This is a genomic window from Mesorhizobium sp. M1329 (assembly GCF_040318035.1).
Classification (GTDB): domain Bacteria; phylum Pseudomonadota; class Alphaproteobacteria; order Rhizobiales; family Rhizobiaceae; genus Mesorhizobium.
In genome coordinates this window covers 113,768-227,568 of the sequence record NZ_JAMYLN010000005.1, presented here as the reverse complement: position 1 = coordinate 227,568, position 113,801 = coordinate 113,768, and the positions used below count along the sequence as shown (strand labels likewise).

The window sequence follows — 113,801 nt, the reverse complement described above, 5'->3', positions numbered from 1 at the left end:
ATCGCCATGTTCGCTTCATACGTGCCGTGCATGCCCAGCATGCCCATCCAGTTCTTGCCCGACGCCGGATAGGCGCCGAGGCCCATCAGCGTCGAGGTGATGGGAAAGCCGGTGAGGTCGACCAACTCGCGCAGCAGATGGCTCGCCTCCGGGCCGGAATTGATGACGCCACCGCCCGAATAGATGATCGGCTTCCTGGCGCCGGCCATCAGCTCGACCGCCGCCTTGATCTTTTCCAGATCGCCCTGGACCTTCGGCTGGTAGCTGGTGCGCGGCGCCGTCTGCGGCGGGACATAGATACCCCTGGCGAACTGAACGTCCTTCGGGATGTCGACGACGACCGGACCGGGGCGGCCCGTCGTTGCCACATGGAAGGCCTCGTGGATCGTTGCCGCGAGCTCGTTGACGTCTTTCACCAGCCAGTTGTGCTTGGTGCAGGGTCGCGTGATGCCGACCGTATCGCACTCCTGGAACGCGTCCGAGCCGATCAGCGAAGTCGGCACCTGGCCGGTCAGGCAGACCAGCGGGATCGAGTCCATCAGCGCGTCCTGCAATGGCGTCACCGCATTTGTCGCACCCGGCCCGGAGGTCACCAGCATGACGCCGGCCTTGCCGGTCGAGCGCGCGTAGCCTTCCGCCGCGTGGCCCGCGCCCTGCTCGTGACGGACGAGGATGTGCTCGACCTCGTCCTGCTGGAAGATTTCATCGTAGATTGGCAGAACCGCGCCGCCCGGATAGCCGAAAACATGCTTGACGCCATTGTCCTTCAGCGCCTGCACCACCATTTCGGCGCCAGTCATTTCGGCTCTTGGCATTTCGGTTCTTGGCATTTCGCGCCGCTCATACTGTCCACTGCTCATCGGTCTGGTCCCATACTGTTCGCCGTCGGGCGATTGCTGGTCGTTTAGTCGTATTTCGGGCAATAAAAAAGGCCCCCGAGGGAGCCTGTGTCTTGCGCATGGGAGGTCATCGCCCGGCGGTTACACCGCCTTGCCCACGCGCTTTCCTACGAGAATGAGTGCCTTTTTCATGGTGCCGGACAATAGAATTGGTTTGACGCCCCTGTCAACGGCGAATGTGCACTTGGCCGGATCAGGCTGCACCAATGCGTTTCCAATAGATGAGGGTGGCTGTGAGCCCGCCATGCGGCTTCAGCGCATAATCCGGTATTTCGCCGGCCAGCGTGAAGCCGAGCTTTTCATAGAGGCCGGAAGCCCCCTCCTCTTTTGCCGTGTCGAGGACCAACAGGGTGCGGCCTTTCTCCATGGCAACGACTTCCGCCGCCTCCATCAGGCGGGTTGCTATGCCCTTGCCGCGGTAATCGGGGCGGGTCATCAGCTTGGCGATCTCGGCCCGGTGCGGCTGGTTGGGAGGGCAGTCGAGCAGCAAGGTAACGGTGCCGACCAGCGCCTCGCCGTTCCAGGCTCCAAGCACCGCCCTTTCGCCTCTGGCGGCCGCCTGAAGCGACTTGTTCCAGAAGGCCGCGGCCATCTCTGGCGCCAGCGGATGCATGAAGCTGACCGAGCCGCCGGCAGCGACTGTACCGATCAGCAGATCCGCCAGCATTTTTTGCGTCCCGTCAGTACCGGTGAGTGGCCTGATTTCGATCGAACTCATGTGGTTCCCCTGCGCCGTCTGTCACTCGAAATGACTGGTCCGCTTCCGCTTCCTGGCCCGGCGGATTTCCGCGATGCGATCGGCGTCTTCCTCTTGCAGATGTCGCCCGCGTTCCAGCAGTTCGAGCGTGTATTCCTCATAGGTCAGGCCCAGCCGCTCGGCCTTGTCCAGCCGCATCAGCATGATCTCGCGGCTCGGCACTTTCCATGCCTGGGCATAGGCGGTCCGCCAGGCAAGAAAGACATAGGGATCGCCCTTGCTCCAGGGCGGACCGTTATAGTCGTCGAGCGGCGGACCGCCATTGTCGGAGCGTTTCGGACGACGCGCCTTCACCTCAGCTCCTGGCCAACGCAACCAGATAGTCGGCGGCGTCCGGGCCCGGAGCGTGAAAGACGCAATCGGATGGCGCGCCGAGCGCCAGGCAGTCGCCGGGTTCGAGCCTGTGAACGATTTCGCCCTCGGTGAATTCCAGCCGCCCGGAGATCATCCAGATCTGTTGCCTGATGAAGGCATAGGACGCCGCCGGGAAACTTACCTTGGCGCCCGCCGGCAGTTGGACTCGGATCAGTTCGAGCGGCATGTCCGAAACCGGCGAAAGGTGCCGCCGCACATAACCGGTAGCCAGATCGCTCCAGACCGGCTGGTCACGTTCGCGAAGCAGGCCACCGCCTTGCAATTCCGCCCTTGCTATCAAAGTGGAGAGCGTCATGCCGAAGGCGGCCGCAATGCGCACGAGGAGTGCCGCCGTCGGGCTGGTCATGCCGCGCTCTATCGTGCTCAGCATGGCTTTCGAGACATCGGACCGCTCCGCCAATTCAGCCAGGGACCAGCTGCGAACCACCCTTTCGGCATGTATTCTTCTGCCGATGGTCGAAGATATATCGTTCGCTATATCATCCATTAATCCGATATATCGAAAATTCTTCTACGAAGCAACGACCGTTTCGTCCAGTTTTCGCAAACTCCTTAATGTCCGCTAAACCATCCCGCCTCATCCCACCTTAACCCCGTTCGCCTAGGCTCATCGCTTGGGAAAAGGGGACGCGGCCTGTCCATGCTCGTTGAACGCGAAGCCTCCATTGGAGAACCGACTTTGCTGGAGCGCCGCAGGGCGGAGCAGAACGACAAGCGGATTCTGGGCAATGTCGTGCAATGCGGTGGCGCGCGCGCCACCATCAGCGCCTATGCCGACGATATCGAAGGCACGGTCACCGGCCTGTGGAGCGTCGGCAAGATGATCTCGATCAATCTCGGCACATCACGAACCGTCGGCCTCGTCTACGAAATCGGCAAGTCGGATCGTGCCTGGAGCAGCGAGGGCCAGAATCCGATCGAGGTCAGCATCGAATTGATCGGCGAGGTGCGCGACGGTGCCGAACCCGGCGCGAAGCCGGTCTTCGACCGTGGCATCACGACCTATCCGCATATCGGCGCCATTGCCCATCGAATCCGCAGCCGCGACCTGCAGGCCGTCTACGATCTCGCCGGTCGTCATTCGATCACCATCGGCACGCTGTCGCAGGACGAGGCCATCGACGCCAATATCGCCATCGACGATACGCTGGCGCGCCATTTCGCCATTGTCGGCACCACCGGGGTCGGCAAATCGACCGCCGTGTCGCTGCTCTTGCGCAAGTCTATCGCCGCCCGGCCCGACCTGCGCGTGCTAATCCTCGATCCACACAACGAGTTCGCCGCGTCGTTGCCCGAATATTGCGTCAGGGTCGATTCGACGACGCTCGACCTGCCCTTCTGGATGTTCAAGCTCGAAGAATTTGCCGAAGTGCTGTTTCGCGGCCGCGAGACGGTCCCGGAAGAGGTCGACGCCTTGCGCGATCTTATTCCCGCGGCCAAGAACCTCTACCGCAATCCTAACTCCGGCAACTTTCTACGGCGCAGCACCGATGCGCTGACCGCCGACGCGCCGGTGCCCTATCGCATTGCCGACCTCATCAAGCTGGTCGACGAGCGCATGGGATTGCTGGAAAGCAAGAACGATCGCCCGACCCTCAGGTCACTGAAGACACGCATCGAATTGGCGGCATCCGATCCGCGCTACCGTTTCATGTTCAACTCGCGCCTGATCGAAGACACCATCCACGAGACGATCGGCAACATTTTCCGCGTGCCGCATCACGGCCGCCCGGTGACCTGCTTCGAAATGGCCGGCATGCCGTCCGAGGTGGTCAATTCCGTTTGCTCGGTGCTGGCGCGGCTGGCCTTCGACCTGGCATTGTGGAGCGAAGGCCGCCTGCGGCTGCTCTTCCTGTGCGAGGAAGCGCATCGCTACATGCCCGCCGATCCGCGCCTCGGTTTCGCACCGACGCGGCATGCGCTGTCGCGCATCGCCAAGGAAGGCCGTAAATATGGCTGTTATCTCGGCGTCGTCACCCAGCGCCCGGGCGAACTCGACCCGACGATCCTGTCGCAGTGCTCGACGTTCTTTGCCATGCGGCTCGCCAACGAGCAGGACCAGGCGATCATCCGCTCGGCGATCGCCGATTCCTCGGCTTCGACGCTGGCGTTCCTGTCTTCCATGGGCCAGCGCGAGGCCATCGCCTTCGGGGAAGGCGTGGCGACGACGATGCGGATGAAGTTCGAAAAGCTCTCCGAGGATTTGATCCCCCGCACGGCCAAGCGCGCGGACGCCTTGCCGTCCGAAACCGGCGACGAGGTCGACCTCGTGGCGATCGTCGAACGGCTGCGCAACGTGCCGAAATCACAGCAGGCAATGCCTTTCGCGGAAGTCGTCGATCCGGGCCGGCAGGCCGGCGATTCGGACTATCGCAAACCGTCGGCCGCACGCACCCAGCGGAACGACGATTTCGACTTGCGCTACGGCCTCAAGCCGGCGACCTTCGGGCTGCGTCCCCCAGAATGATTGAGCCGAGCGACTTTTAGGCAGCGCTCGCAGATATCACAGCTGAGCTTCGATGGCTGTCTTGTCTATAACTGACCACACCTGGCGAATTTTCCCTCTCTGAAACTCATAGAATACGTTCTCGGCAAACGAAATTCTCTTCCCGCTTACATCGAGCCCAAGGAACGTTCCCCTTGGCGCGCAGTCGAAGCTTAGCCGGCTCGCTATATAAGGCGGATCGGCAACCAATAGCTGAATGTCGAAGTAAAGGTCCGGAATTTCGTCGAAGTCTCTCACCAACATTTCGAGATAGCCGGACAATCCGAGCTTGCGACCGTTGTGAGTCACCTCATCATGAACAAACCGCCCCAGATTTGGCCAATCCTGCTTGTTCAGGCATGCAATGTAGGCCCGGTAAAGATCGGAGAGGTCGGATTTAGTCACGGCAACACCTCTATTTCCGGCAAGCTCCGCAAAGGCAGCATCTCAGCTTGACTGGGTGACGTCGGTCTGCGTGCATCGGAAACGCAGAAAACGATACCAGACGGCCAGCATCACGAATTCAATGACGGAATTTCAGGCGCAGACGCGGTTGCGCCCTTGCCTCTTCGCCTCGTAGAGCTGGCGATCGGCGCGGCGATAGAACTCCTCGGCGGTTTCCTTGCGATCCCAGACGGCAAGCCCGACACTGGTCGTGATTTTCAGTCGGACATTGCCTGTCAGCACCGACATGTTGGCGATCGCCTTGCGGATGCGCTCGGCGAATTTGGATAGCAGTTCGGCGTCCATATTGGGCGTGACCACCGCGAACTCCTCGCCGCCCAGGCGCGCCACCACGTCGTGATAGCGTGTCATGTCCTTGAGACAGTTAGCGACGGCCCGCAACACCTCGTCGCCGACATCGTGGCCGTGGCTGTCGTTGACCTGCTTGAAATGGTCAAGGTCGAGGATCATCAGCCCGACTGGTTTCTCGATGCGACGGAACTCTTCGAGATATTCCTTCAGCGCATCGTCGAAGTAGCGCCGGTTCTGCATGCCGGTGAGGCTGTCCGTGAGCGCCGCATGCTCCAGCGTCTCCGAACGCGCGCTGAGCGAAACGGTCATGGCCCGCAGCTTGCCTTCTTCCGTCGCCTGCTTTCGGATCAGCGGGTAGATGAAGAAAATGCCGAAGAACAGCGCAGTCGTTAGCAGCACGCCGGTCGCAAACAGCAGCTTGTTGAGATAGATGATTTCATCGAGTTCCGAAGGCGTATTGCTAATGTCGGCGGCCAAGGTTTGCAGGAGCCCATAGGCGTAAAGCGTCACCAGGCCGGCGGCCAGGATCACAAAAATAAATACGAAAAAGGCTGATTCCGCCTTGTGGAAACGCATCTGCTCCCCGTTGGAAAGTTCCTATCGATCTTATGGCATGCGCGAACTTACGGACAGTTAACCTGGACAACTTCAACGCGAAATGTCCCCTCGGCGTCGACTTTTCAGGTTGCGCTCGAAGGAGGGGGTGAGAGCATCGAGTCGATCCCCTTACCAGGACGCAATCTCCGCCATTCCGGGCCTAATTGATGCCTGAACCAGGTCGCCTGCCGTTTGGCATATTGCCGCGTGGCGATTTTCGCACGCTCGATGGCCTCGGGAAAACTGATGGCGCCGGCCAGCGCGGCCTGAAGCTCGCGAACACCGATTGCTTTCATCGCCGGCAGGTCGGGATCGAGGCCGAGCGCTGAAAGCTGTTTCACCTCGTCCAGTGCCCCCTTGTCCAGCATGCGGTCGAAGCGGGCATCGATCCGCTCCACCAGCGCCGCTCGCTCCGGCTCGATGACGAAAAAGCGCGCGCTGCTCCTGTCGATCAACGGCCGGCCACGCGCGGCCTGCCAGTCCAGGATGGAACGGCCCGACGCGTCGAGCACCTCCAGCGCCCGCACGATGCGCTGGCCATCCGTCGGCTTCAGCATCATGCCGGCCGCAGAATCCTCGCGCAACAGGATGCGGTGCAATCTCACTGCACCCTGTTCCTGGAGCTCGTAGCGCCAGCGATCACGGATCGATTTCGGAATGTCGGGCATCTCCGAGATACCTTCCGTGAGCGCCCGGAAATAAAGCCCGGTGCCGCCGACGAAAATCACTGGCCGCCCCGAAAACGTGCCGTCGTCGATCAGCTTTATGACATCACGCAACCAAGCGCCGGTGGAATAGGCGGTGGACGGATCGACGTGTCCATAAAGAAAGTGGGGGACGCGGGCGAGTTCGGCAGGACCAGGCCGTGCCGTCAGCACGTCGAGCACCGAATAGCCTTGCATGGAATCGGTGTTGATGATGACACCGCCATTGCGCTCGGCGAGGTCGAGTGCGAGCGCCGACTTGCCGCTGGCGGTCGGCCCGGCTATCAGGATCGCGTTCTTCACGCGGCCTTCGCCCGCCTGTCCGCTGGAATTTTCGATGCCGCTGATCGCCACGCTTCTATCCCATCCCGCCGGCCGCGCATTGACGTCGACGCTAGCGAATATGGCCTCGCGGTCGGTCGGCGCAAGCGCTGTTCGCTGGCTGGCCGAAGGCATCGCCTGCGAACTCGACTTGCCGGAGACCGCCGACGCTTCCGAAATAACGGCGCGCCTGCAGGCCGCGCTTGCTTCCGAACCGATCGACGTGGCCGTCCAGCCGGCTGAGAACAGGCGCAAGAAGATCCTGATCGCCGATATGGATTCGACGATGATCGACCAGGAATGCATCGACGAGCTTGCCGACGAGATCGGCGTCAAAGATCGTGTCGCCGCCATCACCGCGCGATCGATGAACGGCGAGATCGCATTCGAGCCGGCCTTGCGCGAGCGCGTGGCCCTGCTCGAGGGTCTCGATGCCGCAATCATCGACCGCATCATAGATAATCGCCTGACGCTTGCCTCCGGCGGCCGCACGCTCGTCCAGACAATGGCGGCCAGCGGCGCCTGGACGGCGCTGATTTCCGGTGGTTTCGACATCTTCACCACCCGCATCGCAGCATTGCTCGGCTTTCACGAAAATCGCGCCAACCGCCTGATCGAGCAGGATCGCCGCTTCACCGGTTTGGTCGCCGAACCGATCCTCGGCCGCGCCGCCAAGGCCGAAGCCCTTATCGAGATTTCGGCCCGCCTCGGCCTGACGCCTGCCGATGCCATTGCCGTCGGCGACGGCGCCAACGATCTCGACATGATCCGTCTTGCCGGCATCGGCGTCGCCTTGCATGCCAAGCCGGCGGTGGCAGCCGAGGCAAAGATCCGCATCGACCACGGCGACCTCACCGCCTTGCTTTATCTGCAGGGTTATCGCCGGGAGGAATTTGTCGAATGACGCCGATCCGCACCGAGCGCCTGATCCTGCGCAACTGGGAAGATCGTGACCGCGATCTCTTCCATCGCATCAATTCCGACGAGCGCGTCATGGAATTCTTTCCGTTTCGGCGCGACCGTGCCCAGGCTAACGCCAAGATGGATGAGTTGCGCGCGGCTATCGATCGCGACGGCTTCGGCTTCGCGGCCGCTGAGATCGCAGCCACAGGTGAATGCATCGGCTTCGTCGGCATAACCCGAACCGATCATTTGCCATTCCTGCCGCCCGGCACGATCGAGATCGGCTGGCGGCTGGCACCCGAATTCTGGGGCCGCTTCTATGTCACCGAAGCAGCCGAAGCCTGGCTCACCTATGGCTTTGAAAGACTTTGCCTCGACGAAATCGTGTCCTTCGCAGTCAAGGATAACAGCCGGTCCACTGCCGTCATGGAGCGCCTGGGCATGACCGCCGACCCGGCCTCCGACTTCGACCATCCCGGTGTTCCGGACAGCCACACCGCACTCAGGCGACATGTCTTCTACAGGCTGCCACGCACAGACTGGCAGGCAAGAAAAAAGGCGACCCGCTAGCCGCCCTTTTCCTTTTCAACATCAGAGTGTTGCAGGCGCTTCCGGACTCAATCCATCCGGATTGTCACAAACCTCAGCTCGCCGGTCTTCGACGCCAGCATCAAAAGCGCGTTCTTGCGCCCCTGCTCCTTCAGCGCACCGATCCGGTCCATGACGTCCTTGGGCGTTGCGACCGATTCCTGCGCGATCTCGGTGATCACCTCGCCCGGCTGGATGCCGCGTTCGGCCGCCGCCGAATCCTTGGTGACGTCGGTCACGACGACGCCGGAAACGTCGGCGGCGATGCCGAATTTCGTGCGCGTCTCGTCATTGAGCTCGCCGATCGTCATGCCGAGCACGGAAGCCGTCGAAACCGCAGGTGCCTTGTCGGCATCATCCTGGTCGGTGTTGCCGTTTTCACCGCCGCTGGCGAGCTTTTCGCCGTCTTCGAGCCGGCCGAGCGTCACCTTGACCGTCTGCTCGACTCCTTTGCGCACGATGATCACGTCGACCGCCTTGCCGACCGGGCTTTCCGCCACGACGCGCGGCAGGTCGCGCATTTCATGGATGTCCTTGCCATCGAACTTGATGATGACGTCGCCGGCCTGGATGGTGCCGTTGTCGACCGGCCCACCCTTGATGACGCCGGCGACCAGCGCGCCCTTGGCGGTCGCAATGCCCAGGCTTTCGGCAATGTCGTCGGTCACCGGCTGGATGCGCACGCCGAGCCAGCCGCGCCGCGTCTCGCCGAACTGGCGAAGCTGGTCGACGACGCCTGAGGCAAGCTGCGACGGGATCGAGAAGCCGATGCCGATCGAGCCACCCGACGGCGAGATGATTGCCGTGTTGATGCCGATAACCTCGCCGCTGCTGTTGAACAGCGGTCCACCGGAATTGCCGCGGTTGATCGCGGCATCGGTCTGGATGAAGTCGTCATACGGGCCCGAATTGATGTCGCGATTGCGCGCCGAGACGATGCCGACTGTCACCGTGCCGCCGAGACCGAACGGATTGCCGATCGCCATTACCCAGTCGCCGACACGCATCTTGTTGGAATCGCCAAACTTCACAGCCGTCAGTCTGTGCCCTTTCGGATCGACCTTCAGCACCGCGACGTCGGTCTTGGTGTCGGTGCCGACCAGCGTCGCCTTGAGCGTCACACCGTCGGAGAAATTCACCTCGATGTCGTCGGCATCGGCAATGACGTGGTTGTTGGTCACCACGATGCCCTGCTCGGCGTCGACCACAAAGCCGGAGCCTAGCGACTGCACCTTTTGCCCGCCGCCGCCCTTGTCGCCGCCACGGTTCTTGAAGAAATCGTCAAAGAAGTCCTGGAAGGGTGAGCCTTCCGGGAGCTGCGGCATCGGCACCGCGCCCGGCCCCTCAGTGCCCTTCACCGTCTGCGACGTCGAGATGTTGACCACCGCGCCGAGCAGGCCGGCGGCGAGATCGGCAACCGAGGGCGGCCCGTCGGCTGCCACTGTCGGCGTCACGAACGACGGAACGGCAACGGCGCCGACCAGAAGCGCAGCGGCCCCGGCGATGAACGTCCGCCTCGCTGAACGCAGAAGGGTGGTGGATGTCATCGAAAGGCCTCCGGGTGTTCTAAAAACGCGCTTCGGCAAAAACGCCGCGTCGCGTCATGTTGGCAAGAAATAAGGCACGTTTGCGGCTACGGCTACCGCCAGAGGATAAATCCTCCGTTACGCCGGCTATCCCTGCACCGGCCCTACTGGCCGGTGCCTGGCTGCGCCGCCGGTGGCGCGGGAACGGCCGGCGCTGGCGGTGGTGCTGCAGGCGTTTCCTTGCTGTTCGGATCGCGGAAAAAGCGGAAGAACTCGGAATTCGGCGACAGCACCATCGTCGTTCCGCTGCTGTTCAGCGCAGTGCCATAGGCATTCATCGACCGATAGAAATCGAAGAAGGCCGGATCGCGCTGATAGGCTCCGGCAAACGTGGCGCTGCGCTGGGCTTCACCTTCACCACGCAGGATTTCAGACTCTTTTTGCGCTTCGGCGACGATTTCGACCACTTCGCGGTCGGCGCGAGCCCTGATCCGCTGCGCTGCCTCATTGCCTCGCGCCCTCAGCCGCTCGGCTTCGGCGAGACGTTCGGCCTTCATGCGGTCGAAGGTCTGCTGCGAGACTTCGGCCGTGAGATCGGTGCGGCGGATGCGGACATCCTCGATCTGCAGGCCAAGCGAGGTGGCATCGGGCCTCAGCTGATCGCGCACCTCACGCATCATTACGGCGCGCTCTTCCGAGAGTGCCGCCTCGAAGTCGCGCAGGCCGTAGACGCGGCGCAAGGCAGCGTCGAGACGCGTCCTCAGCCGGGCCTCGGCCAGCTCGATCTGGCCGGAGACCGCGGCGCGGAACACACGCGGATCCGAGATACGATAGGCGATAAAGGCATCGACCTCATAGAACTTGCCGCCCGAAACCTGGACGCGGATGTTGTCGAGGTCGAAGCGCAGGACCCTGTTTTCGATCAGCTGCACGGTGTCGGCATCGAAGAAGGAGAATGGCGCCTTGAAATAGATGCCCGGCTGGTTCTTGACGTCGACGATTTCGCCGAACCTGAGCACCAGCGCCTGCTGGCGCGCATTGACGACGAAGACCGACGAATAGAGCAGGAACAGGATGACCGCGGCGATGACCGCAATGACAGGAAGACGGTTGGCCATCACTGGTTTCCTCCGGTGGCCGGTGCCGGCGCCTTCTGCTGCAATGCCGGCAGCGGCAGGTAGGGAACGACCCCTTGCCCGTTGCCTTGCTCGACGATGACCTTGCTCGAATCCTTCAGCACCCTCTCCATCGTTTCCAGGTAGAGCCGCTTGCGCGTCACCTCCGGCGCCTTGGCATATTCGTCATAAACCGAGATGAAGCGCTGCGCCTCGCCTTCGGCCTCCTGCACGACCCGGTTCTTGTAGGCGGCCGCGTCTTCGCGGATCTGTGCGGCCGCACCGCGTGCCTGGCCGAGCTTCTGGTTGGAATACTGATTGGCCTGCTCGACGAACTTGTCCTCGTCCTGCTCGGCGCGCTGCACCTCGTCGAACGCGTCTGCCACCTCGCGCGGTGGCGCGGCGTCCTCGATCGAAATGGCGTTGACGTTGAGGCCGGCCTTGTAGCCGTCCAGCGTCGTCTGGATGATCTCACGCACCGACGCCGCAATGCCTTGCCGGTCGTCGCGGAAAATGTCCTGCGCCGGGCGCCGGCCGACGGCTTCGCGCATCGCGCTTTCGGCGACCTGCTGCAGCATGCCGTCCGGGTCGGACACGTCGAACAGATAGGCCTTAGGGTCGGAGACCTGATAGGCCACAGAAAACTGCACATTGACGATGTTCTGGTCGCCGGAAAGCATCAGGCCATTGCCGCTGGAACTGCCGCCGCCGATACTGACAAGCTGCTCGGCGATGTTGGCGGTCTCGACCGTTTCGATGGGCCACCAATGGAAATGCAGGCCAGGCTGCGAGAGCTCCGCCTTCGGCTGGCCGAACCTGAGCTCGACCGCAACTTCGTCGGGCTGCACGGTGTAGACCGCCTTGAACGCCCATAGCACCACCAGCGCCGCGGCAATCAGTCCGAACACGGCCGGGCTCGCGCCACCGCCGCCCGGCAGTGCGCGCCGCAACCTGTCCTGCCCGCGCCGGATGATATCCTCGAGATCGGGAGGCGAGCCCTGCGGGCCGCTGGGTCCCTTGGGTCCCTGTCCCCAAGGTCCCTGATTGTTGCCGCCGCCCCACGGGCCGCCGCCGCCGCTCTTGTCGTTCCAGGGCATGAATGTCCTTTCGCTTGGAATTCCCTCGAGCGCCGGTTCGCCGGCGCAAAATCCAATATTATTCTTCTATAGGGATGCAACGGCACGCTTTCAACGCGATCGGCTGCCGTCACAGTCCGCCTTTGGGTCCATTTAGACCTGTCACGACGCTTTGTCGTCTTCAATTCACGTCGCGGCGCCGCTCGTAAACCGAATAGCGTGTCGCATGGCTGTCCTTCTCACCGGCCTCAACCTCCTGTGAGCGGACGATCCGCCATAGCGCCGGGTCGATCGGCGGGAAATGGGCGTCGCCGTCGACCGCGGCCAGAACATGGGTCACGTGCAGCCGATCGGCCAGCGGTAGCGCCTGAGCATAGATCTCGCCGCCGCCGATGACGCAGATCTCGTCGGCGCCGGCCATGCAGCGCCCGCGCACCGTCGCCAGCGCGATTGCGTCCTCGATCGAGTGCGCGACTTCGACGCCCTCGGCGCGCCATGCCCTGTCCCGCGTCACCACGATGTTGAGCCTGCCTGGCAACGGTCGGCCGATGCCTTCATAGGTCTTGCGGCCCATGATGATGGGCTTGCCCATCGTATCGGCTTTGAACCGCTTGAGATCGGTGGACAGCCGCCACGGCAACCCACCCTCGCGCCCGATCACGCCGTTCTCGGCGATGGCGACATAAATCGCGAGGTCCATCAGCCGCCGTTCCCGCCATCGGATGGCTCCAGCAGCAATATGTCGATGTCGTGCTCGGGGTAGAAGTTCTGCGCCTTCATCTCGAACGTCGTCGGTCCGATTTTCCTGACGTTTTCGCCGCAAAACGAGACCAGGTTCTTCGGATCGCCCTTGTCGACGGTCAGCTTGAACGTGCCGATGTTTCCCGACGCCCAGTTGCCGCCCGTGGTCAGGATATAGGCGATGCGGTTCTCGAAATACTTGGGGTAGCCGTCGGGATCGTCCTTGGCTGCCTTGCGCACGGCGTTTTCGAAGGCATCGTCCATGCAGTAGCGGGTCTTGTAGGCGGCATACTGACCCTGGAACTGGCCGTCATAGAAGAAGCTGACCGAGGAGGTGCCGCCGACGCTCGGCTTGTAGCGATGCGAGACATGGACCGCCTTGTTTGCCGGAAAAGTCGAGCGCCACCAATAGGTCGAGCGCAATTGCCAGAACGGCGTGTAGACGGTCTTCATGCCCGAACCGTCGTCGGCAGTGTCCTGGATGATGATGCCGCGGTTGACCCAGTCGTCGGCGACCGCTTGCGGCAGCTTTGCCAGCGCTGCCTTGGCCGCGTCGCCGAACGGATAGAACGGCACGCCCTGCGCCTTCAGGTCGGCGCCGATATCGATGCCGAGCGCGAACACTTTCTGCTCGAGCTGCGGCTTTGCCGGCACCCCGTCGATCGTCACTTCGAAGCCGAGGAAATTGTCGCTCTGCGCCTCCGGAATCGCCGGGATTTCTTCGGGATCGCCTTCGATGTCGGGCATCGGAAAGGCGACGATTGCATCGACATCCTTGTCGGTGTTGTTGCGGAAGACGTAATCGACCGTCACTTTTTCCGGCGAGATGTAGAGATCCTCGCTTTCCATCGCCACCGCATCGCTGCGCGAAAGGATCAGCCCACCGGTGCCGAGTTCGGCGACCGAATCATTGGCGAGCGCAGGCGTAGCCGAGAGCGCCAAGGCTGCGGTCAGGACGTAACGGAACATGGAAACTCCCCCGGCGAAAATGCCAACATGACTCTAGCTGTTCAATGTGGCGTTTCAAAGCCTTTCGGCGAATGCGCCGGCGCCTGCCGACATGTCGTGTCGGTCTAGACACGCCGGTCCCGATCGGGCAGGAGTTCGCCCATGCGCAAGCTTCTCGTCATCGGCATCGGCGCCGGCAATCCGGAGCACATGACGGTCCAGGCCATCAACGGCCTCAATCGGGCCGACGTGCTGTTCATTCCCGACAAGGGCGCCAAGAAGAACGATCTCGCCGAATTGCGCCGCCAGATCTGCGACCGCTTCGTCACCAACCCAAACTCGCGCCGTGTCGAATTCGAGGTGCCGGTGCGCGCCGAGCCGGCGCCTTCCTACCGCTCGACCGTCGATGACTGGCATGAGGCGATCGCCGCGATCTACGAAGGCCTGATCCGCGACGAACTTCCCGAAGATGGCTGCGGCGCCTTCCTGATCTGGGGCGATCCGTCGCTCTACGACAGTGCGCTGCGCATCCTGGAGCGCGTACGCCTGAGAGGCAATGTCGCGTTCGAGTTGGAGGTCATCCCCGGCATCACCGCCATCCAGGCACTCGCAGCCAGCCACAAAATGGCATTGAACCGGATCGGCGACGCCATTTTGATCACCACCGGCCGCCGGCTCGCCGAGGAAGGTCTGCCCGAAAACGCCGGCAGCACCATCGTCATGCTGGACGGCAAATGCGCCTTCAACATGCTGGACGACAAGGACGTTACCGTCCACTGGGGCGCCTATCTCGGCACGCCCGACGAGATCGTCATCTCGGGCCGGATTGGCGACGTCGGCGACGAGATCGTGAGCACCCGTGAGGAGGCCCGCCGGAAAAAGGGCTGGATCATGGACACCTATCTGCTGCGCAAGCCCGGCGAGCCTGAGGAGTAGCAGAGATCGAGCGCGGCATGAATTCCGCCGAGTTCACGCAGCGTCTATCTCGGCCTGCAGCGCCTCCATATGTGCCGCCGCTGCTGAAGACGCGGCCCGCTCGATGGCGCGGAAGCGGCTGACGACCGCCAAGCCCACCGAGGTCAACTGAGCGCCGCCGCCTTTCTTGCCGCCCGTCTGTGCCGCTACCAGCGGTTTGCCGAACACGCGGTTCATGTCTTCGACCAGATCCCAAGCGTGCTTATAGGACATCTCCATGCCGCGCGCCGCGGCCGAAATCGAGCCGAAGGCGGCGATCTGTTCCAGAAGCTCGATCTTGCCCGGCCCGATGCGGCCATCTGGATCGAGATTTATCCGCAAACTCAGCGACGGCATTTGCTCCTCCGCAGTCACGCCATTCTACAAGTTCTCCAGCGATACCGCTATTCCAAAACGATATAGCGACAATATCCGCCGTTCACCCATCCGCCTCGGCCGGCAAGCCGGCGCCGGTATTCGCCCGGTCGAAGCTCACTGTCTTGACCACCGCGAAGACTTTTCGACCAGGCCGAAGCCCCAGCGTCTGCCGCGACTGTTCGGTGATGCGGGCAAGCACGGTTGCGCCATTGCAGTCGAGGCCAATCTCGACCGTAGGCCCTTCGCCCGGCTCTATCGCCACGATCGTGCCCGGCAATATGTTGAGCGCGCTGAGGCCAACCGGCTGCTCGGTGGCGATCATCACGTCGCGCGCACGGATACGGACACGCACCGGCGCACCGACCGGCGTTGCCAGAAGAGGCACACGGATCTCGCCCGCCGCTGAGCCCAGCACGGTCATGCCAAACGCCTCGTCGTGGCGCAGAACCGCGGCATCCAGCACGGCACCGCCCTCGCTGCGCTCTTCGGCCGGCAACAGATCCAGACGCTGCATGATCGCTCCGGTCGGACCGGAAGCGGCGACCTTGCCTTGCACCAGCACCACGACGTCGCTCGCCAGCCGCGCCACTTCGGCGATCGAGTGGCTGACATAGACGATCGGGATTTTCGTCTCGTCGCGCAGCCGCTCGATATAAGGCAAGATCTCGGCCTTGCGCGCCTCGTCGAGCGAAGCCAGCGGCTCGTCCATCAGCAGCAATTTCGGACTGGCAAGCAGCGCCCGGCCGATTGCCACGCGCTGCTTCTCGCCACCGGAGAGTTTTGCCGGCCGCCGGTCGAGCAAATGACCGATGCCGAGCAGTTCGACCACGCTATTGATATCCGCATAGCGCTCTGCAGCCGGCGTGAACCAGCGGCCATAGCGCAGATTGCTCGCCACGCTCATATGCGGAAACAGCCGCGCATCCTGGAACACCATGCCGATCCGTCGCTTGTGCTTCGGCACGAACAGGCCGGCATCGCTATCGACCAGAACGCGGCCCTCGGCCGCGATGCGGCCTTTGTCGGGGCGGATCAGCCCGGCAATCAAATTGATCAGCGTCGTCTTTCCGGAGCCGGAAGGCCCGAAAAGCGCAGTCAGCCGCCCGGCGCTCTCGAAGCGGGCATTGACCGCGAAATCGCCAAGCCGGTGGCTGATGTCGACCTGAACCGTCATTCGATGTCCATCCGCCGGCCGACGCGCCGCGCCAGCACTTCCGAGGCAACAAGTGCAGCCATCGAGATGACGATCGAGATCAGCGTCAGCCTGAGCGCGCCGGCGTCGCCGCCGGGAACCTGCGTGAAAGTGTAGATCGCCGACGGCAGCGTCTGGGTCTCGTTCGGAATGTTGGAGACAAAGGTGATCGTCGCGCCGAATTCGCCCATCGCCTTGGCGAAGGAGAGGATCGCACCGGCGATCAGGCCGGGCAGGATCAGCGGCAGCGTGATCGTGCCGAATACCCATAGCGGATTGGCGCCGAGCGTGCCGGCGGCCGCCTCGATTTTGCGGTCGACCGCTTCGATCGACAGCCGGATCGCCCGCACCATCAATGGAAAGCCCATCACGCCGCAGGCGAGCGCGGCGCCTGTCCAGCGAAACGAAAAAACGATGCCGAAATGCTCGGCCAGGAAGGCCCCGGCCGGACCACGCTTGCCGAAAGTCAAAAGCAGCAAATAGCCGGTCACCACCGGCGGCAGGATCAGCGGCAGATGCACCAGACCGTTGAGCAGTGTCTTGCCCCAGAACTGGCCACGGGCGAGCACAAGGGCGATTGCTACGCCCGGCGGCAGGCTGGCAATCATCGCCACGGTCGCCACCTTGATCGACAGCCGGACCGCATTCCATTCGTCGGGAGCGAGGTTCAGCAGCCAGTTCATGTACGGTGCCGTTCGTCAGTTGCTCGGCGCAAGCATTGTAAAACCTTGCGCCTTGAAGAGTTCGCCAGCCTTGGCGGATTGCAGGCATTTCAGGAATGCCGGGGTATCCTTGCCCTTCGAATCCGCAAGCTGGGCAACCGGATAGATGATCGGCGGATGTGTATTGTCGGGGAAAGTGCCGATCACCTTCACGCCGGGCTCCGCATGCGCATCCGTGGCATAGACGATGCCGAGTGCTGCCTCGCCGATCGACACCAGTTTTAGGGCGGCGCGCACATTTTCGGCCTGCGCCACCTTGCCTTCGACGGAAGACCAGACACCGAGCGATTCGAGGGCTGCCTTGCCGTATTTGCCTGCCGGCACCGCCTTGACATCGCCCATGGCAAGTTTGCCGTCACCGACGAGCCCGGCAAGATCGAACCCCTTTTCAATCCTGGTCTCGACCTTGGAATCCCGCGGCGCAATCAGCACGATCTGGTTGCCAAGCAATTTCACTTCGGTGCCGGGCTTGGTCAGCTTCCTGTCGGCAAGATACTTCATCCAGTCGAGATCGGCAGAGATGAACAGGTCTGCCGGCGCGCCGCTTTCGATCTGCCTGGCCAGCGCCGAGCTCGCCGCGTAGGAAATGGTTGCCGCCTCGCCGACATCGGCCTCGCAGGCCTTGTTGACGGCGTCGAGCCCGTCCTTCAGGCTCGCCGCAGCAAACACGACCACCTTGTCATCGGCATGGGCCGCCGGCACCGCAGCCATCAGCATGGCGGCGAGACCCGCGAGGGCAATCGTCGTCGAACCTTTGCGCGCCTGCATGAAACTCTCCTCGTCCCGGATCGCCCAGAGCCGTCCATCGATATATCCATGTGAACATAACAAGGAAAGGCTCTTTACCGGCGACGGCATTCTGAGCTCAGGTTTCTCGGCGTGCGATAACCTCCGTTGGATACAGCGGTGTCGAGGCCAAAGGAAATATCACGTGAAATCAGTACCCGCGGCACGGGCAAGCGAGCGCAGCTGCAGCAGGCAATTTCGATATGGACAGTCAGGTAGGTCCTAGACCGCGATCGGCGCCTTGATCGTCGCGTCGGCGAAATAGTTCTCGAGCCGGAAATCCTCGAAGCGGAAGGCAAAGAGATCCTTCACCTCGGGATTTATCCAGAGCGTCGGCAACGCCTTGGGCGTGCGCCGCAATTGTTCGCGCGCCTGCTCGAAATGGTTCGAGTAAAGATGCGCGTCGCCGAGCGTGTGGATGAAATCGCCGGGTTTCAATCCGGTTACCTGCGCCACCATCAGCGTCAGCAACGCATAGGAAGCAATGTTGAACGGCACACCGAGAAAGATATCACCCGAACGCTGGTAGAGCTGGCAGGAAAGCTTGCCTTCCGAAACATAGAACTGGAACAGGCAGTGGCAGGGCGGCAACGCCATGGCCTCCACCTCGGCCGGGTTCCACGCCGAAATGATCAGCCGCCGCGAATTAGGATTTTTGCGTATCTCCTTCAGGAGATTCGCAATCTGGTCGATGGCGCCGCCATGGCCGTCCGGCCACGACCGCCATTGTTTGCCATAGACCGGGCCGAGATCGCCATTCTCGTCGGCCCATTCATCCCAGATCGAGACGCCGTGATCGTTGAGATACTTGATGTTGGTGTCGCCGGCCAGGAACCACAAAAGCTCGTGGATGATCGACTTGAGGTGCAGCTTCTTGGTGGTGGTGACCGGAAAGCCGCGGGCCAGGTCGAAGCGCATCTGGTAGCCGAATACCGAGCGCGTTCCGGTGCCGGTGCGGTCGCCGCGATCGGCGCCGTTTTCCAGCACATGCTTCAGAAGGTCGAGATACTGGCGCATCGGCTCCGGTCCGATTCGGGTTGTCAGCCATCATAGCCGAATGACCGTCGGCCGAACACAGCAAAGCGAGACGATTCCACCGGAGCCCACCGGCACCGGCGGCGAGTTTGCTCAGAGCGAGCCGAGCATGCCCAGATCCTTGGCGACGAGATAATAGAAGGTCACCCGGCTCTTGCTGTTGTCGGCCGCCATCGCCTTGCAGGTCTTTTCGATAGCCGCATCCGCCCTGGCGCCGTCGGTGACGCCGAGCTTGCCGGCGACCCAGCTGTTCCTGACGCGCTTCAGTTCCTCCGGGTCGGTGCAGGACACCAGCGAGGAATCGCGACTCCTGAGCGCGATGCCCAGATGCTTGACGATCCTGGCAACCGCGTCGGCATCCGCCGCCGCATCATATTTCTTTACGTCTGCGAGATAGTCGGCCATCGAATTTCCCCTCGTCGGCGCCACGGGATCCGGTGGATGAGGATTGTGGCGCGCTGCCGCAAATTATGCGCTAGGTCTCCTCACCGCCGCAAAGCTTCGGTTGAGACCGGCGGCAAGTCAACCCCTTGATGATCCACTTTGACACGGACGAAAGTGGCATTCCGGCCTTTCATTTTCCACCGCCAGTCCCTATATTCGCCTCGTCGGCTCGACCGACTATGGCGATAAACAGGCGATGAAATAAGCCGTTCGGACCCGGGGGCGGTACCCGGCGCCTCCACCAAAAACCGCTGTTCAGGAGCGGCTTTTGCTGGGGGCGAAATAGGATCGACGAAGGTGTAAAGATCGTACTTTTGCCCGGCATTGTACCACCGTTATCGGGCTAAACTTATAGTTGCCAACGACAACTATGCGGAAGCACGTCTCGCCGCGTAAGCGGTGCGACAGCTTCAATTCAAGCCCTAGTGGTTCGCACTTCTAGGCGGGGTTCGGAGGTACCTGGCAACAGAAACCTCCATTTCTCCCCTTTTTGACATGTGCAGCTGCAGGCTCGCCGGCGGGCTTTTTATGCGCCCTGATAGGCCCAAAGATGCCACGGCGTTCATACCAGCCCGTGGCTGATCGCATTGATCGCACCGGCGAATGTTTTGCCTGTGGCCTCATGTGACAACAGCATCTCATTGTGTCCCCTGCCCGTCCGGATCATCGGAAAACAATTGGCGAGCTTGGCAACACGACAGTCGAAGAGCACCGGCCGGTCCACATCGATGATTTCCTGTATCGCATCGTCAAGCTCGGCTGGTTTGTCGCAGCGCAGGCCGACCGCTCCGAACGCATCGGCCAATTTGACGAAATCGGGCAAGGCCTCGGAATAGGAATGTGCGAGGCGGTTGCCGTGAAGAATTTGCTGCCACTGGCGAACCATGCCCATATATCCGTTGTTCAGGATGAATATCTTGATCGGCGCGTCGTACTGGACTGCGGTCGACAGCTCTTTCATGGTCATCTGAACCGATGCGTCGCCGGCGATATCGATGACCAGGCTGTCCGGATGTGCGATCTGCACGCCCAGCGCCGCCGGCAGGCCGTAGCCCATCGTCCCGAGGCCGCCCGAACTCATCCAGCGGTTCGGCTTTTCGAAGCCGTAGAATTGGGCCGCCCACATCTGATGCTGGCCGACTTCAGTGGTGATGTATGTGTCGCGATCCTTCGTCAGCGCGTAGAGACGCTGCACCGCATATTGCGGCATGATCACATCCTTGTTCATCTCATAGGAGAACGAATTGCGTGCGCGCCAGCCGGCGATCCTTCTCCACCACTCCTGGAGGCGGCCTTCATCCGGCTTGCGAGGCAATGCGCGCCATAGACGAACCATGTCATCCAGAACATTGCCGACATCGCCTTGTATGCCGATATCGACATGGACGTTCTTGTTGATCGAGGACGGATCTATATCGATATGGATCTTGCTGGAGTTCGGCGAAAAAGCATCCACGCGCGAGGTCACGCGGTCATCGAAGCGCGCGCCGATACAGATCATGACGTCGCAATCGTGCATCGCCATGTTCGCCTCATAGGAACCGTGCAGGCCGACCATCTTGAGCCAGTTCTTGCCGGAGGCGGGGTAAGCTCCAAGGCCCATAAGCGTCGAAGTGACCGGAAAGTCGGTCAGTTGAACCAGCTCCCGGAGCAGTCTCGATGCTTCCGGGCCGGAATTGACGATGCCGCCGCCGGCATAAATAACGGGACGGCTGGCATTAGCCATCAATTCTATTGCCTGGCCGATCTTGCCGATGTCGCCCTGCAGCTTCGGTTGATAACTCTTCAGTGCGACAACGTCCGAAGGCGGCGTGTACACGCCGGACGCAAACAGAACGTCCTTTGGCATGTCGACGAGAACAGGCCCCGGTCGCCCTGACCGGGCGATGTGGAACGCCCTATGGATCGCTGACGCCAGGTCATTGACGTCTTTGACCAAAGAGTTGTGCTTGGTGCAGGATCGCGTGATGCCAATCGTGTCACATTCCTGAAAAGCATCGGAGCCGATCAATGTTGTCGGCACTTGTCCGGACAGACAGACGATCGGCACTGAATCCATCAGCGCGTCCTGCAGGGGCGTCACGGCATTCGTCGTGCCTGGGCCTGATGTGACCAGCATCACGCCGACCTTGCCCGTAGACCGGGCATAACCCTCCGCGGCATGGCCGGCGCCCTGCTCGTGGCGCACGAGGATATGCTTGATGTCGTCCTGCAGGAATATCTCGTCATAGATCGGCAATATGGCCGCGCCGGGATAGCCGAAAATATGCTCGACACCATTGTCTTTGAGTGCGCGGAGAACGATCTCCGCTCCTGTCATGCGGTTGCTCGTATCCTGAATGGAATTATCGCCTGTCATGGTTCTGTCCCGTAGCGTGATGAGGATGGGTTGACGGGGCATCGCCGAAATCGGGCGTAAGAAGAATTTCGGGCATAAAAAAAGGCCCCGTCGGGAGCCTGTTTGTCGCGCACGGGTGGCTGTCGCCGGATGGTTACACCATCCTGCCCGTGCGCTTTCCTACCACTGCAAGAACCATTGCGATCGTCATGATGATCGCTGCTACACAGAAAATCGCGCATCGTCAACGTCTCAGGCTGAGGCGTCTCAGGCTGAGGTAAAAGCCCCATCATCGGAACCTCCGATGGCAGCATTCGTTTCTTCCCGTTTCCCTTCTTCCATGCCTTTGCGGGACAAGGCCTCAGTTTCTCGCCGCGTGTGGTCATGCCCGGCGAGCTGCCTCATGGAGAGATAACATGAACCAGGAAACCACACCAAAACACGAACGCATCCTGATCGCTGGCGGCAGTTCCGGCATGGGGCTGTCGCTTGCCGAACAGCAGCTTGCCGCCGGCGCCGAGGTTACGATCGTCGGCCGCTCCGAGGACCGGTTGTCGGCCGCGCGGCAGCGCTTGCCTCATCCGGAAAGGCTGAGGACGATCGCAGCCGACGTCACAAACGAGGACGAGGTCCAGCGCCTGTTCCAGGATGTCGGCACGCTCGACCACATCGTCTCGACCGCCGCCGACGTTACCGGCGTCTACGTGTTGCTTCCCGAGATGGATATCTCGGTGGCGCGGAAAGTGATGGATTCCAAAATCGTCGGGCCGCTTCTTCTTGCCAAGCATGGCGCGCCTCGTCTGACGCCCGGCGGATCGATCACGCTGACTTCGGGCATCGCCGCCTATCGTCCGGCGGCGAAAGGCTCGGTGGTAGCAGCCGTTAATGGGGCCCTTGGCTCACTCGCCTACGCGCTTGCCATCGAACTGGCGCCGATCCGCGTCAACGTCGTCTCGCCCGGCTGGGTCGACACGCCGATTTGGGATGCCGTCGTCGGCAGCGGCAAGACGGCCGCGCTGGAGGCCATGGCAAAGCGCCTGCTCGTCGGCCGGATCGGCCAGGCAGCCGACATTGCCCAAGCCATCACGTCCCTGATGCATAACGGCTTCATCACCGGAACCGTGCTTCATGTCGATGGTGGCCAGCGGCTGGTCTAGCAATGGCCAAATTTCGCGTACCATTGCGAGGAACAGCCGCAAGACCGGCGCTTGAATGCGCCGGTGGCGCCATACCATGGTGACCGGCGTCACCGGGCTGATTCCGACCCAGGGCAGCACGACGATATTGGCGTCAGCCGCAGAAGCCACGAGACGCGGGACCAGCGCGCATCCCAGACCGCTTTCAACAAGGCTCCGTATCGCGCCCATGCTGGCGAACTCGCCAACCAGCCTCGGACGGTCGGGCAACGTTGCGGCAAACGTTTCGTCGAACATCCGCCGATAGACGCAGCCGGGCTGGGTGACGAGGAAAGCCTCGTCAGCCAGATCGTCGGGCGTCATGGTAGAATGTCCGGCCAACCGGTGATTTGCCGGCATTATGGTGACGAGCTCTTCTACTGCCACTTGCTCGCTTCGCAGCTCCGGCGCCACCGCCGGGACGGCCCCGAAATGGAAAGATACGTCCAGCGCCCCGCTTGTCACGCCGGCACGCAACCCACTGCTATCGTCCACCCTGAGGTTCAGTTCCACATCGGGATGACGCCGATGGAATTCCCCCAGCAAAGCTGGCAAGCGTGTCGAGCAAAGCGTCTCCAGGCCGCCGACCGTCAGGCGACCGGCAAGCGTGCCGCTCGCGTCGGCGACAGCGGAACGGGCTTCGTCCGCGAGGTCGAGGAGATCGTTTGCGTAGTCGAGCAGGCGCTGTCCCGCCGCCGTCAGCTTCAAGCTACGCCGTGACCTGTCGAACAGCGACGTGCCCAGATCGGCTTCCAGCGCCTGGATCTGTTCGGTCACGCTCGATTGGGCAAGATGAACCCGCTCGGAGGCGCGCGTGATGTTCAAGGTGGTGGCGACCGCCACGAAGGTCTTGAGATGTCGAAGCTGCATGTCCTGAACCCGTCATATAGGCATAGGCTGCTTTGAACCGGGACCGCAAACGTGAAAAGGCCGGGAACATCGCCCGGCCTTTTTGTCTCGATAGGTGAAGCTTACTCCGCCGGCGCTTCCGCAACGTCCCGGCTGCGGCCGAGCGTTATCTTGGCCAGCGTGAAGGAGATCGCCGCGCAGAGCGTGATGCCCGCCACCATCGGCAGCGGCGTGCCGTCGAAAAACACGCCGGCGACGCCCATGGCGACCGCGCCGATGGCGAAGTGCAGCGTGCCCATCAGCGCCGACGCGGTGCCGGCGATCTCGCCATGCTCTTCCATGGCCAGCACCGACGTGGTCGGGATGACCAGGCCGAGAAAGCCGTAGCCGATGAACAGCAGCGCCGCCATCACGTCGAGCCGGTCGACACCCGATGCCATCACCGCGAACAGCACCACCATCGTCGTCGCATAGCCGGTCACCGCGACGCGCACCACGCGCTGCAGCCCGAACCGCTCGGATAGCAACCCGGTCAGCTGCGACATGCCGATAAAGGCAACCGCATTGATCGAGAAGAACACGCTGTAGACCGAAGGCGACAGCCCATAATGGTCGATCAGGATGAAGGACGAGCTCGATAGATAGACGAAGAAGCTCGCAATGCCGAAGCCGGCGATGGCCGTCAGGCCAAGGAAGTTGCGGTCCCCCATCAGGAAGCGGTAGCCGGAAAGTGCCGTCCCGAAGGACGACCCGGCGCGCTCCTCGACCGGCCGCGTCTCCTTGAGCGAGGTCGCCAGCAGGATGGTGGCGAGCACGGCCGCGCCCGTCACCGTCCAGAACACAGCGCGCCAGCCGAAATTCTCGATGATCTGGCTACCGGTCAGCGGCGCCAGGATCGGCGACACCGAAAACACCAGCATCAGCAGCGACATCAGCTTGGCGGCCTCGGTGCCGGTATGCAGGTCGCGCACGATCGCGCGCGGCACGGCCATGCCGGCGCTGGCGCCGAGCCCTTGCAGGAAGCGGAAGGCGATCAGCCATTCGATCGAGGGGGCCAGCGCCGAGCCGACGCCGCCGACCATGAACAGCGCCAAGCCGCCGTAGAGCGGCAGCTTGCGGCCAACCATGTCGGAGATCGGTCCGACGACGATCTGGCCGAAGCCCATGGAAAGAAAGAAGATCAGCAGGCTCATCTGCACCGCGGCAGTGCCGGCATGCAGATCCTCGCCGATTGACGGCAGGGCCGGAAGATACATGTCGATGGCAAACGGGCCGATCGCGGACAATAGGCCGAGCACGACCGCAATGCGGAGGAATTTGGCGTTCATGATAGCAGGCTCTTTCGAATTCTGGCTGCCGCCGAGGACCGGCGTGTAACCCTAGGACGTTCCATCCCGTGGAGTTCCGACTCTTCTGCGGAACCCCTTCGTGCAAGTCCACAAATTTAGACAGGCTTGTCTAATTCGTCAACCACCTCTATATAGTTTTGCATGAAGGTCAACGTTTCTCCTGACATTTTCCCGCCGCGGGGCCATGAGGCCAAGCGGATGTCGATTGTCGACGCCGCCGCCTCGGTCTTCTGCCGCGAAAGCTTCGCCGGTGCCAATATCGACATGATTGCCGCCGAGGCCGGCGTCTCTCGCCAGACCATCTACAATCATCATGGCGACAAGGAAAAACTCTTCGTTGCCATCGTCCGCGACCTCACCGAACGTTGCAATGCCGGCATCTTTGCCACGATTTCCACTTTTCCCGATCAGCCGAAGGATCTCGAGGCCGACCTCATCGCCTTTGCTGTGCGGATGAATCACAATTGCATCTGCAACCGCGACGGCAAATTCCTGCGCAAGTTGATCCAGACCGAGGGCGGGCGCTATCCCGAGTTGTTCGCCGAATGGCGCGAAGAAGGACCGGGCAGGACGTGGCCGGCTATCGCCGCTCGCTTCGCCCGCCTCGCTCATGCCGGCTTGCTTGATATCGACGATCCCGATGTCGCAGCGCGCCAGTTCATGGCGCTTGCCAATGCCGAATTGCAGACGACATTCATGCTCGGCGGTACACCGACCGAGGACGAGGTGGTGCAATCGGCGACAAATGGCGTGCGCACCTTCCTGCGCGCCTTCGGCAAGCGGCAGCCGGTGTCCCGGGCAAGCAAACAGCGCGCGCTCGCCAACGCTTGACGATCAAAGCCGTTTGACGATCAAATCGTCGCCAATGGGCTTCGCTTCCGCACGCCGGCGATCTATATCCGGTTTACGCCGCGCTCAAGCTTGATTACAGCTATCAGGACGATTCAACGGAACCCGACAGCCACATGGCCGACGACCACATCCGCTACGACATTCTGGCCCAGGAGGCGTTGCGCGGCGTCATGCGCAAGGTCCTGGCCGAGGTCGCGCGCACCGGTCTCCCGGGCAACCATCATTTCTTCATCACCTTTCTCACCGGCGCGCCGGGTGTGCGCGTGTCGTCGCGGCTGCGCGAGCGCTATCCCGAACAGATGACCATCGTCATCCAGTTCCAGTATTGGGACCTGAAGGTGAGCGACACCGGTTTCGAAGTCGGGCTGTCGTTTTCCGACGTCCCGGAAAAATTGGAAATCCCGTTCTCGGCCGTGCGCGGCTTTTACGACCCGTCCGTCAACTTCGAGCTCGAATTCGACGTCAAGACGGATGCCCCGGCGGAACAGGAGACAAAGGCCAAGCCTGCTCCCGAGCCGCTGGCCATCGTCGCCGAGAAAAAGCCCGAGACGAAGAAGAAAGCCGCTGAGGCGGAAAAGAAGCCTGCCGCGGCCGACGCCGGCGCCAAGGGCGCCGACGTGGTGTCGCTCGACGCCTTCCGCAAGAAGTGACCCGTCAGGCGGCGTGACATGGCCGAGATCGTCAATCTCCGTCAGGCACGCAAGCAGAAGGCGCGAGCCGAGAAGGAGCGCCTGGCCGAACAGAATCGGGCGCTGCATGGCCGTTCCAAAACCAGCCGGGATCGCGACCGCCTGATCGCCGACAAGGCCGACAAATTCGTCGCCGGCCATCGCCGCGAGAAATCCGGCGATTCGGACAAATCCGATGCTTGAAGTGTGAATAGGATCGTCGCGTGAGCCTGGTCGAAAAGCGCTCGGTAACCATTCGCGGCCACCGCACCAGCTATTCGCTTGAAAAGCCTTTTTACGACGACCTGGTCGCCATCGCGGCCGTGCGAAAACTGACGCTCGCCGCCCTTGTCGCCGAAATCGACGAGAGCCGCCCGCGCGATGCCAACCTCTCCTCGGCGCTCCGGCTCTATGTGCTGGACTGGGCCAAGCGCGGCAATTTGTAGCCTTCAGGCGACGCTGTCCTGTTTCCTGCGCCGCGTGCCGAAGCCCAGCAAAGCCGAGCGGTCGCGTTCTTCGGCCTGCTTCTTCGATCTGACGCGCATCAGGTCCTTCCAGCCGACATAGCCCACCAGCCGGGCAGTTTCTCGCGTGACGACCGGCAAATGGGACACGTTCGCCATCAGCAGCTTGTCGGAGAGGCCCTCGAGATACTCATCCGGATAGGCCAGCGTGACCTTGCTGCCGGCCAGCAGTTCGCCAAGCGTCGTCGTGCGGTGCTTGCCGGCGCGTCTCCAGCGCAGGATCGCCGGCGGGTCGATAACGCCGAGCACGTGGCCCTCTTCATCGACGACCGGAAAGCTCGGATGCCGCGTCTCGGGCGCCGTCAGGAACGCTGCAGCGCCGTGCAGCGTCATCGTCGCCGGCGCGCTTTCGACCTCGCTGGTCATCACCTCGCGCACCCTTGTCAGGGCGAACGGATCGACACGGTATTCGCGAATCATGTGATGCCCTCGCCTTGCGATTTTTTCGGTGAGGATCGAGCGCTTCATCAAGAGAACAGTCACCGCATGCGCGGTGGCGGTCGCCGCGATCAGCGGCACCAGGACATGGGTGTTGCCGGTCAGTTCAACCGCAAAGAAGGTGGCGGTCAGCGGCGCGCGCATCGTGCCGCCCATCGTCGCCGCCATCGCCAGCAGCGCCCAGAAGCCCGGATCCGCGGCCGGCAGGAAGCCAGCGAGGACCGCGCCCATCGCTCCGCCCATGATCAGCAGCGGCGCCAGCACACCTCCCGACGTCCCCGAGCCGAGTGCGACCGACCAGATGATCGCCTTGACCACCAACAGGGTGAGCGCAGCGGTTGCTATCGTGCGGCCATCCAGCATGTCGGCGATATTGTCATAGCCGACGCCGAGCGCCTGCGGCTCGATCAGCCCGCCAATGCCGACCACCAGCCCGCCGAGCATCGGCCACCACATCCAGTGGATGGGCAGCTTCTGGAAACCGTCCTCGCAGGCGTAGACCATCTGGGTCAGCAACCCCGATAGCAGCCCGGCTGCCAAGCCGACCAGCAGCCAGCCGGCAAGGCCGGGAAATGAAACCTCCATGCCGCCCTGAAACGGGAAGATCGGCCCAGGCAGATGCAGCATGGTGCGCTCGACCTCGGCAATGATGGCAGCGACCGCCACGGGAATGAAGCTGCGCGGCGTCCACTCGAAGAGCAGCAATTCCACTGCAAGCATGATGGCGGCGATCGGCGTTCCAAACACGGTGGTCATGCCGGCCGCCGCACCCGCCACCAGCAGCGTCTTGCGTTCATTGTCGCTGACCGGCAGCATCTGCGCGATCAGCGAACCGATGGCGCCGCCGGTCATGATGATCGGCCCTTCCGCGCCGAATGGCCCGCCGGTACCGATCGAGACTGCCGACGACAACGGCTTCAGGATTGCCACCTTGGCGTCGAGCCGCGAGCGTCCGAGCAGGATCGCCTCGATGGCTTCGGGAATGCCATGGCCGCGGATCTTTTCGCTTCCGAAGCGAGCCATCACACCGATGATCAGTGCCCCGATCACCGGAACAAATACCGCGGCATAGCCAAGCGGCGTATCCTGCAGTTTCAGGTCGGCGAGCGTGAACTGGCCAAAATAGGCGATGTTCGTGGCAAGCCGGATCAGCTTCAAAAGGGCAATGCCGGCAAACAACCCCGCCGTTGCCACCACCACCGCGATGCCTGCAATGAGCAGCACCCTGGCATCGGTGGTAAAATCGCGCAGATGGCCGGGGTTGGCATGATCGGATTTCATTTGCAAACCTTGCTTTCTGGCGGCGTGCCGACTTGCGGATCGGTCGCCGGCCGTGCCACCGAAGATGGCGGGCACCAGCCATGTTGGTTCGCTCTGTATCGTAACACGATATAAATATTCAAGGCCCGTTTGCGGCTTTGTCGAAAGGAATCGATGGCAGACACTTCGAAGCCACAAAAGCGTGGCGCCACGATCGGGCCGGCCGACTACCAGAGGCTGTCCGAATTTCGCTACCTGATCCGCTGCTTTCTCGAATTCAGCCAGATCCAGGCGCAGGAAGCCGGCCTGACGCCACGCCAGCACCAGGCCCTGCTTGCGATCAAGGGATTTCCCGGAGGAGGGCCGGTGACCATTGGTGACCTCGCGGAACGCCTGCGCATCCGCCATCACAGCGCCGTGGAATTGGTCAACCGTCTTTGCGAAGCCGGGCTCGTCGCGAGAGATCACGACGAGGAGGACCACCGCCGCGTGCTGCTGCGGCTGACCGAGCGCGCCGACGACAGTCTCGCCGATCTGTCAGCCGCTCATCTCGACGAACTCGGGCGGATCGAGCCGATGCTCAAGCGCTTGCTTGCTGGACGCGACACATAAGGGAAGAGCCGTCACCCGCCATTCAGCGATTTTAGCAGATCGTCGATCGACGAGGGATCGAACTTGAGCTTTGGCGGCGTCGGGCTTGGCGGTGGCACGTTATTTGCGGCCGGTGGCGCCCGTTCCGCTCGCTCCGCCGCGGCCTTGCGTTCGGCGTCGAGCTTGGCCTTCTCTTCCGAGGCGATCCGCAACGCCTCTTCCGCCCTCCGGCGTTGCTGTTCTTCGGCCTGCGCTGCTTCCTCGGCAGCCTGTTGCGCCGCCTTGGCTTTGGCTTCGGCATCCGCTTCGGCCTTTGCAGCCGCCTCGGCTTTCGCCCTGGCCTCCGCTTCGGCCTTCGCCGCTGCATCCGCCTTCGCCTTGGCTTCAGCCTGCGCCCTGGCCTCCGCTTCGGCTTGGGCTTGCGCCTCAGCTTCGGCCTTTGCCTTGGCGTCCGCTTCAGCCTTTGCCTTGGCCTCGGCCTGCGCCCTCGCCTCCGCTTCGGCTTGGGCCTGAGCCTCGGCTTCAGCCTTTGCCCTGGCGTCGGCCTCAGCCTTCAGCCGCGCCGCTTCCTCCTGCTTGCGCCGTTCCGCCGCCGCTCTTTCACGCTCGGTTTGCAGGGCAGCGTAGTAGCGCACCTCACGCCGCAGCCTTTGTTTCTCGAGCAGAGCGGCTTGCATGGCTTCGACCCGCTGCTGCTCCTTTTCCAGTGCACGCTGGGTCAGGAACTGTGCCAGCGGCTCGCTGTCGAATTGCCGTTTGGTGGCGCCGAACGGCCCGTCGACGCTGAAATTCAAAATCGGTTCGGAGCCGACCAGCGCCTCGTCGCCGGGCCGGTAAGCGATCTCGCCCTTGGCATCGACGGTGCTGGTGTTCAGATCGGCGGTGATGTCGGCGGACAGCGTCGCGCCCGGGCTTTCGAATTTGACCGGTGGTGCTCTCAGCGTGCCGCCGGCGATAGTGAAGGCAATATCGGTGTCCTGCGCCGGAAAACTGCCGGCCGCGGCGATCTGCGGCACAAAGTCGGCAGTCTTCGAGGCGTCGATATTGCGCCCTATCGCGTCGGCCTTGGCGATGAAAGCGCCAAAGGCATCCGGATTGAAGCCGGCAATAGTCATGCCCTTGAGCGTTGCCGTGCCGGAACCGGACAGCGCCGCGACCATCGCGTCGACCGATTTGCCGCTGGTCGAAAGCGCCGTCGAGAAATCGCCGCTTCCGCCGATGCCGGCCTCCGGCAGCACGGCTGTCAAATCGGAGCCGGCGAGTTTCATCTGACCGGAGAAAAGCCCGGTGCCGTCATTGTTCTTGAGCTCGAACAGGCCACTCAACGCGCCGCCGAGGAATTTTGCCTTGAGGTCGGAAACGCGGATACCCTCCTGGTCGAGCTGCAGCGACAGCGCAGCGTCATAGGCGGTGGCAAGCGGGCCGGCGGAAAGCGACGCCGCCGTCAGATCGAGATCGGCGGTAAATGGCAGACTGGATTTCTGGCTGAACGGTGCTGTCGGCCAGGCCCCGTCATTGACAAGGAAGGCCTGGTCGCCGAACAGCATCACCGCCATCGGATCGAGGTCCAGCTCGTCCAGCGACAGCGCGCCGGCAAGATGCGGCAGCCCCTCTTTGACGTCGATATTTACGTCACCGGAAACCGCCGCTTCATTGACGGCGCCGCTGAGGCCGCTCAACACCAGGAGACCGTTGCCGTAGTCGGCATCGGCAGCAAGCGACGTCGACATACCGGTCCCCATGCCGGGCAGGCCGACGCCGGTCGTCATCAGCCATGGCTCGATGTCGGCCGTTTCAAGGCTGACCTTGCCCTTGGCGGCCGCGCCCTGAGGCGTGTCGGCAATTGTCCCGTCGAAACCAGCTTTGAAGTCGTTGCCGGCCAGGCTGAAGCGTGTCGCCAGGCCGCCGCCAAGCGTGCCTTTGGCCGAGACGTCGGTGGTCGCCTCGCCGAGCATGCCGAGCGGCAGCGCCGGCAGACCGTAAAGCGCCAGAAGCGCGGTGGCGTCGGCGTTCCCTGCGTTGAAGGTCAACGTCACCGGCGCTTCGAGAGGCCGGTCGAGCGCCCCTTTGCCGGACAACGATGCGGAAAAGGCCGAACCACCGGCCTTGCCCTGTGCGCTCATAGCCAGTCCGGTCGTACCGTCGCCATTGTCTGCGGCACTCGTGACCGCGTCGATACGCGCATCCTGGAACAGCTCGGGATAGGCAGCAGCCCGCTCCGCCAGCCCCTTCAGCACCGCATTGTCCGGATAGTGCCGGACGGCGACGTCGATCAGCGGCTTGAGGTCGACGGCGACCACAGAGGCGTTGAGTTTGCCGGTCGGGCTCGCCGGGAAATCCTTGATCCGGCCGGTGGCGCTGATCGAGGCTCCGGCAAGTCCGCCGACCGACAGCCGGTCGATCTCAAGCAGCCCGTCGCGTAGTCTAAGCGCGGTGTCGACGCTGTCGGCGGTCAACCCGCCGGCGCTGACCGGCCCGGCCTTGATCTGGAAATCGAGGTCGCGGTCGGAAAAGCGGTTGGCGCCCTTGTCGCTGACGAAGATCGAGGCGAAGGCGGCGAGCCCATCAACGTCGAGTTCGCCGCCTTCCAGTTGCATCAGCACCGATGGACGAGTGTCGTCGGGCTGGCTGGAATCGATGCGGCCGGAGAACTTTGCCTTGCCGAGGATGAGCTCGAGATCGCTGAAGGCCTGGTGTTTTTCGCTCAAATCCACCTTGGCCTTGAAGCCGGCGGCCGGTAAGCGGCGGATCGCCTCGTCGACGTCCTTCGACAGCCAGGCGGCAAAGCCGGAGGGCTGCGCGACCGCCAGAAGCAGCGATCCGGTGAAACCGAAACGGTCCTCGACGCTGACCATGCCTTTGGCTTCCAGCTTGGCGCGGCCGGGCAGCGTGGCGGCCAGCGATTTTACCGCCCAGCCACCCTCGGCCGGCTCGGCGGACAGGTGCACGTCACGAACGGTGGTATCGCCTGCCACCACCGCCGGCAGTTTCACCTCGACCGTGCCCGGTATGGTCGACTTCGGCAGATCGAGCAGCGCCTGCTCGAGCGCCGCCACCCGCTCCGATAGCGTCAGTCCGGCACCGGCCGCCGCCCCCACCGCTTCGTCGAACTGCACCTGCGCGCCATTGGCCTCGATCGAGAAATGCGGCTTCAGCCCAAGGTCGACCGCAGCCTTGCCGTCGGCGGTGTAGGGATTGTCGAGCGGCCCGGTCTCGAAGCGGAATTCGTCGACGCCGAGCTTCTGGTGGTCGAGCGAAAACTTGCCGTTCAGCCTGAAGCCCGGGTCCGGTTTGCCGGCGCTGACTTTCAGCGCCTCGCCGCCGGTGCCGCGCGGCAGCGCCGCAGCCCGGTCTGCACCCGATATCTTGAACTGGCCCGAATAGACCGCGGCGCCCTCGACGAGGCCCACATTGCCGTCGGTCTCGACGACTAGCGGATAGGCGTCCGGATCGGCCTTGAGCCTGAGCCGCATTTGCCCGTCTGGTTCGGCCTTGCCGGTGGAAACGGCGATCGTGGTCCGCAACCCGTCCAGCAACAGCGAACCGTCCATCCGCCAGGGGCCGGCCAGCGACTTGGCAGAGATCGTCGAGTTGATCTCGGAAATAAGATGGCTGCGCCCGCCGGCGGCGTGGCTGAGCGCGATCTGTCCTTCTGTAACCGTCAGCTTCTCGATGGAGATCTGGCCGGGATCGAAGGGCGAGGACGGCCGTATCGTCCAGTCGACCGTGCCGTCGGCGGCGATGTCGATGGTCGCCTTCGGCCGCACCAGGCGCATGTCGAAGATCAGCACTTCACCGCGCAGGAATGGCGCGAGTTCTGCATCCATCGAAAAGGTTTCGACGGTCATCGCCGGATGGCCGTTGGGGCCACCGGCAACGGCGACGTTCGAGAACGTCACCGAGGGAAACGGCAGCAGCCTTGCCGTTGCATCGCCTCGCACGGTCACCTTGCGGCCGAGAACGGCACTCGCCTCGCGCTCGAAATCGGCACGGTAACCCGTCCAGTCGACAAAGTACGGCACCACCAGCGCCGCACACAGCACCAGCACAAGAAGCCCACCGAAGATCACGAACAGGCGTGCGAGCATGAACTCCGAAGCGATTGGTTGAAATTCAGCCGCACTCTACCCGCATCAGCGTGTCGATAAAGAGGCAATTCCCGCCGGACAGGCTTCCAGGGCAAAAGAAGGCGGGCAGGAAAACTCAGCGTGCGTCGCGCTTTGCCTGCGCCACCTTTGCCGCCTGCCGCTGCCGGCCGAGTTCCATCGGGCGGATCAGATTCTCAGGCCGCCGGCTCACGATCGCGCGCATGCCTTTGTGCGCGGTGCGCGTGTTGAACTCGGGACCGTCTGCCGCAGCGCCCTGCTTCATGGACAGCGCCTTGCGTGCATTCTCGACCAGCGAAACACGCGCTGCCATTTGACGGCGGCGTTCGGCCTCGCCATTGAGCCGCCGCATGGTCATTGCCAGAACCGCCAGCTTCAACTGCGAACTCCATCGGCCTTCGAGGCGCCGGCGCCCTTTGGCGTGCCCTTGCCGCGGATTTCGCGGCGGCGGCGATGCGCCTCGGTCTGGGCCTTGTCGCGCCGTTCCCTCAGGAGCTTGACCAGGCTGGCAAGTTCGGCGTCGGCAAGATGCTGTACCGTTGGATGGTGCGACTTCTCGACGAGAGCACGTTCGTCGGCGCTCAGCGCCCGAGCCTCTTCCTTGCGTGAAATCGCCATGTTGCTTGCTCCTCCGTTTGCCACGTTTGCCCTGGTTTCAGGCATTGGCAACGTCCGGAGTCTCCGACCAAATGTCGCTGCGGTCAAGGCTGATGGACCAGCGGATCAATCGCGTCGCCAAAGCCGGTCGAGAAGCCGTATTCGTTTGTCTGGCAGCGCCGTGGCGCTGGGACTGATGGCCGCCATAAACGAGGTCAGAACCGACCCGTCGCGACAGTTCATCGAAAAGCTCTCCGCGACAAATTCAAGCGTCGAGTCGTGGAAAGTGAAGATGAAGTGCCGATAGCCAGAAAACAGCCCAGGCCGATGAGAACTGTGAACTCGATTTGCATGTTCCAGCGAACCGATCCATGACGAGTTGAGTACCTCAAATGCAGCATAGGGCTGCAAGCCCAGTTTGTAGAGCCGATGGCCGCTCAAGGCCTCATCGTTCGGCAGGCCGAATTGAAGTGCCAGGCAAGGCTTTGCCGTCAGGATCGCAATCGATTGGCCGTTGGTTACAGGCGAAACCGAGCGCGGATTCGTCCCATCGAATGACGGATCCGTCTTGTTGACGATATAGGCGACCAGCAACTTGTCTTCGTCGGCAAAGACGTGAGGTAGTGGTGCACCGGCGGAAAGAGGCGGTGCTTCGATGGGCAGAAGAGCCTCGCCTGCGGCCATCGCCGTTATTTCCCGATTGCCGGCAATATCTTGCCCGGGTTCATGATGTTCAGCGGATCGAGCGCCTGCTTGATCGTGCGCATGATGTCGACGCCATGGCCAAGCTCATGCCGCAGGAAGCCGATCTTGCCTTGCCCTATGCCATGCTCGCCGGTGCAGGTGCCGTCCATGGCGATGGCGCGCATATTGAGCCGCGCCACGAATTTTTCCGCCAATGCGATCTCCTTCGGATCGTCCACGTCCATCAGCACCAGCACATGGAAATTGCCGTCGCCGGCATGGCCGACGATCGGCGCGATCAGGCCCATCTCGGCGATATCCGCCTCGGTCTCGGTGACACATTCGGCAAAGCGCGAGATCGGCACGCAGACATCGGTGGAGAGGCCCTTGGCGCCTGGCCGCAGCGTCAGCGACGACCAGTAAGCGTCGTGCCTGGCTTTCCACAATTTCGTCCTCTCTTCGGCGACGCTGGTCCACAGGAACGGGCCGCCGCCATTTTCCTCGGCGATTATGCCGAAGGTCTCGGCCTGTTCGGCGACGCTGGCATCGCTGCCGTGGAACTCGACGAACAGGCAGGGGCTCTCCGGATAGTCGAGCTTCGAATAGGTCTTCATCGCCCGCATCTGCAGTGCGTTGACCAGTTCGATGCGCGCCACCGGAATGCCCATCTGGATGGTTGCGATCACTGCGTTGCACGCCGCCTCGAGGCTGGGAAACGGACAGACGCCGCCTGAAATCGCCTGCGGAATGCCCTGCAGCTTCAAGGTCAGCTGGGTGATGATGCCAAGCGTGCCTTCCGAGCCGATCAGCAGCCGCGTCAGATCATAGCCGGCCGAGCTTTTCTTGGCGCGCTTGCCGGTCGTCACTGCTTCGCCGTCGGCCATCACCGCCGTCAGCGACAGGACGTTCTCGCGCATCGTGCCGTAGCGCACCGCGTTGGTGCCCGACGCACGCGTCGCAGCCATGCCGCCGAGCGAGGCGTTGGCGCCCGGATCGATCGGAAAGAACAGGCCGGTGTCGCGCAGGTGCCGGTTCAGATCCTCGCGCGTCACACCGGGCTCGATGGTGCAATCGAGATCCTGCGGATTGACCGCAATGATGCGGTTCATGCGTGACGTATCGAGCGAGATGCCGCCGCCCGGCGCATTGGTGTGGCCTTCCAGCGAAGAGCCGACGCCGAAGGCAATCACCGGCACGCGATGTGCCGCGCATGCGCGCACGATCTCCTGCACCTCCTCCGTCGTCTCGGCAAAGGCGACGCCGTCCGGCGCCTGCGTCGGGATATAGGTCGTGGTGTGCGCGTGCTGGGCGCGGATCGCCTGGCCGGTCTGGAATCGCTCGCCGAGCCGCTGCTTGAGGATGCCGAGTACGGCGGCGATCCCTTCTTCATTGCGCTCGACCGGATTGAGGTCGCTTAGAGCCATCGATTCCTCCGCGAATGGACCAGCGTCCACCCTTGTTCTGCATCTAGGGATGCGTAGTCTCACCAACCACGCTCTGTCCAGTCCACGCTCACCCCGGCATGACGAGAAGGAAGTTTCCGATGCCCATCCCCGCCCCTTTCTTCTCTCGCGCCATGGACATCGAAGAGGCCTGGATCGACTACAACGGCCATCTCAACATGGCCTATTACAACGTGCTGTTCGACCGTTGCTCCGACGAAGCCTTCGAGATGATGGGGATGGGGCCGGATTATGTGAAAGAACGACGGCTGACCATCTACACCGCGGAAGTCCATGTCTGCTACGTCCAGGAACTGCATCTCGACCACAAGGTCACGGTCTCGTTCCAACTCCTCGACCATGACGAGAAGCGGCTGAGGGCCTATCAGGAAATCCGCCATCTCGACGGCTGGCTCGCCGCCACCTCCGAAACGCTGTCGCTGCACGTCGACATGGCTGGTCCAAAGGTCGCGCCCTTCCCCGCCGACGTCCTGGCCAAGGTGGAAGCGATGCGCGCCGCCCATGCCGCGCTGCCGATGCCGGAGCGCGCCGGTCGCTCGATCGGTATTCGTCGTAAGTCGGCTTGAACCGCAGTCCAACCGCCGTTAACCTTACCGAGGTTTTAACGTGAACAAGCCGAATTGAGACGTTGAACGACTCAGCGCGGCGTTGGAAAACCGTCCGCATCGAATTGCGATACGGGCGGCGGAGCAGCAGCGGTTCGGGGAACGTGCATGAAAACCGACATCAAGGTCGAGGCGGACAGGCTGGCGGCTGATCCACGCATCACCGACTATGATTTCTGGCGCTCGCTGAAGAACCTCAACAACGAGATCTTCCACATTGCCAACAACAACGAGCCGATCCCCTTCGCTATGATCCGCTGGCGCGCCATCCTGAAGCAGGCGCGGATTAAACGCGGCCACGCCTGAACGGTGCGGGAAGAAACAGACCGGCCGTCCGGTTTGCATTTCTGATGATGTGCTGGCTGACGAACGACCCCAACCCTCAAGGCAGCCGCTTCACCGCACCCAGCGGCGATCGCGGCACCACCGGCGACGACTGGATGATCGCCGTATTGGTCATCGCATGGGGAATGATCCTGTCGATCACCCGTTCGAGCTCGGCAACCGAGCCGACATGCGCCAGCGCGATGAAGCAGTCCTCGCCGGTCACCCGGTCGCATTGGGCGATTTCCGGCAGGTCGCGGATGATGTCGGCCACCACGGCGAGCTGTCCCGGCACCGGCCTGATGCGCAGCCATGCCGACAGCTTCATGCCCAGTGCGGCCGGATTGATGCGCACCGTATAGGCCTCGATCACGCCGCTTTCCTGCAGCCGCTTGATGCGCTCGGCAACGCTCGGCGCCGACAGGCCGACCGAGCGCGCCAGTTCGGCGGTGCTGGTGCGCGCATCCTTCTCCAGCAGGCGCAGGATTTTCAGGTCTGCCGGGTCCAGATCGCTATTTTCATTTCGAAGGCGCTTCAGCGGAATGCTCCTTGCTTTCGGAAAGGAAATGGCCGCAATGCCAGGCCATCATCCATATCAATGGCAAAAATCGCCTGCGATACTGATCCCATGCAAGATCGGACGCAAGCCCCGGCAGCAAGTCCGGCACTCGCCGGCCCCGCCTTTACCTTGGCAAACGCGGTCCCGCCGCATCTCTGGTTCGGCGTCAGCGCCGTGTTCCACTATCTCGGACCGGCCTTCGCGGTGCTGCTGTTCCCGCATGTCGGCGTGCTCGGCATGGCTTGGCTGCGCATCGCCACCGCTGCACTCGTCTTGGCCCCATTGACCCGGCCATGGGCGGTCTTCGCCCGCGCCGATCGCTCGACGCGATTGTTGCTTGTGCCTTTCGGCGTCTGCCTTGGGGTGATGAACTGCTCGTTTTACCTGGCGCTCGACCGGCTGCCGATCTCGCTGGTGGCGGCAATCGAATTCGTCGGCACTATCGGCGTCGCGCTTGTCGGCCTCAGAAGCCCGCGCAATCTCGCCGCCCTTGCCATCGCCGTCGCCGGCACCTTGCTGCTCATCGACGTCAAATGGTCGAGCGACCCGGTCGGCCTGTTCTGGGCCTTCCTCAACGGCGCGCTGTTCGTTGGCTATATCGTGCTCGGCCACCGCGTCGCGCGCGCCGGCGCCGGCGACGGCATCGCCGGGCTGGGTGCCGCCATGGCGGTCGCCCTTCTCGTCGTACTGCCGATCGGTTTTGCCGATGCACTGCCGGCTTTCTCGGCGCCGCCGCTGCTGCTTGCAGCGGTCGGCGTTGGCATCTGCTCGTCGGTCATTCCCTATGTTTGCGACCAGCTTGCCATGTCGCGGCTGCCGCGCTCCAGCTTCGCGCTCATGCTGTCTTTGCTGCCGGTCACCGCGACGTTGATCGGCGTCATTGTGCTGCGGCAGGTGCCGAGCCTCACCAACTGCATCGGCATCGCGCTGGTGGTGGCCGGCGTTGCATTTCACAAACCGGCGCCCGCCTGATCAGGCCAGCTTCTCCTTGAGGAAGGCGATCGTCCGGCCCCAGGCGAGATCGGCCGCCTTCTTGTCGTAGCGGGCCGCCGACGTGTCGTTGTTGAAGGCATGGTTGGCGCCTTCATAGACATAGACCGAGTATTCGACATGGGCCGCGTCGAGTTCCTTCTTGAAGGCGTCGATGCCGGCATTGGTGCGGGTGTCGAGCCCGGCATAATGCAGCATGAGCGCGGCCTTGATCTTCGGCACGTCCTGGGCCTTCGGCTGCATGCCGTAATAGGCGACGGCGGCGGCGAGGTCCGGCGCGTTGACGGCCAGCATGTTCACCGTGCCGCCGCCCCAGCAGAAGCCGACGGCGCCGACCTTGCCGTTGCCGTCCTTGTAGCCCTTGAGGTAGGCGACCGTTGCCACGGCATTGGCGGCGACCTGTGCTGGATCGAGCTGGGAAAACAGGTCACGTGCCCTGTTTTCATCGCCCGGCGTGCCGCCGAGGGGTGTCATGAAGTCCGGTGCGAGGGCTACGAACCCTTCCAGCGCCACGCGCCGCGCCACATCGCGAATATGCGGGTTGAGGCCCCTGTTCTCATGCACCACGATGACGGTGCCGAGTTTGCCGGTCTGGTCCGCCGGCCTGACCAGATAGCCCTTCATCTGGCCGCCGCTGCCGGGATACCTGATGTCCTCGCCTTTCACACGCGGATCGTCTTCCGCCACGATTGCCGCCTGGGCCGAGTTCGCCGCCAGCAGCGGCGCGATCGCGGCCGCTGCCGCACCCGATCCGGCAAGCCTGGTCAATTGCTCCATGAAGCGCCGCCGGTCGAGCGTCAGATGCGTGTATTCATCATAGGCATCGATCATCGCCTGGGTAATGACAGGCTCGGTGGAAGTGGGTCCGGCAGATGTTGTCATGGCGCGCTCCTCGTCGGCCCCCCGCGGCAACATAGAGCCGAAGCTTGCCTGGTCCAGTCACGGCTGAGTGAGGCTGCCAAAAGTCCCTGCACGGAGGCCGTGATGCCGCGCGCCGCACTGTCGTTAAATTTTGGTCCTGTGTGGCAATGCTAAATGCACGCACCACGATGTAAAAAGAAGGGCTATGCGTTACTCGGGCCATTTGGCGAACGAGAATGGCCATTTGGCGGGAAAAGAATGCCTGATTGACTACGAAGGAATACGCCAATGACCTTTCCCTCCGCGCTTCTGGCAAGTGGGTTCGCACTCGCCGCTATGACTTTGCTGGCGCTGCGGTTCACCGCCTTCAAACGATCGTTGGTCAAGGTCCGCGCCAACCGGCACCCGCCCGCAAACACCAAAGCCTGAGGAAAGATCATGGACGTTCAGGACATCATCAACACCGTCTCCCAGAAGTCCGGTCTCAACCAGGCTTTGACGGAAAAGATCGCCGGCACGATTTTCTCGGTGCTCGAACACGAGGCGGAAGGCACGACCCTGTCGAGCTTCTTCGCCAAGATCCCGGGAGCCGACGCTCTGGCCAAGCAGTATGATGTCATGGCTCCCGGCGCAGCTTCCGGTGGTGGTCTCCTGTCCTCGCTGGAGGGCGCGCTCGGCGGCGCTCTCGGCGAAAAGACCGGCGCGCTGATTAACGGCGTCGCCATACTCAAGGCATCGGGCCTCACTCTGGCACAGATCAGCCAGGCCGGCACGATGCTGGTCCGGCAGGCCGAGACAGCCGCCGGCCCGCAGCTGACCAGTGAGGTCCTTGCATCGGTACCCGACCTGAAAGGGCATCTCGGGCTCTGAAGGAACTTCTCTATTTCGGCAGTGTATAGGCCATCACATAGTCGCCCGGCTTGGTGCCGACCGAGCCGTGGCCGCCGGCAACGATGACGACGAACTGGCGTCCGTCGGCTACCGTGTAGGTCATCGGTGTCGACTGCCCGCCGGCAGGCAGCCGCGCCTGCCAGAGCTGCTTGCCGGTCGTCAGGTCATAGGCGCGCACATAGTCGTCGACCGCCGCACCAAGGAAGGCGACGCCACCGGCGGTGATCATCGGCCCGCCAATGCCGGGCACGCCGACCTTGAACGGCAGCGGCAGCGGCGTCATGTCGTAGACGGTGCCGTTGCGGTGCTTGTAGACGATCTTGCCGGTCCGAAGGTCGGCGCCCGCCACATAACCCCAGGGCGGCGCCTGGCAGGGAATGCCGAGCGGCGACAGGAACGGCTTCAATATCACTGCGTAAGGCGCACCGTCATTGCGGTTCAGGCCCTGTTCGCTGCCCTTGGTGTCGCCGGGCGGCGGCACGTCGGCGCGCGGCACCAGTTTGGAGATGAACGCCAGGTATGTCGGCATGCCGAACATCACCTGCCGGACCGGATCGACTGCCACGCCGCCCCAATTGAAGGTGCCGAAATTGCCGGGGTAGATCAGCGAGCCCTGCAGTGACGGCGGCGTATAGCGGCCCTCATAGCGCAGCTTCCGAAGCTCGATCCGGCAGGCCAGCTGGTCGAACATGGTGATGCCCCACATGTCGGCGCCGGTCAGCGGTTTCGGACTGAAGCTGAGATCCGAGACCGGCTGCGTCGGCGAGGTATGGTCGCCTTCGATCGCGCCGCCCGGCGCCGGGACTTCCTTGACCGGGACGATCGGCTCGCCGCTGCGCCGGTCGAGCACATAGAGGTCGCCCTGCTTGGTCGGCCCGACCAGCGCCGGCACCACGCCACTTTCCGTGGTGATGTCGACCAGCGTCGGCTGCGCCGGCACGTCCATGTCCCAGAGGTCATGGTGCACGGTCTGTCGCACCCAGCGCAATTGTCCGCTGTTGAGATCGAGCGCGGTGATCGACGAGGAGAATTTCTCGTCATTGGCGCTGCGTCCTGCGCCGAGCTGGTCCGGCGTCTTGTTGCCGAGCGGCACATAAAGCAGGCCGAGTTTCTCGTCGGCGCTCGCCGTCGACCACATGTTGGGCGAATTGTTGGTATAGGTTTGGCCCGGCGGCAGCGGCGTCGTCTGGTCCGGATTGCCGGAATCCCAGTTCCACAACAGCGCGCCGGTGTCGGCATCGTAGGCACGGATGACCCCGGACGGCTCCTGTGTCGAATAATTGTCGTTGACCGCGCCGCCGACGATGATCTTGTTGGCGACGATCAGCGGCGCCGAGGTCGAATAATAATAGCCCGGCTTCGGATATGGCATGTTGGCAAGCAGGTTCAGCGTGCCACCTTCGGCGAAAGTCGGGCAGACCTGGCCGTTCGCGGCATCGAGCGCGATCAGCCGGGCGTCGGACGTCGGCAGGTAGATGCGTGTGGCGCAGGGCTGGCCGGCGGCGATCTTGGCATCGGCATAGTAGGACACGCCGCGGCAGGTCTGGTGCTGACGGTCCTTGTTCAACTTGACCTGCGGATCGAAGCGCCATTTCTCCTTGCCGCTCGCGGCATCGATGGCGATGGCGAAATTATGCGGCGTGCAGATATAGAGCGTGTCGGCGATTTTCAGCGGCGTCACCTGATAGGTCGTCTCGCCGATGTCGTCGGGCCCTTTCACGTCGCCGGTGCGATAGGTCCAGGCCGGCTGCAGATTGGCAACGTTTTCGGCGGTGATCTGGTCGAGCGGCGAATAGCGCTGGCCATATTGCGTACGGCCGTAATAGTGCCATTCGCCGGCCGGCACGTTGCCGCCGAGATCGGCCGTCGGCGTCACCTTGTCGGTGTTGAGTTCACCCGCAATATCCTTTGGATCGGTCGTCATCGAATAGCCGGCGACCGCAAGCGAGGCCAGCACGGCGAGGATCAGCGGGGCGCGTCCGTCGGGACCGGTAAGCCCGCGCCGCGCCCATGGCGTCAACAGCCATAGCGCGACAAGGACGATGATGCCGCCGCGCGGGCCGAGCTCCCACCAGTCGAAGCCGATCTCCCAGACCGCCCAGGCGAGCGTGCCGAGCACGATCGCCGCATAGAGCCACAGCGCCATGGATCTGCGCCTATAGAGCAGCCAGGCGGTGATAAGGAAAGCTAGGCCGACGATGACGTAATACCAGCTGCCGCCCAGCGTCACGAGCCAGATGCCGCCGCCGCCAACCGCCAGGCCGATGAGGAAAAGGATCAGGGAGGTGATGACCACAGCCAAGACGGTGCTCCTTCGACTGGTGCGCTCCGCGACGCGTCCATGGGCAACCCCGCATTGCGTTCCTGCCCCCACGCAACTTTCTCCGGCCCGCCTCCCCTGTCAAGCAAGCTCGGCGTTTTACGGCGCCGGCCCTCGGCAAGCCCGGCGTTTTGGTTAGCGGACCCATTCCAGATTGTGAGTCTACCGACTGGACAGAGAACAAAACGGAGACACTTCTGGCCTTTCGCTGCCGAATCACTACATTCGGGGAGAGATGTCCGGGTTTTCGGAAGACATGCCTTTTTTTGATGAACCGAACGCGCGGCCCATGGCCCCGTCGGGCATTGCCGCGCGCGCCATGGCTGCCCGCGGCAACCAGAACAATGCGCCCGATTATCTCAACGGCCTCAACCCCGAGCAGCGGCTGGCGGTGGAAACCACCGAAGGCCCGGTGCTGGTGCTGGCCGGCGCCGGCACCGGCAAGACGCGGGTGCTCACAACGCGCATCGCCCACATCCTTGCTACCGGCAAGGCCTTTCCCTCGCAGATCCTTGCAGTGACGTTCACCAACAAGGCGGCGCGCGAGATGAAGCAGCGCATCGGCCTGTTGATCGGCGACGGCAATGTCGAGGGCATGCCGTGGCTCGGCACCTTCCACTCGATTGGCGTGAAGCTGCTGCGCCGACATGCCGAGCTGGCCGGGCTCAAATCCGACTTCACCATTCTCGACACCGATGATGTCGTACGGCTGATCAAACAGCTTATCCAGGCCGAAGGGCTGGACGACAAGCGCTGGCCGGCCAAGCAGTTCGCCCAGATGATCGACGGCTGGAAGAACAAGGGCCTTGGGCCCGCCGACATCCCCGAGGGCGATGCCCGTGCCTTCGCCAACGGCAAGGGCCGCGAGCTCTACAAGGCCTATCAGGAGCGGCTGAAAACGCTGAACGCCTGCGACTTCGGCGATCTGCTGTGCCACCCGATCCGCATCTTCCGGGCCAATCCGGACGTGCTGAAGGAATACCACAAGCGCTTCCGCTACATCCTCGTCGACGAATATCAGGACACCAACACCGCGCAGTACATGTGGCTGCGCCTGCTGGCACAGCGGCCTCAATCCTCCCCCCTTGAGGGGGAGGTGCCCGCGAAGCGGGCGGAGGGGGTTGCCGCAGAAGGCACCGCCGATGCGTCGAGCACTGCCGCACGGACCCCACCCGGCCGGGCTTTGCCCGGCCACCCTCCCCTCAAGGGGGAGGGAAATCCGCGGCCAGCCACCGTAAATATCTGCTGCGTCGGCGACGACGACCAGTCGATCTATGGCTGGCGCGGCGCCGAGGTCGACAACATCCTGCGCTTCGACAAGGATTTTCCCGGCGCCACCATCATCCGGCTGGAGCGCAACTACCGCTCGACCGCGCACATCCTCGGCACCGCGTCGCATCTCATCGCCCGCAATGAGGGCCGTTTCGGCAAGACGCTGTTCACCGAAAAGATCGCCGAGGACGACGAGAAGGTGCATGTCCATGCCGCCTGGGATTCCGAGGAGGAGGCCCGCGCCGTCGGCGAGACCATCGAGTCCTACCAACGCCAGAAGCACAATCTCAACGACATGGCGATCCTCGTCCGCGCCTCCTTCCAGATGCGCGAATTCGAGGACCGCTTCGTCACGCTCGGCCTCAACTACCGCGTCATCGGCGGCCCGCGTTTCTACGAGCGGCTCGAGATCCGCGACGCGCTGGCCTTCTTCCGCGTCGTCGCGCAAGGCGCCGACGACCTCGCCTTCGAGCGCATCGTCAACGTGCCGAAGCGCGGCCTGGGCGAGGCCACAATCCGCCAGATCCACGACACCGCACGCGCGCTGCGCATCCCGATGCTGGAGGCGGCGGCAAAACTTGCCGAGAGCGACGAGCTGAAGCCGAAGCCGCGCGCGGCACTGCGCGAGGTATCGGCCAATTTCGAGCGCTGGCAGAAGGCGCTGGAAACCACGCCGCACACCGAGCTGGCCGAGACCATCCTGGAGGAGAGCGGCTACACCGACATGTGGAAGAACGACCGCTCGGTCGAAGCGCCCGGCCGGCTGGAAAACCTCAAGGAGTTGATCCGCTCCATGGAGGAGTACGAATCGCTGCGCTCCTTCCTCGAACATGTCGCGCTGGTGATGGACGCCGAGCAGAACGCCGAGCTCGACGCCGTCAACATCATGACGCTGCATTCGGCCAAGGGCCTCGAATTCGAAACCGTGTTCCTGCCCGGCTGGGAGGAAGGCCTGTTCCCACACCAACGCTCGCTCGACGAGGGCGGCCGCTCAGGGCTGGAGGAGGAACGCCGCCTCGCCTATGTCGGCCTGACCCGCGCCAAGAAGAACCTGCACATCTGGTTCGTTTCCAACCGCCGCATCCACGGCCTCTGGCAATCGACCATCCCGTCGCGCTTTCTCGACGAGCTGCCGGAAGCCCATGTCGAAGTTTCCGAGAGCGGCAACTCCTATGGCGGCTACGGCAATGCCTATGGTGGCGGCTCGTTCGCCTCCGGTCGTGGCGGCCAAGGGGCAGGCAGGCAGAACCCTTATGGGGCGTCGCGCTTCGACAATCTTGGCGGCAACAACGGCGCTGAAAAATCCGGCGCCTTCTCCAGCACCTATGCGACACCGGGCTGGCAGCGCGCTCAGGCCAACCGCACCGAGGCGACCGACCGCAATTGGGGCACGCGCTCCGGCCACCAGGTCGAGCGCATCGGCTATGGCGAAACCGACTCCGGCTACGGCGCCGGCCGCACCTCGATCAAGGGCCGCACCATCGACGGCGAACTGGTCGCCAAATCCGTCGCCGACACGCCGTCCCCCTTCAATGTCGGCGACCGCGTCTTCCACCAGAAATTCGGCAACGGCAACATCTCGGCAATCGAAGGCAACAAGCTGACCATCGACTTCGACAAAGCCGGCCAGAAACGCGTGCTGGACGGTTTTGTCACGGGGGTGTGAGGTCGCCTGTCGTTAGCGATACCGCGCCTGGTTCCACTTATGGCCAAGCAGCGACAAGATGATAATTAGTCCGTTGAAGAACTGGACGTAGAAGCCGCTCAGTCCCGCCGCGACGACACCGGTCTGGATGAATGAGACGGTGACCGCGCCGATCGCGCCGCCGACGACGGTGCCGATGCCGCCCCAGGTCGGGGTGCCGCCGACGAACACCGATGCCAGCACCGGCAAGAGATAACCGTCGCCCGCCGTCGGCCACCAGGTGAAGTTGATCATCACCGAGAACGTGCCGGCGATCGCCGCGCCGATGCCGACGAAGACGAACACCTTCACCCTGACGCGCTTGACGTCGATGCCCATCTGCTGGGCGCTGTCGGGATTGTCGCCGACCACCTTGACCTGCGCACCGAAGCGATGGCGGTTGTAGAGCAGCGCCGACAGCACGACGAAGGCGATGGCCCAGAAGATCTGCACCGGAATGCCGTAAAGCTGGCTGGAGAAGATCTTGTAGGCCCAGCTGTCGGCAAGGCCGGTCAGTGCCGTCGACCTGCCTTCGTTGATGATCTGGATCAGGCCGCGCAGCAGGAAATTCATGCCGAGCGTGGCGATCAGCGACGACAGCCCGCCGTAGACGACCAGAGAGCCGACCAGGAAGCCGAGCAGCATGCCGGTGACCATTGCGGCGGCGATGCCGAGGAACGGGTCGTAGCCGGCCTGCACGACCAGCGCGAACACCCAAGAGGCGAAGCCCATCGTCGCCGGAAACGACAGGTCGATCTCGCCGCAGGTGACGACGAAAACCAGCGGCACCACCACGAACAGCGCCACGGGCAGCGTGGTCAGCACGGAACTATAGAGATACCAGCTGGTGAAGACCGTCGGATTGGCGATCATGAACACCGCCATCATCACGATGAACACCGCAAGCGTGCCGAGTGCGGCGCGGTTGTCGAGGACAAAGCCGCGCATCCAGTGATCGGACGGGTGTTTCCATGCCTTCGGGGCGGCTTCGCTGCTGCCGAGAGGGGTTTGCAGATCGGGCTCCATTGTCTTGCTCATCGCGTTGCCTGCTCCCCGGCGTCGTGCAATCCCGCCAGTCCGCCGGGGTGTGCCACGTCTTCCATGAAATTGATGAGGTCTTCGGCCGACTTGACCTCGCTCCGGTCGGCGCTGAGCGCGACCTTGCCGCGATCGAGCACGACGAAGCGGTCGGCGATATCGAAGACGTGGTGGATATTGTGGCCGATGAACAGGATCGACCGGCCGCTCGCCCGCACCTGGCGCACAAAATGAAAAACCTTCGCCGTTTCGGTCAGCGACAGCGCCGTCGTCGGCTCGTCGAGGACGATCAGGTCGGCCTTCTTGTAGATGGCGCGGGCGATTGCCACGCCCTGGCGTTCGCCGCCCGACAGCTGGCCGACGATCGACTGCGGCGTGAACACCTTCGAGGTGAAGCCGATCTCGCGCATCAGCCGGCTCGCCTCCGCGATCTCCTTGTTGACCTTCAGCCAGCCAAGCCAGCCGGTGAGCTCGCGGCCCATGAAGATGTTGCGCACGATCGTCTGCTGCACGGCGAGCGCCCGGTCCTGGAACACCGTTTCGATGCCCGCGTCGCGCGAGCGCGCGGCGCTCCACCCGGTCACCTGTTTGCCGCGAATGAGGATTTCGCCGCTGGTCGGCTTGACCACGCCGGAGAGGATCTTGATCAGCGTCGATTTGCCGGCGCCGTTGTCGCCGATCAGGCCGACCACCTCGCCGCGGTCGACGCTGAGATTGACGCCGCCAAGTGCATAGACCTGGCCGTAGGACTTGCTGATGTCACGCAGTTCGATGAGGCGTTCGGCCATGGCGGTCCTCGCTTGATTTCGTGCCGGCGTCTTCGCCAGCGGCCCCGCCGGCCGGGCTAAATCCCGGCCGGCGGCTTGGGAGGTCAGCGCAGCGCCTGCTTGGCCAGCTCGGCGACAATCTCGTAATTCTGCGGCGTGACGAAGCCGGCGCCGGTGTCGACGTTCATTGGCGCCAAACCCAGCACCACTTGCTGGCAGAGGCTGAGGATCGGCAGATAGCCCTGCAGGAACGGCTGCTGGTCGGCCGTCAGCTGCACCCAGCCGCCCTTGAAGCCCTCGACGATCTGCGGGCTGGTGTCGAAACCAAAGTTGAAGATGTCGCCCGGCTTCCTGCCGGCCGCCTGCATGTAGGTTGGCACATTGCCCAGCAGCTGCCCGCCGGGATAGCCGACCGCCTTGACGTCGGGATTGTTGAGCAGTGCTGCCGTGATCACCGGAATGGCCAGATTGGGGTCGGCTGCCCACTCGGTTTGAGAATTGATTTGAACGACGTCGATGCCGACCTCTTTCAGTGCGGCGACCGTGCCGCGTTCGCGCGCGCCGCGGCTCTCGTTCTCGAACGGGCCGATCATGATCGCCTTGTCGCCGGCCTTGAGCCCGGCCAGCTTGAACGCCTCGGCGCCGAGCGCGCGGCCCTGCTGCTCCTGCTGGGCGCCGACATAGCCGCCGCCGAACGCCGCCGTGACCGTCGGCACCGGCACGTTCTGGTACATCATCTTGATGCCGTCCTTGTGCGCCTGTTCGGCCAGCGGCATGATCGCGGCGTCGCCTGGGTGGCCCATCATGGCGATGCCTTGGGGCTTGACCGCAACAGCCTCGCGCAACTGCTGGACCATCTTCTCCACGTCCCACCCAGAGAAGATATAGTCGACCTTGGGCCCGAGATCGGCGGCCGCCTGCTTGGCACCATTATAGACGATGGTGCCGAACGCATCGCCCTCCGCTCCGCCGGCGAAGAAACGGATATGGACATCCTTACACCATTGCGCATCGAGCGCCTGCGCTGGCAAGGTCGAGAGTGCGGCGGCGAGCGCCATCGCGGCCGCCGCGACGGTCGAGCGCAAAACTGTCCTTCTCATCGTAATGCTCATGCACTTATCCTCCCTTTATTCCCTCGCTAGCCGAGGGGTTTTGACGATCGCTTCGGCAATGCGCCGCAATCTTTCGCTGGCCGGCACCTCCCGCCGGCCGACTTCTCACACCGGGTTCGGCAGATAGCTCGCGCCTCCCCGGCATTGTTGGAGATAATCCAGTGCCCGCGCCTGGCCGGTGATCTCGAGATCGCCGCGGTAGACCGGGTCGTGCCAGCCCTCGATGTCGATGGCACCTTTGTAGCCGACCAGCCGCAGCTCGCTGATCACCCGCGTCCAGTCGCTGTCGCCGAAGCCAGGCGTGCGCATTTGAACGAACGGCAGGCGGCCGAACACGCCATGTTCACGGATCACGTCCCAGCGCACCGTCGCGTCCTTGCCGTGGACGTGGAAGATGCGCGGCGCCCATTTGCGGATCTGCGGGATCGGGTCGATCAGGTAGACCAGCTGGTGGCAGGGCTCCCATTCCAGACCGAGATTGTCGTCCGGCAATTCATTGAACATCAGCTCCCAGGCGTCTGGATTATGGGCGATGTTCCAGTCGCCGCTGGCCCAGTTGCCGTCCATCGCGCAGTTCTCGAAGGCGATGCGCACGCCCTTGTCTGCGGCACGCTTTGCCAGCTTCCCCCAGACCTCGCGGAAACGTGGCAGGCTGTCGGGCAGCGGCTTGCCGCGGATGCGGCCGGTGAAGCCGCTGACCATATTGGTGCCGAACAGATGCGCGTTGTCGATGATCGTTTCCCACGCCTGGAGCACGCCGCGATCGACTTCACCGCTCTCCAGCGGGTTGCCGAACACGCCGATCGACGAGATGACAACATCGGCATCGCCGATCGCCTCGCGGATCTCACCTGCCAGCCGCGGAATGTCCTTGCCGCCCAGCGTCTGCCAGAAGAACGGCTGAATGCTCTCGAAGCCGAGCGGCAGGATCTGCCTGACATAGGCGGCCGGGTCATCGAGATTGGCCTTCACCATTGTGCCAATCCTGATGTCGAGCAGCGGGTTTGGCATCATGATCCTTCCTGTGCAGCGATGGCGACCCGGCGCCCGGTTTCGGCACTCTCGATCGCAGCGAAAACCATGGCCAGGCTCTTGATGTTGTCGGCGCCGCGCGTCTCCGGCTCGGTGCCGGTTTCGACGGCGCGGACGAAATCCTGGATAATGCCGAGATGGCCGCCGACGCGATCGGCCGGGTCGAGCGGCGGCACGGCTATCGATTCGGTGCGGTCGAACAGGCCTTCACGGACCGGCCGCACGACCTCCGCCTTCAGCCCGTCCTCGCCGTCCCAGACAATGCTGCCGCGCTCGGCGACGATACGCCATGTACTGTCCCAGCTGGTGCGGAAGCCGGCCGCGCACCAGCTGCCGGCATAGGTGAACAGCTTGCCGCCGCCGAGGTCGAAGCTTGCGGCTGCCGACGACCCTTGCCGATACCAGGAATTGACCGGCTCCCACTCCTGGCAATAGACGCCGGCCGGTTCGCCGGCCACCATGTAGCGGGCCGCGTCGAATGTGTGGATCGCCATATCGAGCAGCAGCACATGGCGCATCTCCTCGCGAAAACCGCCGAAATGCGGCGCTACGAAGAAATCGGCGTGGATGCTGGTTGGCGCACCAATGGCGCCGGAATCGAGAAAGCGCCGGATGCGCCTGACATTGGCGACATAGCGGCGGTTCTGCACGACGGCATGGATACGCCCGGCGCTGCGGGCGGCCTCGACAATGGCACGCGCATTATCCGGGCTGTCGGCCAGCGGCTTTTCGGTCAAGAGATGGCAATGGTGGGCAAAGGCGGAAAACGCGACCTCGCGGCGGGCGGCGGGCACCACCACGTCGAATACCGCGTCGGGCCTGGTCTGGTCGAGCACGGCGTCGAGGTCGGTTCCGATAACGGCGCTCGAAAGCTCGTATTCGCGCGCCCTCGCCCGCGCCCTTTCGGCGTCGAGATCGACCAGGCCGATAATGGCGAGCCCATCGATCTGCCTGGCCGCATCGAGCCAGGCTTTGCTCATCGCTCCGCAGCCGACCAGGACGACATTGATCATCCAGCACTCCTCCCTCTCGGCCCCTCCAGACCGATCGTCACGGCATTCACGGCAGAGCCGTAAACCTTTTCCGTAAACGTTTACGAGAACACACCCGATGGCGTAGAATGTCAATTAGCCGGTGCGAAAAATCGTCCTGCCGGCTTGGCCCCGAGAGCTGCCGGTGCTAGCCACGTAAGGGGGAGAACTGTCCTTTGGCGTCCAGTATTCACGACCTTGCGCGTCACCTGAATATTTCGATCGGCACGGTGTCGCGCGCGCTCAACGGCCGCGCCGACGTCAATGCCGACACACGCCAGCGCGTGCTCGATGCGGCCAAGAAGCTGAATTATTCGCCGAACCAGTCCGGCCGTAGCCTGCGGCGCGGCGCCACCCATTCGGTCGCCTTCATGCTGCAGCCGCATCCGGGCGACCAGGAATATGGCGAGCCGTTCTTCATTCCGTTCCTGACCGGGCTGCAGGCCAAGCTCGCCGAAAGCGGGCTCGACCTGATCGTCGTGATGGGTGCGCCGGGCGACTATCAGCAGGAGCGCCTGCGCCGTGTTGTCGAGACCCGGCGGGCGGATGCAGTGGTGCTGGCGTGGACGCGGCGCGAGGACGAGCGCATCGACTATTTGACCCAGTCCGGTTTCCCGTTCGCGACGCTCGGCCGCAGCCGCTCCGGCGGCGATTCATATCCCTCGCTCGACCTCGACTTCGAAAAAGCCGGGGCTGACGCGGTCGATCGCCTCGTCGCACGCGGCCACCGCCGCATCGCCGCTATCCGCCCGTCGCTCGACCTCAACTTCGGCTATCTGTTCCTCGCCGGCTACCGCAAGGCGTTGCGGCGGCACGGCATCGAATTCGACCCCGAACTGATTGCCGACGGCTTCATCAACGAGGCCGGCGGCTACGCGGTGACGCCCAAGGTCATGCGCTCCAAGGACCCGCCGACCGCCATCATCTTCAACAATGACGCGATGGCGCTTGGCGGCTGCAAGGCTCTGGCCGAGACGGGCATCAGGCCCGGCCACGACGTTGCGGTGATCGTCATCGTCGACACCCCGCTTTGCCGCTATTTTTCGCCAGCGCTGACCGGCTTCCGCCCGGCGCTTGAGCCGATGGGCGAGCGGCTGGCCGAAATGCTGCTGGCATCGATCCCGGCTTATGCCGGCGCCGAAGGCGCCCGCATCACCCGCGAAGTCTGGCCGCTGGAGCTTATCGCGCGCGACAGCGATTGAATCGCGGCGATCACTGAGCAGGCTGAGGTCGGTCAAGCCGGCCCCGCTCGCGCTCCGGCGTTGCGACCAGCGAGGCAGCGGCGGCATTGGCGGCGGCAAGTGCCGCTTCGACAGGCTCTCCACGCCCAAGCCCCGCCGCAAAGGCGCCGACGAATTCATCGCCGGCACCGTGGGTGCTGACCACCTTCACCGGCATCGCCGGCAAGGCGAATGCCTGGCTGTCGCGGTCGCAATAGGCGACCCCCTCCCCACCTGCCGTGACAATCGCAGCCGGATAGGAACCGACGAGCATACCGGCCGCCTTCGCCGCACCCTCGAGCGTGTCGACGACAGGAACGCCGGCCAGGAATTCCGCCTCGATGGCGTTGACGATGACGATGTCGGTGAGCGCGATCAGCTCGGCGGATAGATTTCGGGCGGGCGCCGCGTTGAGGAGGACGCGGCCGCCATGCGCCTTCACCGCCCGCGCCGCGACAATGTTGGCGGCGTCCGGCACCTCGTTCTGCAGCAGCAGCACCGTCGTTTGCGCGATCAGCTCACCCGCCTCCGCAATCTCCTTTTCGCCGAGAGTGAGATTGCTGCCCGAGACGATCACCGCGCCATAGTCGCCGCTGGCGTCGAAGATCGCCACGCTCATGCCCGAGCCGGCGCCGGAAGCCACTCCCACGAAGCGCCGGTCAACGTCGTTGCGATCGAGATTGTCGAGAAGCGCCCGGCCGAAATCGTCATCGCCGACAGCACCGATCATTGCCGCACGCACACCGGCCCGCGCTGCCGACACCGCCTGGTTGCCGCCCTTGCCGCCGCATTTTGGATGCCAGGCATGGCCGGTCACCGTTTCGCCCTTGCGTGGGCGATCGGGGGCTTCGACCATGATATCGTAGTGCAGGCTGCCGAATACGGTCACCAGCGGCGGAGGAGCCGTCATGTGCCCCAGACCTTCATGAGCCGCTTGCCTTTCATGAGTTCTTATCTTTCCGTTTCGACGTCACCGCAGACATGGTGCGGCCGAGATTGCGCTCCGCCGCCTGGTAGTCGCGTTGCGCGACTGCGACGAACAGCGCGTCGAGAATGTTGAGCTGGGCAATGCGCGCCGCTGCGTTCTCACCCATCAACGGCGAGCCTTGCGCGGTCGAGCAGAGCACGATGTCGGCTACGGCTGCCAATGGCGAGTTGTCATAGTTGGTGATGGCCAGCGTGCGCGCGCCGCTTTTGCGCGCAAGTTGGATGGCGTCGATGACGGCGCTCGTGTTGCCGGAATGCGAGAAGCCGACAGCAATGTCGTCGGCGCCGAGCAGCGAGGCCGACATTAGCATCATGTGCGAATCGTCATAGACAGAGGTGCGGATGCCGATGCGCAGGAATTTGTGCGAAACGTCGCGTGCGATCTGTGCCGAGCCGCCAACGCCGTAGAAATCGCGATTCCTGGCGCGGGAAAGCAGATCGGCGGCACGGTCGAAATCGTCCATGTCGAGGATGGCGAGCGTCTCCTCCAGCGCCTGGATGGAGGTGCGGAACACCTTCTGCACGATCTCGGCCGAACTGTCGTCCACCGACAGCTCCTGATGCATCTCGGCGGTCGGCAGGCGGCTGTACTCATAGACGGCGGTGCGGAAATCGCGATAGCCGGAAAAACCCAGCTTCTTGGCGATCTTGACCACCATCGCCTCCGACACACCGGCCTCCTCGGCGATCTGCTTGAGCTGTATGGTCTCATCGAAACCGCGCCGTCCGAAGACGGTTTCAACCACCTTCGCCTCGAGCGGCGTCAGATGCGGCATCATCATGCGGATGCGCGGTCCTACTGCTTTCAGGTCCAGGCCGGTCAAGGTCATCCACGTCCCCTCGTCACGCGATCGATAAGCATCGCGGCGAGGATTATAAGGCCAGTTGCCAAGAGCTGATAGAAGGACTGCACGTTCATCAGCGTCAGGCCGTTGCGCATACTGCCGAGGATGACGGCACCCAGGATCGTGCCGACGACGCTGCCCTTGCCGCCCATCAGCGAGGCGCCGCCGATCGCCGCCGCTGCTATGGCGTCGAGCTCCCAGAGATTGCCCAGAATGGGTTCGGCCGCACCCAGCCGGCCGATCAGGACCTGCGCTGCAAGCGCTGCCAGCAGGCCCGAGATCATATAGGCGGCGATCTTGGTGCGGGCGATCGGCACGCCGGCTATGTAGGCTGCCTCCTCATTGCCGCCGACGGCGAGCAGATATTCGCCGAACGGCGTCTTCTTGAGGACGATCCAGGCAATCAGCGCGACGACGGCCACGATGATGACGGCCAACGGCAATCCGAACAGCGAGCCGTTGAAGATGGCGCGAAAGCCGGCAGGCAGGCCGAGCACCGGATTGCCGCCGGTATAGATCAGCGCCAGTGCCCGGTAGGTGCTCAGCGTGCCGAGCGTGACGATGAAAGGCTGCAGCCCGACATAGGCGACCAGCACGCCGTTGAGCAGTCCGCAGGCAAGGCCGATGGCGAAGCCGGCGGCGATGGCCAGCGGAAACGGCACGCCGGCAACCAGCATCGAGGCCGAGATGACGGCCGAAAGGGCTGCCGTCGGCCCGACGGACAGGTCGACGCCGCCCGAGATGATCACCAGCGTCATGCCCAACGCCAGGCAGGCATTGATGCTCGACTGCTGCAGGATGTTGATCAGGTTACGCTCGGCAAAAAAGCCGGGGACCAGCGCCCCGAAGACGGTAAGGATCACCACCAGGCCGATCAGCGTGCCGGCGTCGCGCACGGAAAACCGGTGCAGGAAATCTGCCCTTGGGCGCGCTGCTGTGTGTTGCGTTATTTCGGTCATCCGCTGGTCCTGTCCGTTATGCACCGGCGATGTCCTTGCGCCTTGCCGGCCTCAATCTCCGTTTGGGGTATGGCGTGCGCGGCGATCACGTGTTCGCTGAGACTTGCGCGGCCCAGTTCGGCGGCGACCGTGCCGTCGCGCATGACCAGCACGCGGTCGGCGAGCCGGATCACCTCGGGGAGTTCGGACGACACGACGATTACCGAATGGCCTTCGGCGGCGAGTTCCTCGATCAGGTGGTAGATCTCCGCCTTGGCGCCGACATCGATGCCGCGCGTCGGCTCGTCGAACAGAAGGATCCGCGTTCCGGCCGCCAGCCAGCGGCCGATGATCGCTTTCTGCTGGTTGCCGCCGCTGAACAACCGGATCGGCCGATCGAGCAGGAACGGCCTGAGATTGACGCGTTTCATCTTCTCGGCAGCCACGCGCTTCAGCTGGCGATGATCGATGACGCCGCGCGGCGCGAACACGCCCATCGAGGCCAGCGCCATGTTGCTGGAGATCGACCGCAACGGCACGATGCCTTCGCGCTTGCGTTCCTCCGGCACCAGGCCGATGCCGGCCGCAATCGCGTCGCGCGGACTGGAAAGCTGTACCGCCTTGCAGTCGATCTCTATTGCGCCTGATGAGGCCCGGTCGGCACCGGCGAGCAACCGCAGCAGTTCGGTACGACCCGACCCGACCAGGCCGGCAATGCCCAGCACCTCGCCGCGATGCAGCTCGAACGAAACGTCATGGACCTTGGACGCCGAGGCAAGGCCGCGCACGCTCAGCCTGATCTCGGCGGAAGCATGCGAGCGGTGCTGTTCCTGGGCAAGCTCGCGGCCGACCATCATCGAAACGACGGCCTTTTCCGAGACCTGTGCGATATCGACGGACCCGACCACGGCGCCGTCGCGCATGATGGTGGCGCGCTGGCAGATGCCGAACACCTCGTCCAGCTTGTGCGAGACATAAACGACGGCGACACCGTCGCGCGCCAGACCGGCAATCACCTCGGCCAGTCGTTCGAACTCGCTCGGCGTGAGGCTCGACGTCGGCTCGTCCATCGCCACGATTCTGGCGCGGTCGAGCAGCGCCCGGCCGATCTCGACGATCTGCCGCTGCGCCACCTTCAGGCTGCCCAGCGGGGCTGCCGGATCGATGGTCGGGTCGATGGCGGCCAGCGCTTCCGCAGCACGGCGTTCCTGCTCGCGCCGTGCGACGAAGACGCCGCCGCGCGTCAGCGGATGGCCGAGAAACATGTTCTGCGCGACGCTAAGACGTGGCACCTGCTGTAATTCCTGATGGATCATCGCCACACCGGCGGCGCGCGCCGCGACCGGGGTGTTCAGCATGGCCGGCTTTCCGTCGATGAGCACGCGTCCCGCTGTCGGCCGGTAGACGCCTGACAGGATGCGCAGCAGCGTCGACTTGCCGGCACCGTTTTCGCCAAGCAGGCCATGGATTTCGCCGGCGCCGACCGAAAAGGACACATCGCTCAGCGCCCGTACGGCCGGAAACAGCTTGGAAATGCTCTCGAATTGCAGCCGCGCTGGCATTGCTTCAGTTCTCCAGGCAAAGGTGCCGACCCAAGGCCGGCACCCGCCGCCCCTGCTCTATTGGCCCACTGCCGCGTCCTCGAGCAGCGCCTTGCGCACGGAATCGCCACCGCCTGAGTAACGGTCGGCATTGTCCTTGGTGATCAGCGCCTGCGGCGTGGCGACGACGCGCGGCAGCTTCTGCCCGGCCACCAGCCGCAGCGCCGATTCCAGCGCCACCTCGCCGGTCAGCACCGGGAAAGAATCGACGGTACCGGTCAGCTCGCCGGCGCGGATCGAGGCATAAGCGTCGGAAATCCCGTCGGTGCCGAAGACGGCGACTTTGTCCTGCAGGCCGGCGGCCTTGACCGCTTCGACGATGCCCAGCGCCATGCCGTCATTGTTGGCATAGAAGCCGATCAGGTCGGGGTGCTGCTGCAGGATGTTGGTGGCCGCGTCGTAGGAGGTCTGGCGATCCCAGTTGCCGGGGACGCTGGCGACGACCTCGAATTTGCCAGCCTCGGTGATGGTGGTCTTGAAGCCGTCGGTGCGCTGGACGGCGGCGTAGACGCCGGCCTGGCCTTCGACGATGGCAACCTTGCCGCCATCCGGCCGGTTCTTGATGAACCATTTGGCGACGCGCACGCCGTTGTCGCGCTGGACATTGCCGACATAGTGCTCGGCCTGCGGGATGACCGCGTCATTGACGTTAACCACCGGCACATTGGCTGCCTTGGCCTGTTCCATGATCGGCTGCAAGTTGGAGTCGGTCTGCGGCGAGACGAGAAGCACGTTGTAGCCTTGCGTGACCAGGCCTTCGGCGATGGTGAGCTGCCCGAGCTGGTCGCCCTCGCTTTGCGCCGCTTGGTAGACGACGGGTACGCCGGTGCGGTCGCCGAACGACTTGTAGCCCTCTCCCAGCGAGCGCCAGTATTCGTTGGTCAGCGTCTTGGAGACCGCACCCGCCTTGGTGCCCTCGGGCAGCTTGGGGAAAGCCCCGAACTTGGCCTCGAGCTGCGACCAGTCGATGCGATCCTTCTCGGTGTCGGAATTGAGCGGCGCGAGGTCCGCGGAAAACGAGGACCTTACGGACAGCGCCATCAGTGCAGCGGTAGCGGTGGCAAGCAGAAATTTCATGGTCTTTCCTCCCTTGTTGAAAACAGTGATGGCCCCGGCCTCAGCTGTCCGGCCCGAGCATGGCTTCCTGGATTATGGCCTGCGAGGCGACCGCGTCCTGACGGTCGATGGCAGTGGATAGGCGATTGTCCTTTTCCAGCCGATCGACGACGCGCAGCATGCGCTTGACAGTCGCGATGTTGACTTCGCATTCGTGGACCGGGTCGAGCCCGGTCATGTCGGGGAACGTGTCGAAGTAGATTGCCCCGGCATAGCCGTCGCGGCGGATCTGCCTGAGCAGCTCGATCGTCTGCAGCGTGTGCACTGCGCCGACCATCAGGCCGTCGTCGCGCTTGGCGTAGCCGTCGTTGAGATGCACGCCGAGCAGCTTGCTATGGCGCGCCACGAGTGCTGCGGCAAAGGCCGGCTGCTCGTCGGCATAGAGCACATGCGCGAAATCGAGCGTCACGCCGAGATTGGGCAGGCCGATCTCGCGGATCGCCAGCAATGTCGTCGCCGCATCGGGCATCAGGCTGTAGGAGCGCGGCTCGTTGGGTTTGTATTCAAGGCTGATCTGACAGCCCGGGTCATGCGCCACTACTTCACGAATGCCATCGATTTCGTGTTGCCAGAGTGTTGCGTAGTCAGCTTGGAAGGCGTAGTCGAAGCCATCCTGCCCCAACCACAATGTCATCAGGCTGGCGCCGGCATCGCGCGCGGCGTCGATGCCGGCCTTGGTCAGGTCGATGGCCTCGCGGCGAACGGAAGGATCCGGGTTGGTGAAGGCGCCGAGCTTGAAAGCCGGGTTAGAGTAGTAGCGCATGGCGAAGCCATTGATCGAAAGCCCGAAATCGCCGAGTTTGCGCGCCATTTCCGCAGGTTTTTCATCGACATGGTCGGGAAAGTTGAGGTCGAGATCGGTCAACTCCGCAACCTTCGCCGCACGTGCCGCCATTTGCAGCATGGACGGTTTGCCGACAAGATCGGGCCACTCGGACTGTGGCCGCGAGGCAAAGGAATTGAGGCGGGTGGCGAAACGATAGGCGGTCATCGGGGTCCTTTCATTGTCATAACTTTACACAAGAATGATTACTTGTAAAGTTGTTAATGGCTCGCTCGGCGACGACGAATTCGCCATACCCAGGCCAGTTGCGACCACGGGGGACAAGCAAGCGCGGCACTGTCACGCAAGTATCACGTTCGCGTCCTAGATCGCTTCTCCGAAGGCTTACGCGGCGTCCTTGATGCGACGCGACGCCTTTTCAGATCCCGGCAGCTTTGTCTCAAGGAGGATATCCATGAAAAACCTGCACCGAACCGCGTCCCTCGCCGTCGCGCTGGCGATGTTCACCGCCTTGACCCCGGCCTTGGCTGAAAACGCCGCGACAGTCGGCGGCGTCAGCTTCGTCAACAAGGGCCTAGTCGGTGTCGGCCGCATCCCGGCCAGCCAGAAGGACAAGTTCGGCGAGACGTTTGGGTCCGGCTCCGGCATGTCGATCGATGCTGCCGGCTGGACCCATGGGGCGGACGGCTACAAGGGCTCGCTTTGGCTGCTGCCGGATCGCGGCTACAATGTCGTCGGCACCACCGACTATCGCTCGCGTTTCAACACGATCGCCATCGAGTTCGCGCCGGCCGCGCCGGGTGCCACACCAGCCGCCGGGCAGGAACAGTCGGGCCTCAAGGCAACCTTAGCCGACACCATGCTTTTGACCGACGACAAGGGCGCCGACGCAACCGGCCTCGATCCGCTCAACGGCGTGCGCGCCGCGGCCGACGACATGCCGATCCTGCCCGAAGCCAACGGCAAGCTTGCGCTCGACAACGAGGCGATCGTGCGGCTGCCCGACGGCACCATGTTCATCTCGGACGAATACGGCCCGAACATCTATCGCTTCTCCGCCAATGGGCGTCTGATGTCGGCAACGCAGCCGCCGGCGGCGCTTGTCCCGATGCGTCATGGCACGCCGAACTTCGCGTCCGACAATCCGGGACCTGGCGCGGCGGACCCAGATCCGAAGGATCCCGAAACCGGCCGCCAGAACAACCAGGGCCTTGAAGGCATGGCACTGACGCCCGACGGCAAGTTCCTGATCGCCGTGCTGCAGTCGGCACCCAGACAAGATGGCGGCGATTCGCCCTCGACGCGCCGGAACACGCGCGCGCTGGTCTACGATGCTTCGGATCCTGACCAACTCAAGCTCGCGCATGAATATGTCGTGCCGCTGCCGGTGTTCACCGATGCCAAGGGCAAAACCAAGATCGCCGCGCAGAGCGAAATCGTGGCGCTGTCGGACAAGACCTTCCTGATGCTGGCGCGCGACAGCGGCAACGGCCAAGGGCTGAAGGGCGACACTTCGCTCCATCGCGAGATCAGCATCGTCGATGTGTCGGCGGCAACCGATATCGCCGGCACAGAGTTCGACAAGGACAAGCCGGTTGCGCCCAAGGGTGAGCTCGATGCATCGGTGACGCCCGCCAAGCTGACGCCGTTCATCGACATCAACGACAAGAGCGAGCTCGGCCGCTTCGGGCTGCACAATGGCGCGCCCAACGACCGCAACAACCTCTCAGAGAAGTGGGAGGCGATGTCGGTGGTGAGCGTCCTCGATCCAAAGCTGCCCGACGACTATTTTCTGTTCGTCGCCAATGACAACGACTTCCTCACCCAGGACGGTTTCCAGGTCGGCGCGGCCTACAAGGCCGAGGATGGCGCCGATGTCGACACCATGTTCCTGGTTTATCAGGTCACGATTCCCGGCCTCGCCAAGAAGTAGCGGCACCCATACAGGCGGACGCGCCGAACGCGTCCGCCTGAGCCGGCGATTGAACGGTCGTGCGCTTCAGTTGCGGCTCGCCCGCGCAAGAAATGGTCTTAAAGGATCAATGCGCCGTGAAACGGGGTTGCGGCACGAGGGCACTCACTTCAGCATCTCCGCGTCCCTTGGCACGCCGGCATCGATCGGCTCAGCCGTCCTGTTCGACACGGCGGCGATCTTCCCGGCGGCCGACAGGTTCGGGCGCACGAAGACCGGCGCGACGCCGTCGACGCGGCTGTAGAGGTCGATAATGTCCTGATTCATGAAGCGCACACAGCCGGATGAAGCGTTCCTCCCAATGGAATCCCACTCCGGTGTGCCGTGCAGCCGGTACATCGTGTCCTTGCCGTCGCGGAAGAGATACAGCGCGCGGGCGCCCAGCGGGCTGTGCGGACCGGGCGGCATGCCGTCCTTGTATTTCGCCAGTTCCGGCCGGCGCTGGATCATTTCCGGCGGCGGCGTCCACACCGGCCACTTCTTTCTCGCCTGAACCACGGCACTGCCGGTCCATCCGAAACCGGCCTTGCCGAGGCTGACGCCGTAGCGAATTGCCTTGCCGCCGTCGCGCACCAGGTAGAGGAAGTGCTCGGAAGTATCGACGACGATCGTGCCCGGTTTTTCACCGGTCGGATCGGACACGATTTGGCGGACGAATTTCGGATCGATCTTGGCTACCGGTATTGCCGGCAGTTGATAGCCCTCGTCGACGCGCGCCGCATACATGCTTGCGGCATCGCCGAAAGCCGGCTCGCTTGGCGCCGCTGTCACCGGCGGCGCCGCCACGTCCGTCGTGGTGCACGCCGAAAGAGCCACGGAGGCCGCGCCCAGAGCCGATGCACCGAGAAAGGCGCGCCGGTTCAGGCGCTCAAAAAACAACGGAATATCGGACATGAGCCCCCCGGCTTGCCCATGAGATCCAGGAAATGCGGCCCCACGCGTGCAGGATCAATATACGATTCCGGAAGGTTTGAGAAATGCTTAGATCAAGGCACGCCAGGCGGAATTTGCGACGCCGCATCGACCTCTCCCGTTAAATCGGCAATCATTGCGGACTCAAGACAAGCCTTCGCCGAGTTGCCTGCCATGGACGACAACATGCCCCCGCGCCGGCGGACCGGCGACCTCACCAGTGGGCCTATCCCGCGCACCCTTTTGCTGTTTGCCCTGCCGGTGCTCGGCTCCAATGTGCTGCAGTCGCTCAACGGCTCGATCAATGCCGTGTGGGTCGGTCGTTTCCTCGGTGAAGCGGCGCTGACCGCCACGTCCAATGCAAACCTCGTGCTGTTTCTCATCCTCGGCACCGTCTTCGGCATCGGCATGGCGGCGACCATCCTGGTCGCGCAATCCGTCGGCGCTCGTGACCTGCCCGAAGCCCGGCGCATCGTCGGCACCAGCGCCACCTTCTTCTTCCTCGTCTCGGTGGTGTTCGCGGTCTGCGGCTGGATCTGGGTCGATGCGATCCTCGATGCACTCGGCACGCCGGCCGATGCTTTGCCGCTGGCGCGCTCCTATCTGCGCATCATCTTCCTGGCCGTGCCGATGATGAACCTGCTCTCCTTCGTCATGACAGTGCTGCGCGGCGCCGGCGACTCGCGCACGCCTTTCCTCTTCATGGCGCTGGCCGTCGTGCTCGACGTCATTTTGAACCCGTTGCTCATCCTCGGCATCGGCCCGTTCCCCGAACTCGGCATCGCCGGCTCGGCCGCCTCGACGCTGATCGGCCAGACGGTAAGCGTGGTTGCCATCCTGATCGTGCTTTATGCGCGCAAGCACCCGCTGCGGCTGGCCGGCGCCAATCTTGCTCTGCTGCGGCCGGACCCGGCGCTGCTGCGACTTGTCGTCTTCAAGGGCGTGCCGATGGGCCTGCAGATGATCGTCGTCTCGTCCGCGGCTCTGACGGTGATGGGCATGGTCAATTCGTACGGCTCGCAGGTCGCAGCCGCCTACGGCATAGCCGCACAGCTCTGGACCTATATCCAGATGCCGGCACTCGCCATCGGCGCCGCGGTGTCGTCCATGGCGGCGCAAAATGTCGGCGCCGGGCGCTGGGACCGGATCGGCCGCATCGCCGCCTCCGGCGTCGGCTTCAACCTTGTGCTCACCGGCGTGCTTGTCGCGCTGCTGTTCGTATTCGATCGCGCGGTGCTCAGCCTCTTCCTCGGCAGCGACAGTGCAGCAATCGACATCGCCACTCACATCAACAAGATCGCGTCGTGGTCCTTCATCCTGTTCGGCATCACCATCGTGCTCTTCGCCACCGTGCGTGCCACTGGCGCGGTGATGCCGCCGCTGATCATCCTGGTGATCTCGGTGCTGCTGGTGCGCACCAGCTTCGCCTATTTCTTCCGAAGCGTGATCGGCGAGGAAGCGCTGTGGTGGAGCTTTCCGGCCGGCTCGATAACCTCGCTCGTGCTGGCCGCGGCCTATTATCGCTTCGGCCGCTGGCGCAGCCTGCACATGATCGAGAGCCGGCCGGCTGCCGGCGAACCGCCGGATACCGGCCTCGGCGTACCGCGCCAGCGCGCCCATCTTTCACCCGAGACGCCGAACGGCTGAAAGGCCGGCTCAGCGCGCGTGTTTCGCGCCAAAGCCGAGCGCCACCAGCGAAAAGACGACAATCATGCCGGCAAAGGCCACGCTTGCCACGGTCGCGCTTGTCATGGTCGACAGGACGCCGATGCCGATCACCGGCAGCGCGTTGCCGCAAAAACAGCAGATGAAGAAGGCCGAGACGACTTCCGCGCGCCGGTCCGCCGGCGCGATCTCGTTCACCACTTGCAAGCCGCCGCGATAGCCGAGCGCTGCCGCCACGCCGCACAAGGCGGTCCCGGCAATCATTATGGCCATCGAGGCGAAGACCTGCGCCGCAACAATCAGCGCGACGGTTGGGATCATCAGCGCAAGCGCTGCGAACATCGCGGCTCGGCTCGAAAGTCGTGCTGTCGCTACAATGGTGGCGGCCGTCACGATCGCCAATTCAAAGAACAGAGCGCCGGCTTCGGCATGATTGGTTACCTGCAGTTGTTGCGCCAAAATGCTCGGTGCGAGTGCTGCATAAAAGCCGACCAGCGCCATTGCGCCAAAGCCGGTCACCGCCGGCGCAACGAAACTTGCGCGGATGTCATCGGGCACGGAAAGCCGCGGCCGCATCGAAACGTCAGCCAGTCTCCCCGGCCGCGAAACGGTTTCCCGCGTGCGCCAGACCAGCAGGGTTACAGTCGCGAGCATCGCAAGGTAGGCGACGAATGTCAGCCTGAGCGGCCAAGGCGCGTATTCGGCGAGCAACCCGGCCCCCAGCGCACCGAGGCCGAGGCCGAGGAAATTGGTGCTGGTGGCAATCGTCGCCGCCTGTGACTTGTCGTCGGTCGGGAGCAATTCGGCGAGCCAGGCGGTGCCGGTACCCGCGCCGACCCCGATTCCCAGTCCGCTCAGAATTCGGGCGACATCGAGCCAGGCGACATTTTCGGCGAACAGGAAAACCACCGCGCTGACAACGGCCACCGCCATCCCGGCCAATGCCATTGGACGGCGCCCGATGACATCGGACACACGCCCCAACATCAGCAGCGCCGCCAGATTGCCGATGACATAGACGGCGTAGACCAGCGTCAAAGTGATCTGCGAGAAGCCGAAGACCTGCTTGTAGATGATGTAAAGCGGCGTCAGCGCCGTGCTGCCGGCGAAAAGAGCCGCGATCATGGCGGCCACGGCGGCCGCTGCAGCGCGGCCGCCGAGTTCGTGATCGCGCGTCATGACTCGAACGTGAGCTGTCATTTTTTTCGACCTTTTGCTGTTCGGGATCTGACGTCCTAACGCCTTTTTCGCGTCAGCCGTTCCCCCTCCCCGGCTTGCTCCTGACAAGTTTGGCAGCTTTGCCGATGGCGCTGAGCGAGATCATCTTTTAACTTCAGCGGATTGTCAGGGGAGATTCATGGGCAAGGGACGGGTCGAGGCATTTACCGATGGCGTAGTCGCCATCATCATCACCATCATGGTGCTGGAATTGAAGGTGCCGCATGGCGAGGATTTTTCCGCGCTGGCACCACTCTGGCCGATATTCCTCAGCTATGTGCTGTCCTTCATCAATGTCGGCATCTACTGGAACAATTTGCACAACATGTTCCATACCGTGCAGCGGGTCGACGGCCGCGTGCTGTGGGCGAACCTCAACCTGCTGTTCTGGCTATCGCTGATGCCGGCGACGACAGCCTTCATGGGTGAGAACCATTTCGCGCCGGTGCCGGTCGCCGTCTATGGCGTCGACCTGGCGCTCTGCGCCATCGGCTTCAACATCCTCACCATGGCCCTGCATCGGCTGCACGGCAGCGAAACCCTTTTCGCCAGGGCGTTGGGCAACGACCGCAAGGGAAAGATCTCGCTGGTCCTCTATCTTTCCGCCATCGCGCTGACCTTCGTCAATCACTGGATCGGTGTCGCGATCTATGTCCTGGTGGCGATGGTCTGGTTCGTGCCGGACAGGCGCTTCGAGCGGCTAATCGAGAAATAGACGGATCATGATCCCGAACCGAAGGACCGCGTCAGCGAAAAGTGGATGCCGGTTTCGGGAAAGATCATGGTCAAACGAGACGATGGAGCCCCGTCCCGAATTCTATCGGCATGGAACAGGCTCTAGCCTCGCATTTCCTTCAGCTTTTCCGCTACCGAAGCGGCCAGGTCGGCGTAGCGCTCCTCCAGCCGCTCGGCCGCCTTGATCACTGAAAAATCATGGCCGAATTTTTCCAGCGCCATACGCAGCTTTTCGACGAACTCCGCCTGTTTTTCGAGCGCCGAAAACAGCGTTTTCACTTGCGCTTCGCTGATGTCGGGATTGGCAAGCATTTGCGGCACTTCGCGGCTCATCTGGTCGCCGGTTGCGGTCTGTTCTTTCAGGATCTCGATCCAGTCGGTCAATCGTCACTCTCCTTTTTCGATATCAGCATGCGCAGCGCCCGCCGACGCGGTCAACCCGAAGATGCCGGCATCGGCTTGCGCGAGCCTCGTTCCGCGCTAAGTTCGCCGCGGCCAGAACAGGAGAAAATCATGACCACCGACGCCGAGATCCAGACCGCCCTGCCCGCACTTGCCTCCGGTAATGTCGCCGTCATCACCGGCGCAGCCAGCGGCATCGGCCTCGCCGCGGCCAAACGGCTGGCGGCGATGGGCATGAAGATCGTGCTGGCCGATATCGGCGGCGCACGCCTCGATGAGGCCCGACACGCCGTCGCCGCCATCGCCGGCGAGAGCGCCGCGCTTGCCGTTGCCACTGACGTCTCGAAAGCCGACGAGCTCGACCGTTTGGCCGAAAAGACATCCGGCGCCTTTGGCGACGTCTCGCTGCTGATGAACAACGCCGGCGTCGGCAACAACCCCGGCAAGCCCTGGGAGAACCGTGACGCCTGGAAGCGGCTGCTGGACATCAATTTCTGGGGTGTCGTGCATGGCGTCGAGGCCTTCGCGCCGCGCATGCTGGCGGCGGGAAAGCCCGGCTTGATCGTCAACACCGGCTCCAAGCAAGGCATTACCACGCCGCCCGGCAACCTCGCCTACAACGTTTCCAAAGCTGGCGTGAAGACCTATACCGAGGGCCTTGCACACGCGCTGCGCAACGAGCCCGGCGCCAGTGTCGCGGCGCATCTGCTCATTCCCGGGTTCACTTTTACCGGCCTGACCGAAGGTGCGACCGAAAAGCCGGCCGGCGCGTGGACCGGCGAGCAGGTCATCGACTTCATGCTGGCCTCGCTGCGGCGCGGCGATTTCTACCTCCTGTGTCCCGATAACGAGGCGACCCGGTCCATGGACGAAAAGCGCATGGCCTGGGCGATTGGCGACATCATCGAGAACCGCCCCGCTCTGTCGCGCTGGCACCCGGACTACAAGGAAGCCTTTGCAGCATTCATGAAATGATCCCGCGACCGTTCGCGTAAGCTCTGTTGGGAAGTCGAACAACAAGCTCGCTCACGCCGCGGTATGCTTCTTAGTGTTGCGCTTCTTAGCCACGGCTTTTGCTGCGGCCATGTCGGCGATCTGTTCGTCGTGCCGCTTCGCCGCTCGTTCACATTTGGCGCGGATTTCCTCGACTTCGGATTCGGTCAGGTGTTCGATGCCGATAAAGGTATTCTTGGCTTTGCTGACGCGGATCAACTCGTCGAGCTTGGCCTGAATCGCTGCACTGTCGCGGTTCTGGGTGTTCTGGATGAGAAACACCATCAGGAAGGTGACGATCGTGGTGCCGGTATTGATGACGAGCTGCCACGTGTCGGAAAAGCCGAAGACCGGACCGCTTACCGCCCAGACCACAATGATCAGGAAACAGACGGCAAACGTCGGTGGCAGACCGGCAAGATGGGCGACATAGTTGGCGATCCTGGTGAACAGCTTCTCGATCATGGCAGGGAGAAACAATCGGCAGCTGCCTCAAGTTCCCTGTGAGGTGGAATTCACGGTCAAACCGCGCGCGCCGCGCTTGCAAAGATCAGGTGGCGTCGTTTTCCCAGCGGTCGAGGAAAGCCTCGATGGGCAAGACCTGCATGTCGGGGACTGCCCTGGCCAGTTTCTCGACCGGCCAGTCCCACCAGGCAAGACGTTCGATCCGGGCCGCAGTTTCCGCGCTGAAGCGCTGCCGCAATGGCCGGGCCGGAACGCTGGCGACGATTGCATAGGCCGGCACGTCTCGCGTCACCACCGCATTGGCACCGACGATCGCGCCATTGCCGATCACTACGCCAGGCATGATCACGGCGCCATGGCCGATCCAGACATCATGGCCGATGCTGACGGCTTTCGCCCGCCGCCGGTCGCGGAACGCCTGATCGACACCCAGCCAGCGGAAATATTCGTTGGGCCGATAGCTGATCTTGTGCTGCGTCAGCCGCTCGACCGGATGCTCCAGCGCATTGATGCGGCTGTTGGCGGCGATCGAGCAGAATTTGCCGATCGTCGTATAGATCGCCTCGGCATGGCGCTCGAAGTAGGAGAAGTCGCCGACCGTCACCTCGCGCAGGATGACCCGCTCGCCGATCGACGCATAGCGTCCAAGCTTGCACGCCTTCAACTCCGCCGTCGGATGGATGCGCGGCTCGGGATCTTTCAGGACAAGGTGTTCGGGACGGTCCATGCGGGCGCTTTACGCCCGCGCGCATAGTCTCGCAAGCCGAGTGCAGCGCCGCACATCCGTTTGGGCGCCAAGGACCCTGTAGCACCTTAAGTCTCTATTTCGGCTTGCCGCTGGTCCACACCACGTTCTGGCCGTAGAGCGGCACAGTGGTGACCGACATTTTTGCCGAGCCATCCTGCACCTGGCGCGAATGCGACAGGTAAATCAGCGTCTCGTTGGCCTTGTCGTAGATGCGGTTCACCACCTGCTTTTTCCAGATCAGGCTGATGCCTTGCTTGAACACCTCCTCGCCGGCCTCGCTCATGTCGATGTCGCCAATGGTGATCGGCCCGGTCTGGCGGCAGGAGATCGAGGAATCGGACGGGTCCTCGAACCAGTTGCCTTTCTGCAGGCGGTCGATCACGCCGCGGTCGAAATAGGAGACGTGGCAGGTCACGCCCTCGACCTTCGGATCCTTGATCGCCTCGACGATGATGTCGTTGCCGAGCCAATCGACGCCGACCTTGCCGACTTCCTCGGCGGCGGCGGCGCCAGCGCCAATGACAAGGCATGCGGCCAGCGCGCCGCCAATCAGTTTTCGCAAAGAGGCCTCCTGCGGTTCGAATTTTGCCGACCTCAGGTGGGACGAACGGCAGCGCTTTGCAAGCAGATCGCCTCCCACAGCATTGCCGGTTGCGGCAACGCGACATCTTTGCGTCGGCGCGACCGAACCGCTAAGAGTGTTCGCCAAGCCAGGGCTTCACGGCGCCAACCCGGCGCCGATGGAAATAACGACGGACTTCACTGATGATGCGTTCAATTCTGGTCGGTATTCTCGTCCTGATGGCCGCAGGAATCGGTTGGCTCACCTTCGACTGGTACCGCGGACATTATGGCGGCGAGCCGTTCGGAGCACCTTTCACGCTGGTCGACCAGAAGGGCACGCCGGTCACCGAAGCCGCCTTTCGCGGCCACCCCAGCGTCGTCTTCTTCGGCTTCACACACTGTCCGGAAGTCTGCCCGACCACGCTTTTCGAGTTGGCCGGCTGGCTGAAGACGATGGGCGACGACGGCAAGAACCTGCGTGCCTATTTCGTTACGATCGACCCGGAGCGCGATACGCCCGAAATCATGAACACCTATGTCAGCAATTTCTCCGATCGCATCCTCGGCATCACCGGCGATCCGGATAAGGTCCACGCCATGGCCAAGTCCTTCGGCATCTACTGGAAGAAAGTCGACACGAACGACGGCGACTACACGATGGACCACACCGCTTCGGTGCTGCTGCTCAATGCCAAGGGCGATTTTGCCGGCACCATTGCCTATGGCGAAAGCCCGGACGCCGCCATCGCCAAGCTCAAACGGCTGGCGGCGGAAGGTTGACATATCCGGTAATGACGCAGACGCGTTTGTATTTCACCGCGGGCAAGATCGAGGCTGATCGCATCTTCGCGGCGCTCGGTGCGGCATTCGACGATGAGGGCCTGCCGATTGCGGTGCTCGAGGTCGACGAGGACCGCGACATCCACGAAGTATCGCTCTATGCCGACGACGACGTCGATGCGGTCGAGGCGCGGCTTAGGGGCATCCTTGCCGGACTGTCACTGTCAAAACCGATAGCGCGCGAAGCGCTGCCCGACATCGACTGGGTGGCGCGCTCGCTAGAGGGATTGAAGCCGGTGCGGGCCGGCCGCTTCTTCGTCCATGGCGCGCATGACCGCAGGAAGCGCCACAGCGGCGAGCTCGCCATCGAGATCGAGGCCGGCCTTGCCTTCGGCACCGGCCACCACGGCACCACAGCCGGCTGCCTCGAAATGCTGGAGCAGGTCATACGGCGCGAGCATCCGCGCAACGCGCTCGACCTTGGCACCGGCAGCGCGGTGCTCGCCATCGCGGTAGCCAAGCTCGCGCATATTCCGGTGCTGGCGGCCGACATCGACCCCGTCGCCGTCAAGGTGGCCGCCGCCAATGCGCGGCTGAACCAGGTCAAAGGGTTTATTGAAACGGTAGCGGCGCCCGGTTTTCATCATCCGATCTTTGCCGCGCGTGCGCCCTTCGACCTGATCGTCGCCAACATATTGGCGCGGCCGCTGATGCGTCTGGCGCCGCAAATGGCCGGGAATATCGCGCTTGGTGGCTCAATCGTTTTGTCGGGCATCCTCGGGCGCCAGCGCGACGCGGTAGTCGCGGCCTATGTCGGCCAGAAATTCCGGCACGTCCGCACCTTGCACCGCGAGGGCTGGGTGACGATTCACCTCAAGCGCTGAGGCGCAGCGCCTTCAGCGCAAGCCGGAATCAGCTCGGACCGAGCGCGAGTTCGCCACTTTCTTCAGCTGTTCGCGATCGTAGCCGTGAGCTTTCAGCGTTTCGTCATCGAAGCCAAGCAGAACGCCGCTCACATACCTGCTCGCTTCGCGCTGGCGAGCTTCGATCAGCGCGTTCACAGCGTTTCTGAAAAATCCGCGTCTGGCTGAAATCGTGGACATGACGGTCTCCTTTGCAGGGCAATAGGACTCTTTCCTCCACGTGAAGAAGGTAAGCCCTGCTGACGCTTTTTGAAATCGCCGATTCTGCATGGCCTCCATGCGCAAAAGGACGCTGTGGCGGCCAGCCATGATCGGTCCGAAAATCGATTCCGATTTTCCAACTCATGCGCTACGGTCGCGCCAGCATTCGAGGAGAGCCGACATGTTCCAGACCTTCGATTCCGCCGGCGATCCGGCCGTTGGCAAGCCGCGCGTGGCAATGCTGCGCCAATGGTTGGCGGCGAACGGGCTGGATGGCTTCATCGTGCCCCGTGCCGACGAGCACCAGGGCGAATATGTCGCCGACCGCTCGGCACGACTGAAATGGCTGACCGGCTTCAGCGGCTCGGCCGGAGTCGCCATTGTGCTTGACGAGCGCGCCGTCATGTTTGTCGACGGGCGCTACACGCTGCAGGTGCGCCAGGAAGTCGATCTCGACATCTTTTCAATCGAGAGCCTTGTCGACAACCCGCCGGCCAACTGGATCAAGGACAATCTCGGCAAGGGCGTGCGGTTGGGCTTCGATCCGTGGCTGCATACGATCAGCGACGTCAGGGCGCTGAAGGCCTCGGCCGAGAAATCAGGCGCGATACTGGTGCCACTCGAAGAGAATCCAATCGACGCCATCTGGCAGGACCAGCCCGGGCCGCCACTGGCGCCGGTCGAGATCCACCCGATCGGCTTTGCCGGCGAACTGGCCAAGGACAAGCTGGTGCGGCTGGCGGCGGCCATCGAGAAGGACGGCTCCACCCATGCCGTGCTGACCGACCCCTCTTCCATTGCCTGGGCCTTCGACATCCGTGGCGGCGACGTACCGCACACACCGCTGGCGCTCGGCTTTGCCGTGCTGGCCGCCGACGGCTCGCATCTGCTTTTCATGGACCAGCGCAAGTTTTCGCGCACCGTCGCGGCCTACCTGACGCAACTCGCCGAATTGCATGAACCCGGTGAATTCGAAACGGCAATCGTCACCCTGGCCAAGGGCGGCGCAAAAATCGCGCTGGACCCGGTTCTCGCGGCGGACAAGCTCAGGATGCTGGTTGAGGATAATGGCGGCACCGTCATTGCCGTGCCCGATCCAGCCCGCATTCCACGCGCAACAAAGAACAAAGCTGAGATCGCCGGCGCACGCGCCGCGCATCGCCGCGACGGCGCCGCGGTCGCCAAGCTGCTGTGCTGGCTCGACCGCCAGAAGCCCGGCACGCTCGACGAAATCGCCGTTGTCACCAGGCTTGAGGAGACGCGCCGTCAGACCGGCGAAGAAACACAGATGCCGCTGCGCGACGTATCGTTCGACACCATCTCCGGCGCTGGTCCTAACGGCGCCATCATGCACTACCGCGTCTCCCGCGCCACCAATCGCAAGCTGGGGGATGGCGAGCTGTTCCTGCTCGACTCCGGCGGGCAGTACCAGGACGGCACCACCGACATCACCCGCACCGTGCCGATCGGCACGCCAACCGAGGAGATGCGCGAACGCTTCACGCTGGTGCTGAAAGGCATGATCGGCATCTCCATGCTGCGCTTCCCGCAAGGCACGCGCGGCTCCGAAATCGATGCCGTAGCGCGCCTGGCGCTGTGGAGACACGGATGCGACTTCGCCCATGGCACCGGACACGGTGTCGGCTCCTATCTTGCCGTGCATGAGGGCCCGCAGCGTATCGCGAAGACCGGCACCGAAAAGCTGCTGGCCGGCATGATCCTCTCCAACGAGCCCGGCTATTACAAGGAAGGTTCCTACGGCATCCGCATCGAGAATCTCGTCCTGGTGACGCCGGCTGAAGCGATCGAGGGCGGCGACATCGCCATGCATGGCTTCGAGACACTGACGCTGGCCCCGATCGACAAGCGGCTGGTCCGATCGGACCTCTTAACCCGTGACGAGCTCCATTGGCTCGACGAATACCATGCGCGGGTGCTGGCCGAGATCGGACCGATGCTCGACGGCGAAACGCTGGCCTGGCTGGAAAAAGCAACCGCCCCGCTGCCGCACGACTTCAAGCAATAGCCGCGGCCGCAACGCCGGTTGACAGGCTTTGCTCCGCAAGCAGTTCCTGCAAAGCCGTGACGTTGGGAGAACCGGCTCCCTTGCGCCAGAACAACACCGTGACGGCGTTGTCTTCGTCAGCGGGCAGTTCGTGCAGCTTTAGCCAGCGGCTCTCCGGGAAACCCGAAAGCACACTTTTCGGCATCAGCGCTATGCCCATGCCAGCCACCACGCAACCAAGGATGGCATGGTATGAACCAAGCTCGATGGTTTTCTCGGCCATGAACCCTCTGCGCGCATACCATTGTTCCAGCCGCTTTCGGTGCGGGCAGCCGTGCTCGAAGGCTATCATGGTTTTGGGCATGTCCAGGCGGTCGTCGATCGAAACGCGCGATGCCGCCGAGACAATGACCAGCTGCTCCTGGAATGCTGACTGCTTTTCGAACGGAGCGTCGGCGATCGGCTCGGCGGCGAAGGCCGCATCGAGTTCGCCGGCAAGCATGGCGGTCGCGAGAACCTGCGGATTGCCGGTGCGCAACTGGATTTCCACTTCGGGATAACGTGCGTGATAATCGGCGAGCAGACTTGGAAGCCGGGCCGCGGCGGTGCTCTCCATGGCACCTAGGCGAAGCGTGCCGCACGGGCGTGGATCGAGCATCGCCGTTCGAGCCTCCTCCGCAAGCGCCAGCAGCCGATCCGCATAGCCGACCAATTTGTGACCGGCCGGCGATACGTGCAGGCGCTTGCCCTCCCGGATAAACAGCTGCACGCCGAGATCCTCCTCGAGCTGCCGGATGCGTGTGGTCACGTTCGACTGCACGCGAAACAGTTTTTCCGCTGCCCTGGTGATTCCGCCCTCGCGCACCACCGTGCGGAAGATGCGCAGATCGGCCAAATCCATACATCTCTCCTGGAGAACATAACGATCTTAATTATTCATTTTAACTGATTATGCCTTTCCCGTAAATCGCCGGTGTAGCTGCCGATCAACACGGCAAACCAGGGGAGATGGAAATGTCGCGTGAGCCCTTCGGCATCCAGCCGATCGATCTAAGCGCATTGACGCCGAAGCAGCGCGAAGCGCTCTATAGCGACGCCGTGCGTTGCGCCCACCAGGAGAGAGCGGAAGCGATCCGGCTGAGCCTGTCGCGGGTCGGCACGGCAATAGTCGCTGCGGTAAAGCGCATGTGTGCTCTCGCCGCCAAGGCAAAAGTCGATCAGCCGACGAGCTGCCGCGCGAGGATCAGCACGGCAGCACCCGCCAGGAACATCGCCATCAGGCCGCCGCGCAGTGAGGCAAGGCCTGCAACGATCAAGGCTGTCCATTCCGCCGGCCCGGCGCTGAGCGCCGCCGGCGCCACCAGCGTGGTCAGCACCGCCGCCGGCACGGCGCTGAGCCCGGCTTCGACGCGCGGATGGATATGATCGAAGCGGGAGATCACCAGATGACCGCCGATGCGGGTCAGATAGGTCGCGATCGAAGCGGCGATGATGATCCACAAGGTCGTGCTCATGGCCGTGCCTCCACGCCGCTGTGGCGGGGCGGCAGGATGACGGCGAGCAGCACGCCGGCCAGCGCACCTATGGAGACATGCCAGGGCGAGCCGACCGTCTTGTAGGCAATGATGGAGGCGGCAGCGCTGGCGACGACCACCGGCAGCCACAGCGGCCGCTTGCGGAAGCTCATGACCAGGCCGAGAAAATAGATCGGCAGCAGGAAATCGACGCCCAGCGCATGGGTGTCGGGAATAAGCTTGCCGAACATCGCGCCGAGCGCGCTTTCGATGATCCAGAACACATAGACCGGCAGCCCAAGCCCCATATACCAGGTGAACCCGACGGTCTCGCCGGCCTCCGCCTTGCGCTCGGCCACCGCGAACTGCGGATCGGTAAGCACGAAGTAGCCTATCGCCTGCTGGATCAGTGGCCAATGCGCGATGCGCCGGCCGATACCGGCCGAATAGAGCACATGGCGAAAATTCACGGCGAAGATCGACAGCACGATCAGCCACGGCGCGACATGCTGGCCGAACAGCTCGATGCCGACCATCTGGCTGGCGCCGCCGAACACCGTTGCGCTCATCAGGAACGCTTCGAGCACGGAAAACCCGTTGTCGACTGCGAGCGCCCCGAACAGCAACGCAAACGGCGCCGACGCCACCACGACGGGCATGCTGAGCCGCACGCCGTCCCAGAAATCGTTTTTCGCGCTGTTTTCGGAGATTGCTTCCGCCGACATCGACCGCTCCTCGGGAAGGGCCTATGTAGGGAGGGCGGTCCGGCTTGTCACACCAATTCGCTTGAGGCAAACGATCAGCGGAAATGACAGCTGAAGCGTCGCGGCAAGCGCGCTTCCGTGCCTAGCGCGGCGAAGCTTTGCCTTCGATCGCCCTGCCCCAGTCGAGCAGCGGTTTTGCCCGCATGACGAAGTCGATGAGTTCGTCGACCAATCCAGCTCCGTAGATATCCGCGGGCTCGATTGCGTGCCGGACGGCAAAATGGCGGTTGCGGATAGCGGCAGCGAGATCGGGCTCGGCGATATGCTCGAAGCCGCGCGGCGTGCGCTTCATGCAGCCGTCGGGGTCGAGCTCGAGGCCGTTCTTCTTCAGCGCCGCGACGAGGGTGCGGAATTCAGCGGGCCGCTTCGCGATCGCGTTGCGCAGCGCCAGCAATAGCTCGGGTCCGGGCTGCCACCAGGCAACGGCGGCAAAGCAGCGCTCGAGCCCGATATGGACGTAAAACACGCCCTGTTCCATCTTGGTGCCGTCAGGCGAAAGGATCGCCGACAAGTGCCGGTTATAGGGCCGCTTGTCCTTGGCGAAGCGCACGTCGCGGTTGATACGGAACAGCGACTTCTTGCGATCACCCCGCAAGCCCAGCCCCGCGGCCGTGAAGCGCTCGGAGAGCGTTTCCACCAGATCGCCGAAAGGGTCGCGCAGGTCGCGCTCGAAAAGATCGCGGTTTTCCAAAAACCACTCCCGGCTCTGATGAAAATCGAGCGCCTTGAGGAATGGAATGGCCTTTTGCCCAAAACCATTGAACGCAGCCGCCATCACCCGCCCTTGCCGATCCGCTGCAGCCAGGTGTCCTCGTCGATCACCTCGATGCCGAATTTGGTCGCGTCCTTCAGCTTGGAACCGGCGCCTGGCCCTGCCACCAGGAGATCGGTCTTCGCAGAAACCGAGCCGGCGACCTTCGCGCCGAGACGTTCGACCATCGCCTTGGCCTCCGGGCGCGTCATCTTTTCCAACGTGCCTGTAAACACGATCGTCTTGCCAGCGACCGCACTGTCGGCTGAGACGTTCACAATGTATGGCCTCGGGTGGACCTGCGTGAGCAGCGCTTCAAGCACGGCGTCGTTGCGTTCATTGCCGAAGAAATCGCGAAGCGCGCCTATCACCGTATCGCCGATGCCGTTGATCGAAGGAAAAACGGTGTGTGGATCGGCTGCCGCTGCTGTCTCCTTGCCAATGCGGATCAACTCCTCGATCGTCGAGAAGGTTCGGGCCAGCACAGCGGCCGTCGTTTCGCCGATATGGCGGATGCCCAGCGCAAAGATGAAGCGATCGAGTTCCGGTTCGCGGCGAGCGTCGATGGCAGCGAAGAGCTTGTCGAGGCCGTCGTAGTTGCGTTCCTCGACACTGCGTACATTCTTGCGCGTCTTGCCCGATGCGGCCTCACGCTGCCTGGCCTGCTCTTCCCGCCGCTCCGCCAGCGCCTTGGTGACGGCGGGACGGCGGTCCCTGAGAGTGAAGATATCGGCGGCTGTCCTGATCAACCCGGCATTGAAGAACAGGTCTATGTTTTCCGCGCCCAGGCCTTCGATATCCAGTGCGCCGCGCGACACAAAGTGGCGCAATCCTTCGACGGCCTGCGCAGGGCAGATCAGTTCGCCGGTGCAACGTCGGCGGGAATCTTCCTTGCCGGTCTTCTCGTTGATTTCGCGCGTTGCGGGTGAGCCGCAGATCGGACATTTGTGCGGGAATTCGTAGGGCACGGCATCTGGCGGACGCTTATCGGCTACGACGCTGACGATCTGCGGAATGACGTCCCCTGCCCGCTGGATGACCACCGTGTCGCCAATACGTACGTCATAGCCGTCGCGGATCGGCTGGCCGTTGCTGTCCAGACCCTTGATGTAATCTTCGTTGTGAAGCGTGACATTTTCAACCACGACGCCGCCAACCGTGACGGGTGCAAGCCGGGCAACGGGCGCCAGCGTACCGGTACGGCCGACCTGAATGTCGATCCTCAGCACGGTTGTCATCGCCTGTTCGGCCGGAAATTTGTGGGCGATGGCCCAGCGTGGTTCGCCGGTGACGAAGCCCCATCTGCGCTGCAACTCCAACTGGTCGACCTTGTAGACGACGCCGTCGATGTCGTAGCCCAGCGATGAGCGCTGGGTCTCGATCAGGTGATAATGCGCGACCAGTTCCTCGATCGATCTTGCCCGGACCATCAGCGGGCTGACCTTGAACCCCCACTCCGCGAATTTCTGCACGGAATCGTACTGGGTCGGAGCCGGATCCTTTGAGGTATAGCCCCAGGCGTAGGCAAAGAATTTGAGGTTGCGGCTGGCGGTAACGGACGGGTCCTTCTGACGGAGCGACCCGGCCGCGGTATTGCGCGGATTGACGTAATCCTGGCCGCCGATCGCCGCCGAGCGTTGCTTCAACGCCTCGAATTCCGCGTAGGTCATATAGACCTCACCGCGTATTTCGATGACCTCGGGCCAGTCCGATCCCTTCAAGGTCTTGGGAATATCGGCGATGGTCTTGAGATTGGCGGTGATGTCCTCGCCGACGACGCCGTCGCCACGCGTTGCCCCCTGTACGAACGCACCGCCTTCATACCGCAGGGAAGCCGATAGCCCGTCGATCTTCGGCTCAGCCGTGAAGGCGATGCTCAGATCCTTGTCGCGGTCAAAGAATCGCCGGCCCCGTTCTATGAAGTCCGCGACGTCCTGGTCTGTATAGGCCTTGGCGAGGCTGAGCATCGGCACCGCGTGGCGCACCTTGGCAAAACCTTCCGCCGGCGGCGCGCCGACCCTGCGTGAGGGCGAATCCTCACGCAGCAAAGCAGGAAAGCGCTGTTCGATGGCGAGGTTGCGCCGCGTCAGCGCGTCATATTCCGCGTCCGTGATTATCGGCGCGTCCTCGCCATGGTAGCGCCGGTCGTGCTCGGCGATCTCCTGCGCCAACCGCTTCAACTCGCTTGCCGCCTCGCTTTCGCTGAGCGAATCGACTGGTTTTTCGTCCATACACTGCTCCCTCCACGGTGGCGCGACACAATAGAACAGGATTCTCTCATGAGGGAGAGACCAGACACGGAAAATCATTCCTGAACAGCAGGATGGAGCCAGGCCCTGACTCTGGTCACGAGCGCCGGAAACGAACTCGTCTAGAGCAATTCCAGGAAAAGTGTGAAACGGTTTTCCGTCCGGAATTGCGCAAAACAAAGAGGTAGAGCGGTTCGGCGTGATGAACCGCTCTAGGCTGCCGCGATGTTCTCCCGCAGCAACCGCTCGGCCGCCGCGCGCGCCTCGTCGGTGATGGTGGCGCCGGCGAGCATGCGTGCGATCTCTTCCTGCCGCGCCGCCCGGTCCATCTCGGCGATGCCGGTCGAGACCCGGTCGGCCCCGCCCGATTTGGAGATCAGGAAATGCGTCGCCGCGCGCGCCGCCACTTGCGGTGCATGCGTGACCGAAAGCACCTGCACGCGTTTTGCCAGCCGCGCCAGCCGCTGGCCGATGGCGTCGGCAACCGCGCCGCCGACACCGGTGTCGATTTCATCAAAGACCAAGGTCGGCGCCGAACCCCGGTCAGCGAGTGCTACCTTCAACGCCAGCAGGAAGCGCGAAAGCTCGCCGCCGGAAGCGACCTTCATCATTGGACCGGGCCTGGTGCCGGGATTGGTGCGCACCCAGAACTCGACCTGGTCGATACCTTCTTCCATGCGGCTCTCGGCATCGCTTGCGATCTCGACGATGAACTCGGCCCGTTCGAGCTTCAGCGCCGGCAGTTCGGCCATTACCGCCTTGGTCAGCCCGACGGCCGCCGCATGGCGAAGCGACGACAGCTGGGCCGCCGTAGTGTCATAGGCCTGGCGCGCCGCTGCAGCCTGTTTCTCCAGCGCATGCAGGCGCTCCTCGCCGGCGTCGAGATCGGCAAGGTCGGCAGCCATGGTGTCACGCAATTGCGCCAGGTCATCGACGGCGACGCTGTGCTTGCGCGAGGCGGCACGCAGCGAAAACAGCCGCTCCTCAGCCTTTTCCAGCCGCTGCGGATCATATTCGGTGGCGCGAAGTGCTGCTTCCACGCCCGACTGCGCCGCGTCGAGCGACAGCATCGCCTCGTCGAGCGATTTGACGACATCCTCGAGCAGCCCGGGCGCTTCGGTCACCTTGCGCTGCAGCCGCCTGAGCAGGCTGGCCAATTGCGGCAAGGGCGAGGACGGACCCGAGAGCACATCCTGCGCATCGTGGATTTCCGAGGCGATCTTTTCGGCTCGCATCATCGCGGCGCGCAGTTCGGCCAGCTCCGTCTCTTCGCCCGGCTGCGGATCGAGCCTGGTCAATTCGGCGACCGCTGCACGCAGATAGTCGGCCTCGCGGGCAGCTGCCTCGACTTTGGCCCGGTGTCGTGAAAATTCCTGCTCGCAGGTACGCCAATGCCGCCACGCCTCGCCGGTTGCCCGAGCAGCGTCGAGATGACCGCCGAAACTGTCGAGCAGCTCGCGATGCGCGCCGGGATCGACCAAAGCGCGCTCGTCATGCTGGCCGTGGATCTCGACCAGCGCACGGCCGATGTCGCGCATCAGCGTCACGCTGGACGGCTGGTCGTTGACGAAAACACGCGTGCGGCCGTCCGCCGTCTGGACGCGGCGCAGGATGATGTCGCCGTCGTCCTCGATGGCATTATCGGATAGCAGCATGCGGGCCGCGTGGTTGCGCGGCACGTCGAACACGGCGATGACTTGGCCTTGTGCCGCGCCATGCCGCACCAGCGAGGCGTCGCCGCGGGCGCCAAGCGCCAGCGACAATGCGTCGAGCAAGATAGACTTTCCGGCGCCGGTTTCGCCGGTCAGCACCGAAAGGCCGGACGAGAAGTCGATGTCCAGCTTCTCGATCAGAACGATATCGCGGATCGACAGCCTGGAGAGCATGGTGACGCGCCGCTCAGGCGCCGGTGATCAGCTTCCCGGCCTTGGAGATCCACGATCCGGCATTCTCGCGCGGCTCGAGCCCACCACTCTGCAGGAGCTTGTAGGAGTCCTTGTACCACTGGCTGTCGGGATAGTTGGTGCCGAGCACGGCCGCAGCGGTCTGCGCTTCCGACGTCAGCCCCATCGCATAGTAGCTCTCGGTAAGGCGCGCCAGCGCCTCCTCGACATGGCGGGTGTTGGAATAGTTCTCCACGACGTTGCGGAACCGTTTGACGGCCGCGATGTATTCGCGGCGCTCGAGATAGTAGCGGCCGATCTGCATCTCCTTGCCGGCGAGCTGATCGTTGGCGAAGCGGATCTTCTCCTTGGCATCGTCGACATATTCGGAAGTCGGCCAGCGCGTCACCAAGTCCTGCATCGTCTGCGCGGTAAGACGCGCTTCCTTCTGGTCCTGGGTGACGTCCTTGATCTGACGGTAGTAGCTCAGCCCGATAATATACTGGGCATAGGCTGCATCGTCGGTCGACGGGTAGAGGGTCAGGTAGCGCTTGGCCGAACCGATCGCCTCGTCGTAATTGCCCTGACGGTAGTCGGCAAAGGCACCCATCACCATCGATTTGCGGGCGAATTCGGAATATGGATGCTGGCGGTCGACGGCATCGAACTTGCGGCTTGCCTCCTGCAGGCGCCCGGCATTCAGATTGGCGAGACCCTGATTGTAGAGCACGTCGGCCGGCTCGGTCTGATCGACATAGGTCGACAGATCGACGTCCTTCTCGGACGACATGCAGGCCGACAGAAACAGCGATGGAACGACCACCGAAAGCGCCAGGAAAACAGCCCGCCGCAGCGCCTTCGATTGACCAGCTCGCTTGAAAAACATGTTTGGATTCCGCCCTTTCGGCGTCATTTCAGTCGACGGCAGCAGCCATAAACCATAATTGCCTTGCCCGGCAACGCTATCCCCGGCCAATCGCACATTTTTGTGGCGGTTTGGCGCCACCTGGAAAGCTGCGTAATTTGGCCGGCCGGTGATGCATCCATGCAACACAGCTTGACCGCAACGGGAGCCGTAAGACCTTAAGAATCAGATCATCCAGGGCGCATAGAGGGGTGCGTTGACGGCGCTCATCTCGGCGGTCCGGCCGCGTTCGCGGCGCGTCGTCTCGACGATCTCGAAAGCAGAACGGTCCGACAAGAGACGGCGCAGCGCAGCGGCGTTCAGCCTGTGGCCACCACGATAGGAGCGGAAGCAGCCGATGAACCGGGCACCGGCGAGCGCCAGGTCGCCCATCGCATCCATCGTCTTGTGGCGCGCGAACTCGTTGGGATAGCGCAGGCCGCCCATGTTGATCACGCGGTTGTCGTCGCCGATCACCAGAGAGTTTTCCAACGAGGAGCCGAGCGCATAGCCGGCCGCCCACAGCCGCTCGACGTCCTTCATGAAACCGAACGTGCGGGCCCGCGCGACGTCGCGGCGGAAAATGTCGGCGTTCATGTCGGATGCAAAAAGCTGGCGCCCGATCGCCGGGCTTTCGAAATCGATCTCGATCTCGAAGCGCGTGCCGTCATAGGGCCTGAACTCCGCCCAGCAGGCGCCGTTCTCGATACGAACACGCTTGACCACCCTGATGTAGCGACGCTTGACTGGCAGCGTTTCGATGCCTGCCTGGTCAATGGCCTCGACGAACATCACCGCGCTGCCGTCGAGGATAGGTACCTCATGGCCGTCGATTTCGATGACGAGATTGTCGATTCCAAGCCCGAAAAGCGTGGCCATCAGATGCTCGACCGTGGCGATGTGCTCGCCTTGCGGATCGCCAAGCATGGTGGAGAGGTCGGTGGCGCCGACCTCGGAAACGAGCGCGCGAAATTCGTGGCTTCCGCTTGCATTCGAAAGCTGGAAGACGACACCCGTATCGGCATCTGCCGGCAGGAAATGGACGGTGACCGGATTGCCACTGTGGACGCCGATGCCGGTCAGCGTCGCACGCGATTTGAGTGTCGTCTGATAGTCGTGCAAAACAATCCCCATAGCCCGTACTGCCTAGGTCCGCTTCATCTGCCCTGAGGGCGCGGCTCTTGATTGATCGGCAGGCAGGGCCACTTCCCCGAGACTCCCAGCAAACCGACTTTGGTCGGTCGCGAAGATAATGGTCCCGCAGGGAGACTCCAAATCACGGTTTCTTACTCGTTGTAACTGCGGTCCAGCGCGGGATTGCCCCATAAGTCCTTGTTTTAAAATCGCTTTTAATATCAACAGGCGAACAGCTTCCTGCTCGCCTGTTAACAACTGTTACGAACCGTTAACAGATCAATTGGCCTGTCGGCGCAGGAAGGCGGGAATCTCCAACTGATCGTCTTCCTGGACAGCCCGGCTCTGCGGCGTCAGGCGGCCCTGCTCGTCCAGCTGGCCGCGGCGCGGTGCGTAAAGCTGCGGATCCTGGCTGGCTAGGCGGCGCACTTCCGCCGGCGCCTGGCGCAGTTTCGGTTCGCGCGGCTGCGCCGGCTGCAACCGTGCAGGCTCCTCTTCGCGGCGGGTCAAGCCGTTGGTCAGGCGCTTGAGCAAGCCCATGGGGCCGCTGTTCTCGTGGTCGGCCGGGCGGGCCTTGGCTTCCACTTCGGCCTTCACCTGCGGCGGGAAATCCTCGACCCGCGGCATGCGCTGGGGTGCCGCGGCAACCGGCTGCGGCATTTCACGATGCGGAGCGGGCTGCATCGCTTGCTGAGCCACCGGCTGCATCATCGGTTGCGGCTGAGCGGGAGGCGCCTGGAAAATCTTGCTCTGCGGACGGAAGTCTTCCGCATGCGCGACCGCTGCCGGGCGGGCCTGCGCCATCGCTGCCGCATTCGCCTCGGCGAGCTGAATGGCCTCGGCGACCGGATCGGCAGCACGTGGTTCATAGATCGGTTGCTGGACAGGCGCCGGGCGCATTTCCGTGACCTGGGCCGCCGGGCGGCTGACCGGCTTCGGCGGAGCCGCGCGGATGGCGATCGGCGCGGCAGCGATTTCGGCCGCCGATTTGTCGATGCCGGTGGCGACCACCGACACGCGGATAACGCCTTCGAGTTCCTCGTCGAAGGTAGCGCCCAGAATGATGTTGGCGTCCTGGTCGACCTCTTCGCGAATGCGGGTTGCCGCCTCATCGACTTCGAACAGGGTCAGGTCGCGGCCGCCGGTGATCGAGATCAGCAGGCCCTTGGCGCCCTTCATCGAGGTCTCGTCGAGCAGCGGGTTGGCGATGGCGGCTTCAGCCGCGGCCATTGCGCGGCCCTCGCCCGAAGCCTCGCCGGTTCCCATCATCGCCTTGCCCATTTCGCGCATGACCGAGCGGACGTCGGCGAAGTCGAGATTGATCAGGCCTTCCTTGACCATCAGGTCGGTGATGCAGGCAACGCCCGAATAGAGCACCTGGTCGGCCATGGCGAAGGCATCGGCGAAGGTGGTCTTGTCGTTGGCCAGCCGGAACAGGTTCTGGTTGGGAATGACGATCAGGGTATCGACGCATTTCTGCAGTTCCTCGATACCCATGTCGGCCGTCTTCATGCGGCGCTGGCCTTCGAAGTGGAACGGCTTGGTGACGACGCCGACCGTGAGGATGCCCTTTTCGCGGGCAGCGCGGGCAACGACGGGGGCCGCCCCGGTACCGGTGCCGCCGCCCATGCCGGCAGTGACGAAGCACATATGTGTGTTGGAGAGATGATCGATGATCTCGTCGATGCACTCTTCCGCCGCCGCGCGCCCGACTTCAGGCTGCGATCCGGCGCCGAGACCCTCGGTGACATGCGCACCGAGCTGGATCAGCCGCTCGGCCTTCGACATCGTCAGTGCCTGCGCGTCGGTGTTGGCCACCACGAACTCGACGCCGCGCAAGCCGGCGGTGATCATGTTGTTGACGGCGTTGCCGCCGCCGCCGCCGACACCGAACACGGTGATGCGCGGCTTGAGCTCGGTGATGTCCGGCTTCTGCAGATTGATGGTCATTGTCTTCGTCCTTTGCCTTTCCCGCCGCTTCGCCGCCGCGGCCGCCTATGGGGCTGTCCCCGTCAAATTAAAAACTGTCTCTCAACCACTGACTCATTCGATGCAGTTTTCCGCCTGTTCCGGTCATCCGAAGACCGGAAATTCCCTTCGCCGGGCGGCTCTCGAAGCTCGCCATCTGCGGGTAGATCAGAAGCCCGACGGGCGTCGAGAAAGCCGGCCCCTTGGCCGCCTCGGGCAGGCCTGCCACGCCAAGCGGGCGGCCAATGCGCACATTGCGGCCGAGAATGCGGCGTGCTGCTTCGGGCAGGCCGGCAAGCTGGCTGGCGCCGCCGGTCAGCACCACACGCTTGCCAACCGCATTGCCGTAGCCGGATTTGTTCAGCCGGTCGCGCAGCAGTTCCAGCGTCTCGTCGATGCGGGCGCGGATGATGCGCGTCATCACCGAGCGCGGGATCTGCAACGGCACCTCGCCGTCCTCGCCGATCGGATGGATTGAAACCAGGTCGCGATCGTCGGCGCTGCCAGGCAGCGCCGAGCCGTGCATCACTTTCAGCCTTTCGGCGGCATCGAGCGAGGTCGACAGGCCCTTGGCCATATCCAGAGTGACGTGGTTGCCGCCGATCGCGATGGCGTCGCCGTGAACGAACTTGCCTTCCGAAAACACCGAGATCGTCGTCGTGCCGCCGCCCATGTCGATGCAGGCCGCACCCATTTCGAGCTCGTCGTCGACCAGCGCGGCTAGCCCGCTGGCATAGGGCGTCGCCACCATGCGCTCGACCGACAGGTGCGAGCGGTTGATGCAGAGCTCGAGATTGCGCAAGGGCGCTGCATCGCCTGTCAGCACATGCATGTCGACGCCGAGCTGGTCGCCAACCATGCCGCGCGGATCGCGCACACCGCGCTCGGCATCCAGCGAAAAGGCAACGGGAAGCGAATGGATCACCTCGCGCTCAGCCCGCAGCGCCTGCTTGGCACCGGCGGCAAGCACGCGCTTGATGTCGGCCTCGTCGGCCTCATGGCCGCCGAGATTGATGGTGGCCGAAAAAGCCTCGCTCTTCAGCCGACCGGCAGTCATGTTGACGATCAGCGAATCGACCGTCAGTCCCGCCATGCGTTCGGCGGCGTCGACGGCCAGACGGATGGCGTGCTCGGCGCGGTCGAGATCGATGACGACGCCCGATTTCACGCCTTGCGATTTCTGGTGGCCGATGCCGATCACCTGGACGCGATGCGAGCGTCCGCGCAGCAGCTTGCCATCATCGCGCGGCTTGAGTTTGGCCACCACGCAGCAGACCTTGCTGGAGCCGACATCCAGCACCGTCAGGATACCGGACCGGCGCGACGAGGCATCGCTATTGCCGCCAAGCCAGCTCATATCTTCGTCTCCGGCTTGCGCTTCAGCATCTTGGGCTTTTCGTCGAGCGCGGCTTGGCGCTGTGTCGCCGCTTCCGGCGTCAACTGGACGACCAGACGATCGGACAGACGCATGTCGACGGCGGCGATGTCGCGCGTCAAAAGCCCGTTCTCGTGGTCCATCCTGACCAGGTCGGCAATCGCCTGATCCTCACCGTCTTCGGGAAGCTTGATCGTGATGCCGTTTTCAAGCTTGAGATCCCAGCGCCGTTCGCCGATGCGGATATAGCCCTTGATCCGCGCGGCAAGCTCCGGATAATTCTTTATCTTGGCCAGGAAATCCGGCGCCTTGGCCGGCGCGCCGGTGCCGATGATCAGCGGCAGCAATATCTGCTTGCCGCCGGAGAACGGCGCAATGACGGTGCCGGATTTCTCGATCACCGAAAGCGCGCTGCCTTGCTGCCACAGCGCGAACGGCTCGCGCTCCTCGACGCGCACTTCCAGCGTATGCGGGTAGACCTTGCGCACTGCCGCGGCTTCGACCCAGGGTAGCGTGGTGATGCGTTCGCGCGCGGCTTCGGCATCGAAGCCGATCAGCGAGGTCCAGCCGTCGAGTTCCAGCGTGTCGAGAATATCGATCTCGGACGTTTCGCGGTTGCCGACGACCTTGACTTGGTCGACGGCAAAGCCGGTGCGGGCGGTGACACTCTGGACGATGGCGTCGGAATATCCGCCGAGATAGGCGCCATAGGCACTGCTCGAAACAAGCAGTGCCGCCGACAGCATGGCAGCGCAATAGGGCGGCGCTTCGAAGTCGCCTTCGCCGAGGCGCGCCAGCACGCGCACCGGCCGGCGGAGCAGGCGCGGCAGCACGAAATGGTCGAACGACAACGGCATGCCGAACAGCGCCGGCCCGGCCGCGCCCTTCCCCTTGCCCTGTCCCCACTTCAACGCAGACACGAAGCGTCCTCCACCATCCAACTCAACAAATCGCCGAACGAGTGTCCCGCTTGCGCGGCGATTTCCGGCACCAAAGACGTCGGCGTCATGCCCGGCTGGGTGTTGACCTCGAGCCAGACAATTTCGCCGTTTTCGGAGTGACGATCGTCATAACGGAAGTCCGACCGGGAAACGCCCCGACAGCCGATAGCTTGGTGAGCCTTGAGCGTCAGTGTCTGTATTTTTTGGTAAATATTCGGTGAAAGTTTTGCCGGGCATTCGTGTTTTGATCCTCCCGCGACGTATTTTGAATCATAGTCGTAGAAGGAATGGCCGGTCGGGATGATCTCGCAGACACCGAGCGCCACATCGCCCATCACCGCGCACGTCAATTCCCGCCCGTGCACATAACGCTCGACCATCACCGTATCGCCATATCTCCACTCGGACGAGCCGATGATCTGCGGTGGATGCGACTGGCCTTCATGGACGATGACGACACCGAAGCTCGACCCTTCATTGACCGGCTTGACGACATAGGGCGGCTTCATCGGGTGCTTGTTCTGGATGGCGAAGCGATTGGCCACCTTCGATTCGGCCACCGGAATGCCGGCCGCCTTGGCGACCTTCTTGGCCTGTTCCTTGTTCATCGCGAGCGCCGAGGCAAGCACGCCGGAATGGGTGTACGGAATGGCGAGGTACTCAAGGATGCCCTGGATGGTGCCGTCCTCGCCGAAGGGGCCGTGCAGCGCATTGAAGACGACGTCAGGCTTGAGCGCGCCCAGCACCGAGCCGATGTCGCGCGAGACGTCGACGCGGGTGACCTGGTAGCCCTCTCCCTCGAGCGCATCGGCGCAGGCTTTACCCGACGACAGGGACACGGGCCGCTCGGACGAGAATCCCCCCAGAAGGACGGCCACATGCTTGCTTGTCATTCCCCGTCATTTCCTCTCACAGCAGGCCTGCACCATCGTGCATGCCCCGAAAAGCATCGCGCGCACTCAAATGCGCCCGAGCAACTTCGCTCCCTTGTTTCCGCAACATTGAGTCCGAGTCTCCCGGCAGGTTGCCCCCCAGACGGAAACGCGAGTAACGCGTCGAAACGACTCAAATCAGGAAACGCTTCAGGGCAGAGAATCAGAGAGTTGATTCGCTGGCAAGTGCTTACGATTCCGATGGATTCACTTTCCGCAAAAACGGCAGCAAAATGTGAATTCATGAGTCCGAAAGGCAACGGCGGTCGGCTTGCCTAAAGCAACTGCCCGAGAAATTCCTGGACAGCATGGCCCGGCCGAAAATTGCCGATGCGCTTGATCTCCCACTGCAGCCGGATGCCCGATTTTTCGAGCACACGCGCGCGCACCGTCTCACCGAGATATTCAAGCTCGTAGCCTGTGGCCGTTCCGGTGTTGATCATGAAGTTGCAATGCATCGGCGACATCTGCGCCCCACCGACCATCAGGCCGCGGCAGCCGGCCTTGTCGATTTCCTTCCAGGCCGAGGTGCCCTCGGGATTCTTGAAGGTCGAGCCACCGGTCTTTTCGCGGATCGGCTGCACGGTCTCGCGATGGTTCTGGACAGCATCCATCGCGGCCTTGATCGCCGCCTTGTCCTCGGGAACGCCTTCGAGCAGCGCCGACGTGAAGATCAGCCCGGACGGCGCCGATGAATGGCGATAGGCATAGCCCATATCGGCATTGCTCAGCGTATGAACATTGCCCTTGCGGTCGAGTGCCCGCACCTCGACCACGCGCTCGCGCGTCTCGACGCCATTGGCGCCGGCGTTCATCCTCAGCGCTCCGCCAACGGCGCCGGGAATGCCGTGGTAGAAATGAAAGCCACCGATGCCGGCCTCATAGGCGACGGCCGCAAGGCGCTTGTCGGGTGTCGCAGCGCCCGCCTTGATCGTGGTCGGCGCAATAACTTCGGTCTCACCAAAGCCTTTGGCCGAAAGCCGGATGACAAAGCCCGCAATGCCGCCGTCACGGACAAGCAGGTTCGAGCCGACGCCGACGATGGTCAGCGGAATTTCCTCCGGCACCGCCTTCAGGAACGTGGCAAGATCGTCCTCGTCGGCCGGCTGGAACAATGCGTCCGCGAGCCCGCCGGCTCGAAACCAGGTGATCTTGTCCATCTCGGCATTGGGCGTGATGCGGCCGCGCAGTCCGGCAAGCCGGTCGCCAAGCTTCTCGATCAACGCCTGGCCGCGCGTCATGTGATGGTCCCGCCGAGTTCCTTGGGCAGCGCATAGGCCCATTGGGTGATGTTGCCGGCACCGAGGAAGACCACAAAATCGCCCGGCTTCGCCACCTCGCGCACGATCGGCGCAATCGCCGCCGGACCTTCGATGTAGCGTGCGTCGCGATGGCCGCCGGAGCGGATGCGCGACACCAGTGCATCGGACGTAACGCCGTCGATCGGTTCCTCGCCGGCCGCATAGACAGGCGCCACCATTACCGTATCGGCGTCGTTGAAGCAGACGGAAAACTCGTCGAACAGATCGCGCAGCCGGGTGAAGCGATGCGGTTGGGTAACGGCGATGATGCGACCCTTGGTAGCGCTGCGCGCAGCCTTCAGTACCGCCGTGATCTCGACCGGATGATGGCCGTAATCGTCGAACACATCGACGCCATTCCACGAACCGGTATGGGTGAAGCGCCGCTTGACGCCGGCGAAGGACGACAGACCCTTCTTGATTGCCTCAGCCGAAAGGCCGAGCTCGTGCGCGACGGCAATCGCCGCCGTCGCATTGGAGACATTGTGGCGCCCGGGCATCGGTAGCCGCAGACCTGATATCGTTATCTGGCCGTGCGTCTTGCGGTCGCGGATCACCACGTCGAATTCCGAAGTCGGGCCATCCATGCGATGATTGGTGAAGCGCACGTCGGCCTGCGCATTTTCGCCATAGGTGATGACGCGCCGGTCCTCGATGCGGCCGACCAGCGCCTGCACCTCGGGATGGTCGGTGCACATCACGCCAAAGCCGTAGAACGGCACATTCTCGACGAACTGGCGAAACGCCTCGCGCACTTTGTCGAAGGAGCCGTAATGGTCGAGATGCTCGGGGTCGATATTGGTGACGACGGCAATCTCGGCCGGCAGCTTGAGGAAGGTGCCGTCGCTCTCGTCGGCCTCGACCACCATCCATTCGCCGTCGCCCATGCGGGCATTGGTGCCATAGGCATTGATGATGCCGCCATTGATCACCGTCGGGTCGAGCCCGCCGGCATCGAGTAGCGTCGCCACCATCGAAGTCGTCGTCGTCTTGCCATGCGTGCCGCCGATCGCGACCGCCTGCCGGAAGCGCATCAGCTCGGCCAGCATTTCGGCGCGCCGCACGATCGGCAGCAACTTCTCTCTCGCCGCCTTCAGCTCCGGGTTTGATTTCTTGATTGCGGTGGAGACGACGACCACTTCGGCCTCGCCGAGGTTCTCGGCCTGGTGGCCGACGAAGCATTCGATGCCCTTGTCGCGCAGCCGCTGCACATTGGCGCTGTCGGCCTGATCGGATCCCTGCACCTTGTAGCCGAGATTGTGCAGCACCTCGGCGATGCCGCTCATGCCGATGCCGCCAATGCCGATGAAATGCACGAGGCCGATCGTCTGTGGCATCTTCATGCGTGCGTCTCCTTCCTGAATTCCGAAACGGATTTCCTGGACGCAATAGCCTCTGTCAGATCGGCGAGCAACCGCGCGGCATCCGGTTTACCGGACGATTTCGCCGCCGCAGCCATTGTCGCCGCCCTGCCTGGATCATCCATCAGCCCGCCGACAAGCGCAGCGATCCGCTCCACCGAAAGCGTGGATTGCGGATGCACCTCGGCGCCACCCGCTGCGGCAAGGGCCGCCGCATTCGCCGCCTGGTCGTGGTCGAGCGCGTGGGGATAAGGCACCAGCAGCGCCGGCCTGCCGATCACCGCGATTTCCGATACGGTCGACGCGCCGGAGCGCGACATCACCAGATGCGCCGCCGCGAGCCGCGCCGCCATGTCGGTGAAGAAGGGCGACACCTCGGCCTCGATGCCAAGCGCGGCATAGGCGGCTCTCACCCGCCCCACATCGTCGGCGCGGGCCTGCTGCGTGATCGCCAGTCGCCTACGCTGTGCATCGGAAAACCGGGCGATCGCCGCCGGCACCGCGTCGGAAAAGAACTGCGCGCCCTGGCTGCCTCCAAATACCAGAAACCGGAACGGCTCTTCGCCGGCCGAAGCAGCATAGGGTGTATTCGCGGCCTCCAATACTTGCGGCCTGACCGGATTGCCGGTGGTCACCGTCTTTGCGCCAGTGGCACTGATGTCTTCCGGCAGGAATCCGCCGGCAACGGCGTCGACGCGGCCGGCGAGCGCCCGGTTGGCGCGGCCCATGACCGCATTCTGCTCGTGGATCAGCGTCGGTACCTTGCGCCGGGTCGCCGCGTAAAGCGGCGGCAGTGTCGGATAGCCGCCGAAGCCGACCACGATGGCGGGCTTGATGCTGGCGATGACGGCGGATGCCTGCCTAACCCCACGCCAGATTTTCCAAAACGCGGCGAGCATAGCAAAGGGATTCTTCGAGCCCATCGTCGCCGACTGGATCGGATGGATGGCGGCCGCCGGGAACTGCCCGGCAAAGCGCTCGGCGCGGTCGTCCGTCGCCAGATGCACCGTCCAGCCGCGACTGGTCAGTTCATGTGCCAGCGCCTCGGCCGGGAACAGATGTCCGCCCGTTCCGCCTGCCGCCAGAAGGATAACCCCCTTCGCCATCTCACTCCGCCGGCATCGCACGCGGCGACGGCATGAAGCCCAGCTGCTTGCGCTTTTCCGGGCGCTTGCGCGTCAGCGCCAGCACCATGCCCATCGAGATGGCGATCGCGATCTGCGAAGAGCCGCCGTAGGAGATGAACGGCAGCGTCATGCCCTTGGCCGGCATCAGCTGCAGATTGACGGCCATGTTGATGACCGACTGCAGGCCGAAGACCGTAACCAGGCCGCCCACCGCGTAGCGGGTGAAATCGTCCTGCTCCCTGAGTGCCGTGTTGAGACCGCGCAGCACGATGAAGCCGAAGATGGACATGATGAAGAAACACATGATCAGCCCGAATTCCTCGCCGGCGACGGAGAAGACAAAATCTGCGTGGCTGTCGGGGATGACCCGCTTGACGGTACCCTCGCCCGGCCCGACGCCGAACCAGCCGCCATTGATCAGCGCCTCGCGGCCCATGTCGACCTGGAACGTGTCGCCCTCGCCGGTCATGAAGCGGTCGATACGGCCGGCAACGTGCGGGAACACCGCATAGGCGGCGAACACGCCGCCGACGCCTGCAGCACCCAGCGCGACGATCCACAGCCACGGCAACCCGGCCATGAAGAACATCACCCCCCAGGTGCCGAGCACCAGCATGGTTTGCCCAAGGTCAGGCTGCGCCACCAGCAGCGAGATGACCAGCGCAAGCAGCAACATGGCGAACAGATTGCCCGGAATGTCGGGCTGGCGCTTGTGCTCGGCGAACAGCCAGGCGCAGATGATGACGAAGGCCGGTTTCAGGAACTCGGACGGCTGGATCGACAGGCCGGCTAGCGACACCCAGCGCCGCGCGCCCTTCACCTCGACGCCGATATAGAGCACTGCCACCATCAGAAACAGCATGATGCACAACATGACCAGCGCCATGCGCCGGATCTGCCTGGATTCGAGGAACGAGACGGCCAGCATTACCCCAAGCGCCGGAATGGTGAAGATGATCTGGCGTGTGGCGAAGTGGAAACTGTCTAGCCCGATGCGCTCGGCCACCGCCGGGCTTGCGGCGAAGGACAAAACGATGCCGAGCCCCATCAGCGACAGGAACGCCGCCAGGAACCAGCGATCGATCGTCCACCACCAGGTCGCCACAGGGCTTTTGTCGAGACGGCTTTGCATTATCGTGTCCCTCCGATGGGCTTCACGCCATCAATGGCGGTTGCGGCTTGCCTGAACGCCTCGCCGCGGACTTCGAAATTCTTGAACTGGTCGAAACTGGCGCAGGCTGGCGACAGCAGCACCACTGCCTCGCCGCTGTTATCCCTGGCCGCATCGCGGGCGGCGTGTTCGACCGCCGCAGCCAACGTGCCTGAGATCTCGTAAGGCACCGCCTCGCCCAGCGTCGCCGAAAAGGCCGGTGCAGCTTCGCCGATCAGATAGGCCTTGGCGATGCGCGGGAAGAAGCCGCGCAACGGCTCGATGCCGCCCTCCTTCGGCAGGCCGCCGGCAATCCAGTAGATACGCGCAAAGCTCGACAGCGCCGGTGCAGCGGCATCGGCATTGGTCGCCTTGGAATCGTTGACGAACAGCACATGCTCTTTGCGGCCGACCTGCTCCATGCGGTGCGCCAGCCCCGGGAAACTCTCCAGTCCGGATTGGATCTCGCCGAGTTCGAGCCCGACTTTGAGGCAGGCGGCAGCGGCAGCCAGTGCATTCTGCGCATTGTGCTGGCCGCGCAACGAGCCGATGCCTGCGAGGAAGGCGATCCGGCTGTAGCGGCCGTGCACGGCTTCCATCAGGTTGGTGCCGTCGGCGAAATAGCCGTCGGTCAGCGGCAGGCGCTTGGAAATCCGAATGACCTGCCGGCCGGCTCGCTCCAGCCGATCGGCGATCTGGGCGCACCAGGAATCGTCGACACCGATAATTGCCGTCTCGCTGCCGGCCACCAGCCGCTCCTTGATCGAGGCGTAGTGTTGCATCGTGCCATGGCGGTCGAGATGGTCCGGCGTCAGATTGAGCAGCACACCGGCCGTCGGATTGATCGAGGGGGCAAGATCGATCTGGTAGGACGAGCACTCAACCACATAGTGCCGCTCGGGCTGCGGCGGATCCAGCGTCATCACCGCGCGGCCGATATTGCCGCCCATCTGCGTGTCGCGCCCAGCCGATTTGAGGATGTGCGCCGTCAGTGCCGTGGTCGTCGACTTGCCGTTGGTGCCGGTGATGGCAATAAAGGGTGCTGCCGGCGCCCTCGCCGTCCGCTCGCGGCAGAAAAGCTCGATATCGCCGATGATCTCGACGCCGGAGCCCCGCGCGAGCTCGACGGTCCAATGCGGCTTCGGGTGCGTCAGCGGCACGCCGGGCGACAGCACGAAGGCGGAAAACCTCGCCCAGTCCGCACCGCGCAGGTCCGCTGTCGTGATGCCGACCGCGCCGGCCTTGGCGACGCTGTCGGGATTGTCGTCCCAGGCCAGCACATCCGCGCCGCCCTCGATCAGCGCGCGCGCTGTGGCGATCCCCGAGCCGCCGAGCCCGAAGAGCGAAACGCGCTTGCCTGAAAAGGATGCGGCGGGGATCAAGCGGCCTCCTATCTGAGCTTCAGGGTCGACAGGCCGACCAGCGCCAGGATGACGGCGATGATCCAGAAGCGAATCACCACCTGGCTTTCGGTCCACCCGAGCTTTTCGAAATGATGGTGGATCGGCGCCATCAGGAAGACGCGCTTGCCGGTCATCTTGAAGTAGCCGACCTGGATGATGACCGAGAATATCTCGACGACGAACAGGCCTCCGACGATGACCAGCACGATCTCGTGCTTGGTTGCCACCGCGACCGTGCCGATCAGCCCACCCAGTGCCAGCGAGCCCGTGTCGCCCATGAAGATCGCCGCCGGCGGCGCATTGAACCAGAGGAAGCCAAGCCCGGCGCCGATCACCGCTCCAAGGACCACTGCAAGTTCACCGGTGCCGGGCACGAAATGGATCTGCAGATATTCGGCGAACACCGCGTTGCCGGAGAGATAGGCGATGACGCCGAAGGACGCCGCGGCGATCATGATCGGCACGATAGCCAGTCCGTCGAGGCCGTCGGTCAGGTTCACCGCATTGCCGGCGCCGACGATGACGAAGCACGAGAACGGGATGAAGAACCAGCCGAGATTGACGAGAAACTCCTTGGCGAAAGGGAATGTCAACGATGACGAGAACGGCGCCTGGCCGTTGTGCATGATCACCCAGGCGGCGATGCCGGCGATGACGAATTCGAGCCCCAGCCGCGCCTTGCCGGAAAAGCCGAGATGCGACTGCTTGGTCACTTTGAGATAATCGTCGTAGAAGCCGATCGAGCCGAATCCCAGCGTCACCAGCAGCACCACCCAGACGTAGATGCTCGACAGGTTCGCCCACAGCAGCGACGAACCGACGATGCCGGACAGGATCATCAATCCGCCCATTGTCGGCGTTCCCGCCTTCTTGAAATGCGTCTGCGGCCCGTCGGCGCGGATCGGCTGGCCCTTGCCTTGCCGCAGCCTCAGCGAATTGATGATGGTCGGTCCGAAGATGAACACGATCAGCGCCGCTGTGATCAGCGCTCCGCCGGTGCGGAAAGTTATGTAGCGGAAGACGTTGAAGACCGAGATCTTGTCCGCAAATTCGACGAGCAGTGTTAGCATGCGCTTGCGTCCCCCGGACCGATCCTAGGTCTGTCTGCTGTTTGTGGCTTCCGCCGGAAACTTGCCGAGCAACGCCTCGACCAGCTTTGAAAAGCCTATGCCCTTCGACGATTTGATCATGACCACGTCGCCGGGCTTCAATTCCGATAGAAGAACCGGTTTCAGATCTTCCGCGCCGGCGCGGTACTCCGTCCTGATCTCGCCGGGCAAAACGTCGGCCAGCGCCCGCATTTCCGGGCCGCCGAGAAAGACCGTGCGCGTGTCGGTGCCGACGATCAGACCGGCAAGCGCGGCATGCAATTTCGCCGAATGGCTGCCGAGCTCGAGCATATCGCCGAGCACGGCAATGCGCCTGCCTTCGCCCGACACCGGCGTCGTGTTGAGCAGTGCCATTGCAGCGCTCATCGACGCCGGATTGGCGTTGTAGCTCTCGTCGATCAGCGTGATCGGCCCCCTGGGATGACGCAACACATAGCGCTTGCCGCGTCCGCGTTCGGGCGAAAGATCGGCCAGCGCCTGCGCAACCCTGGTGACGTCGGCGCCGACCAGATGCGCGGCGCCCAGTACGGCCAGCACATTCTGCACCATATGGCGGCCCGGCGCGCCGATCCTGGCGACAATCTCATGCCCGCCGATCTTGGCAGTGATGACCGAGTGATCGGCATTGAGCTCGCATTTGATCAGTTTGAAGGTCGCCCGAGCATTCTCGCCGAACCCGTAGACATGCTCGACCCCGGCCTCTTTCGCCATCTTCTCCAGCAGCTTCCAGCGCGCATCGTCGCGGTTGAGAAGGGCGGCGCCACCGGGCTCCAGCCCTTCGAAAACCTCTGCCTTGGCCTTGGCGATCTCGTCCAGGTTGCGGAAGAAGCCAAGGTGAGCGGCTGCGATCAGTGTAACGATGGCGACATGCGGCCGGACCATCTTGACCAAAGGCCGGATCTCGTCCGGATGGTTCATGCCGATCTCGAAGACGGCATAGTCGCAATCCTGCGGCATGCGCGCCAGCGTCAGCGGCACACCCCAGTGATTGTTGAACGACTGCGCCGATGCATGCACCGTACCGACTGCGGACAGAGCATGGCGTAGCGCTTCCTTGGTGGTGGTCTTGCCCGCCGACCCGGTCACGGCAATCACCCTCGCCTTTGAGCGTGCGCGCGCGGCAACGCCGAGCTTTTCCAGAGCGACAAGCACGTCCTCCACGACGATCATCGGTGCTGTCAGCCGCCCCAGCGACGGCAGCTTGCCCTCGGCGACGACCAGCACGCCGGCGCCCGCCTTGATGGCGGCGGTGACGAAATCATGGCCGTCCATGGCCTCGCCCTTGATGGCGAAGAAAGCATCTCCCGGCTGCAGGCTGCGGCTGTCGATGGAAATGCCGGCGATGCCTTCAGGCATCGGACCGAGCGGCCGGCCATCCATGGCGGCAACCAGCGCCTCGGAGGTCCACAGATAGCTCACGCTGCTTGCTCCCTGAGCGCCGAGCGAACTTCCTCATGATCGGAAAAATGCAGCGTCTCGGTGCCGATGGTCTGGCCTTCCTCATGGCCCTTGCCGGCCACGATCAGCGTGTCGCCAGCGTGAAGCATCCCGACCGCCTCGTGGATGGCCTTGCGCCGGTCGCCGATCTCGATCGCACCCGGTGCGGCCGCGAGAATCGCGGCGCGGATCGTCTCGGGTACTTCCGAGCGGGGATTGTCGTCGGTGACGATGACGACGTCGGCCAGCCTTGTGGCGATCTCGCCCATGATCGGCCGCTTGCCCCGGTCCCGGTCGCCGCCGCAACCGAATACGACGATGACGCGGCCGGTGGTAAAGGGGCGAACCGAAGCCAGCACGTTTTCCAGCGCATCCGGCTTGTGCGCGTAGTCGACATAGACGGGGGCGCCGTTGGCGGCCGTCCCAACCAGGTCGAGCCGTCCCGGCGCGCCCTTCAATTTCTCCAGCGCCATCAACGCTTTGGCAACAAATGTTCCAGTCGAAATGGCGAGGCCGGCCGACACCAGCGCGTTGGCAATCTGGAAGTCGCCGGCCAGCGGCAAGTCGACTTCATGGAGAACGCCGTCCGCTTCGACCTCGGCGCGCTGGCGGTGGCGCTCGTGCTCGACCCGCTTCAGCCGCAGGAAATCGCCATGGCGTCCGACCGTCAGCACGTTCAGTCCCGCTGCATGCGCCGCCTTGATCGTCGGCTCCGACCACGGGTCGTCGGCAAAGATGATGGCCGGCGCGCCCTTCGGCAGCAGCGCGTCGAACAGACGCAATTTGGCGCGATGATAGTCCTCGACCGTCGGATGATAGTCCATATGGTCGCGGCCGAGATTGGTGAAGCCGCCGGCCGCAAGCTTGACGCCGTCGAGCCGGCGCTGGTCGAGGCCATGGCTAGACGCTTCCATCGAGGCGTGGGTGACGCCGGCCTCCGCCAACTCCTTGAGCAGCCTGTGCAGTGCCACCGGATCCGGCGTGGTCAGCGAGCCATATTCATTGCGGCCCGGCGCCACCACACCGGTCGTGCCGATCGAAGCGGCGACCAAACCCGCCTGCTCCCATATCTGTCGGGTGAATGCGGCGACGGAGGTCTTGCCGCTGGTTCCGGTCACCGCGACCATGGTTTGCGGTTGCTTGCCGAAATAACGGGCCGCACTCAGCGCAAGCGCAAGGCGCGGATCGTCTACGACAAGAACCGGAACTGGCAGCCCGGCGACCGCACTGCCCTTGCCGACCACGATCGCTGCAGCGCCGCGGCTCGCGGCCTCGGCTGCGTAGGCTGCGCCATCCGCCTTGGAGCCGGTGAGCGCGAAAAAGACGACGCCCCGTGTTACCTGGCGGGAATCCGACGAAATCCCTGTAACCTCCATGTCGAAGGAAGCTGTCCCCTCGACAGGCAGGATACCGGCTAGATTTTTCAGCTTCATCGAACCCCGTTCATTGCAACAAAATAGCGCGCAGTTGCCGGCGCGCCCCAAGAATCACTGATAGGAAACCAGCGTTGCACCATTTTCATGGCTGAAATCTGGCTTCACGCCAAGCATGGAAGCCGCACGTCGGATGATGTTTGCAGCCATGATGCCCGCGTTCGAGGCGGCCGTAGCACCCATGCCGGGCTTTTCCGGCTTCGGTTCGTCGGCGATCGTCAGCACTATGTATTGCGGATCGTCCATCGGGAAAGCCGCAACGAAGGCGTTGAAATTCTTTTCCTTCGAGTAGCGGCCGTTGACGACCTTCTCCGCCGTTCCCGTCTTGCCGCCCACCCGGTATCCTGGCACCCGTGCATTGCGGCCGGATCCCTTTTCGGCATTGAGCGCATAGAGATAGCGCATGCCCTCGACCGTCTTGTCGCTGACCACTTTCTTGGCCACCGCCATCGCCTGCTCCTGCGTGCGCGGCAGGAAGGTCGGGTCCATCAGATAGCCGCCATTCATCAGCGCGGCGCAGCCGACCGCTGTCTGCAGCGGCGTCGTCGACACGCCGTGGCCGAAGGCGATGGTGATCGAATTGACCTGCTTCCAGACCTTGGGCTCGGTCGGCCGGGCGACTTCCGGCAGTTCGGTCTGCATCTTCTCGAGGATTCCCAGGCGATGCAGGAATTCGCGGTGTCCGTCGATGCCAACCGCTTCGGCTTCCTTAGCCGAGCCGATGTTGGACGAGTAGATGAACACTTCCGGCACCGACAGCACCCGGCCCTTGCCATGGAAATCATGGATGGTCTGATGGCCGATCCTGATCGGGCGCGACGCGTCGAAACGGCTTTGCAGCGTTATCTTGCCGGAATCGAGCGCCATGGCGGTGGTGAAGCTCTTGAAGGTCGACCCCATTTCGTAGAGGCCAGCGGACATACGGTTGAGCCGGTCCTTGTCCTGCGCGTTATAGGGGTTGTTCGGATCGAAATCCGGAACCGAGGCCATCGCCAGCACCTCACCGGTCTTGACGTTGAGCACGACGGCGCCCGCGGCGATGGCGTGGTACTTTTCCATGCCGGTGGCGACCTCGTCGCGCACGATATGCTGGACGCGCAGGTCGATCGAGAGCTGCACCGGCTTCAAATCCTTGGCCACCGCCAGGCCCGACGCCTGAAGGTCGCTCAAACCCTGTTCGTCGATGTATTTCTCCATGCCGGAGATGCCCTGATTGTCGATGTTGGTGAGGCCGACAATGTAGGACGAGGTTTCGCCGGCCGGATAGAACCGGCGCTTCTCGGTGCGAAAGCCGAATCCGGGGATGCCGAGTTGCATGATGTCGGCCTGCTGCTTCGGCGTCAGTTGCCGCTGCAGCCAGACGAAGCCGGCGCCGCTCTTCAGCTTGTTATATGTCTGCTCGTAGTCGATCTCGGGAAGCACCGTCGACAGCTTTTCGATCGCCTCGTCGGCATCGACGATGCGGCGCGGCTCAGCAAACAGCGACGCCGTCTTGATGTCGGTCGCCAGCACTTCGCCGTTACGGTCGACGATGTCTGGTCGCGATGCGGTCACCCGGCTCTGTGGCCCGCCCGACAGGTCGGGATTCTGGAAACCCAGATAGACCAGCCGCCCGGCAATGGTCGAATAAATGCCGAAGAACACCGCCATCGTCATGACGATGCGGGTCCTGCCCTTGCCACCCGTCGCCTTGCGGGCGCCTTCGACCACGATCGATCCGCCTGCATTCGGCTTCGAACCGCGCTTCAGCAGCCTGACAATCTTTGGAAGTCTGGCGGCGATTGGAAATCCGGTGATCATTGGACGATACCTCCGGTCACCACGGGATCCTTGCCGCCCACATCGGCCATGCCGCCCAGCCGCTGCGATGAAAGGTCCTCGATGTTGACGGGTTTCGCCGGCAAATCGTCCAGCCCGACGATCTGGCGCGCATTGACCGGCTCCAGTCCGAGTTGCGATTTGTAGATTTCGGTGAGCTTCTGCAGGCGCGACGGCTGGGTAAGCAGGCTCCAGTCCGCCTTGAGCAGGTCGATCGTGTCCTCTTCATAACGGATCTGCGCCTGGATCTTGTGCACTGCCGCCAGTTGCTCCTCGGCCTCGCGCTTGGTCTTGTAGGTCAGGGCAGCCGCCGAAACCATGACGGCGATCAGGACTATGTCGCTGGTACGAAACACGTGCTCACCTCTCTCCCGGTCGATCGGCGCCGGGAAGCTTTGGGCCAGGCAGTTTTGGCAGGCCGAAAATCGAAAAATCGCCGGCACGCGCCGGCGCCTCTGTACGGATCGCAGCGCGCAGCCTTGCCGAGCGCGCCCGCGGATTTGCCGATATCTCGGCATCGCTAGGCGTCACGCCGCCGCCCTTCTTGGTGAAGGTGGCGGTGCGCACCTGCGCCTCGGGCAGATGCCGCGATCCGGTGGCTGAATCGGCTCGGTCGGCGATGAAGCGCTTGACGATGCGGTCCTCGAGGGAATGGAAGGTCACCACGGCAAGCCGGCCGCCCGGTTTCAGCACGCGCTCGGCGGCAAACAGTGCCTTGGCCAGTTCGCCGAGCTCGTCATTGACGAAGATGCGCAGCGCCTGGAAAACGCGGGTAGCCGGATGGATTTTGTCTTTCGGCGCGCGACCGATATGCGTCTCGATGGCATCGGCAAGGTCGAGCGTGCGCTCGAAGGGGCGTTTTTCGCGACGGCTCTCGATCATGCGCGCGATGCGCCCGGCATGGCGTTCCTCGCCGAGAAAACCGAAGATGCGGGCAAGATCGCCCACCTTGAAGGTGTTGACGACGTCGGCGGCGCTCAGGCCCGCCTGCGCCATGCGCATGTCGAGCGGTCCATCGGCCCGGAACGAAAAGCCGCGCTCCGGCTGGTCGATCTGCATGGAGGAGATGCCGATGTCGAGCACGACGCCATCGGCACTTTCAACCTGCTCGTCGAGCGTCGAGAACGGTGCCTGGACAAGCCTGAGCTTGCCGCCGGACTGCTGTTCAAGGGCCCGCCCCGCCGCGATCGCATCCGGATCGCGGTCGATGGCGACGACCGAGGCTCCGCTTGCCAGAATGGCCTTGGTGTAGCCGCCGGCACCGAACGTGCCGTCGACGATCACCTCGCCTTTTGTCGGCGCCAGCGCCTCCAGAACTTCGGCAAGGAGGACCGGAATGTGACGGGCTGGTCCGCCAACGGCATGAACTTCATCGCCGTCGCCCGCCATCATTCTGGCCGCTCCCCGGGCTTCGTCCCCTGCCGGAGCTGCAAAAGCCGGGCACGTGCTTCCGTCCCATAGGCGCTGAGCCGTCCCGGCTCCCAGATCTGAAAGAAATTGCCGCGGCCAACGAAGGCCACTTCCGCTGAAATGCCGGTATGCTCGCGAATGAAATCGCTCATCGTGATACGGCCGTCCTGGTCGAGCTTCAGAAACGTTCCATCGCCATGGCAGAAGAACGACATGTCGTCCGCCGTCTGCAGGAACGGGTCTTCCTGGGCGATACGCTGCTCGTACCGATCGAGCAGGTCGAGCCCACCGACATCCATCGCCGGGCGATCCAGGCAGCGTAGCGCATAAAGTTCCGAATAGCCGCGTTTCTGCACAACGGCACGGAAATGCGCCGGCACGGACACCCGTCCCTTCGCATCGATCCTGTTCACCGCGTTCGACAGAAACCGGTCCATTACGCGTTACGGCCGCTTGCGCCGCCGCACCCCTCTGCATCTTCCTGTCCGCGCCGCCCCGGCCCGGTCGACGTCCAAAACCCGCTTCATCATGACGGGCGAACGCAGGCAAACGCGCAGCCGCCGCGGCTGCCCGATTGGCGTACGCTTCACCCTGACACGGAACGAAGGCTTGAGTATCGGAATGGGATATCATGGGGTGTTATGGGCGTCAACGGGAACAGTCTTCAAAACGCGCCTGCCACGACTGGGGAGAGCAGCTTTGACGGCACTCCGGTCTTTATCCTCCATTAAGCCTAACGAAGCGTTTAGGGCCGTGTGGTCCAACCGGAGGCGGCTTGCTGCGGATCGCTGCCGCGCATAGCCTCGGGCATCTTCTTTTCCGGTCAGTAACGAGGTTTGAAACCATGTCCGAAACAGCCAAGTCGCGCGCCGCGGCACTTCCCCATCTGCGTCGCGGCAGGCTTGCCAAGGGCGAGCCGATCCCCTTGCCCCTGACGATGGCCGCCATCTTTCATGCGCCCGGCGACGCCACCGGCTTCGATCAATATGGCCGCTTCAGCAATCCGACCTGGGATGCGGTCGAGCACATGCTGGCGCATTTGGAAGACGCCCCATGCGTCGCCTTTCCCTCGGGGATGGCTGCCATCTCGGCGGTGTTTTTCGGCCTGCTCAAAGCCGGCGACCGTATCCTGCTGCCGTCCGACGGCTATCACACCACGAGAGCGCTGGCAGACCGTTTCCTGAAATCCTTCGGCGTCGCTTATGATGTCCGGCCAACATCGAGCTTCCTCGACGGCGGCTTTGACGGATATCGGCTTGCCTTCGTCGAAACGCCCGCCAACCCAGGGCTGGATATATGCGACATCGCAGCCGTCGCCGAAGCTGCGCACAAAGCCGGTGCGGTGCTTGTGGTAGACAACACGACGATGACGCCTTTCGGCCAGCGCCCGCTCGATCTCGGCGCCGATATCGTCATTGCCGCCGACACCAAGGCGCCAAATGGCCATTCCGATGTGCTGTTCGGCCATGTCGCCAGCCGCGACGCGGACATTATCTCGAGGGTGACCGACTGGCGCGAGACGTCAGGCGCCATCCCCGGGCCGTTCGAGGCATGGCTGGTGCATCGCGGCCTCGAAACGCTGGACGTGCGCTTCGACCGCATGTGCACCTCCGCCGAAATGATAGCGCGACGGCTGAAAAACCATCGCGCGATCAGCGGCTTGCGCTTTCCGGGACTGGAGAGTGACCCATCGCACAATCTTGCCCGCGCCCAGATGGAGCGCTTCGGCTTTCTGATCTCGTTCGTGCTCGCCTCGGAGGACAAGGCCGAGGATTTCATCAACAACTGCGCCTTGATGCAGGCAGCGACATCGTTCGGTGGCGTACACACCTCGGCCGAACGGCGATCAAAAAGGGGAGACGCCGTTGCGCCCGGCTTCGTTCGCCTGTCGGTCGGCTGCGAGCCGGTGGAAGAGCTTTGGCAGGCGATCGAGGCGTCGCTAGACGCAATCGGTGGCTGAATCGGCAATCACGAATTCAGATCGCCAGCGTCGATCTTGCGCCGGCCGTGCAGCACGCGAACGATTTCGATCGCCTCTTCCCTGACACGGTACAAAGTGAGGTATTCGCCGACGATCAGGTGACGGATGCCGGGCGCGATGTCTTCGCGCGGTGCACCTGAGAAGGGATAAGTGGCCAATTGCTGCCAGGGGGCTTCGACCCGATCGAGCAACCGATCCGCTGCAGCCTCGCTGTCTTGCGCAATGTAAAGCCAGATCGCGATCAAATCCTCTTCTGCATGTGCAGTTCGGATGATGGGCAGCAAATTCATGCCGCGCTGTCGGGTTTCAATCGTCTCCGCGCTTCGGCCTTTATTTCGTCGATCGACGCAAACCGCCCCGGCCCGCTGTCGATCCCCTCCTGCACCAGTCTGCGCAATTCCTCGACGGTGTAGCCGAGCAGGTCGCGCCGATCCTTCCATTGCCGCAGCGCGTCGCGGATCACCTCGCTTGCCGAGGCATATTCGCCGGCGGCGACCACGTCGTCGACCGCCGCCGCCAATTCCGGCGACAGCGTGATGCTGCGTTTGTCGACCTGTCCCATGACGCGCTCCTCAGTACTCCCGTCCAAATGGTACGATTAAATCGCACCATTTTCAAGGAATGCCGCGCTTGATTGCGGGTCGAAAAGTGAATCAACGGCTGCGCCCGAAGACGCAACCTGCTGATATCAGGAGATTTCCTTTTATCGGGGAAACTGCCAGCTGGCCTGTAAGCCGGGTTCTGTATGGCCCTCGCCCCTTACGGAACGAGAACGTGGCGGCCATTCATCTTGGGCGCATGTTGCCATACGCCTCACGCAACCTACCCGGACGGTGAGCCGGAAACAGCCCTCGAGGGTTTCCCCTCGCACCGCCCCTATTCGGTCTTGCTCCCGGTGGGGTTTACCGTGCCGCTCCTGTTGCCAGTCGCGCGGTGGGCTCTTACCCCACCCTTTCACCCTTGCCACGATTAAATCGTGGCGGTTTGCTTTCTGTGGCACTTTCCCTGGGGTCGCCCCCGCCGGCCATTAACCGGCACCGTGTCTCCATGGAGCCCGGACTTTCCTCACCCGCAGCCTTTCGGCTTCGCGGGTGCGGCCGCCCGGCCAGCTGGCAAGGCGTATAAAGGGGTTCGGAGCCGAAAACGCAAACGAAAAAGCAAGTTATCCCTTGTCAGGCGGGCGCTCCAAGTGCTGCCAGCTGCACCTTGACCTTGCCGCAATAGGCTGCGGATACCGGGTTCATCCGTGTGGCGGCGTGGCCGGCATTGTATTTCAGGATCGTGCCGCAGGTCGTGCCGCCGCCGAGATCCCGCGCCATGGCAAGGTACTTCATGCCGTATTTGATGTTGGTATCGGGATCATAGAGGCCCTGAACCGAACCGCTATAGCCCATCATCCTTGCCGTCGCCGGCTTGATCTGCATCAGGCCGATCTCGCCGGCGCTGCCGACCTGGTTCGGCTGGTAGTTGCTCTCGATCTTGATGACGGCATTGGCGAGCGACACCGGCACGCCATAGCTGGCGGCATAACGCGCAATGATCGCCGAATACTGTCCGCTGCCGCCGACAACCGCCACCTGGGGCGCTGGCCTGCTCTGCGGAGCGACCGACGCCGTTGCCATGCGGTCGATGCGTTTGCGGTTACGCTTCACATGCTGTTTGGCGATTGTCTTTCTCGCAGCGGTTGGCCTTTTGGCGGAGACTGGCTTTTTCGTCCTTACCGCGGCCGCTTTTTCCACTTTTGCGGTGGCGGTCTTCTCTACTTTTGCACCACCCTTCGGCATGGCGGTTTTGCCGGCTGCGGCACTGAAGCCCTGATCGGCCCGCTGGCTCAGCGGTGCGCTGTTCGCCGCACTGAAGGCAAAAGTCATTACGCCGGCAGCAATGGCTGCCGTTAAAACGGTCAATTTCTGCATGTGATCCTGTTCTGTTTGATCTGCACAAAGAACTTCGCGCAGATACCCTCAATCAACATCGGAACATCTGGGGGGATAGACGTCCGACAATCTGTACGGATCGCCTTTGACGACGGAATTGGCGCCAAAGAAGGCGACGCAAGTCACTTTGAGTAACAGATTGTAACTTTTAAGCTGGCAAAAGGTTATTTGAGAGAGGCTATCCTTACGGAAGCGAGCAGCCTTTCCAGCGTGCGGATCGTCGATCCATCAGCCATGCCGTCAACCAGGCGCTGCCGGAAATGCCGCTGAAATGCCTCGACCACGATTTCGGTCTGCCGGTCGAAAGCGCCGGTGATCTCGACGCGATAACCATAGAGCGCCAGCATCGACTGCAGCGCCTCGACCTCGGCGCCGGTATCGCCTGGCTTCAGCACCGCGCCGCGCCGGATCGGTGCTGCCGGCACAACATGGCCGATACCAGCGGCAAACAAGGCCTTCCATGGAAATTTCTCGCCCGGATCGACCTTGCGCCCCGGTGCCACGTCGGAATGGGCGAGCACCCGCTGCGCTGGAATGGAATGGCGCTCGACGATGCCGGCGCACAGGCCGATCACCGCGTCGATCTGCGGTTTTGGAAAGTTGCGATAGCCGAGCGTATGCCCCGGATTGACGATCTCGATGCCGATCGAACAGGAGTTGATGTCGCTCTGTCCGAGCCACGAGCTCTTGCCGGCATGCCAGGCGCGGTCGCTTTCCCTTACCATCTGAACAATGCGGCCGTCCTCATGGACCAGGTAGTGCGACGAGACCTCGCTTGCCGGATCGCACAACCATGCCTCGGCACCGGCGCCGGTCGCCATTCCGGTGTAGTGCAGCACGATCATGTCGGGTTCGAGAGTCCGGCGCCGTGGCCCGAAATTCGGCGATACCCTGACCTCGGCGCTCGGCTCGTCGGGCGGAAAGCCGCTCATGCGTGCCGCAGGCCTCGCTCGATCATTTCATAGGCCGCGTTGATCGCCGCCAGCCTGGTCGTCGCAATCTTGATGAATTCCTGCGGCAGGCCGCGTGCGATCAGCCGGTCAGGATGATTGTCGGAGACCAGCTTGCGGTAGCGCCTGCGGACCTCCTCGAACGGTTTCCCACGCTCGATGCCGAGCACAACATAAGGATCGGCGGCACCCAGATCGACATGCCGGGCCAGGATGCTCTGGTAATGCGCCTCATCGATGCGGAAGATCTCGGCGATGCGATGCAGGAATTGGCCCTCGCGCTCATGCACCAGCCCGTCGGCCTTGGCGATGTGGAACAGCCCGTCGAGTATGTCCTCGAGCATCAGGCAGTTCGAATGGCCCGAACCGCAAAGCTGCGCCATCCGCTCGGCATAGGTCTCGAAACCTGCAATGTCGCGTTTGGCCAAATCGTAGAGCCGCGCCACATTGCGCCTCTGTTCCTTCGGCACCTCGAATATTTCCTGGAAGGCGCGCACCTCGTCTTGCGTGACGATGCCGTCTGCCTTGGCCATCTTGGCCGACAGGGCGATCATCGCCACCGAGAAGGCGACGCGCCGGCGCAGATCGGCATCGCCGGAGAAAACCGTGCGCACGGCCTCGACCACTTCGGCGACGCCTGACGACGCTGAAGATGAAACGCGTGTGACGAAGTCGCCGAGGCGGTCCCAAATCGACATGGGGGCTTCATAGGGCCAACCACCCATCGCTATCAAGCCAAGACAGTGCCGCAGGGGCTGGCCCAATCGATTTGGCGGAATGCCTGAGGCGACTGCCGTCAGTGCTTACCCATGGAAATCGGCAGATGGAAGCCGCTGCGCGCAAACCCGCGTCGTCGCACGCGGTCACAATGCGCGGGTATCGCAAGCAGCAGAAAGGCCGGCGTATGAGGCCGGCCTTCCTTGGCTGTCACATTGACTACTGCGACTACTGCGACTACTGCGCCGGGGCAGCCGGCGCAGGCGCCGGAGCCGGAGCCGGCTCGGCAGGCTTGTTTGCGTCAGGGGCAGCCGGCTTCATCGTCTGGTCGGATGCCGGCGGATTGGTGCTCTGCGTCGTGGTGTTGTCGGTGCCGCTGTTGCTGCAGGCGGCAAGGCCAAGCAGCGCAAGCGCCGACACCGACGCAAGAATGAGTTTCTTCATGACATCTCTCCTCTAATCACGCCTCCGTTACCGGCGGCGGTCGAGAACACAATGCGTAAGCTGCGCATGAGTTTCGTAACGTTGCATTTCTGCCTGTAACATATTCCAATCACTTGACGATTGCCGGTCAGGGCCTCGCGGGCTAACAGATCGAACAGGGAAAATCCCGGGAGCCGCTGCCATGACCGCAAAATGGGATTTCTGGATCGACCGCGGCGGTACCTTCACCGACGTCATCGGCCGTGACCCGGAAGGCGGGCTGCATCCCAGGAAACTCCTTTCGGAAAATCCCGGAGCCTATGCCGATGCTGCCATCCAGGGCATTCGCGAACTGCTCGGTGTCCAACCCGGCGCTCCAATCCCCTCCGCTCTGATCGGCGATGTAAAAATGGGCACCACGGTTGCCACCAATGCGCTTCTCGAGCGCAAGGGCGACCGTGTGCTGCTGCTCATCACCAAAGGGTTCCGCGATGCGCTGAGGATTGCCTATCAGGCCAGGCCCGATATCTTTGCCAAGCAGATCATCCTTCCCGAACAGCTCTATGAGCGTGTCGTCGAAATCGACGAAAGGGTTCGCGCCGACGGCAGTGTCGAGCGCCTGCTCGACATTGCTTCGGTACGCCCGGCTATTGAGCAGGCCAAGGCGGACGGCATCGATGCGGTCGCGATCGTCTTCATGCATGCCTGGAAACATCCCGAGCACGAAAAGGCGGTCGCCAAAGTCTGTCGAAAGCTCGGATTCTCGCAGGTCTCGGTCAGTCACGAGGTCTCGCCGCTGATCAAGCTGGTCGGCCGCGGCGACACCACGGTGGTCGACGCCTATCTGTCGCCGATCCTGGCAAGGTATGTGCAGAAGGTGGCGGACGAACTGGGTGCCGCGCCAATCTCCCCCCTTGTAGGGGAGATGTCGGCGAAGCCAACAGAGGGGGGCACTGTCCCGCCAACATCTCAGTCTGTCACGCCCCCCTCTGCCCTGCCGGGCATCTCCCCCACAAGGGGGGAGATTGGCCAATCCCCTCGCCTCATGTTCATGATGTCGTCGGGCGGCCTCACCGCCGCCGACATGTTCCAGGGGAAGGATGCGCTGTTGTCCGGCCCCGCTGGCGGAGTCGTCGGCATGGTCGAGACGGCAAAACTCGCCGGTTTCGGCAAGGTCATCGGCTTCGACATGGGCGGCACCTCCACCGATGTCGCCCATTACGATGGCGAATACGAGCGCGCCTTCGACACCGAGGTCGCCGGCGTGCGCATCCGCGCGCCGATGATGCGCATCCACACCGTCGCCGCTGGCGGCGGCTCGATCCTGCATTATGAAGCCGGCCGCTTCCGCGCCGGGCCGGATTCGGCCGGCGCCAACCCCGGCCCGGCCGCCTACCGGCGCGGCGGTCCACTGGCCGTCACCGACGCCAATGTCATGCTGGGCAAACTGCAGCCCGAGTTCTTCCCGGCCATTTTTGGACCGGGCCAGGACGAACCGCTCGACGTGCAGACGGTTCGCGAAAAATTCACCGCGCTTGCCGCCGAGATCGGCGACGGCCGCTCGCCGGAAACCGTCGCCGAAGGGTTCGTCACCATCGCGGTCGAAAACATGGCCAACGCCATCAAGAAGATTTCGGTGCAGCGCGGCTACGATGTCACCGAATACCTCCTGAACTGTTTCGGCGGCGCCGGCGGCCAGCACGCTTGCCTGGTCGCCGATGCGCTCGGCATGGAGGCGGTGCTGATCCATCCGTTCTCCGGCCTGCTGTCGGCATACGGCATCGGCCTGTCCTCGGTGTTTGCGTCACGCCAGCAGGCGCTGCTGAAGCCGCTGGTGGAGGACTCCGGGGCGGCGATCGATGAACTCATCGCAACGCTGCGCAAAGCCGTCATCGACGAACTCGCCGCGCAAGGCATCAGCGAAGACGCGGTCGCCTCGAAACCGGTGCTGCAGATCCGCTACGACGGCACCGATACCGCGCTGCCCGTGAACTTCGGGCACGGCTCGATCGCGCAGGCCAAGGCGGACTTCGAACTGGCGCACAAGGCGCAGTTCGGCTTCGTCTACGACGACAAGCCGATGATCGTCGAATCGGTCGGCGTCGAAGGTACCGATACCGGCGGCACCGGCCGCGACGAAAGCGATTCAGTTGTTGAAGACGTGGCCGCAAGTTCTTCCGGGACCCGGAAAATCTTCGTCGACGGCGTCTGGCGCGACGCCGGCATCTTCCCTCGCGAAACACTGAAGCCCGGTAACAAAATCGCCGGCCCCGCTTTGATCATCGAGCCGAACCAGACCATTGTCGTCGAGCCGGGCTGGCAGGCCGAGATCACCGCCAAGGACCACGTATTGATGCGGCGCGTCGAGAAGAAGCGCCGGCACGCCGCACTCGGCACCGAAGCCGATCCGGTGATGCTGGAGGTCTTCAATAACCTGTTCATGTCGATCGCCGAACAGATGGGCGTAACGCTGCAAAACACCGCCTATTCCGTCAACATCAAGGAGCGGCTCGATTTCTCCTGCGCCGTTTTCGACCGGAATGGCGCGCTGGTCGCCAACGCGCCGCATATGCCGGTGCATCTCGGCTCCATGGACCGCTCGGTGGAGACCATCATCCGGCTCAATTCCGGCGACATTCACCCCGGAGACGTCTTTGCCCTCAACGCCCCTTACAATGGCGGCACGCATCTGCCTGATATTACGGTAGTGACGCCGGTGTTTGAGGAAGAGCGCCCAATCTCCCCCCTTGTGGGGGAGATGTCGGCGAAGCCGACAGAGGGGGGCGCTGTCCCGCCGACCTCTCATTCTGTCGCGCCCCCCTCTGCCCTGCCGGGCATCTCCCCCACAAGGGGGGAGATCGGCCTATCACCGAAGATCCTCTTCTACGTAGCCTCGCGTGGCCACCATGCCGACATCGGCGGCACCGCGCCCGGCTCGATGACGCCGCTTGCCACCACCGTCGACGAAGAAGGCGTGCTGTTCGATAATTTCCGCATCGTCGATCGCGGCCGGTTCCGCGAGAAGGACCTCGCGACGCTGCTCACCGACCATCCCTATCCGGCGCGCAATCCGCACCAGAACATCGCCGACCTCAAGGCGCAGATCGCCGCGAACGAAAAGGGTGTCGCCGAGCTGCGCAAGATGGTCGCGCATTTCGGCCTTGGCGTCGTCGAAGCCTATATGGGCCATGTCCAGGACAATGCCGCCGAAAGTGTGCGCCGTGTGCTAGAGCGGCTGCCCGACAGTTCCGAATACGAATATCCGACCGACACCGGCCAAATGATCAAGGTGAAGATATCGGTCGACCGGCGGAAGCGCCAAGCGACCGTCGACTTCACCGGCACGTCGCCGGTAATGAAGAACAATTTCAACGCACCCGAGCCGGTCGCCCGTGCCGCGGTGCTCTATGCCTTCCGCGTCATGGTCGAAGACAACATCCCGATGAATGCCGGCTGCCTGCGGCCGATCAACATCATCATTCCCGACGGCTCGATGCTGAAGCCCGCCTATCCCGCGGCAGTCGTCGCCGGCAATGTCGAGACCTCGCAGCACGTCACCAACGCGCTATTCGGCGCCATGAGGGCGATGGCCAATGCGCAAGGCACGATGAACAATCTCACCTTCGGCAACAAGCAGTACCAGTATTACGAGACGATCTGCTCCGGCTCGCCGGCCGGCCGGATGAATGACGGCCGCGGTTTTGCCGGCACCTCCGGCGTCCACACCCATATGACCAATTCGCGCCTGACAGATCCCGAAGTGCTGGAACTGCGTTTCCCGGTACTGCTCGAGGATTTCCATATCCGCGAGGGCTCCGGCGGCAAAGGCAAATGGAATGCCGGCGACGGCACCAAGCGCACCGTCCGCTTCCTCGAAAAGATGGAATGCGCGATCCTGTCCTCGCATCGCAACCGCCCGCCGCAAGGCCTCGACGGCGGCGGCCACGGCGAGGCCGGTTCGACCAAGGTCCGCCGCAAGGATGGCCGCGTCGAAATCCTGAAGGCCTGCGACCAGACGGTACTCGACGCCGGCGAGGCGGTCATCGTGACAACGCCGACCCCAGGTGGATTTGGCCGCCCTTAGCGGAGGCATCCAGAATTCGCTCCGGCGAGTCAGGTGGTGTGGTTCTCGAGAACCGAAGCGGAGCGGACATTTGGGTCCGTGAGCATCGGAAGCGCAGAAAACCGCATCAGATGACCGCCGGAGTAGAATTCTCGATGCCTCCGGCTGTCACCGGCCTGTCATGACCCTGCGCTACCCGCTTGCGGCAAAGCAAACGGGGAATCGCCTTGCCATGACGGACATTTCTGGAGAACTGGTTTTTCGCCGCGGCAAGGAGGTCGGCAAGGCCGTCTACCAGAACCGCCCGTTGTCGAAGGCTGGTATCTCCGAACGCTTGTTCGCCTTCCTGTTCTCCGGCCTCGTCTATCCGCAGATCTGGGAAGACCCCGAAATCGACATGGACGCGATGCAGCTCGGCGAGGGCCACCGCATCGTCACCATTGCCTCCGGCGGCTGCAACATCCTCGCCTATCTCACCCGGTCGCCGGAAAGGATCGATGCCGTCGACCTCAACGCTGCCCACATCGCGCTGAACCGGATGAAGCTCGAAGCCGTGCGTCACCTGCCGTCGCAGGGCGACCTTTTCCGTTTCTTCGGCGCGGCTGAGACCGGGCACAATTCGCAGGCCTACGACCGCTTCATCGCGCCGCATCTCGATCCGGTCAGCCGCCATTATTGGGAGCGGCGCAACTGGCGCGGCTGTCGCCGCATCGCTGTCTTCGACCGCAATTTCTACCAGACCGGCCTGCTTGGCCTGTTCATCGCCATGGGCCACCGCACCGCAAAGTTCTTCGGCGTCGACCCGGCCGGCATCATGGACGCCAAGAGCATCGCCGATCAACGCCGTTTCTTCGACGAGGAGCTGGCGCCGGTCTTCGAAAAGCGGCTGCTGAAATGGGCGACATCGCGAAAGGCTTCGCTGTTCGGCCTCGGAATTCCGCCGGCCCAGTACGATTCGCTGATCACCTCGGGCGACGGCACCATGGCCAGCGTGCTGAAGGCCCGGTTGGAAAAACTCGCCTGCGATTTCCCCCTGAAGATCAATTATTTTGCCTGGCAGGCCTTTGCCCGCCGCTATCCCAACCCGGGCGAGGCCGCCCTGCCCGCCTATCTCGAAAAACGCAACTACAAGACCATCCGCGACAATGTCGATCGCGTCGCCATCCATCACGCCAATCTGATCGAGTTCCTTGCCGGCAAGGATGCCGGTTCGGTCGACCGCTTCGTCCTGCTCGATGCACAGGACTGGATGACCGACGACCAGCTCAACGGGTTGTGGGCCGAGATCACCCGAACCGCCTCCACCGGCGCCCGCGTCATCTTCCGCACCGCAGCGGAACCCAGCCTGCTGCCCGGCCGCGTCTCGAATTCGCTGCTTGACCAATGGCGCTACGAGAACGACGCCTCGCGCGAGTTTTCGGCGCGCGACCGCTCGGCCATCTATGGCGGCTTCCACCTCTATGTGAAGCGGGCCGCATGAGCACGACCGACTTGCCGGCCAGCCATGCCGAGCTGATGGACGGCGTCTATCGCTGGCAGCGTCATGTCTACGACCTGACCCGCAAATACTATCTGCTCGGCCGCGACCGGCTTATCGACGGACTGGATGTGCCGGCCGGCGGGACCGTGCTCGAGCTCGGCTGCGGCACCGGCCGCAACATCATCCTCGCCGCCCGCCGCTATCTCGGCGCGCGCTTCTTCGGCCTCGATATTTCGGCCGAGATGCTGGAGACGGCCACCGCCGCCCTTGCCCGCGAAGGCCTCTCCGGCCGCGTCACGCTGGCGCGCGGCGATGCCACGGATTTCGACGCAAAGGCGCTGTTCGGCGTCGAAAGTTTCGACCGCGTCTTTGTCTCTTATTCGCTGTCGATGATCCCTGGCTGGGAAAAGACGATATCCGCGGCTCTTGCTGCCCTGTCACCGGGCGGCTCGCTGCATGTCGTCGATTTTGGCCAGCAGGAAGCCCTGCCCGGCTGGTTCCGCACGCTGTTGCGCGGCTGGCTGAAAAAATTCCACGTCGAGCCGCGTCAATCGCTGCGCGCGGTTCTGGATTCGGAATCTGCAAGAACCGACGCAAGCTTCCGTTTCCAAACGCTCTATCGCGGCTATGCCTGGCTCGCCGTGATCGGCCCAGGTCGATAGCCAGGATGTGTTGAGATTCAGGTCAGGCCGAGTCGAAAACGGTGGGGTCCGAGAACCGGAGCGGAGCGTACTTTTGGGTACGCGAGCACCGGCCTACGCCGGCCGTAGCCTTAACTGCCACGACCGCTCATGAGTGCTTTGGCCGGCGAAGGCCGGAAGCGCAGGAAACCGCCGTTTGCAGGCCGGCATCACCTGAATATCGCTACAGCCTAGTGCAGCGCCTTGACCAGCGCCGCTACCATCGCCTGCGGCCGGTAGCCGAGCCTGGCCGGCGTCAGGCCGAGCCGCACCACAACCAGCTGCTCCGAGGGGACGATCGCGGCCGTTTGTCCGTCATGCCCCTCCATCCAGTAGGCGTCCTTGGGCAGGCCGGCGGCAATGCCGGCGCCGGGGTTTTCCTCGTCGCCCGGCCCTTCGATCCATAATTGCCCCTTGCCATAGACCTTCGAGGCAGTTGCCGGTTCCCGCATCCAGTCGACGAAGCCGGCGGGCAGGATCTCCTTGCCGTTCCAGACGCCGCCCTGCAGCAGGAACTGGCCGAAGCGCGCCCAGTCGCGTGCCGTGGCATAGAGGTAGGACGAGCCGACGAAGGTGCCGTGCTCGTCGGCCTCAAGCACTGCACTGTGCATGCCGAGCGGATCGAACAGCGCGGTCCTCGGCCAGGCCAGCGCCTTGTCCTTGTCGCCGATGGCGTCCTGCCACAATCGGGACAGCATCACCGCCGTGCCACTCGAATAGGAAAACACCTTGCCAACCTCGCCGGTCAGCGGCTTGGACCCGGCAAAGCCCGCCATGTCCGGTTCGAGATAGAGCATGCGCGTTACGTCGGCGACGTCGCCATAATCCTCGTTGAATTCCAGCCCGCTCGACATCGCCATCATGTCGGCGAGGCTGATCACGGCGCGGCCATCTCCCTTCCAGGGACCGAACAGGCCCTGGTTGGTCATCGCCAGCTTGCCCTCCTTCACCAGCGTGCCGACGATCGCCGCATTCACCGTCTTGGTCATCGACCAGCCCAATAGCGGCGTCTTTTCGGAAAAGCCTTCGCCATAGCGCTCTGCAACGATGCGGCCGTTCTTGACCACCACCACCGCCCGCATGCCGGCACCGGTCATTGCTGGATCGTCGAGGATCTTCGCGACCTCTGGATCCTGCGAGGCACCGACATCGTCGCCTTCCGGCCAGATCGCATCGGGCAGCGGCGCCGGCGTCGGTGCAGCTCCGGCGACAGCCTCGGCGGCGGCAATACCGCCGTCGGGAACCGAGGCGCAGCCGAGCCCGTCGCGCGCAACCGCGACACTCTTGCCGAGCACACCGAACAGGCCCGCCGAAACCGTTCCCTTCTCCTTGTCGACCGACACCCTCATCAGCTTCAGCAGCGGATGACCCGGCGCCTGCACATCGACGGCAAGCACATCGTCGGCGTCCCGCCCGGCGATGAAGACGTTCGAGCAGACGATCTTGGCCGCGTAACCGGAACCGACGCGGATCAGTTCCGGCGGGGCGAAATACAGCCAGGCGGCGAGTATCGCGGCGGCCAGCACAGCCAGGCCGAGCAGCCATTTGACGAACTTCAAAAGGATCTGCATTTTGAGTTCCCTCGGCGCGCTCGATCTATGTCATCGATTTGCCGCCATTGTTTCGGCAAAATCGCGGCTCTTGTCGAGCGCCGTCAACCGAATATCAACCATGATCGGCGATCACAGGTGTATGTCACCCAAAAGCATGCCCTTGGGCCTGACCCGAGGGTGCGCAGCGGTTCTGGGACAACGACATGCACAGACAAAAGAACTAAGCGCGTCGAAACGATGCGCTTAGGACAGACCGGGCGATCCTGTGGGGTGACCGTCCGGCGGGGCTTGAATGCA

The 113,801-nt window shown here is 63.3% G+C and carries 104 protein-coding genes, 2 other RNA genes and 2 pseudogenes (1 of these 108 cut by a window edge); 29 read left to right on the top strand and 79 right to left on the bottom strand.

The genetic code is table 11. The annotated features are described in order from the left end of the window. From NKH21_RS07380 to NKH21_RS07365, 4 genes are all read right to left on the bottom strand, one after another. Positions 1-800, bottom strand: partial view of an acetolactate synthase 3 large subunit gene (locus NKH21_RS07380; RefSeq protein WP_352564512.1) — the 5' end (the start) only. It extends 952 nt beyond the left edge of the window; only the first 800 of its 1,752 coding nucleotides appear in the window; it begins with the start codon at positions 798-800; its stop codon lies beyond the left edge, outside the window. Positions 801-1,092: 292 nt separating this feature from the next. Further along, entirely contained in the window at positions 1,093-1,617 is a 525-nt protein-coding gene (locus NKH21_RS07375; RefSeq protein WP_352863808.1) for a GNAT family N-acetyltransferase, read from the bottom strand. A 21-nt stretch (positions 1,618-1,638) separates the two neighbouring features. Beyond that, positions 1,639-1,950 (bottom strand): hypothetical protein, encoded by a 312-nt coding sequence (locus tag NKH21_RS07370; protein ID WP_352863806.1) that lies wholly within the window; start codon positions 1,948-1,950, stop codon positions 1,639-1,641. A gap of 1 nt (position 1,951) precedes the next feature. Next, positions 1,952-2,518, bottom strand: coding sequence for a helix-turn-helix domain-containing protein (locus NKH21_RS07365; RefSeq protein WP_352863804.1), 567 nt, complete (start codon positions 2,516-2,518; stop codon positions 1,952-1,954). Between the two features lie 153 nt (positions 2,519-2,671). Between NKH21_RS07365 and NKH21_RS07360 the strand changes: the two genes are divergently transcribed. Continuing rightward, positions 2,672-4,498, top strand: a complete 1,827-nt coding sequence (locus NKH21_RS07360) for an ATP-binding protein (RefSeq protein ID WP_352863802.1) — start codon at positions 2,672-2,674, stop codon at positions 4,496-4,498. Between the two features lie 36 nt (positions 4,499-4,534). Here NKH21_RS07360 and NKH21_RS07355 read toward each other — a convergent pair whose 3' ends face one another. The 3 genes from NKH21_RS07355 to miaA all read right to left on the bottom strand — a co-directional run bounded on the left by NKH21_RS07355 (position 4,535) and on the right by miaA (position 6,921). Beyond that, a complete protein-coding gene (locus NKH21_RS07355) occupies positions 4,535-4,921 on the bottom strand; it encodes an ester cyclase (RefSeq protein ID WP_352863800.1) in 387 nt (128 codons plus the stop codon). A gap of 132 nt (positions 4,922-5,053) precedes the next feature. After that, positions 5,054-5,848, bottom strand: a complete 795-nt coding sequence (locus NKH21_RS07350; RefSeq protein WP_352666995.1) for a GGDEF domain-containing protein — start codon at positions 5,846-5,848, stop codon at positions 5,054-5,056. A 104-nt stretch (positions 5,849-5,952) separates the two neighbouring features. Further along, positions 5,953-6,921 carry a tRNA (adenosine(37)-N6)-dimethylallyltransferase MiaA gene (gene miaA, locus NKH21_RS07345; protein WP_352863877.1) on the bottom strand — a complete coding sequence of 323 codons (969 nt, stop codon included), beginning with the start codon at positions 6,919-6,921 and terminating at the stop codon, positions 5,953-5,955. Between miaA and serB the strand changes: the two genes are divergently transcribed. Both serB and NKH21_RS07335 read left to right on the top strand, forming a co-directional pair. Further along, entirely contained in the window at positions 6,911-7,798 is an 888-nt protein-coding gene (gene serB / locus NKH21_RS07340; protein ID WP_352863797.1) for a phosphoserine phosphatase SerB, read from the top strand. The genes miaA and serB overlap by 11 nt on opposite strands. Beyond that, the gene (locus tag NKH21_RS07335; RefSeq protein ID WP_352863795.1) at positions 7,795-8,367 is read left to right on the top strand and encodes a GNAT family N-acetyltransferase; all 573 of its coding nucleotides are present in this window, start codon (positions 7,795-7,797) and stop codon (positions 8,365-8,367) included. The genes serB and NKH21_RS07335 overlap by 4 nt, the downstream gene beginning before the upstream one ends. Before the next feature lie 47 nt (positions 8,368-8,414). On the opposite strand, the gene NKH21_RS07330 is transcribed toward NKH21_RS07335, so the two are convergent. From NKH21_RS07330 to NKH21_RS07310, 5 genes are all read right to left on the bottom strand, one after another. Continuing rightward, positions 8,415-9,932: a DegQ family serine endoprotease gene (locus NKH21_RS07330; protein WP_352863793.1), complete on the bottom strand. Its 1,518-nt coding sequence runs from the start codon at positions 9,930-9,932 to the stop codon at positions 8,415-8,417. 143 nt (positions 9,933-10,075) lie between these two features. Beyond that, positions 10,076-11,029: a protease modulator HflC gene (hflC, locus tag NKH21_RS07325; protein ID WP_352863791.1), complete on the bottom strand. Its 954-nt coding sequence runs from the start codon at positions 11,027-11,029 to the stop codon at positions 10,076-10,078. Beyond that, entirely contained in the window at positions 11,029-12,123 is a 1,095-nt protein-coding gene (gene hflK, locus NKH21_RS07320; protein WP_352490306.1) for an FtsH protease activity modulator HflK, read from the bottom strand. Before hflK ends, hflC begins: the two co-directional genes overlap by 1 nt. A 160-nt stretch (positions 12,124-12,283) precedes the next feature. Then, complete coding sequence (locus NKH21_RS07315; protein WP_352490307.1) at positions 12,284-12,802, bottom strand: dihydrofolate reductase; 519 nt, start codon at positions 12,800-12,802, stop codon at positions 12,284-12,286. After that, complete coding sequence (locus NKH21_RS07310; protein ID WP_352863789.1) at positions 12,802-13,812, bottom strand: DUF4424 domain-containing protein; 1,011 nt, start codon at positions 13,810-13,812, stop codon at positions 12,802-12,804. Before NKH21_RS07310 ends, NKH21_RS07315 begins: the two co-directional genes overlap by 1 nt. Before the next feature lie 141 nt (positions 13,813-13,953). On the opposite strand from NKH21_RS07310, the gene cobF reads away from it, so the two are divergent. Further along, positions 13,954-14,727, top strand: a complete 774-nt coding sequence (gene cobF / locus NKH21_RS07305; RefSeq protein ID WP_352863787.1) for a precorrin-6A synthase (deacetylating) — start codon at positions 13,954-13,956, stop codon at positions 14,725-14,727. A 33-nt stretch (positions 14,728-14,760) separates the two neighbouring features. Here cobF and NKH21_RS07300 read toward each other — a convergent pair whose 3' ends face one another. The 6 genes from NKH21_RS07300 to NKH21_RS07275 all read right to left on the bottom strand — a co-directional run bounded on the left by NKH21_RS07300 (position 14,761) and on the right by NKH21_RS07275 (position 19,263). Beyond that, positions 14,761-15,102 (bottom strand): winged helix-turn-helix domain-containing protein, encoded by a 342-nt coding sequence (locus tag NKH21_RS07300; RefSeq protein ID WP_023676697.1) that lies wholly within the window; start codon positions 15,100-15,102, stop codon positions 14,761-14,763. A gap of 82 nt (positions 15,103-15,184) precedes the next feature. After that, complete coding sequence (gene modC / locus NKH21_RS07295) at positions 15,185-16,297, bottom strand: molybdenum ABC transporter ATP-binding protein (RefSeq protein ID WP_352863785.1); 1,113 nt, start codon at positions 16,295-16,297, stop codon at positions 15,185-15,187. Then, positions 16,294-16,998: a molybdate ABC transporter permease subunit gene (gene modB / locus NKH21_RS07290; protein WP_352863783.1), complete on the bottom strand. Its 705-nt coding sequence runs from the start codon at positions 16,996-16,998 to the stop codon at positions 16,294-16,296. The genes modC and modB overlap by 4 nt, the downstream gene beginning before the upstream one ends. Before the next feature lie 15 nt (positions 16,999-17,013). Further along, positions 17,014-17,805 carry a molybdate ABC transporter substrate-binding protein gene (modA, locus tag NKH21_RS07285; protein ID WP_352863781.1) on the bottom strand — a complete coding sequence of 264 codons (792 nt, stop codon included), beginning with the start codon at positions 17,803-17,805 and terminating at the stop codon, positions 17,014-17,016. 240 nt (positions 17,806-18,045) lie between these two features. Then, positions 18,046-18,840, bottom strand: a complete 795-nt coding sequence (locus NKH21_RS07280; RefSeq protein WP_352863780.1) for a thymidylate synthase — start codon at positions 18,838-18,840, stop codon at positions 18,046-18,048. Between the two features lie 111 nt (positions 18,841-18,951). Further along, entirely contained in the window at positions 18,952-19,263 is a 312-nt protein-coding gene (locus NKH21_RS07275) for a DUF2853 family protein (protein ID WP_352863778.1), read from the bottom strand. A gap of 163 nt (positions 19,264-19,426) precedes the next feature. On the opposite strand from NKH21_RS07275, the gene ssrA reads away from it, so the two are divergent. Continuing rightward, positions 19,427-19,782, top strand: a transfer-messenger RNA (tmRNA) gene (gene ssrA, locus NKH21_RS07270). Positions 19,783-19,864: 82 nt separating this feature from the next. Here the strand turns inward: ssrA and NKH21_RS07265 are convergent. Continuing rightward, complete coding sequence (locus tag NKH21_RS07265) at positions 19,865-21,661, bottom strand: acetolactate synthase 3 large subunit (RefSeq protein WP_352863776.1); 1,797 nt, start codon at positions 21,659-21,661, stop codon at positions 19,865-19,867. 395 nt (positions 21,662-22,056) lie between these two features. Between NKH21_RS07265 and NKH21_RS07260 the strand changes: the two genes are divergently transcribed. Continuing rightward, a complete protein-coding gene (locus NKH21_RS07260; protein ID WP_352863774.1) occupies positions 22,057-22,797 on the top strand; it encodes an SDR family oxidoreductase in 741 nt (246 codons plus the stop codon). A 72-nt stretch (positions 22,798-22,869) separates the two neighbouring features. Here the strand turns inward: NKH21_RS07260 and NKH21_RS07255 are convergent. Continuing rightward, positions 22,870-23,685, bottom strand: a pseudogene (locus NKH21_RS07255) (LysR family transcriptional regulator); the annotation flags it as partial. A 101-nt stretch (positions 23,686-23,786) separates the two neighbouring features. Next, complete coding sequence (locus tag NKH21_RS07250; protein WP_023676705.1) at positions 23,787-24,992, bottom strand: multidrug effflux MFS transporter; 1,206 nt, start codon at positions 24,990-24,992, stop codon at positions 23,787-23,789. A gap of 162 nt (positions 24,993-25,154) precedes the next feature. Between NKH21_RS07250 and NKH21_RS07245 the strand changes: the two genes are divergently transcribed. From NKH21_RS07245 to NKH21_RS07230, 4 genes are all read left to right on the top strand, one after another. After that, entirely contained in the window at positions 25,155-25,844 is a 690-nt protein-coding gene (locus tag NKH21_RS07245) for a TetR/AcrR family transcriptional regulator (RefSeq protein ID WP_352863772.1), read from the top strand. Between the two features lie 134 nt (positions 25,845-25,978). Continuing rightward, positions 25,979-26,515 carry an SspB family protein gene (locus tag NKH21_RS07240; RefSeq protein WP_352863770.1) on the top strand — a complete coding sequence of 179 codons (537 nt, stop codon included), beginning with the start codon at positions 25,979-25,981 and terminating at the stop codon, positions 26,513-26,515. A gap of 18 nt (positions 26,516-26,533) precedes the next feature. Continuing rightward, entirely contained in the window at positions 26,534-26,737 is a 204-nt protein-coding gene (locus NKH21_RS07235; protein ID WP_352844474.1) for a DUF4169 family protein, read from the top strand. 20 nt (positions 26,738-26,757) lie between these two features. After that, positions 26,758-26,979: a ribbon-helix-helix domain-containing protein gene (locus NKH21_RS07230; RefSeq protein WP_352863768.1), complete on the top strand. Its 222-nt coding sequence runs from the start codon at positions 26,758-26,760 to the stop codon at positions 26,977-26,979. 3 nt (positions 26,980-26,982) lie between these two features. On the opposite strand, the gene NKH21_RS07225 is transcribed toward NKH21_RS07230, so the two are convergent. After that, entirely contained in the window at positions 26,983-28,776 is a 1,794-nt protein-coding gene (locus NKH21_RS07225; RefSeq protein ID WP_352863766.1) for a chloride channel protein, read from the bottom strand. Between the two features lie 153 nt (positions 28,777-28,929). Here NKH21_RS07225 and NKH21_RS07220 point away from each other — a divergent pair, with 153 nt between their 5' ends. Then, positions 28,930-29,367: a MarR family winged helix-turn-helix transcriptional regulator gene (locus NKH21_RS07220; RefSeq protein ID WP_352863764.1), complete on the top strand. Its 438-nt coding sequence runs from the start codon at positions 28,930-28,932 to the stop codon at positions 29,365-29,367. Between the two features lie 11 nt (positions 29,368-29,378). Here the strand turns inward: NKH21_RS07220 and NKH21_RS07215 are convergent, their stop codons facing one another. The 4 genes and pseudogenes from NKH21_RS07215 to NKH21_RS07200 all read right to left on the bottom strand — a co-directional run bounded on the left by NKH21_RS07215 (position 29,379) and on the right by NKH21_RS07200 (position 36,157). Continuing rightward, positions 29,379-33,434, bottom strand: a complete 4,056-nt coding sequence (locus tag NKH21_RS07215) for an AsmA family protein (protein ID WP_352863762.1) — start codon at positions 33,432-33,434, stop codon at positions 29,379-29,381. A 115-nt stretch (positions 33,435-33,549) separates the two neighbouring features. Beyond that, positions 33,550-34,070: pseudogene (locus NKH21_RS07210) on the bottom strand (hypothetical protein). 105 nt (positions 34,071-34,175) lie between these two features. Beyond that, the gene (locus NKH21_RS07205; RefSeq protein ID WP_352863760.1) at positions 34,176-34,733 is read right to left on the bottom strand and encodes a hypothetical protein; all 558 of its coding nucleotides are present in this window, start codon (positions 34,731-34,733) and stop codon (positions 34,176-34,178) included. A 5-nt stretch (positions 34,734-34,738) separates the two neighbouring features. Then, a complete protein-coding gene (locus NKH21_RS07200; RefSeq protein WP_352863758.1) occupies positions 34,739-36,157 on the bottom strand; it encodes an FAD-binding oxidoreductase in 1,419 nt (472 codons plus the stop codon). A 119-nt stretch (positions 36,158-36,276) separates the two neighbouring features. On the opposite strand from NKH21_RS07200, the gene NKH21_RS07195 reads away from it, so the two are divergent. Both NKH21_RS07195 and NKH21_RS07190 read left to right on the top strand, forming a co-directional pair. Beyond that, positions 36,277-36,762, top strand: a complete 486-nt coding sequence (locus NKH21_RS07195) for a thioesterase family protein (RefSeq protein WP_352863756.1) — start codon at positions 36,277-36,279, stop codon at positions 36,760-36,762. Positions 36,763-36,909: 147 nt separating this feature from the next. Continuing rightward, positions 36,910-37,107 (top strand): hypothetical protein, encoded by a 198-nt coding sequence (locus tag NKH21_RS07190; protein WP_352466944.1) that lies wholly within the window; start codon positions 36,910-36,912, stop codon positions 37,105-37,107. A 76-nt stretch (positions 37,108-37,183) separates the two neighbouring features. On the opposite strand, the gene NKH21_RS07185 is transcribed toward NKH21_RS07190, so the two are convergent. After that, entirely contained in the window at positions 37,184-37,663 is a 480-nt protein-coding gene (locus NKH21_RS07185; protein WP_352863875.1) for an Lrp/AsnC family transcriptional regulator, read from the bottom strand. Positions 37,664-37,753: 90 nt separating this feature from the next. Between NKH21_RS07185 and NKH21_RS07180 the strand changes: the two genes are divergently transcribed. After that, positions 37,754-38,656: an EamA family transporter gene (locus NKH21_RS07180; protein WP_352863754.1), complete on the top strand. Its 903-nt coding sequence runs from the start codon at positions 37,754-37,756 to the stop codon at positions 38,654-38,656. Here the strand turns inward: NKH21_RS07180 and NKH21_RS07175 are convergent, their stop codons facing one another. Then, entirely contained in the window at positions 38,657-39,556 is a 900-nt protein-coding gene (locus tag NKH21_RS07175; RefSeq protein ID WP_352863752.1) for a dienelactone hydrolase family protein, read from the bottom strand. It abuts the gene before it with no gap. 267 nt (positions 39,557-39,823) lie between these two features. Here NKH21_RS07175 and NKH21_RS07170 point away from each other — a divergent pair, with 267 nt between their 5' ends. Continuing rightward, positions 39,824-39,964 carry a hypothetical protein gene (locus NKH21_RS07170; protein ID WP_352490323.1) on the top strand — a complete coding sequence of 47 codons (141 nt, stop codon included), beginning with the start codon at positions 39,824-39,826 and terminating at the stop codon, positions 39,962-39,964. A gap of 9 nt (positions 39,965-39,973) precedes the next feature. Then, on the top strand, positions 39,974-40,405 hold the full coding sequence (locus NKH21_RS07165; protein WP_352863750.1) for a hypothetical protein: 432 nt from the start codon (positions 39,974-39,976) through the stop codon (positions 40,403-40,405). Between the two features lie 10 nt (positions 40,406-40,415). On the opposite strand, the gene NKH21_RS07160 is transcribed toward NKH21_RS07165, so the two are convergent. After that, positions 40,416-42,728, bottom strand: a complete 2,313-nt coding sequence (locus tag NKH21_RS07160; RefSeq protein WP_352863748.1) for a glucose/quinate/shikimate family membrane-bound PQQ-dependent dehydrogenase — start codon at positions 42,726-42,728, stop codon at positions 40,416-40,418. Between the two features lie 253 nt (positions 42,729-42,981). Between NKH21_RS07160 and NKH21_RS07155 the strand changes: the two genes are divergently transcribed. Next, positions 42,982-45,684, top strand: a complete 2,703-nt coding sequence (locus NKH21_RS07155; protein ID WP_352863746.1) for an ATP-dependent helicase — start codon at positions 42,982-42,984, stop codon at positions 45,682-45,684. 12 nt (positions 45,685-45,696) lie between these two features. Here the strand turns inward: NKH21_RS07155 and NKH21_RS07150 are convergent, their stop codons facing one another. From NKH21_RS07150 to NKH21_RS07130, 5 genes are all read right to left on the bottom strand, one after another. After that, positions 45,697-46,740, bottom strand: a complete 1,044-nt coding sequence (locus NKH21_RS07150; RefSeq protein ID WP_352863743.1) for an ABC transporter permease — start codon at positions 46,738-46,740, stop codon at positions 45,697-45,699. Next, positions 46,737-47,528 (bottom strand): ATP-binding cassette domain-containing protein, encoded by a 792-nt coding sequence (locus tag NKH21_RS07145; RefSeq protein ID WP_352863741.1) that lies wholly within the window; start codon positions 47,526-47,528, stop codon positions 46,737-46,739. Before NKH21_RS07145 ends, NKH21_RS07150 begins: the two co-directional genes overlap by 4 nt. Positions 47,529-47,611: 83 nt before the next feature. Continuing rightward, positions 47,612-48,619, bottom strand: coding sequence for a substrate-binding domain-containing protein (locus NKH21_RS07140; protein WP_352863739.1), 1,008 nt, complete (start codon positions 48,617-48,619; stop codon positions 47,612-47,614). A 105-nt stretch (positions 48,620-48,724) separates the two neighbouring features. Then, entirely contained in the window at positions 48,725-49,630 is a 906-nt protein-coding gene (locus tag NKH21_RS07135; protein WP_352863873.1) for a sugar phosphate isomerase/epimerase family protein, read from the bottom strand. Beyond that, positions 49,630-50,664 (bottom strand): Gfo/Idh/MocA family protein, encoded by a 1,035-nt coding sequence (locus NKH21_RS07130; protein ID WP_352863737.1) that lies wholly within the window; start codon positions 50,662-50,664, stop codon positions 49,630-49,632. Before NKH21_RS07130 ends, NKH21_RS07135 begins: the two co-directional genes overlap by 1 nt. A gap of 194 nt (positions 50,665-50,858) precedes the next feature. Here NKH21_RS07130 and NKH21_RS07125 point away from each other — a divergent pair, with 194 nt between their 5' ends. Beyond that, positions 50,859-51,884 carry a LacI family DNA-binding transcriptional regulator gene (locus tag NKH21_RS07125; RefSeq protein WP_352863735.1) on the top strand — a complete coding sequence of 342 codons (1,026 nt, stop codon included), beginning with the start codon at positions 50,859-50,861 and terminating at the stop codon, positions 51,882-51,884. A 10-nt stretch (positions 51,885-51,894) separates the two neighbouring features. On the opposite strand, the gene NKH21_RS07120 is transcribed toward NKH21_RS07125, so the two are convergent. The 6 genes from NKH21_RS07120 to NKH21_RS07095 are packed head-to-tail and all read right to left on the bottom strand — an operon-like array spanning position 51,895 to position 58,380. Beyond that, on the bottom strand, positions 51,895-52,812 hold the full coding sequence (locus NKH21_RS07120) for a ribokinase (protein ID WP_352863733.1): 918 nt from the start codon (positions 52,810-52,812) through the stop codon (positions 51,895-51,897). 31 nt (positions 52,813-52,843) lie between these two features. After that, positions 52,844-53,719 (bottom strand): MurR/RpiR family transcriptional regulator, encoded by an 876-nt coding sequence (locus NKH21_RS07115; protein WP_352863731.1) that lies wholly within the window; start codon positions 53,717-53,719, stop codon positions 52,844-52,846. Continuing rightward, the gene (locus NKH21_RS07110) at positions 53,716-54,693 is read right to left on the bottom strand and encodes an ABC transporter permease (RefSeq protein WP_352863729.1); all 978 of its coding nucleotides are present in this window, start codon (positions 54,691-54,693) and stop codon (positions 53,716-53,718) included. Before NKH21_RS07110 ends, NKH21_RS07115 begins: the two co-directional genes overlap by 4 nt. Then, complete coding sequence (locus NKH21_RS07105) at positions 54,690-56,234, bottom strand: sugar ABC transporter ATP-binding protein (protein WP_352863727.1); 1,545 nt, start codon at positions 56,232-56,234, stop codon at positions 54,690-54,692. The genes NKH21_RS07110 and NKH21_RS07105 overlap by 4 nt, the downstream gene beginning before the upstream one ends. Positions 56,235-56,291: 57 nt before the next feature. Further along, a complete protein-coding gene (locus tag NKH21_RS07100; protein ID WP_352863725.1) occupies positions 56,292-57,350 on the bottom strand; it encodes a sugar ABC transporter substrate-binding protein in 1,059 nt (352 codons plus the stop codon). Positions 57,351-57,390: 40 nt separating this feature from the next. Continuing rightward, positions 57,391-58,380 carry a TIM barrel protein gene (locus tag NKH21_RS07095; RefSeq protein WP_352863723.1) on the bottom strand — a complete coding sequence of 330 codons (990 nt, stop codon included), beginning with the start codon at positions 58,378-58,380 and terminating at the stop codon, positions 57,391-57,393. Between the two features lie 247 nt (positions 58,381-58,627). Here NKH21_RS07095 and NKH21_RS07090 point away from each other — a divergent pair, with 247 nt between their 5' ends. Next, the gene (locus NKH21_RS07090) at positions 58,628-60,106 is read left to right on the top strand and encodes an esterase-like activity of phytase family protein (RefSeq protein WP_352863721.1); all 1,479 of its coding nucleotides are present in this window, start codon (positions 58,628-58,630) and stop codon (positions 60,104-60,106) included. Positions 60,107-60,250: 144 nt separating this feature from the next. Here NKH21_RS07090 and NKH21_RS07085 read toward each other — a convergent pair whose 3' ends face one another. After that, the gene (locus tag NKH21_RS07085; protein WP_352863719.1) at positions 60,251-61,039 is read right to left on the bottom strand and encodes a L,D-transpeptidase; all 789 of its coding nucleotides are present in this window, start codon (positions 61,037-61,039) and stop codon (positions 60,251-60,253) included. Positions 61,040-61,231: 192 nt separating this feature from the next. On the opposite strand from NKH21_RS07085, the gene NKH21_RS07080 reads away from it, so the two are divergent. Continuing rightward, complete coding sequence (locus tag NKH21_RS07080) at positions 61,232-62,704, top strand: MATE family efflux transporter (RefSeq protein WP_352863717.1); 1,473 nt, start codon at positions 61,232-61,234, stop codon at positions 62,702-62,704. A 9-nt stretch (positions 62,705-62,713) separates the two neighbouring features. On the opposite strand, the gene NKH21_RS07075 is transcribed toward NKH21_RS07080, so the two are convergent. Then, on the bottom strand, positions 62,714-63,901 hold the full coding sequence (locus NKH21_RS07075) for an MFS transporter (RefSeq protein WP_352863715.1): 1,188 nt from the start codon (positions 63,899-63,901) through the stop codon (positions 62,714-62,716). Between the two features lie 178 nt (positions 63,902-64,079). Here NKH21_RS07075 and NKH21_RS07070 point away from each other — a divergent pair, with 178 nt between their 5' ends. Continuing rightward, entirely contained in the window at positions 64,080-64,655 is a 576-nt protein-coding gene (locus NKH21_RS07070; RefSeq protein WP_352863713.1) for a TMEM175 family protein, read from the top strand. A 122-nt stretch (positions 64,656-64,777) separates the two neighbouring features. Here the strand turns inward: NKH21_RS07070 and NKH21_RS07065 are convergent, their stop codons facing one another. Beyond that, a complete protein-coding gene (locus NKH21_RS07065; RefSeq protein WP_023721174.1) occupies positions 64,778-65,059 on the bottom strand; it encodes a hypothetical protein in 282 nt (93 codons plus the stop codon). A gap of 129 nt (positions 65,060-65,188) precedes the next feature. On the opposite strand from NKH21_RS07065, the gene NKH21_RS07060 reads away from it, so the two are divergent. Next, positions 65,189-66,052, top strand: coding sequence for an SDR family NAD(P)-dependent oxidoreductase (locus NKH21_RS07060; RefSeq protein WP_352863711.1), 864 nt, complete (start codon positions 65,189-65,191; stop codon positions 66,050-66,052). Positions 66,053-66,103: 51 nt separating this feature from the next. Here the strand turns inward: NKH21_RS07060 and NKH21_RS07055 are convergent, their stop codons facing one another. The 3 genes from NKH21_RS07055 to NKH21_RS07045 all read right to left on the bottom strand — a co-directional run bounded on the left by NKH21_RS07055 (position 66,104) and on the right by NKH21_RS07045 (position 67,845). Next, the gene (locus NKH21_RS07055; protein ID WP_352490368.1) at positions 66,104-66,535 is read right to left on the bottom strand and encodes a low affinity iron permease family protein; all 432 of its coding nucleotides are present in this window, start codon (positions 66,533-66,535) and stop codon (positions 66,104-66,106) included. Between the two features lie 85 nt (positions 66,536-66,620). After that, positions 66,621-67,262: a DapH/DapD/GlmU-related protein gene (locus NKH21_RS07050; protein ID WP_352863709.1), complete on the bottom strand. Its 642-nt coding sequence runs from the start codon at positions 67,260-67,262 to the stop codon at positions 66,621-66,623. Between the two features lie 94 nt (positions 67,263-67,356). Then, a complete protein-coding gene (locus NKH21_RS07045; RefSeq protein ID WP_023676745.1) occupies positions 67,357-67,845 on the bottom strand; it encodes a CreA family protein in 489 nt (162 codons plus the stop codon). A 203-nt stretch (positions 67,846-68,048) separates the two neighbouring features. Here NKH21_RS07045 and NKH21_RS07040 point away from each other — a divergent pair, with 203 nt between their 5' ends. Then, a complete protein-coding gene (locus NKH21_RS07040; protein WP_352863707.1) occupies positions 68,049-68,627 on the top strand; it encodes an SCO family protein in 579 nt (192 codons plus the stop codon). Positions 68,628-68,638: 11 nt separating this feature from the next. Next, positions 68,639-69,511, top strand: coding sequence for a 50S ribosomal protein L11 methyltransferase (locus NKH21_RS07035; RefSeq protein WP_352863705.1), 873 nt, complete (start codon positions 68,639-68,641; stop codon positions 69,509-69,511). Positions 69,512-69,523: 12 nt separating this feature from the next. Here NKH21_RS07035 and NKH21_RS07030 read toward each other — a convergent pair whose 3' ends face one another. Next, positions 69,524-69,859 carry a hypothetical protein gene (locus tag NKH21_RS07030; RefSeq protein WP_352863704.1) on the bottom strand — a complete coding sequence of 112 codons (336 nt, stop codon included), beginning with the start codon at positions 69,857-69,859 and terminating at the stop codon, positions 69,524-69,526. 73 nt (positions 69,860-69,932) lie between these two features. Here NKH21_RS07030 and NKH21_RS07025 point away from each other — a divergent pair, with 73 nt between their 5' ends. After that, a complete protein-coding gene (locus tag NKH21_RS07025; protein ID WP_352863702.1) occupies positions 69,933-71,777 on the top strand; it encodes an aminopeptidase P family protein in 1,845 nt (614 codons plus the stop codon). Here the strand turns inward: NKH21_RS07025 and NKH21_RS07020 are convergent. The 24 genes from NKH21_RS07020 to mraZ form a co-directional block, all read right to left on the bottom strand. After that, positions 71,767-72,657: a LysR family transcriptional regulator gene (locus tag NKH21_RS07020; RefSeq protein ID WP_352863700.1), complete on the bottom strand. Its 891-nt coding sequence runs from the start codon at positions 72,655-72,657 to the stop codon at positions 71,767-71,769. The genes NKH21_RS07025 and NKH21_RS07020 overlap by 11 nt on opposite strands. Before the next feature lie 316 nt (positions 72,658-72,973). Continuing rightward, complete coding sequence (locus NKH21_RS07015) at positions 72,974-73,270, bottom strand: AzlD family protein (RefSeq protein WP_352863698.1); 297 nt, start codon at positions 73,268-73,270, stop codon at positions 72,974-72,976. Beyond that, the gene (locus tag NKH21_RS07010) at positions 73,267-73,995 is read right to left on the bottom strand and encodes an AzlC family ABC transporter permease (protein ID WP_352863696.1); all 729 of its coding nucleotides are present in this window, start codon (positions 73,993-73,995) and stop codon (positions 73,267-73,269) included. The genes NKH21_RS07015 and NKH21_RS07010 overlap by 4 nt, the downstream gene beginning before the upstream one ends. 121 nt (positions 73,996-74,116) lie before the next feature. Further along, positions 74,117-74,809 carry a DUF2461 domain-containing protein gene (locus NKH21_RS07005; RefSeq protein WP_352863694.1) on the bottom strand — a complete coding sequence of 231 codons (693 nt, stop codon included), beginning with the start codon at positions 74,807-74,809 and terminating at the stop codon, positions 74,117-74,119. Beyond that, positions 74,809-77,016, bottom strand: coding sequence for an NAD-dependent DNA ligase LigA (gene ligA / locus NKH21_RS07000; protein WP_352863692.1), 2,208 nt, complete (start codon positions 77,014-77,016; stop codon positions 74,809-74,811). The genes NKH21_RS07005 and ligA overlap by 1 nt, the downstream gene beginning before the upstream one ends. Positions 77,017-77,246: 230 nt before the next feature. Then, positions 77,247-78,920, bottom strand: a complete 1,674-nt coding sequence (gene recN, locus NKH21_RS06995; protein WP_352863690.1) for a DNA repair protein RecN — start codon at positions 78,918-78,920, stop codon at positions 77,247-77,249. Between the two features lie 13 nt (positions 78,921-78,933). After that, a complete protein-coding gene (locus NKH21_RS06990) occupies positions 78,934-79,803 on the bottom strand; it encodes an outer membrane protein assembly factor BamD (RefSeq protein WP_352863688.1) in 870 nt (289 codons plus the stop codon). 204 nt (positions 79,804-80,007) lie between these two features. After that, a complete protein-coding gene (lpxC, locus tag NKH21_RS06985; protein ID WP_352863686.1) occupies positions 80,008-80,955 on the bottom strand; it encodes a UDP-3-O-acyl-N-acetylglucosamine deacetylase in 948 nt (315 codons plus the stop codon). Between the two features lie 279 nt (positions 80,956-81,234). Next, the gene (ftsZ, locus tag NKH21_RS06980) at positions 81,235-82,905 is read right to left on the bottom strand and encodes a cell division protein FtsZ (protein ID WP_352863684.1); all 1,671 of its coding nucleotides are present in this window, start codon (positions 82,903-82,905) and stop codon (positions 81,235-81,237) included. Positions 82,906-82,972: 67 nt separating this feature from the next. After that, positions 82,973-84,280, bottom strand: a complete 1,308-nt coding sequence (gene ftsA / locus NKH21_RS06975; protein WP_023676759.1) for a cell division protein FtsA — start codon at positions 84,278-84,280, stop codon at positions 82,973-82,975. After that, a complete protein-coding gene (locus tag NKH21_RS06970; RefSeq protein ID WP_352863682.1) occupies positions 84,277-85,218 on the bottom strand; it encodes a cell division protein FtsQ/DivIB in 942 nt (313 codons plus the stop codon). Before NKH21_RS06970 ends, ftsA begins: the two co-directional genes overlap by 4 nt. Continuing rightward, positions 85,206-86,132 (bottom strand): D-alanine--D-alanine ligase, encoded by a 927-nt coding sequence (locus NKH21_RS06965; protein WP_352564487.1) that lies wholly within the window; start codon positions 86,130-86,132, stop codon positions 85,206-85,208. The genes NKH21_RS06970 and NKH21_RS06965 overlap by 13 nt, the downstream gene beginning before the upstream one ends. A 314-nt stretch (positions 86,133-86,446) precedes the next feature. Continuing rightward, positions 86,447-87,412, bottom strand: coding sequence for a UDP-N-acetylmuramate dehydrogenase (gene murB, locus NKH21_RS06960; RefSeq protein WP_352863679.1), 966 nt, complete (start codon positions 87,410-87,412; stop codon positions 86,447-86,449). Continuing rightward, positions 87,409-88,815, bottom strand: coding sequence for a UDP-N-acetylmuramate--L-alanine ligase (gene murC, locus NKH21_RS06955; RefSeq protein ID WP_352564485.1), 1,407 nt, complete (start codon positions 88,813-88,815; stop codon positions 87,409-87,411). The genes murB and murC overlap by 4 nt, the downstream gene beginning before the upstream one ends. Then, a complete protein-coding gene (murG, locus tag NKH21_RS06950) occupies positions 88,812-89,939 on the bottom strand; it encodes an undecaprenyldiphospho-muramoylpentapeptide beta-N-acetylglucosaminyltransferase (protein WP_352665943.1) in 1,128 nt (375 codons plus the stop codon). Before murG ends, murC begins: the two co-directional genes overlap by 4 nt. 1 nt (position 89,940) lies before the next feature. Then, entirely contained in the window at positions 89,941-91,092 is a 1,152-nt protein-coding gene (ftsW, locus tag NKH21_RS06945) for a putative lipid II flippase FtsW (protein WP_352456168.1), read from the bottom strand. Then, complete coding sequence (murD, locus tag NKH21_RS06940) at positions 91,092-92,492, bottom strand: UDP-N-acetylmuramoyl-L-alanine--D-glutamate ligase (protein WP_352863676.1); 1,401 nt, start codon at positions 92,490-92,492, stop codon at positions 91,092-91,094. The genes ftsW and murD overlap by 1 nt, the downstream gene beginning before the upstream one ends. 8 nt (positions 92,493-92,500) lie before the next feature. Further along, on the bottom strand, positions 92,501-93,583 hold the full coding sequence (gene mraY / locus NKH21_RS06935; protein ID WP_023676767.1) for a phospho-N-acetylmuramoyl-pentapeptide-transferase: 1,083 nt from the start codon (positions 93,581-93,583) through the stop codon (positions 92,501-92,503). 24 nt (positions 93,584-93,607) lie between these two features. After that, complete coding sequence (locus tag NKH21_RS06930) at positions 93,608-95,041, bottom strand: UDP-N-acetylmuramoylalanyl-D-glutamyl-2,6-diaminopimelate--D-alanyl-D-alanine ligase (protein WP_352863674.1); 1,434 nt, start codon at positions 95,039-95,041, stop codon at positions 93,608-93,610. Continuing rightward, positions 95,038-96,492, bottom strand: a complete 1,455-nt coding sequence (locus tag NKH21_RS06925; protein ID WP_352665944.1) for a UDP-N-acetylmuramoyl-L-alanyl-D-glutamate--2,6-diaminopimelate ligase — start codon at positions 96,490-96,492, stop codon at positions 95,038-95,040. The genes NKH21_RS06930 and NKH21_RS06925 overlap by 4 nt, the downstream gene beginning before the upstream one ends. 54 nt (positions 96,493-96,546) lie before the next feature. Beyond that, complete coding sequence (locus NKH21_RS06920) at positions 96,547-98,292, bottom strand: peptidoglycan D,D-transpeptidase FtsI family protein (protein ID WP_352564476.1); 1,746 nt, start codon at positions 98,290-98,292, stop codon at positions 96,547-96,549. Further along, positions 98,289-98,666 carry a cell division protein FtsL gene (gene ftsL / locus NKH21_RS06915; RefSeq protein ID WP_292662860.1) on the bottom strand — a complete coding sequence of 126 codons (378 nt, stop codon included), beginning with the start codon at positions 98,664-98,666 and terminating at the stop codon, positions 98,289-98,291. The genes NKH21_RS06920 and ftsL overlap by 4 nt, the downstream gene beginning before the upstream one ends. A 4-nt stretch (positions 98,667-98,670) precedes the next feature. Next, positions 98,671-99,702, bottom strand: a complete 1,032-nt coding sequence (gene rsmH / locus NKH21_RS06910) for a 16S rRNA (cytosine(1402)-N(4))-methyltransferase RsmH (RefSeq protein WP_352564474.1) — start codon at positions 99,700-99,702, stop codon at positions 98,671-98,673. Then, positions 99,699-100,157, bottom strand: coding sequence for a division/cell wall cluster transcriptional repressor MraZ (mraZ, locus tag NKH21_RS06905; protein WP_254818997.1), 459 nt, complete (start codon positions 100,155-100,157; stop codon positions 99,699-99,701). Before mraZ ends, rsmH begins: the two co-directional genes overlap by 4 nt. A 407-nt stretch (positions 100,158-100,564) precedes the next feature. On the opposite strand from mraZ, the gene NKH21_RS06900 reads away from it, so the two are divergent. Further along, on the top strand, positions 100,565-101,680 hold the full coding sequence (locus tag NKH21_RS06900; protein ID WP_352863671.1) for a cystathionine gamma-lyase: 1,116 nt from the start codon (positions 100,565-100,567) through the stop codon (positions 101,678-101,680). A gap of 8 nt (positions 101,681-101,688) precedes the next feature. On the opposite strand, the gene NKH21_RS06895 is transcribed toward NKH21_RS06900, so the two are convergent. From NKH21_RS06895 to NKH21_RS06865, 7 genes are all read right to left on the bottom strand, one after another. Further along, positions 101,689-101,991, bottom strand: a complete 303-nt coding sequence (locus tag NKH21_RS06895; RefSeq protein ID WP_352863670.1) for a type II toxin-antitoxin system RelE/ParE family toxin — start codon at positions 101,989-101,991, stop codon at positions 101,689-101,691. Beyond that, positions 101,988-102,263 (bottom strand): type II toxin-antitoxin system ParD family antitoxin, encoded by a 276-nt coding sequence (locus NKH21_RS06890; protein ID WP_352492709.1) that lies wholly within the window; start codon positions 102,261-102,263, stop codon positions 101,988-101,990. The genes NKH21_RS06895 and NKH21_RS06890 overlap by 4 nt, the downstream gene beginning before the upstream one ends. Positions 102,264-102,415: 152 nt before the next feature. Beyond that, positions 102,416-102,814, bottom strand: an RNA gene (gene rnpB / locus NKH21_RS06885) — RNase P RNA component class A. 59 nt (positions 102,815-102,873) lie between these two features. Next, entirely contained in the window at positions 102,874-103,617 is a 744-nt protein-coding gene (locus NKH21_RS06880; RefSeq protein WP_352665947.1) for a lytic transglycosylase domain-containing protein, read from the bottom strand. A gap of 185 nt (positions 103,618-103,802) precedes the next feature. After that, entirely contained in the window at positions 103,803-104,570 is a 768-nt protein-coding gene (locus NKH21_RS06875; protein WP_352665948.1) for an N-acetylmuramoyl-L-alanine amidase, read from the bottom strand. After that, a complete protein-coding gene (locus NKH21_RS06870) occupies positions 104,567-105,286 on the bottom strand; it encodes a TerB family tellurite resistance protein (RefSeq protein ID WP_352453144.1) in 720 nt (239 codons plus the stop codon). The genes NKH21_RS06875 and NKH21_RS06870 overlap by 4 nt, the downstream gene beginning before the upstream one ends. A 256-nt stretch (positions 105,287-105,542) precedes the next feature. After that, positions 105,543-105,749 carry a hypothetical protein gene (locus tag NKH21_RS06865; protein WP_023676780.1) on the bottom strand — a complete coding sequence of 69 codons (207 nt, stop codon included), beginning with the start codon at positions 105,747-105,749 and terminating at the stop codon, positions 105,543-105,545. Positions 105,750-105,930: 181 nt separating this feature from the next. Between NKH21_RS06865 and NKH21_RS06860 the strand changes: the two genes are divergently transcribed. The 3 genes from NKH21_RS06860 (at position 105,931) to NKH21_RS06850 (ending at position 111,933) form a co-directional block, all read left to right on the top strand. Beyond that, on the top strand, positions 105,931-109,812 hold the full coding sequence (locus NKH21_RS06860) for a hydantoinase B/oxoprolinase family protein (protein WP_352564470.1): 3,882 nt from the start codon (positions 105,931-105,933) through the stop codon (positions 109,810-109,812). Between the two features lie 160 nt (positions 109,813-109,972). Then, a complete protein-coding gene (locus tag NKH21_RS06855; RefSeq protein ID WP_352564469.1) occupies positions 109,973-111,271 on the top strand; it encodes a BtaA family protein in 1,299 nt (432 codons plus the stop codon). After that, positions 111,268-111,933, top strand: a complete 666-nt coding sequence (locus tag NKH21_RS06850) for a class I SAM-dependent methyltransferase (protein WP_352564467.1) — start codon at positions 111,268-111,270, stop codon at positions 111,931-111,933. The genes NKH21_RS06855 and NKH21_RS06850 overlap by 4 nt, the downstream gene beginning before the upstream one ends. Before the next feature lie 209 nt (positions 111,934-112,142). On the opposite strand, the gene NKH21_RS06845 is transcribed toward NKH21_RS06850, so the two are convergent. After that, positions 112,143-113,522 (bottom strand): serine hydrolase domain-containing protein, encoded by a 1,380-nt coding sequence (locus NKH21_RS06845; RefSeq protein ID WP_352564465.1) that lies wholly within the window; start codon positions 113,520-113,522, stop codon positions 112,143-112,145. Positions 113,523-113,801: the final 279 nt, after the last annotated feature.

Bases quoted from the DNA above. Each gene is read 5' to 3' on its own strand.
- NKH21_RS07130 (WP_352863737.1), bottom strand. From the start codon at position 50,664: ATGATCAATGTCGTCCTGGTCGGCTGCGGAGCGATGAGCAAAGCCTGG.
- NKH21_RS06900 (WP_352863671.1), top strand. From the start codon at position 100,565: ATGTCCGAAACAGCCAAGTCGCGCGCCGCGGCACTTCCCCATCTGCGT.
- hflK (WP_352490306.1), bottom strand. From the start codon at position 12,123: ATGCCCTGGAACGACAAGAGCGGCGGCGGCGGCCCGTGGGGCGGCGGC.
- NKH21_RS07215 (WP_352863762.1), bottom strand. From the start codon at position 33,434: ATGCTCGCACGCCTGTTCGTGATCTTCGGTGGGCTTCTTGTGCTGGTG.
- NKH21_RS07275 (WP_352863778.1), bottom strand. From the start codon at position 19,263: ATGGCCGACTATCTCGCAGACGTAAAGAAATATGATGCGGCGGCGGAT.
- NKH21_RS07085 (WP_352863719.1), bottom strand. From the start codon at position 61,039: ATGTCCGATATTCCGTTGTTTTTTGAGCGCCTGAACCGGCGCGCCTTT.
- modB (WP_352863783.1), bottom strand. From the start codon at position 16,998: ATGAACTGGCTGCTGAACCTCGCTCCCGACGAATGGAATGCGGTCCGG.
- NKH21_RS07150 (WP_352863743.1), bottom strand. From the start codon at position 46,740: ATGAGCAAGACAATGGAGCCCGATCTGCAAACCCCTCTCGGCAGCAGC.
- NKH21_RS07090 (WP_352863721.1), top strand. From the start codon at position 58,628: ATGAAAAACCTGCACCGAACCGCGTCCCTCGCCGTCGCGCTGGCGATG.
- NKH21_RS07205 (WP_352863760.1), bottom strand. From the start codon at position 34,733: ATGGCCGCAGGCGAGGCTCTTCTGCCCATCGAAGCACCGCCTCTTTCC.
- lpxC (WP_352863686.1), bottom strand. From the start codon at position 80,955: ATGGGGATTGTTTTGCACGACTATCAGACGACACTCAAATCGCGTGCG.
- NKH21_RS06990 (WP_352863688.1), bottom strand. From the start codon at position 79,803: ATGTTTTTCAAGCGAGCTGGTCAATCGAAGGCGCTGCGGCGGGCTGTT.
- NKH21_RS06850 (WP_352564467.1), top strand. From the start codon at position 111,268: ATGAGCACGACCGACTTGCCGGCCAGCCATGCCGAGCTGATGGACGGC.
- NKH21_RS07175 (WP_352863752.1), bottom strand. From the start codon at position 39,556: ATGACAACATCTGCCGGACCCACTTCCACCGAGCCTGTCATTACCCAG.
- NKH21_RS07225 (WP_352863766.1), bottom strand. From the start codon at position 28,776: ATGAAATCCGATCATGCCAACCCCGGCCATCTGCGCGATTTTACCACC.
- NKH21_RS06875 (WP_352665948.1), bottom strand. From the start codon at position 104,570: ATGAGCGGCTTTCCGCCCGACGAGCCGAGCGCCGAGGTCAGGGTATCG.
- NKH21_RS07015 (WP_352863698.1), bottom strand. From the start codon at position 73,270: ATGAGCACGACCTTGTGGATCATCATCGCCGCTTCGATCGCGACCTAT.
- hflC (WP_352863791.1), bottom strand. From the start codon at position 11,029: ATGGCCAACCGTCTTCCTGTCATTGCGGTCATCGCCGCGGTCATCCTG.
- NKH21_RS06855 (WP_352564469.1), top strand. From the start codon at position 109,973: ATGACCCTGCGCTACCCGCTTGCGGCAAAGCAAACGGGGAATCGCCTT.
- NKH21_RS07300 (WP_023676697.1), bottom strand. From the start codon at position 15,102: ATGCCGTCGCTGAGTTTGCGGATAAATCTCGATCCAGATGGCCGCATC.
- ligA (WP_352863692.1), bottom strand. From the start codon at position 77,016: ATGGACGAAAAACCAGTCGATTCGCTCAGCGAAAGCGAGGCGGCAAGC.
- cobF (WP_352863787.1), top strand. From the start codon at position 13,954: ATGCGCAAGCTTCTCGTCATCGGCATCGGCGCCGGCAATCCGGAGCAC.
- modC (WP_352863785.1), bottom strand. From the start codon at position 16,297: ATGACGGTTCAGGTCGACATCAGCCACCGGCTTGGCGATTTCGCGGTC.
- NKH21_RS07375 (WP_352863808.1), bottom strand. From the start codon at position 1,617: ATGAGTTCGATCGAAATCAGGCCACTCACCGGTACTGACGGGACGCAA.
- NKH21_RS07030 (WP_352863704.1), bottom strand. From the start codon at position 69,859: ATGGCTGGCCGCCACAGCGTCCTTTTGCGCATGGAGGCCATGCAGAAT.
- NKH21_RS07020 (WP_352863700.1), bottom strand. From the start codon at position 72,657: ATGGATTTGGCCGATCTGCGCATCTTCCGCACGGTGGTGCGCGAGGGC.
- NKH21_RS07265 (WP_352863776.1), bottom strand. From the start codon at position 21,661: ATGACAGGCGATAATTCCATTCAGGATACGAGCAACCGCATGACAGGA.
- NKH21_RS07135 (WP_352863873.1), bottom strand. From the start codon at position 49,630: ATGCCAAACCCGCTGCTCGACATCAGGATTGGCACAATGGTGAAGGCC.
- NKH21_RS06890 (WP_352492709.1), bottom strand. From the start codon at position 102,263: ATGGGACAGGTCGACAAACGCAGCATCACGCTGTCGCCGGAATTGGCG.
- NKH21_RS07155 (WP_352863746.1), top strand. From the start codon at position 42,982: ATGTCCGGGTTTTCGGAAGACATGCCTTTTTTTGATGAACCGAACGCG.
- NKH21_RS07280 (WP_352863780.1), bottom strand. From the start codon at position 18,840: ATGCGCCAGTATCTCGACCTTCTGAAGCATGTGCTGGAAAACGGCGCC.
- NKH21_RS07365 (WP_352863804.1), bottom strand. From the start codon at position 2,518: ATGGATGATATAGCGAACGATATATCTTCGACCATCGGCAGAAGAATA.
- NKH21_RS07165 (WP_352863750.1), top strand. From the start codon at position 39,974: ATGGACGTTCAGGACATCATCAACACCGTCTCCCAGAAGTCCGGTCTC.
- NKH21_RS07075 (WP_352863715.1), bottom strand. From the start codon at position 63,901: ATGACGCGCGATCACGAACTCGGCGGCCGCGCTGCAGCGGCCGCCGTG.
- NKH21_RS07115 (WP_352863731.1), bottom strand. From the start codon at position 53,719: ATGACCTTGACCGGCCTGGACCTGAAAGCAGTAGGACCGCGCATCCGC.
- NKH21_RS07050 (WP_352863709.1), bottom strand. From the start codon at position 67,262: ATGGACCGTCCCGAACACCTTGTCCTGAAAGATCCCGAGCCGCGCATC.
- NKH21_RS06865 (WP_023676780.1), bottom strand. From the start codon at position 105,749: ATGAAGAAACTCATTCTTGCGTCGGTGTCGGCGCTTGCGCTGCTTGGC.
- serB (WP_352863797.1), top strand. From the start codon at position 6,911: ATGCCGCTGATCGCCACGCTTCTATCCCATCCCGCCGGCCGCGCATTG.
- NKH21_RS07245 (WP_352863772.1), top strand. From the start codon at position 25,155: ATGAAGGTCAACGTTTCTCCTGACATTTTCCCGCCGCGGGGCCATGAG.
- recN (WP_352863690.1), bottom strand. From the start codon at position 78,920: ATGCTCTCCAGGCTGTCGATCCGCGATATCGTTCTGATCGAGAAGCTG.
- NKH21_RS07080 (WP_352863717.1), top strand. From the start codon at position 61,232: ATGGACGACAACATGCCCCCGCGCCGGCGGACCGGCGACCTCACCAGT.
- NKH21_RS06895 (WP_352863670.1), bottom strand. From the start codon at position 101,991: ATGAATTTGCTGCCCATCATCCGAACTGCACATGCAGAAGAGGATTTG.
- NKH21_RS07330 (WP_352863793.1), bottom strand. From the start codon at position 9,932: ATGACATCCACCACCCTTCTGCGTTCAGCGAGGCGGACGTTCATCGCC.
- NKH21_RS07105 (WP_352863727.1), bottom strand. From the start codon at position 56,234: ATGCCAGCGCGGCTGCAATTCGAGAGCATTTCCAAGCTGTTTCCGGCC.
- NKH21_RS07170 (WP_352490323.1), top strand. From the start codon at position 39,824: ATGACCTTTCCCTCCGCGCTTCTGGCAAGTGGGTTCGCACTCGCCGCT.
- NKH21_RS07025 (WP_352863702.1), top strand. From the start codon at position 69,933: ATGTTCCAGACCTTCGATTCCGCCGGCGATCCGGCCGTTGGCAAGCCG.
- NKH21_RS07040 (WP_352863707.1), top strand. From the start codon at position 68,049: ATGATGCGTTCAATTCTGGTCGGTATTCTCGTCCTGATGGCCGCAGGA.
- NKH21_RS07145 (WP_352863741.1), bottom strand. From the start codon at position 47,528: ATGGCCGAACGCCTCATCGAACTGCGTGACATCAGCAAGTCCTACGGC.
- NKH21_RS07005 (WP_352863694.1), bottom strand. From the start codon at position 74,809: ATGGCGGCTGCGTTCAATGGTTTTGGGCAAAAGGCCATTCCATTCCTC.
- NKH21_RS07120 (WP_352863733.1), bottom strand. From the start codon at position 52,812: ATGACGGCTCCTCCGCCGCTGGTGACCGTATTCGGCAGCCTGCACTAC.
- ftsW (WP_352456168.1), bottom strand. From the start codon at position 91,092: ATGCAAAGCCGTCTCGACAAAAGCCCTGTGGCGACCTGGTGGTGGACG.
- modA (WP_352863781.1), bottom strand. From the start codon at position 17,805: ATGCAGGCGCGCAAAGGTTCGACGACGATTGCCCTCGCGGGTCTCGCC.
- NKH21_RS06870 (WP_352453144.1), bottom strand. From the start codon at position 105,286: ATGTCGATTTGGGACCGCCTCGGCGACTTCGTCACACGCGTTTCATCT.
- mraY (WP_023676767.1), bottom strand. From the start codon at position 93,583: ATGCTAACACTGCTCGTCGAATTTGCGGACAAGATCTCGGTCTTCAAC.
- murC (WP_352564485.1), bottom strand. From the start codon at position 88,815: ATGAAGATGCCACAGACGATCGGCCTCGTGCATTTCATCGGCATTGGC.
- NKH21_RS07310 (WP_352863789.1), bottom strand. From the start codon at position 13,812: ATGTTCCGTTACGTCCTGACCGCAGCCTTGGCGCTCTCGGCTACGCCT.
- ftsA (WP_023676759.1), bottom strand. From the start codon at position 84,280: ATGAGCTGGCTTGGCGGCAATAGCGATGCCTCGTCGCGCCGGTCCGGT.
- NKH21_RS07315 (WP_352490307.1), bottom strand. From the start codon at position 12,802: ATGGACCTCGCGATTTATGTCGCCATCGCCGAGAACGGCGTGATCGGG.
- ftsZ (WP_352863684.1), bottom strand. From the start codon at position 82,905: ATGACCATCAATCTGCAGAAGCCGGACATCACCGAGCTCAAGCCGCGC.
- NKH21_RS07360 (WP_352863802.1), top strand. From the start codon at position 2,672: ATGCTCGTTGAACGCGAAGCCTCCATTGGAGAACCGACTTTGCTGGAG.
- NKH21_RS07200 (WP_352863758.1), bottom strand. From the start codon at position 36,157: ATGGCTCTAAGCGACCTCAATCCGGTCGAGCGCAATGAAGAAGGGATC.
- NKH21_RS07010 (WP_352863696.1), bottom strand. From the start codon at position 73,995: ATGTCGGCGGAAGCAATCTCCGAAAACAGCGCGAAAAACGATTTCTGG.
- NKH21_RS06845 (WP_352564465.1), bottom strand. From the start codon at position 113,522: ATGCAGATCCTTTTGAAGTTCGTCAAATGGCTGCTCGGCCTGGCTGTG.
- NKH21_RS07110 (WP_352863729.1), bottom strand. From the start codon at position 54,693: ATGACCGAAATAACGCAACACACAGCAGCGCGCCCAAGGGCAGATTTC.
- NKH21_RS07055 (WP_352490368.1), bottom strand. From the start codon at position 66,535: ATGATCGAGAAGCTGTTCACCAGGATCGCCAACTATGTCGCCCATCTT.
- NKH21_RS07195 (WP_352863756.1), top strand. From the start codon at position 36,277: ATGCCCATCCCCGCCCCTTTCTTCTCTCGCGCCATGGACATCGAAGAG.
- NKH21_RS06925 (WP_352665944.1), bottom strand. From the start codon at position 96,492: ATGAAGCTGAAAAATCTAGCCGGTATCCTGCCTGTCGAGGGGACAGCT.
- NKH21_RS07070 (WP_352863713.1), top strand. From the start codon at position 64,080: ATGGGCAAGGGACGGGTCGAGGCATTTACCGATGGCGTAGTCGCCATC.
- NKH21_RS07350 (WP_352666995.1), bottom strand. From the start codon at position 5,848: ATGCGTTTCCACAAGGCGGAATCAGCCTTTTTCGTATTTATTTTTGTG.
- NKH21_RS06880 (WP_352665947.1), bottom strand. From the start codon at position 103,617: ATGCAGAAATTGACCGTTTTAACGGCAGCCATTGCTGCCGGCGTAATG.
- NKH21_RS07100 (WP_352863725.1), bottom strand. From the start codon at position 57,350: ATGAAATTTCTGCTTGCCACCGCTACCGCTGCACTGATGGCGCTGTCC.
- NKH21_RS07035 (WP_352863705.1), top strand. From the start codon at position 68,639: ATGACGCAGACGCGTTTGTATTTCACCGCGGGCAAGATCGAGGCTGAT.
- NKH21_RS06860 (WP_352564470.1), top strand. From the start codon at position 105,931: ATGACCGCAAAATGGGATTTCTGGATCGACCGCGGCGGTACCTTCACC.
- mraZ (WP_254818997.1), bottom strand. From the start codon at position 100,157: ATGGACCGGTTTCTGTCGAACGCGGTGAACAGGATCGATGCGAAGGGA.
- NKH21_RS07260 (WP_352863774.1), top strand. From the start codon at position 22,057: ATGAACCAGGAAACCACACCAAAACACGAACGCATCCTGATCGCTGGC.
- NKH21_RS07190 (WP_352466944.1), top strand. From the start codon at position 36,910: ATGAAAACCGACATCAAGGTCGAGGCGGACAGGCTGGCGGCTGATCCA.
- NKH21_RS06920 (WP_352564476.1), bottom strand. From the start codon at position 98,292: ATGATCACCGGATTTCCAATCGCCGCCAGACTTCCAAAGATTGTCAGG.
- NKH21_RS07140 (WP_352863739.1), bottom strand. From the start codon at position 48,619: ATGAGCATTACGATGAGAAGGACAGTTTTGCGCTCGACCGTCGCGGCG.
- NKH21_RS07180 (WP_352863754.1), top strand. From the start codon at position 37,754: ATGCAAGATCGGACGCAAGCCCCGGCAGCAAGTCCGGCACTCGCCGGC.
- NKH21_RS07235 (WP_352844474.1), top strand. From the start codon at position 26,534: ATGGCCGAGATCGTCAATCTCCGTCAGGCACGCAAGCAGAAGGCGCGA.
- NKH21_RS07250 (WP_023676705.1), bottom strand. From the start codon at position 24,992: ATGAACGCCAAATTCCTCCGCATTGCGGTCGTGCTCGGCCTATTGTCC.
- NKH21_RS07060 (WP_352863711.1), top strand. From the start codon at position 65,189: ATGACCACCGACGCCGAGATCCAGACCGCCCTGCCCGCACTTGCCTCC.
- NKH21_RS07095 (WP_352863723.1), bottom strand. From the start codon at position 58,380: ATGACCGCCTATCGTTTCGCCACCCGCCTCAATTCCTTTGCCTCGCGG.
- NKH21_RS06965 (WP_352564487.1), bottom strand. From the start codon at position 86,132: ATGACAAGCAAGCATGTGGCCGTCCTTCTGGGGGGATTCTCGTCCGAG.
- murG (WP_352665943.1), bottom strand. From the start codon at position 89,939: ATGGCGAAGGGGGTTATCCTTCTGGCGGCAGGCGGAACGGGCGGACAT.
- NKH21_RS07240 (WP_352863770.1), top strand. From the start codon at position 25,979: ATGGCCGACGACCACATCCGCTACGACATTCTGGCCCAGGAGGCGTTG.
- murB (WP_352863679.1), bottom strand. From the start codon at position 87,412: ATGACGCGCGGCCAGGCGTTGATCGAGAAGCTTGGCGACCGGCTTGCC.
- rsmH (WP_352564474.1), bottom strand. From the start codon at position 99,702: ATGATGGCGGGCGACGGCGATGAAGTTCATGCCGTTGGCGGACCAGCC.
- NKH21_RS07335 (WP_352863795.1), top strand. From the start codon at position 7,795: ATGACGCCGATCCGCACCGAGCGCCTGATCCTGCGCAACTGGGAAGAT.
- NKH21_RS07220 (WP_352863764.1), top strand. From the start codon at position 28,930: ATGGCAGACACTTCGAAGCCACAAAAGCGTGGCGCCACGATCGGGCCG.